The 113,705-nt window shown below is 70.9% G+C and carries 111 protein-coding genes, 6 tRNA genes, 1 pseudogene and 1 riboswitch (2 of these 119 only partly in view); of the genes and pseudogenes, 97 read left to right on the top strand and 21 right to left on the bottom strand.

Going from position 1 to position 113,705, the window contains the following annotated elements; translation table 11 throughout:
• The 8 genes from OHS57_RS07545 to OHS57_RS07510 all read left to right on the top strand — a co-directional run.
• A protein-coding gene (locus OHS57_RS07545; protein ID WP_041991532.1) for a methionine ABC transporter ATP-binding protein crosses the window boundary here: on the top strand, positions 1-592 show its 3' portion. It extends 455 nt beyond the left edge of the window; only the last 592 of its 1,047 coding nucleotides appear in the window; its start codon lies beyond the left edge, outside the window; it ends in the stop codon at positions 590-592.
• Positions 589-1,260, top strand: coding sequence for a methionine ABC transporter permease (locus OHS57_RS07540; protein ID WP_041991534.1), 672 nt, complete (start codon positions 589-591; stop codon positions 1,258-1,260). The genes OHS57_RS07545 and OHS57_RS07540 overlap by 4 nt, the downstream gene beginning before the upstream one ends.
• Before the next feature lie 50 nt (positions 1,261-1,310).
• On the top strand, positions 1,311-2,171 hold the full coding sequence (locus OHS57_RS07535; RefSeq protein WP_328581442.1) for a MetQ/NlpA family ABC transporter substrate-binding protein: 861 nt from the start codon (positions 1,311-1,313) through the stop codon (positions 2,169-2,171).
• A gap of 103 nt (positions 2,172-2,274) precedes the next feature.
• Complete coding sequence (locus tag OHS57_RS07530; protein ID WP_041991538.1) at positions 2,275-2,952, top strand: GNAT family N-acetyltransferase; 678 nt, start codon at positions 2,275-2,277, stop codon at positions 2,950-2,952.
• Positions 2,953-3,173: 221 nt separating this feature from the next.
• Positions 3,174-4,394 (top strand): precorrin-6y C5,15-methyltransferase (decarboxylating) subunit CbiE, encoded by a 1,221-nt coding sequence (cbiE, locus tag OHS57_RS07525; protein ID WP_328581441.1) that lies wholly within the window; start codon positions 3,174-3,176, stop codon positions 4,392-4,394.
• A gap of 357 nt (positions 4,395-4,751) precedes the next feature.
• Complete coding sequence (gene cobT, locus OHS57_RS07520; RefSeq protein ID WP_328581440.1) at positions 4,752-7,718, top strand: nicotinate-nucleotide--dimethylbenzimidazole phosphoribosyltransferase; 2,967 nt, start codon at positions 4,752-4,754, stop codon at positions 7,716-7,718.
• Between the two features lie 470 nt (positions 7,719-8,188).
• Complete coding sequence (gene cobA, locus OHS57_RS07515; RefSeq protein WP_328581439.1) at positions 8,189-9,430, top strand: uroporphyrinogen-III C-methyltransferase; 1,242 nt, start codon at positions 8,189-8,191, stop codon at positions 9,428-9,430.
• 4 nt (positions 9,431-9,434) lie between these two features.
• Complete coding sequence (locus tag OHS57_RS07510; protein ID WP_328581438.1) at positions 9,435-10,238, top strand: TrmH family RNA methyltransferase; 804 nt, start codon at positions 9,435-9,437, stop codon at positions 10,236-10,238.
• 47 nt (positions 10,239-10,285) lie between these two features.
• Here the strand turns inward: OHS57_RS07510 and OHS57_RS07505 are convergent, their stop codons facing one another.
• The gene (locus OHS57_RS07505; protein ID WP_328585018.1) at positions 10,286-11,701 is read right to left on the bottom strand and encodes a serine/threonine protein kinase; all 1,416 of its coding nucleotides are present in this window, start codon (positions 11,699-11,701) and stop codon (positions 10,286-10,288) included.
• A 199-nt stretch (positions 11,702-11,900) separates the two neighbouring features.
• Here OHS57_RS07505 and OHS57_RS07500 point away from each other — a divergent pair, with 199 nt between their 5' ends.
• From OHS57_RS07500 to OHS57_RS07485, 4 genes are all read left to right on the top strand, one after another.
• Positions 11,901-12,170 (top strand): hypothetical protein, encoded by a 270-nt coding sequence (locus OHS57_RS07500; protein WP_041991545.1) that lies wholly within the window; start codon positions 11,901-11,903, stop codon positions 12,168-12,170.
• A gap of 200 nt (positions 12,171-12,370) precedes the next feature.
• Complete coding sequence (locus OHS57_RS07495) at positions 12,371-12,577, top strand: hypothetical protein (RefSeq protein WP_328581437.1); 207 nt, start codon at positions 12,371-12,373, stop codon at positions 12,575-12,577.
• A gap of 184 nt (positions 12,578-12,761) precedes the next feature.
• Entirely contained in the window at positions 12,762-13,754 is a 993-nt protein-coding gene (locus OHS57_RS07490; RefSeq protein WP_328581436.1) for an aminoglycoside phosphotransferase family protein, read from the top strand.
• 68 nt (positions 13,755-13,822) lie between these two features.
• Positions 13,823-14,110 carry a TFIIB-type zinc ribbon-containing protein gene (locus OHS57_RS07485; protein WP_041991552.1) on the top strand — a complete coding sequence of 96 codons (288 nt, stop codon included), beginning with the start codon at positions 13,823-13,825 and terminating at the stop codon, positions 14,108-14,110.
• Between the two features lie 49 nt (positions 14,111-14,159).
• Here the strand turns inward: OHS57_RS07485 and OHS57_RS07480 are convergent.
• Positions 14,160-14,231: transfer RNA gene (locus OHS57_RS07480), tRNA-Val, on the bottom strand.
• A 602-nt stretch (positions 14,232-14,833) separates the two neighbouring features.
• Here OHS57_RS07480 and OHS57_RS07475 point away from each other — a divergent pair.
• From OHS57_RS07475 to OHS57_RS07465, 3 genes are all read left to right on the top strand, one after another.
• The gene (locus tag OHS57_RS07475) at positions 14,834-15,199 is read left to right on the top strand and encodes a PadR family transcriptional regulator (protein ID WP_328581435.1); all 366 of its coding nucleotides are present in this window, start codon (positions 14,834-14,836) and stop codon (positions 15,197-15,199) included.
• Positions 15,200-15,270: 71 nt separating this feature from the next.
• On the top strand, positions 15,271-15,642 hold the full coding sequence (locus OHS57_RS07470) for a hypothetical protein (protein WP_328581434.1): 372 nt from the start codon (positions 15,271-15,273) through the stop codon (positions 15,640-15,642).
• Positions 15,643-16,226: 584 nt separating this feature from the next.
• Positions 16,227-16,931, top strand: a complete 705-nt coding sequence (locus OHS57_RS07465) for a hypothetical protein (protein WP_328581433.1) — start codon at positions 16,227-16,229, stop codon at positions 16,929-16,931.
• 875 nt (positions 16,932-17,806) lie between these two features.
• Here OHS57_RS07465 and OHS57_RS07460 read toward each other — a convergent pair.
• A complete protein-coding gene (locus tag OHS57_RS07460; protein ID WP_328581432.1) occupies positions 17,807-18,322 on the bottom strand; it encodes a GNAT family N-acetyltransferase in 516 nt (171 codons plus the stop codon).
• 20 nt (positions 18,323-18,342) lie between these two features.
• On the bottom strand, positions 18,343-19,122 hold the full coding sequence (locus OHS57_RS07455) for a GntR family transcriptional regulator (RefSeq protein WP_328581431.1): 780 nt from the start codon (positions 19,120-19,122) through the stop codon (positions 18,343-18,345).
• A gap of 138 nt (positions 19,123-19,260) precedes the next feature.
• On the opposite strand from OHS57_RS07455, the gene OHS57_RS07450 reads away from it, so the two are divergent.
• The 12 genes from OHS57_RS07450 to OHS57_RS07395 all read left to right on the top strand — a co-directional run bounded on the left by OHS57_RS07450 (position 19,261) and on the right by OHS57_RS07395 (position 26,387).
• A complete protein-coding gene (locus OHS57_RS07450) occupies positions 19,261-19,590 on the top strand; it encodes an SCO3933 family regulatory protein (RefSeq protein WP_328581430.1) in 330 nt (109 codons plus the stop codon).
• Between the two features lie 2 nt (positions 19,591-19,592).
• Positions 19,593-20,933 carry an FtsK/SpoIIIE domain-containing protein gene (locus tag OHS57_RS07445; protein WP_328581429.1) on the top strand — a complete coding sequence of 447 codons (1,341 nt, stop codon included), beginning with the start codon at positions 19,593-19,595 and terminating at the stop codon, positions 20,931-20,933.
• An 87-nt stretch (positions 20,934-21,020) separates the two neighbouring features.
• Positions 21,021-21,209 (top strand): hypothetical protein, encoded by a 189-nt coding sequence (locus OHS57_RS07440; RefSeq protein WP_328581428.1) that lies wholly within the window; start codon positions 21,021-21,023, stop codon positions 21,207-21,209.
• A gap of 16 nt (positions 21,210-21,225) precedes the next feature.
• On the top strand, positions 21,226-21,873 hold the full coding sequence (locus OHS57_RS07435; RefSeq protein WP_328581427.1) for a DUF2637 domain-containing protein: 648 nt from the start codon (positions 21,226-21,228) through the stop codon (positions 21,871-21,873).
• Between the two features lie 19 nt (positions 21,874-21,892).
• Entirely contained in the window at positions 21,893-22,084 is a 192-nt protein-coding gene (locus OHS57_RS07430) for a mobile element transfer protein (protein WP_328581426.1), read from the top strand.
• A gap of 15 nt (positions 22,085-22,099) precedes the next feature.
• Positions 22,100-22,435 carry a SpdD protein gene (locus OHS57_RS07425; RefSeq protein ID WP_328581425.1) on the top strand — a complete coding sequence of 112 codons (336 nt, stop codon included), beginning with the start codon at positions 22,100-22,102 and terminating at the stop codon, positions 22,433-22,435.
• Between the two features lie 93 nt (positions 22,436-22,528).
• Positions 22,529-22,720: a hypothetical protein gene (locus OHS57_RS07420; RefSeq protein WP_328581424.1), complete on the top strand. Its 192-nt coding sequence runs from the start codon at positions 22,529-22,531 to the stop codon at positions 22,718-22,720.
• A 5-nt stretch (positions 22,721-22,725) separates the two neighbouring features.
• The gene (locus OHS57_RS07415; protein WP_328581423.1) at positions 22,726-22,926 is read left to right on the top strand and encodes a hypothetical protein; all 201 of its coding nucleotides are present in this window, start codon (positions 22,726-22,728) and stop codon (positions 22,924-22,926) included.
• A complete protein-coding gene (locus OHS57_RS07410) occupies positions 22,923-23,588 on the top strand; it encodes an SAM-dependent methyltransferase (protein WP_443042849.1) in 666 nt (221 codons plus the stop codon). Before OHS57_RS07415 ends, OHS57_RS07410 begins: the two co-directional genes overlap by 4 nt.
• Positions 23,585-24,979: a replication initiator protein RepSA gene (gene repSA / locus OHS57_RS07405; RefSeq protein WP_328581422.1), complete on the top strand. Its 1,395-nt coding sequence runs from the start codon at positions 23,585-23,587 to the stop codon at positions 24,977-24,979. The genes OHS57_RS07410 and repSA overlap by 4 nt, the downstream gene beginning before the upstream one ends.
• Before the next feature lie 2 nt (positions 24,980-24,981).
• Positions 24,982-25,203: a helix-turn-helix domain-containing protein gene (locus tag OHS57_RS07400; protein ID WP_328581421.1), complete on the top strand. Its 222-nt coding sequence runs from the start codon at positions 24,982-24,984 to the stop codon at positions 25,201-25,203.
• Entirely contained in the window at positions 25,200-26,387 is a 1,188-nt protein-coding gene (locus tag OHS57_RS07395; protein WP_328581420.1) for a site-specific integrase, read from the top strand. The genes OHS57_RS07400 and OHS57_RS07395 overlap by 4 nt, the downstream gene beginning before the upstream one ends.
• A 69-nt stretch (positions 26,388-26,456) precedes the next feature.
• Here the strand turns inward: OHS57_RS07395 and OHS57_RS07390 are convergent.
• From OHS57_RS07390 to OHS57_RS07380, 3 genes are all read right to left on the bottom strand, one after another.
• Positions 26,457-26,528: transfer RNA gene (locus tag OHS57_RS07390), tRNA-Val, on the bottom strand.
• 1 nt (position 26,529) lies between these two features.
• A tRNA-Cys gene (locus OHS57_RS07385) sits at positions 26,530-26,603 on the bottom strand.
• A 36-nt stretch (positions 26,604-26,639) separates the two neighbouring features.
• A tRNA-Gly gene (locus OHS57_RS07380) sits at positions 26,640-26,712 on the bottom strand.
• 190 nt (positions 26,713-26,902) lie between these two features.
• Between OHS57_RS07380 and OHS57_RS07375 the strand changes: the two genes are divergently transcribed.
• Both OHS57_RS07375 and OHS57_RS07370 read left to right on the top strand, forming a co-directional pair.
• On the top strand, positions 26,903-27,724 hold the full coding sequence (locus OHS57_RS07375) for an aminotransferase class IV (RefSeq protein ID WP_328581419.1): 822 nt from the start codon (positions 26,903-26,905) through the stop codon (positions 27,722-27,724).
• Positions 27,725-27,808: 84 nt separating this feature from the next.
• Entirely contained in the window at positions 27,809-28,648 is an 840-nt protein-coding gene (locus OHS57_RS07370; protein WP_328581418.1) for a GNAT family N-acetyltransferase, read from the top strand.
• A 34-nt stretch (positions 28,649-28,682) separates the two neighbouring features.
• Here the strand turns inward: OHS57_RS07370 and OHS57_RS07365 are convergent, their stop codons facing one another.
• On the bottom strand, positions 28,683-29,192 hold the full coding sequence (locus tag OHS57_RS07365) for a DsbA family protein (protein ID WP_328581417.1): 510 nt from the start codon (positions 29,190-29,192) through the stop codon (positions 28,683-28,685).
• A 195-nt stretch (positions 29,193-29,387) separates the two neighbouring features.
• Between OHS57_RS07365 and OHS57_RS07360 the strand changes: the two genes are divergently transcribed.
• Together OHS57_RS07360 and OHS57_RS07355 are read left to right on the top strand one after the other, a co-directional pair.
• The gene (locus OHS57_RS07360) at positions 29,388-29,831 is read left to right on the top strand and encodes a hypothetical protein (RefSeq protein WP_328585016.1); all 444 of its coding nucleotides are present in this window, start codon (positions 29,388-29,390) and stop codon (positions 29,829-29,831) included.
• Between the two features lie 143 nt (positions 29,832-29,974).
• Positions 29,975-30,127, top strand: a complete 153-nt coding sequence (locus OHS57_RS07355) for a hypothetical protein (protein ID WP_198533320.1) — start codon at positions 29,975-29,977, stop codon at positions 30,125-30,127.
• A 3-nt stretch (positions 30,128-30,130) separates the two neighbouring features.
• On the opposite strand, the gene OHS57_RS07350 is transcribed toward OHS57_RS07355, so the two are convergent.
• Positions 30,131-30,700: a CGNR zinc finger domain-containing protein gene (locus OHS57_RS07350; RefSeq protein ID WP_328581416.1), complete on the bottom strand. Its 570-nt coding sequence runs from the start codon at positions 30,698-30,700 to the stop codon at positions 30,131-30,133.
• 193 nt (positions 30,701-30,893) lie between these two features.
• A complete protein-coding gene (locus OHS57_RS07345; RefSeq protein ID WP_003959770.1) occupies positions 30,894-31,307 on the bottom strand; it encodes an SsgA family sporulation/cell division regulator in 414 nt (137 codons plus the stop codon).
• Positions 31,308-31,497: 190 nt separating this feature from the next.
• On the opposite strand from OHS57_RS07345, the gene OHS57_RS07340 reads away from it, so the two are divergent.
• From OHS57_RS07340 to OHS57_RS07330, 3 genes are all read left to right on the top strand, one after another.
• Positions 31,498-32,100, top strand: coding sequence for a TIGR02611 family protein (locus OHS57_RS07340; RefSeq protein WP_328581415.1), 603 nt, complete (start codon positions 31,498-31,500; stop codon positions 32,098-32,100).
• 26 nt (positions 32,101-32,126) lie between these two features.
• A tRNA-Val gene (locus OHS57_RS07335) sits at positions 32,127-32,198 on the top strand.
• 133 nt (positions 32,199-32,331) lie between these two features.
• Positions 32,332-32,403, top strand: a tRNA-Val gene (locus OHS57_RS07330).
• Positions 32,404-32,463: 60 nt separating this feature from the next.
• Here the strand turns inward: OHS57_RS07330 and OHS57_RS07325 are convergent.
• Positions 32,464-33,201, bottom strand: a complete 738-nt coding sequence (locus tag OHS57_RS07325; protein ID WP_041991577.1) for an exonuclease domain-containing protein — start codon at positions 33,199-33,201, stop codon at positions 32,464-32,466.
• 190 nt (positions 33,202-33,391) lie between these two features.
• Here OHS57_RS07325 and thrS point away from each other — a divergent pair, with 190 nt between their 5' ends.
• Entirely contained in the window at positions 33,392-35,374 is a 1,983-nt protein-coding gene (gene thrS / locus OHS57_RS07320; RefSeq protein WP_041991579.1) for a threonine--tRNA ligase, read from the top strand.
• A 34-nt stretch (positions 35,375-35,408) separates the two neighbouring features.
• On the opposite strand, the gene OHS57_RS07315 is transcribed toward thrS, so the two are convergent.
• Positions 35,409-36,074, bottom strand: coding sequence for a potassium channel family protein (locus tag OHS57_RS07315; RefSeq protein ID WP_041991581.1), 666 nt, complete (start codon positions 36,072-36,074; stop codon positions 35,409-35,411).
• Between the two features lie 66 nt (positions 36,075-36,140).
• Between OHS57_RS07315 and OHS57_RS07310 the strand changes: the two genes are divergently transcribed.
• Positions 36,141-36,704, top strand: coding sequence for an HIT family protein (locus OHS57_RS07310; protein ID WP_041991584.1), 564 nt, complete (start codon positions 36,141-36,143; stop codon positions 36,702-36,704).
• A gap of 15 nt (positions 36,705-36,719) precedes the next feature.
• Here the strand turns inward: OHS57_RS07310 and OHS57_RS07305 are convergent, their stop codons facing one another.
• Positions 36,720-38,375, bottom strand: a complete 1,656-nt coding sequence (locus tag OHS57_RS07305) for a hypothetical protein (protein ID WP_041991586.1) — start codon at positions 38,373-38,375, stop codon at positions 36,720-36,722.
• A 130-nt stretch (positions 38,376-38,505) separates the two neighbouring features.
• Positions 38,506-40,686, bottom strand: a complete 2,181-nt coding sequence (locus tag OHS57_RS07300) for an elongation factor G-like protein EF-G2 (RefSeq protein WP_328581414.1) — start codon at positions 40,684-40,686, stop codon at positions 38,506-38,508.
• Positions 40,687-40,874: 188 nt separating this feature from the next.
• On the opposite strand from OHS57_RS07300, the gene pgsA reads away from it, so the two are divergent.
• The 15 genes from pgsA (at position 40,875) to OHS57_RS07225 (ending at position 56,635) form a co-directional block, all read left to right on the top strand.
• The gene (gene pgsA, locus OHS57_RS07295; protein ID WP_328581413.1) at positions 40,875-41,561 is read left to right on the top strand and encodes a phosphatidylinositol phosphate synthase; all 687 of its coding nucleotides are present in this window, start codon (positions 40,875-40,877) and stop codon (positions 41,559-41,561) included.
• Positions 41,558-42,469, top strand: coding sequence for a phosphatidylinositol mannoside acyltransferase (locus OHS57_RS07290; protein ID WP_041991593.1), 912 nt, complete (start codon positions 41,558-41,560; stop codon positions 42,467-42,469). The genes pgsA and OHS57_RS07290 overlap by 4 nt, the downstream gene beginning before the upstream one ends.
• A complete protein-coding gene (locus OHS57_RS07285) occupies positions 42,466-43,632 on the top strand; it encodes a glycosyltransferase family 4 protein (RefSeq protein WP_041991595.1) in 1,167 nt (388 codons plus the stop codon). The genes OHS57_RS07290 and OHS57_RS07285 overlap by 4 nt, the downstream gene beginning before the upstream one ends.
• Positions 43,633-44,208: 576 nt before the next feature.
• Complete coding sequence (locus OHS57_RS07280) at positions 44,209-44,754, top strand: membrane protein (RefSeq protein WP_041991597.1); 546 nt, start codon at positions 44,209-44,211, stop codon at positions 44,752-44,754.
• A 98-nt stretch (positions 44,755-44,852) separates the two neighbouring features.
• A complete protein-coding gene (pdxS, locus tag OHS57_RS07275) occupies positions 44,853-45,755 on the top strand; it encodes a pyridoxal 5'-phosphate synthase lyase subunit PdxS (protein ID WP_041991598.1) in 903 nt (300 codons plus the stop codon).
• A gap of 10 nt (positions 45,756-45,765) precedes the next feature.
• Positions 45,766-46,338, top strand: a complete 573-nt coding sequence (gene pdxT, locus OHS57_RS07270) for a pyridoxal 5'-phosphate synthase glutaminase subunit PdxT (RefSeq protein ID WP_328585015.1) — start codon at positions 45,766-45,768, stop codon at positions 46,336-46,338.
• Between the two features lie 62 nt (positions 46,339-46,400).
• Positions 46,401-47,153 (top strand): YebC/PmpR family DNA-binding transcriptional regulator, encoded by a 753-nt coding sequence (locus OHS57_RS07265; RefSeq protein WP_328581412.1) that lies wholly within the window; start codon positions 46,401-46,403, stop codon positions 47,151-47,153.
• A gap of 110 nt (positions 47,154-47,263) precedes the next feature.
• Positions 47,264-47,815 carry a crossover junction endodeoxyribonuclease RuvC gene (gene ruvC / locus OHS57_RS07260; RefSeq protein ID WP_041991602.1) on the top strand — a complete coding sequence of 184 codons (552 nt, stop codon included), beginning with the start codon at positions 47,264-47,266 and terminating at the stop codon, positions 47,813-47,815.
• Positions 47,812-48,435, top strand: a complete 624-nt coding sequence (gene ruvA, locus OHS57_RS07255; RefSeq protein ID WP_328581411.1) for a Holliday junction branch migration protein RuvA — start codon at positions 47,812-47,814, stop codon at positions 48,433-48,435. The genes ruvC and ruvA overlap by 4 nt, the downstream gene beginning before the upstream one ends.
• Positions 48,436-48,457: 22 nt before the next feature.
• A complete protein-coding gene (ruvB, locus tag OHS57_RS07250; RefSeq protein WP_328581410.1) occupies positions 48,458-49,537 on the top strand; it encodes a Holliday junction branch migration DNA helicase RuvB in 1,080 nt (359 codons plus the stop codon).
• Positions 49,538-49,703: 166 nt separating this feature from the next.
• Complete coding sequence (gene yajC / locus OHS57_RS07245; RefSeq protein WP_041991609.1) at positions 49,704-50,216, top strand: preprotein translocase subunit YajC; 513 nt, start codon at positions 49,704-49,706, stop codon at positions 50,214-50,216.
• A 153-nt stretch (positions 50,217-50,369) separates the two neighbouring features.
• Positions 50,370-52,148 carry a protein translocase subunit SecD gene (gene secD, locus OHS57_RS07240; RefSeq protein WP_041991611.1) on the top strand — a complete coding sequence of 593 codons (1,779 nt, stop codon included), beginning with the start codon at positions 50,370-50,372 and terminating at the stop codon, positions 52,146-52,148.
• 1 nt (position 52,149) lies between these two features.
• Positions 52,150-53,280, top strand: coding sequence for a protein translocase subunit SecF (gene secF / locus OHS57_RS07235; RefSeq protein WP_328581409.1), 1,131 nt, complete (start codon positions 52,150-52,152; stop codon positions 53,278-53,280).
• Positions 53,277-53,822, top strand: a complete 546-nt coding sequence (locus tag OHS57_RS07230) for an adenine phosphoribosyltransferase (RefSeq protein ID WP_041991615.1) — start codon at positions 53,277-53,279, stop codon at positions 53,820-53,822. Before secF ends, OHS57_RS07230 begins: the two co-directional genes overlap by 4 nt.
• Before the next feature lie 158 nt (positions 53,823-53,980).
• Positions 53,981-56,635: a RelA/SpoT family protein gene (locus OHS57_RS07225; protein ID WP_328581408.1), complete on the top strand. Its 2,655-nt coding sequence runs from the start codon at positions 53,981-53,983 to the stop codon at positions 56,633-56,635.
• A gap of 76 nt (positions 56,636-56,711) precedes the next feature.
• On the opposite strand, the gene OHS57_RS07220 is transcribed toward OHS57_RS07225, so the two are convergent.
• Both OHS57_RS07220 and OHS57_RS07215 read right to left on the bottom strand, forming a co-directional pair.
• Positions 56,712-57,941: a DUF349 domain-containing protein gene (locus tag OHS57_RS07220; protein ID WP_041991621.1), complete on the bottom strand. Its 1,230-nt coding sequence runs from the start codon at positions 57,939-57,941 to the stop codon at positions 56,712-56,714.
• A gap of 150 nt (positions 57,942-58,091) precedes the next feature.
• Positions 58,092-58,889 (bottom strand): peptidylprolyl isomerase, encoded by a 798-nt coding sequence (locus tag OHS57_RS07215; protein WP_328581407.1) that lies wholly within the window; start codon positions 58,887-58,889, stop codon positions 58,092-58,094.
• Positions 58,890-59,048: 159 nt separating this feature from the next.
• On the opposite strand from OHS57_RS07215, the gene OHS57_RS07210 reads away from it, so the two are divergent.
• From OHS57_RS07210 to OHS57_RS07195, 4 genes are all read left to right on the top strand, one after another.
• Positions 59,049-59,768 (top strand): MBL fold metallo-hydrolase, encoded by a 720-nt coding sequence (locus OHS57_RS07210; RefSeq protein ID WP_041991625.1) that lies wholly within the window; start codon positions 59,049-59,051, stop codon positions 59,766-59,768.
• A 13-nt stretch (positions 59,769-59,781) separates the two neighbouring features.
• Positions 59,782-61,047: a histidine--tRNA ligase gene (gene hisS, locus OHS57_RS07205; protein WP_328581406.1), complete on the top strand. Its 1,266-nt coding sequence runs from the start codon at positions 59,782-59,784 to the stop codon at positions 61,045-61,047.
• Between the two features lie 105 nt (positions 61,048-61,152).
• Positions 61,153-61,791 (top strand): vitamin K epoxide reductase family protein, encoded by a 639-nt coding sequence (locus OHS57_RS07200; protein ID WP_328581405.1) that lies wholly within the window; start codon positions 61,153-61,155, stop codon positions 61,789-61,791.
• Between the two features lie 54 nt (positions 61,792-61,845).
• Positions 61,846-63,201, top strand: coding sequence for a replication-associated recombination protein A (locus OHS57_RS07195; protein ID WP_328581404.1), 1,356 nt, complete (start codon positions 61,846-61,848; stop codon positions 63,199-63,201).
• Positions 63,202-63,216: 15 nt separating this feature from the next.
• Here the strand turns inward: OHS57_RS07195 and OHS57_RS07190 are convergent, their stop codons facing one another.
• Positions 63,217-63,903, bottom strand: coding sequence for a DUF2470 domain-containing protein (locus tag OHS57_RS07190; RefSeq protein WP_041991630.1), 687 nt, complete (start codon positions 63,901-63,903; stop codon positions 63,217-63,219).
• 177 nt (positions 63,904-64,080) lie between these two features.
• On the opposite strand from OHS57_RS07190, the gene rpsD reads away from it, so the two are divergent.
• The 15 genes and pseudogenes from rpsD (at position 64,081) to nusB (ending at position 78,399) form a co-directional block, all read left to right on the top strand.
• Positions 64,081-64,695 (top strand): 30S ribosomal protein S4, encoded by a 615-nt coding sequence (rpsD, locus tag OHS57_RS07185; protein ID WP_041991632.1) that lies wholly within the window; start codon positions 64,081-64,083, stop codon positions 64,693-64,695.
• Between the two features lie 222 nt (positions 64,696-64,917).
• Positions 64,918-65,361 (top strand): DUF948 domain-containing protein, encoded by a 444-nt coding sequence (locus OHS57_RS07180; RefSeq protein ID WP_041991634.1) that lies wholly within the window; start codon positions 64,918-64,920, stop codon positions 65,359-65,361.
• A gap of 7 nt (positions 65,362-65,368) precedes the next feature.
• Positions 65,369-65,713 carry a DUF6167 family protein gene (locus OHS57_RS07175; protein ID WP_328581403.1) on the top strand — a complete coding sequence of 115 codons (345 nt, stop codon included), beginning with the start codon at positions 65,369-65,371 and terminating at the stop codon, positions 65,711-65,713.
• Positions 65,713-68,382, top strand: coding sequence for an alanine--tRNA ligase (gene alaS, locus OHS57_RS07170; RefSeq protein WP_041991638.1), 2,670 nt, complete (start codon positions 65,713-65,715; stop codon positions 68,380-68,382). Before OHS57_RS07175 ends, alaS begins: the two co-directional genes overlap by 1 nt.
• Positions 68,383-68,388: 6 nt before the next feature.
• On the top strand, positions 68,389-68,853 hold the full coding sequence (gene ruvX, locus OHS57_RS07165; protein WP_041991640.1) for a Holliday junction resolvase RuvX: 465 nt from the start codon (positions 68,389-68,391) through the stop codon (positions 68,851-68,853).
• 122 nt (positions 68,854-68,975) lie between these two features.
• Positions 68,976-70,919: an endolytic transglycosylase MltG gene (gene mltG, locus OHS57_RS07160; RefSeq protein ID WP_328581402.1), complete on the top strand. Its 1,944-nt coding sequence runs from the start codon at positions 68,976-68,978 to the stop codon at positions 70,917-70,919.
• A complete protein-coding gene (locus tag OHS57_RS07155; RefSeq protein ID WP_328581401.1) occupies positions 70,894-71,754 on the top strand; it encodes a shikimate dehydrogenase in 861 nt (286 codons plus the stop codon). The genes mltG and OHS57_RS07155 overlap by 26 nt, the downstream gene beginning before the upstream one ends.
• A 136-nt stretch (positions 71,755-71,890) precedes the next feature.
• A complete protein-coding gene (aroC, locus tag OHS57_RS07150) occupies positions 71,891-73,075 on the top strand; it encodes a chorismate synthase (protein WP_328581400.1) in 1,185 nt (394 codons plus the stop codon).
• Positions 73,072-73,614: a shikimate kinase gene (locus OHS57_RS07145; RefSeq protein ID WP_328581399.1), complete on the top strand. Its 543-nt coding sequence runs from the start codon at positions 73,072-73,074 to the stop codon at positions 73,612-73,614. The genes aroC and OHS57_RS07145 overlap by 4 nt, the downstream gene beginning before the upstream one ends.
• A complete protein-coding gene (gene aroB / locus OHS57_RS07140; protein ID WP_041991652.1) occupies positions 73,611-74,702 on the top strand; it encodes a 3-dehydroquinate synthase in 1,092 nt (363 codons plus the stop codon). The genes OHS57_RS07145 and aroB overlap by 4 nt, the downstream gene beginning before the upstream one ends.
• Before the next feature lie 41 nt (positions 74,703-74,743).
• Entirely contained in the window at positions 74,744-75,184 is a 441-nt protein-coding gene (aroQ, locus tag OHS57_RS07135) for a type II 3-dehydroquinate dehydratase (protein WP_041996846.1), read from the top strand.
• 75 nt (positions 75,185-75,259) lie between these two features.
• Positions 75,260-76,152: pseudogene (locus OHS57_RS07130) on the top strand (Pro-rich N-terminal domain-containing protein).
• Between the two features lie 77 nt (positions 76,153-76,229).
• The gene (locus OHS57_RS07125; RefSeq protein ID WP_328581398.1) at positions 76,230-77,354 is read left to right on the top strand and encodes an aminopeptidase P family protein; all 1,125 of its coding nucleotides are present in this window, start codon (positions 76,230-76,232) and stop codon (positions 77,352-77,354) included.
• A 47-nt stretch (positions 77,355-77,401) separates the two neighbouring features.
• Positions 77,402-77,968 carry an elongation factor P gene (efp, locus tag OHS57_RS07120; RefSeq protein ID WP_041991658.1) on the top strand — a complete coding sequence of 189 codons (567 nt, stop codon included), beginning with the start codon at positions 77,402-77,404 and terminating at the stop codon, positions 77,966-77,968.
• Between the two features lie 2 nt (positions 77,969-77,970).
• Positions 77,971-78,399 carry a transcription antitermination factor NusB gene (gene nusB / locus OHS57_RS07115; protein WP_041991660.1) on the top strand — a complete coding sequence of 143 codons (429 nt, stop codon included), beginning with the start codon at positions 77,971-77,973 and terminating at the stop codon, positions 78,397-78,399.
• A gap of 140 nt (positions 78,400-78,539) precedes the next feature.
• Here the strand turns inward: nusB and bldD are convergent, their stop codons facing one another.
• Positions 78,540-79,040 carry a transcriptional regulator BldD gene (gene bldD / locus OHS57_RS07110; RefSeq protein ID WP_041991662.1) on the bottom strand — a complete coding sequence of 167 codons (501 nt, stop codon included), beginning with the start codon at positions 79,038-79,040 and terminating at the stop codon, positions 78,540-78,542.
• Positions 79,041-79,236: 196 nt separating this feature from the next.
• Here bldD and pyrR point away from each other — a divergent pair, with 196 nt between their 5' ends.
• From pyrR to OHS57_RS07035, 15 genes are all read left to right on the top strand, one after another.
• Complete coding sequence (gene pyrR / locus OHS57_RS07105) at positions 79,237-79,821, top strand: bifunctional pyr operon transcriptional regulator/uracil phosphoribosyltransferase PyrR (protein WP_041991664.1); 585 nt, start codon at positions 79,237-79,239, stop codon at positions 79,819-79,821.
• A gap of 86 nt (positions 79,822-79,907) precedes the next feature.
• Entirely contained in the window at positions 79,908-80,918 is a 1,011-nt protein-coding gene (locus tag OHS57_RS07100; protein ID WP_328581397.1) for an aspartate carbamoyltransferase catalytic subunit, read from the top strand.
• Positions 80,919-80,920: 2 nt separating this feature from the next.
• Complete coding sequence (locus OHS57_RS07095; RefSeq protein ID WP_328581396.1) at positions 80,921-82,207, top strand: dihydroorotase; 1,287 nt, start codon at positions 80,921-80,923, stop codon at positions 82,205-82,207.
• Complete coding sequence (locus OHS57_RS07090; protein WP_041991670.1) at positions 82,204-82,806, top strand: PH-like domain-containing protein; 603 nt, start codon at positions 82,204-82,206, stop codon at positions 82,804-82,806. The genes OHS57_RS07095 and OHS57_RS07090 overlap by 4 nt, the downstream gene beginning before the upstream one ends.
• A complete protein-coding gene (gene carA, locus OHS57_RS07085) occupies positions 82,803-83,948 on the top strand; it encodes a glutamine-hydrolyzing carbamoyl-phosphate synthase small subunit (RefSeq protein WP_041991672.1) in 1,146 nt (381 codons plus the stop codon). Before OHS57_RS07090 ends, carA begins: the two co-directional genes overlap by 4 nt.
• The gene (carB, locus tag OHS57_RS07080; protein ID WP_328581395.1) at positions 83,941-87,255 is read left to right on the top strand and encodes a carbamoyl-phosphate synthase large subunit; all 3,315 of its coding nucleotides are present in this window, start codon (positions 83,941-83,943) and stop codon (positions 87,253-87,255) included. The genes carA and carB overlap by 8 nt, the downstream gene beginning before the upstream one ends.
• A 99-nt stretch (positions 87,256-87,354) precedes the next feature.
• On the top strand, positions 87,355-88,464 hold the full coding sequence (locus tag OHS57_RS07075; protein WP_328581394.1) for a quinone-dependent dihydroorotate dehydrogenase: 1,110 nt from the start codon (positions 87,355-87,357) through the stop codon (positions 88,462-88,464).
• The gene (pyrF, locus tag OHS57_RS07070) at positions 88,461-89,330 is read left to right on the top strand and encodes an orotidine-5'-phosphate decarboxylase (RefSeq protein ID WP_328581393.1); all 870 of its coding nucleotides are present in this window, start codon (positions 88,461-88,463) and stop codon (positions 89,328-89,330) included. Before OHS57_RS07075 ends, pyrF begins: the two co-directional genes overlap by 4 nt.
• 230 nt (positions 89,331-89,560) lie before the next feature.
• On the top strand, positions 89,561-89,884 hold the full coding sequence (locus OHS57_RS07065; RefSeq protein ID WP_040019917.1) for an integration host factor: 324 nt from the start codon (positions 89,561-89,563) through the stop codon (positions 89,882-89,884).
• 38 nt (positions 89,885-89,922) lie between these two features.
• Positions 89,923-90,486, top strand: a complete 564-nt coding sequence (gene gmk / locus OHS57_RS07060; protein ID WP_041991681.1) for a guanylate kinase — start codon at positions 89,923-89,925, stop codon at positions 90,484-90,486.
• A 49-nt stretch (positions 90,487-90,535) separates the two neighbouring features.
• A complete protein-coding gene (gene rpoZ / locus OHS57_RS07055; RefSeq protein WP_041991682.1) occupies positions 90,536-90,808 on the top strand; it encodes a DNA-directed RNA polymerase subunit omega in 273 nt (90 codons plus the stop codon).
• A gap of 101 nt (positions 90,809-90,909) precedes the next feature.
• Positions 90,910-92,130: a bifunctional phosphopantothenoylcysteine decarboxylase/phosphopantothenate--cysteine ligase CoaBC gene (gene coaBC, locus OHS57_RS07050; RefSeq protein ID WP_328581392.1), complete on the top strand. Its 1,221-nt coding sequence runs from the start codon at positions 90,910-90,912 to the stop codon at positions 92,128-92,130.
• Positions 92,131-92,414: 284 nt separating this feature from the next.
• Positions 92,415-93,623, top strand: coding sequence for a methionine adenosyltransferase (gene metK / locus OHS57_RS07045; RefSeq protein WP_041991684.1), 1,209 nt, complete (start codon positions 92,415-92,417; stop codon positions 93,621-93,623).
• Between the two features lie 81 nt (positions 93,624-93,704).
• Positions 93,705-94,004: a YciI family protein gene (locus tag OHS57_RS07040; protein ID WP_328581391.1), complete on the top strand. Its 300-nt coding sequence runs from the start codon at positions 93,705-93,707 to the stop codon at positions 94,002-94,004.
• Between the two features lie 37 nt (positions 94,005-94,041).
• Complete coding sequence (locus OHS57_RS07035) at positions 94,042-96,189, top strand: primosomal protein N' (protein WP_328581390.1); 2,148 nt, start codon at positions 94,042-94,044, stop codon at positions 96,187-96,189.
• 504 nt (positions 96,190-96,693) lie between these two features.
• Here the strand turns inward: OHS57_RS07035 and OHS57_RS07030 are convergent.
• On the bottom strand, positions 96,694-97,191 hold the full coding sequence (locus OHS57_RS07030; RefSeq protein ID WP_328581389.1) for a hypothetical protein: 498 nt from the start codon (positions 97,189-97,191) through the stop codon (positions 96,694-96,696).
• A 230-nt stretch (positions 97,192-97,421) separates the two neighbouring features.
• Between OHS57_RS07030 and fmt the strand changes: the two genes are divergently transcribed.
• The 9 genes from fmt to OHS57_RS06985 all read left to right on the top strand — a co-directional run bounded on the left by fmt (position 97,422) and on the right by OHS57_RS06985 (position 107,641).
• Positions 97,422-98,351, top strand: coding sequence for a methionyl-tRNA formyltransferase (gene fmt, locus OHS57_RS07025; RefSeq protein ID WP_328581388.1), 930 nt, complete (start codon positions 97,422-97,424; stop codon positions 98,349-98,351).
• A 73-nt stretch (positions 98,352-98,424) separates the two neighbouring features.
• Positions 98,425-99,858, top strand: coding sequence for an RsmB/NOP family class I SAM-dependent RNA methyltransferase (locus OHS57_RS07020; protein ID WP_328581387.1), 1,434 nt, complete (start codon positions 98,425-98,427; stop codon positions 99,856-99,858).
• A gap of 94 nt (positions 99,859-99,952) precedes the next feature.
• A complete protein-coding gene (gene rpe / locus OHS57_RS07015) occupies positions 99,953-100,636 on the top strand; it encodes a ribulose-phosphate 3-epimerase (RefSeq protein ID WP_041991693.1) in 684 nt (227 codons plus the stop codon).
• Positions 100,637-100,758: 122 nt separating this feature from the next.
• Entirely contained in the window at positions 100,759-101,775 is a 1,017-nt protein-coding gene (locus tag OHS57_RS07010; protein WP_041991695.1) for a sugar-binding transcriptional regulator, read from the top strand.
• Between the two features lie 171 nt (positions 101,776-101,946).
• Positions 101,947-103,413: a GuaB1 family IMP dehydrogenase-related protein gene (locus OHS57_RS07005; RefSeq protein WP_328581386.1), complete on the top strand. Its 1,467-nt coding sequence runs from the start codon at positions 101,947-101,949 to the stop codon at positions 103,411-103,413.
• Positions 103,414-103,511: 98 nt separating this feature from the next.
• On the top strand, positions 103,512-104,351 hold the full coding sequence (locus OHS57_RS07000; RefSeq protein ID WP_041991699.1) for an RNA polymerase sigma factor SigF: 840 nt from the start codon (positions 103,512-103,514) through the stop codon (positions 104,349-104,351).
• A gap of 107 nt (positions 104,352-104,458) precedes the next feature.
• On the top strand, positions 104,459-104,908 hold the full coding sequence (locus tag OHS57_RS06995; RefSeq protein ID WP_041991701.1) for an Lrp/AsnC family transcriptional regulator: 450 nt from the start codon (positions 104,459-104,461) through the stop codon (positions 104,906-104,908).
• A gap of 162 nt (positions 104,909-105,070) precedes the next feature.
• Positions 105,071-105,868 carry a carbon-nitrogen hydrolase family protein gene (locus OHS57_RS06990; protein ID WP_041991703.1) on the top strand — a complete coding sequence of 266 codons (798 nt, stop codon included), beginning with the start codon at positions 105,071-105,073 and terminating at the stop codon, positions 105,866-105,868.
• Positions 105,869-105,919: 51 nt separating this feature from the next.
• On the top strand, positions 105,920-107,641 hold the full coding sequence (locus OHS57_RS06985; RefSeq protein ID WP_328581385.1) for a flavin monoamine oxidase family protein: 1,722 nt from the start codon (positions 105,920-105,922) through the stop codon (positions 107,639-107,641).
• A gap of 62 nt (positions 107,642-107,703) precedes the next feature.
• Here the strand turns inward: OHS57_RS06985 and OHS57_RS06980 are convergent, their stop codons facing one another.
• Positions 107,704-108,636 carry an LLM class F420-dependent oxidoreductase gene (locus tag OHS57_RS06980; protein ID WP_328581384.1) on the bottom strand — a complete coding sequence of 311 codons (933 nt, stop codon included), beginning with the start codon at positions 108,634-108,636 and terminating at the stop codon, positions 107,704-107,706.
• A gap of 205 nt (positions 108,637-108,841) precedes the next feature.
• Here OHS57_RS06980 and OHS57_RS06975 point away from each other — a divergent pair, with 205 nt between their 5' ends.
• Positions 108,842-110,011 (top strand): glycoside hydrolase family 6 protein, encoded by a 1,170-nt coding sequence (locus OHS57_RS06975; RefSeq protein WP_443043060.1) that lies wholly within the window; start codon positions 108,842-108,844, stop codon positions 110,009-110,011.
• 21 nt (positions 110,012-110,032) lie between these two features.
• Here the strand turns inward: OHS57_RS06975 and OHS57_RS06970 are convergent, their stop codons facing one another.
• Entirely contained in the window at positions 110,033-111,247 is a 1,215-nt protein-coding gene (locus OHS57_RS06970; RefSeq protein WP_041991712.1) for an MFS transporter, read from the bottom strand.
• A gap of 127 nt (positions 111,248-111,374) precedes the next feature.
• On the opposite strand from OHS57_RS06970, the gene OHS57_RS06965 reads away from it, so the two are divergent.
• Positions 111,375-112,556, top strand: a complete 1,182-nt coding sequence (locus OHS57_RS06965; RefSeq protein WP_041991713.1) for an ROK family transcriptional regulator — start codon at positions 111,375-111,377, stop codon at positions 112,554-112,556.
• A 77-nt stretch (positions 112,557-112,633) separates the two neighbouring features.
• Positions 112,634-112,764, top strand: a riboswitch (FMN riboswitch).
• Positions 112,765-112,907: 143 nt separating this feature from the next.
• Positions 112,908-113,705: the 5' portion of a bifunctional diaminohydroxyphosphoribosylaminopyrimidine deaminase/5-amino-6-(5-phosphoribosylamino)uracil reductase RibD gene (ribD, locus tag OHS57_RS06960; protein WP_328581382.1), read on the top strand. The gene runs 360 nt beyond the window's last position; 798 of the gene's 1,158 nt are visible here — the first part of the coding sequence; its start codon is at positions 112,908-112,910; its stop codon lies off the right edge, out of view.

Below are 113,705 nucleotides of genomic sequence, written 5' to 3'. Positions count from 1 at the left end.
CGGGCAGAAGCAGCGGGTCGGCATCGCCCGCGCCCTCGCCGGCAAGCCCAAGGTGCTGCTCTCCGACGAGGCGACCAGCGCACTCGACCCCGAGACCACCCGCTCGATCCTCGCGCTGCTGCGCGACCTCAACCGGCAGCTCGGACTGACCGTGCTGCTCATCACCCACGAGATGGAGGTCGTCAAGACGATCTGCGACTCGGCGGCGCTGATGAGCCGCGGCCGGATCGTCGAGTCCGGCAAGGTCGACGAACTGCTCGCCACCACCGGATCGCAGCTCGCGCGCGAGCTGTACCCGGTCGAAGGGCCGGGCTCCGACGAGAGCCGTACGGTCCTCGACATCACGTTCAACGGCGAATCCGACGAGCGCGGCATCGTCTCCCGGCTGTCCCGTACGTACAACATCGACATCGCGATCCTGGGCGCCGCGCTGCGCACGGTCCAGGGCCGGCAGATCGGCCGGCTCCGCATCGAGCTGCCCGGCCGCTACGAGGACAACGTCGTACCCGTCGGCTTCCTGCGCGAGCGGGGGCTGCATGTCGAGAACGTCACCGGTGTCCCCGCCCAGCTGGTCAAGGACGGTGCCAGGTGACCTGGTCGCAGATGCAGCCCCTGCTCACCCAGGGGACCCTCGACACCCTCTACATGGTGCTCTGGTCGACGCTCGTCACGGTCCTGGGCGGCCTGCCGCTCGGCATCCTGCTGGTCCTCACCGACAAGGGCGGGCTGCTCCAGAACGCCCCCGTGAACAAGACGGTCGGCGTGATCGTGAACATCGGCCGCTCGCTGCCGTTCATCATCCTGCTGATCGCGCTGATCCCGTTCACCACGTTCGTCGTGGGCACCTTCATCGGACCCACGGCCATGATCGTGCCGCTGGCGATCGGCGCCATCCCCTTCTTCGCCCGGCTCGTCGAGACGGCCATCCGTGAGGTCGACCACGGTCTGGTCGAGGCCGTGCAGTCGATGGGCGGGTCCATCCCCACCATCGTCCGCAAAGTGCTGCTGCCGCAGGCGCTGCCCTCGCTCGTCTCCGGCGTCACCACCACCGTCATCGCGCTCATCGGCTACTCGGCCATGGCCGGCGCCGTCGGCGGTGAAGGGCTCGGCTCCAAGGCCGTCACCTACGGGTTCCAGCGCTTCGAGAACGGCTTCATGGTCGCCACCGTCGTGGTGCTGATCGTGATCGTCACCGTCATCCAGCTGATCGGCGACATCGCCGTACGGCTCCTCGCGCGCCGCGTCCGCACGACTTCCTGACCGCACAACCCCAGATCCGTAAGACACCTCTCAGAAACGAGGCACCTCCCATGCGCGTCAACCTCAAGCTCACGACCGTCGCCGCGGCCACCGCCGCCCTGGCCCTCACGCTCGGCGCCTGCGGCACCTCGTCCGATCCCGGCTCCACGACGGCGGGGGAGGGGAAGCCGGACACGTCCAAGCCGCTGGTCGTCGCCGCTTCGCCGACCCCGCACGCCGACATCCTGAACTTCGTCAAGGACCACCTGGCGGCGAAGGCCGGACTGAAGCTCCAGGTCAAGGAGTTCACCGACTACGTCCTGCCCAACACCGCCACCGAAAAGGGCGAGGTCGACGCCAACTACTTCCAGCACAAGCCGTACCTCGACGACTTCAACAAGAAGAACGGCACCCACATCGTGCCCGTCGTCAACGTCCACCTGGAGCCGCTCGGCCTCTACTCCAGGAAGCTCGACGGGCTCAAGGCGATCAAGCCGGGGCAGAGCGTCGCGATCCCCAACGACACCACCAACGAGGGCCGCGCGCTCAAGCTGCTCGCCGACAACGGTCTGATCACACTCAAGGACGGCGTCGGCGCCGAAGGGAACCTCGCCGACATCAAGGACGCCAAGGGGCTGAAGTTCAAGGAACTGGAGGCCGCCACCCTGCCCCGCGCGCTCAACGACGTCGACTCGGCCGTCATCAACGGCAATTACGCCCTTGAGGCCAAGCTCAAGCCCGCCCAGGACTCACTGGCCCTGGAGAAGAGCGAAGGCAACCCGTACGCCAACTTCCTCGCCGTCAAGCAGGGCAACGAGAAGGACCCGCGGGTGGTCAAGCTCGCGAAACTGCTCAACTCCCCCGAGGTGAAGAAGTTCATAGAGGACACCTACGACGGTTCGGTCGTCCCGAGCTTCGGCCAGGCCGGCTGAGCCCGACGTACCGCGCACAGCGGCGGCGCCCCGTACACACCCTGTGTGCGGGGCGCACCCATCCGGGCGGACCCGGCCATGCACATTCGCCACCCGATGCTGCATGCTGTGCATTTACGACGGACTGAGGCATGGAGCTGGCATGACTACCACCTTTCCGGACGTTTCCATCAGCACGGAGCGGTTGGTGCTGCGCGCCTTCGAAACGGCGGACCTCCCGGCGCACATCGAGATGATGAACGACGAGCAGGTCACGGCGTGGTCGTCGGTGCCACATCCGTACACGGCGGGCGACGCGGAGGAGTGGGTGCGCCGGATCGCTCCGGAGGAACGGACGGCCGGGCGGGGCATCGTGTTCGCCGTCACCGAGTTCCTCACCCAGCGGCTCGTCGGTGTCGTCCAGCTCCAGGAGACCGACTGGCGGCTGCGCGCCACGGAGGTGGCGTATCTCACCGCGCCCTGGGCGCGCGGCGAGGGATACGCGACGGAATCGGTGCTGGCCGTCGCCCAGTGGCTGTTCCGCGACCAGAAGTTCGAGCGCATCGAACTGCGCACCGCCGCCGACAACACGGCGGCCCAGCAGGTCGCCCAGAAGATCGGCTGCATCAGCGAAGGGGTCCTGCGCAACGCCTGGATAGTGCGTACGCAGACCGAGGACGGCGGCTGGGCCGACATCCGCACCGACCTGATCGTGTGGAGCCTGCTCCCCGAAGATCTCGAAGGGGTCGCCGAGCAGATGGCGGACGCGGGCGGCTACGCCTCCTTCACCGACTGGAACTGACCGCGCGGCCGGGCGACTTCGGCCGCCCTCCCCCGTACGACCGCCCCGGTACGCACCACTCGGCGGGCACCACTTAGCATGATCGCCCGCAGGCCGTCCGCGCACCGGCGCACGACGGCGCGCCGACGCACGACGGCCGATACCGCCACACAGCGCTGTACGACCACTGCCGTACGACAACTCACGACGCCGCACGACGACTTACCGGGAGACTGACAACGATGGCCGACCGCGTCACGGTGATCGGCTGGGACGGTTCGCCCCTCACGCCTGCGGCCGAATCCGCCCTGTCCGCCGCCACCTTGGTGGCCGGCGCCGCCCACCACCTGGCCATCCCCGAGGTGCCCGCCGAAGCGGAGCGGATCAGACTCGGCAGCATAGATCTCGCCGCCCGCCGGATCGCCGGACACCGCGGCAGCGCCGTCGTCATCGCCGACGGCGACCCCGGGTTCTTCGGCGTCGTACGCACCCTGCGCGCCCCCGAACACGGACTTGAGGTCGAAGTCGTCCCCGCCGTCTCGGCCGTGGCCGCCGCCTTCGCCCGCGCCGGCATGCCGTGGGACGACGCCCAGGTCGTCGTCGCCCACAGCCGTACGCTGCGCCGCGTCGTCAACGTGTGCCGGGCGCACACCAAGGTCGCCGTACTCACCTCGCCCGGCGCGGGCCCCGCCGAACTCGCCCTGCTGCTCGAAGGGGTCCACCGCACCTTCGTCATCTGCGAGGAACTCGGCACCACCCGCGAGACGGTCTCCGTCCTCACCTCCGACACGGTCGCCGACCACGTCTGGCACGACCCCAACGTCGTGATCGTCATCGGCGGCGTCGGCACCGCGCCCTCGCCGGTCGCCGGCTGGGCCGCGGGCCGCGACCCCGGCTACCCGCCGGCGGCGCGGGGCTGGGCGCTGCCGGCCGAGGAGTACGGCATCGACCTCGACGAGAGCGAGTCGACCTGGCTGCGCGCCGCCCAACTGGCCCGGCTGGGCGCCCGTACCGGCGACCTCGTCTGGGACATCGGCTGCGGCACCGGCGCCGTGGCGGCCGAGGCGGCCGGCTTCGGCGCGGCCGTCATCGCCGTCGACTCCGAACCGGGCGCCTGCGCCAGCACGGCCGCCGCAGCCCGCAGGGCCGGCGTCCAGCTCCAGGTCGTCGAGGGCACGGCCCCGCACGTACTGGAGCGGCTGCCCGAACCCGATGTCGTACGGATCGGCGGCGGCGGTATCGACGTCGTCGTCGCCTGCGCCGACCGCAGGCCGGAACGTATCGTCACGCACGCGGCCACCCGGGACGAGGCCGAGGCGGTCAGCACCGCGCTGACCGAGGGCGGTTACCAGGTGGAGTGCACACTGCTGCAGTCCGTCGACCTCGACACCGCCGACTGGTCGGAGCGCGAGCGCGCCGTCGTCTTCCTGGTCGCGGCCCGGCGCCCGGACGGCACTTCCTGATACGTCCAGCAGCGGCCCCCTGACCCCGCGGCCGAACGGCGCGGGGTAGGCTGACCGACCGTTGTACCGCAGCTGGGCGTTCGTCGCTTCGTTCGTCAATGTCCGGAAAAGGGGCCCGTTTTGGACCCTGATGTGGTAGAGCCGAACCGGGGGACGCGCGACGTGGCGCAGTCCACAGTTTGCCGTGGCGGATCATCCCCCCACGGCTGCGAAAGCCCGCGAGAATACGTGAGAGCCGCAGGCCGTTCGTGCCGCGCGGCGCCCACGCTCGTTGTTGTTGACGGGCAGCCGAAGCGTCGCGTTTCGGGCGCCCCGGTGCAGGGCTGAAGGAGCACTACCAATGGGCGAGGGGTACGCATGACCGACACCGGCCAGGTCCCGGGCGAGGGACAGCCGGAGCACGCAGGCATGGTGGAGCAGCCGGGCATCCCCGCTCCTGGCGCGTACACCTACCTGTCCCCCTCCGAGACGGTCACCGAGGACGAAGACCTGCTGCTGATGCCGAGCGCCCAGGGGGGGTGGAGCGACCCCCAGCCCGTGGCGCCGGAGGCCCCGGGCCCCGACCAGGTCCCGGCCCAGGTCCAGGTTGCGATGCCAGTCGACCACGGTGCGTACGCGGCGCAGGCCGCGCCGCAGGTGCCCGTCGCCCCGCAGATAGAACAGCCGGCCGCCGCGCCGGTCCCGACGCAGACTCAGGTCCATCCTGAGCAGGGGTTCCAGCACCAGCAGGAATTCCACCAGCCCGGGTACGAGTACCAGGCACACGTGCAGGTGCAGCAGGTGCCGGTGCCCGAGGCCGTGGCTGTGCCCGAGGTCGCGGTGCCCGTGCCGGCGCCCGCTCCCGCCGAGCAGCGGGACGCGCATGAGACCGGGGGCCGGCATTCCGGTTCGCTGGACCTCAGCGACGTACGGGTGCCGCAGGCGGCGCAGCCCGAGCCGGAGCCGGTGGTGGCCCCGGAGCCCGAACTGGTCGCACCGGAGCCCGAGCCGGTGGCGGAGGCTCCCGCACCCGAGCCCGTACCGGCTCCTGAGCCCGCCCCCGCCCCCGCGGTGCCCCCAACGGTGACTCCGCAGCCGCCGCGGCGCCCGCTGCACATGGGCCCCGCCCTGCCGGACCCGACAGGCGGCGTGGTGCGCTCGCTGGCCGACCGCGGGCCCGCAGGCAGCGCACCCGCGTACACACCTCCGGTACGGACCCAGCAGGGCCCGCCCACCACGGGCCCGGAGTACCTGGACATCCCGCGCGAAGAGCCGCTGCCGGCGCAGGGCGGAACGCCGTGGATCCCAGAACCGACACCGACGTCGGTCCCGGCACCGGCCCCGGAGCCCGAGGTACTGGCGGCAGCCCCGGAACCGGACGCCGTGGTCGCACCGGAACCGGAACCCGAACCCGAGCCGGCGGCACAGGCTCCCGCGCCCGAACCCGAACCTGAACTTCAGCTCGAACCCGCACCGGAGCCCGACCCGGGACCGGAGCCCGAACCGCAGCCCGAAGTCCAGGCTGAAACGGCGCCCGAGGCGCAGGCCGAACCCGAGCCGCAGCCGGAACCGGAGCCGGAACCGGCGCCCGAACCGGAAGCAACGCGACCGGCAGACGCGGCGCCCGGTTACGACGACGCCGAGCGCGACGCGGTACTCCGCGTCATGCGCGAGCGGCGCGACATCCGGAACGGCTTCCGCTCGGACCCCGTCCCGCACGAGGTGCTGCTGCGCGTCCTTGAGGCCGCGCACACCGCGCCCAGCGTCGGCCACTCGCAGCCCTGGGACTTCGTCGTGATCCGCTCCGCCGAGACCCGGCGGAGCATGCACGAGCTGGCGCAGCGTCAGCGCGACGCGTACGCGAAGTCGCTGCCCAAGGGCCGCGCGAAGCAGTTCAAGGAAATGAAGATCGAGGCGATCCTCGACACCCCGGTGAACATCGTCGTCACCGCGGACCCGACGCGCGGCGGCCGGCACACCCTGGGCCGCCACACGCAGCCGCAGATGGCGCCGTACTCCTCGGCACTGGCCGTCGAGAACCTGTGGCTCGCCGCGCGCGCCGAGGGACTTGGCGTCGGCTGGGTCAGCTTCTTCGACGAGCGCGAGATGGTCCGGGCGCTGGGACTGCCCGAGCACCTGGAGGTCGTGGCGTATCTGTGCGTCGGGTACGTGGACGAGTTCCCCGACGAGCCCGAGCTGATGCAGGCGGGCTGGTCGAAGCGCCGCCCGCTGTCCTGGGTCGTCCACGAGGAGACGTACGGCCGCCGGGCGCTGCCCGGTGAGGCGCCGCACGACCTGCTCGCCGAGACGGTCGCCACGATCAGGCCGCTGGACGCCAAGGCGCTGGGGGAGGCGTGGGAGCGGCAGAAGCGGATGACGAAGCCGGCCGGCGCGCTCGGCATGCTGGAGATCATCTCCGCGCAGCTCAGCGGGCTGTCGCGGATGTGCCCGCCGCCGATCCCCGAGCCCGCGGCTGTCGCGATCTTCGCGGGGGACCACGGGGTGCACGCCCAGGGCGTCACGCCGTGGCCGCAGGAGGTCACCGGCCAGATGGTCGCCAACATCCTGGGCGGCGGCGCGGTGTGCAACGCGTTCGCGACGCAGGTCGGGGCCGAGGTGTGCGTGGTCGACGTCGGCGTGGCGAGCGAACTGCCCGCGACGGCGGGCCTGGTGCCGCGCAAGGTACGCGCGGGAACGGCCGACTTCACGACGGGCCCCGCGCTGAGCCGCGAGGAGGTCCTGCAGGCGATCGAGGTCGGCATCGAGACGGCGCGCGACCTGGTGGCGGCGGGCAACAAGGCGCTGATCACGGGCGAGATGGGCATAGCGAACACCACGGTGTCGGCCGCGCTGATCTCCGTGTACACCGGCTGCGACCCGTCGGAGGTGACGGGCCGCGGCACGGGCATCAACGACGAGACGCACGCCCGCAAGATCGACGTCGTACGCCACGGCCTGGAACTCCACCGCCCGGACCCGGCGGACCCGATCGGCGTGCTGTCCGCGATCGGCGGCCTGGAACACGCGGCCCTCGTCGGCTTCCTGCTGGGCGGAGCGTCGATGCGTACGCCGGTGATCCTGGACGGAGTGAGCGCGGGCGCTGCGGCCCTGGTGGCCCGCGCCATCGCCCCGGAAGCCCTGGCAGCCTGCATCGCGGGCCACCGCAGCGCGGAACCGGGCCACGTGGCAGCCCTCAACAAACTGGGCCTGCGCCCCTTGGTCGACCTGGACCTACGCCTGGGCGAAGGCACGGGAGCACTGCTGGCGCTCCCGGTGATCCAGAGCGCGGCACGGGCGATGCACGAGGTGGCGACGTTCGACTCGGCGGGAGTGACGGAGAAGTAGCCGCGGGGCCGCCGACGCCCTGGCTGGAGGCGGCGGCCTTCCCGGCGCTTCGCGCCGCGTAGCGCGTGCCCGCAGGCTGCGGGCGCATCAGCCCAGCTTTCCCCTGGGGCCGGGGCCCCGGGGGCGCGATGGTGCCGGGTCGGACGGGTGAGCCGCATCGTCCCGCCGGGGCTTGCGGCCCGCTGAGTCGTGCGTCATCTTGGCGCGGAGGCGCACCGCACCCAGGGAAGTCCGGCCTCCTTGGCCCTGCCCGACCTGGGCTTTGCACTTCCCGCGCCGCGCGGCTCACGTCCGCAGGTGGCCACTCCCTGGCCATCCCGGGGTCCGGGGGCCTGCCCCCGGCTTCGGGGAGGGGCGGGGTGGGGGACATCGCCCGGGGCGCCCGTAAGGTTGTCGCCGGGGGCGCCCCCCGTCCCACCAGCCGGTTCACCACCGTACGACCGCACCCCGCCCGAGGAGCCCCTACCGACATGGCCGAGCACGCGACGCACCCCGCCTACCCCGTCGGACTCCGCCTGGCCGGGCGGCGCGTCGTCGTCATCGGCGGCGGACAGGTCGCGCAGCGGCGGTTGCCGGCGCTCATCGCGGCCGGCGCCGACGTCGTGCTCGTATCGCCGTCCGCCACCCCCTCCGTCGAGGCGATGGCAGAGGCCGGCGAGATCCGCTGGGAGCGCCGCCGGTACGCCGAGGGCGACCTCGCCGACACCTGGTACGCGCTGGTCGCTTCGAGCGACCCCGCCGCCAACCGGACCGCGTCCGCCGAGGCCGAACGTACCCGCACCTGGTGCGTACGCAGCGACGACGCCGACGCCGCCACCGCCTGGACGCCCGCCACGGGCCGCAGCGAAGGCGTCACCGTCGCCGTGCTCACGGGACACGACCCGCGCCGCTCCGCCGCCGTGCGGGACGCCGTCGTCGAGGGGCTGCGCGACGGCACCCTCGCCGCACCCCACCACCGCGCCCGCACCCCCGGCGTCGCCCTCGTCGGCGGCGGTCCCGGCGACCCCGACCTGATCACCGTCCGCGGCCGCAGGCTCCTCGCCGAGGCGGACGTCGTCATCGCCGACCGGCTCGGCCCGCGCGATCTGCTGGACGAACTGCCGCCGCACGTCGAGGTGATCGACGCCGCCAAGATCCCGTACGGGCGTGCCATGGCCCAGGAGGCCATCAACGCGGCGCTGATCGAGCACGCCAAGGCCGGCAAGGCCGTCGTGCGGCTCAAGGGCGGCGACCCCTTCGTCTTCGGCCGTGGCATGGAAGAGGTGCAGGCACTGGCGGAGGCGGGCATCGCCTGCACCGTCGTACCCGGCATCTCCAGCTCCATCAGCGTGCCGGCCGCCGCGGGCATCCCCGTCACCCACCGGGGCGTCGCCCATGAGTTCACCGTCGTCAGCGGCCATGTCACCCCCGACGACGACCGGTCACTCGTCGACTGGGCGGCGCTGGCCCGGCTCCGCGGCACGCTCGTGCTGCTGATGGCCGTCGACAAGATCGGCGCCATCGCCCAGGCCCTGATCGAGCACGGCAAGCCGTCCGGGACGCCCGTCGCGCTCGTCCAGGAGGGCACGACGGCCGCCCAGCGCCGGGTGGACGCGACACTCGCGACCGTCGCCGACGTCGTACGGGACGAAGGGGTGCGCCCGCCGGCCGTCATCGTCATCGGCGACGTCGTGGCCCTCGGCGATGTCGCCGCGCTCGCCGGAGGCCGCTGACCCCATGGCCGAGCTGATCACGGTCGACGACCCCGACGACCCCCGGCTGTACGACTACACCGGGCTCACGGACGTCGCGCTGCGCCGCAGGCGCGAACCGGCCGAAGGACTCTTCATCGCCGAGGGCGAGAAGGTCATCAAACGCGCCGTCCGGGCCGGCTACCCGATGCGCTCGATGCTGCTGTCGGCCAAGTGGGTCGAGGTGATGCGGGACGTCGCCACCGAGGCACCGGTGTACGTCGTCAGCCCTGAGCTGGCCGAACAGGTCACCGGCTACCACGTACACCGCGGGGCGCTCGCCTCCATGGGGCGCAAGCCGCTGCCCACGGTGGCCGAAACGGTCGAAGGACACCCGCCCCGGCGGATCGCCGTCTTCGAGGACCTGGTCGACCACGCCAACGTCGGCGCCGCCTTCCGGAACGCCGCCGCCCTCGGTGTCGACGCGGTCCTCCTCACCCCGCGCTGCGCCGACCCGCTGTACCGGAGGGCGGTGAAGGTCTCGATGGGGGCCGTCTTCCAGCTGCCGTGGACCCGGCTGGAGTCCTGGCCGGGGGACGCCGAGATCCTGCGCTCGGCGGGCTTCCTCGTCGCGGCCCTCTGCCTGAGCGACCGGGCGATCACCCTGGACGAACTCGTGTCCCGGAAGGCCGAGAAGCTGGCCCTGGTCTTCGGCACGGAAGGCGACGGCCTCACCAGGGGAGCCCTCGCCGCAGCCGACGAGCACGTCAGCATCCCGATGGAAGCCGGTGTCGACTCGCTCAACGTGGCGGCCGCCTCGGCGGTGGTCTTCTACGCGACCCGGCCCTGAACGGGCCGGCGATTCACCCCGGCTCAGCCGTACCCTGCCGCGCCCCGCTAGAGCTGCTGCGCGCCCCAGATCCCCAGCGCCACGATCAGCGTCACCACGACGAAGACGATCAGCCGCTGGCGCAACAGCCGAGGATTGGCGGGGCGCCGCCCGGACGACGTGGAGCGCGGCGCGGTGTTGTGCCGGTTGCCCGCGCGCGAGTCGCCGGCCCGCGAGTCGCCGTGACGCGGATCGTGACGCGGATCGCCGTGCCGAGCGTCGTGCCGCGGATCGCCGTGCCGCGAGTCGTGCCGCGGGTCGCCCGTCCGGGGCGCGCCGCCGCGCGAGCCGCCGGTGCGGGAGCCGCCCGTACGCGCGTCACCGGGCCGCCCGTCGCTGCCCCGCCCCTCGACCGGCCGGCCCTCGCCGACCCGCCCCTCACCCGTACGCGACCCCTCGCCGCGCGCGGTGTTACGAGGCTGCTGCGGCCGTGAGCCGCCGGTGCGCGGCGCGGGGCCGCGCTGCGACAGCGGGCGCGGCCCGGGTGCGGGCGCCGGCTGCGTATGGCGCTCCGTGTACGGCTGCGGCATCCGCCCCGTCGGCTGGTCCAGCTCCGACCGCTCGCGCTGGGCCGGCGGCCGGCCGCCCGACAGGCCCTGCGCCTCCCTGGACGCGATCTCCTTGAGCCGCATCGACAGCTGGAGCGTGCTCGGACGCTCCTCCGGGTCCTTCGCCAGACAGGCCCGCACCAGCGGCGCCAGCGCGTCCGGCATCCCGTACAGCTGCGCCTCCTCGTGCACCACCCGGTAGAGCATGACCTCCGAACTGCCGTGTCCGAAGGGCGAATCGGAGGTCGCCGCGTACGCCAGCGTGGCGCCCAGCGAGAACACGTCCGTCGCCGGGGTCACCGCGGCGCCCCGCACCTGCTCGGGCGCCAGGAAGCCGGGGGAGCCGACCGCCGTGCCGACATGGGTCAGCGTGCTCGCGCCCGTCGCCCACGCGATGCCGAAGTCGATGATGCGCGGGCCCTTCGGGGACAGCAGGATGTTCGACGGCTTGAGGTCGCGGTGGACCACCCCCGCCTCGTGCACCGCCACCAGACCCTCGGACAGCGCGGCCCCCACCGAGGCCACCTCGGCCGCCGACAGCGGGCCTTCCTCGGCCACCTTGTCGTGCAGGGAGGGCCCCGGCACGTACTGCGTCGCGAACCACGGACGCTCGGCGTCCAGGTCGGCGGCGACCAGCCGGGCCGTACAGCCGCCCCTGATCCGTCGCGCCGCCGACACCTCGCGGGCGAACCGTGACCTGAACTCCTGATCCTCCGCCAGATCCGGTCGGATCACCTTCAGCGCGACCCGCTGGCCGCGCCGGTCCGATCCCAGATAGACGACACCCATGCCGCCCGCGCCCAGCCGCCGGTGAAGCCTGAACGAACCGACGACACGCGGGTCCTCGCGCCGGAGCCGCATCATCGCCATGTCCATCCCCGCTGCCCGGTCGTCCGTGTGACGTGGCACAGCTTACGTACCCGCACCCCGGTGCGCTCATAGGCCGCGCCCTCGCATCCGGATCGATTGTCAGTGCCCGGTGGGAGAATTGAGGAGTGGTCAGGGGGCAACGGATCCACGCCCCTTACGGCCCGCGCGAGATCCCAATGGTCTGTCGCACAAGGGGGATTGGATCGTGAAGGGTGACCGGGTGGAGATAGTCGTGGACGCGGGTGACACGACTCGGACGTACGAAGTGGTGGCCAGCAGAGCGGGCCGCAGGGTGGAGACAGCGGTGCGCAGGGGGGTGGTGGAAGTGAGTGAAGTCACCCGGAACGGGTCCGTGGTGCGTACGGCCCGCTTCATGGCCACGCGCGTCCTCGCGCTCGTCGAGCAGCCGGTCCCCAGGGAGGACTCCTCGGAGCGCCCCGTGGAGCGCCCCCTCAGGGAAGACCCCAAGGGATAGCGGGTGTCCCGGGCCGCCTCTCCACCCAGGGGAGTAGGCGGCCGCCGGACCACTCATCCTCCTGGAGGCCAGCCAATGGGTACGCGGGCATGACGACCCGGCGTCCCCGGATCCCTAGTGTTGAGGTCAAGCGGCGGGTGCAGCACTCGTCCCCCGAGGTCAGACACCCGCCGCCGTTGGATCACGACAGGAGAGGGACCATGGCGGACACGGCAGCGCGGACACTGATCCGCACGCAGGGACGTAAGGCATTCGCCGCGTTCGGCACGCGCCCGTCCGGTACGCGCCACCCGTTGGTGGCGACGCTCATGGTGCTTCCCCTGGCGGCTCTGCTCGCGGTCGCCTTCGGCGGCTGGGACGCAGTAGTCACACAAGCGTCGTCCGTGGGCGTGATGCTGGGGCGCTGAGCGGCGCCCTGGACCCGGGAGAGCGGCCCGGGTCGGGGACATCCGGCCAACAGCCCCGTGGGGACGGGGGTGCGGCGGACGGCAGCGTTTGGCCGGTCAGCTGGGGAGCTGACCGGCCATCGCGCTGTCCGGGCCCGGCCGTCTACGCTCTGCGCGGGGCAGGAGCCGACTCCGGGGGGACACCATGACCACGTCCGTCGCAGGACAACTCACCGACGTCGCCCGCGCCGCCGCCCACCGGCAGCTCGCCTCGCAGCGCTGCGAGGCCTGTGGCCGGGACGAGACGGTGCTGGCGGACAGGCCGGACGGTGTGGTCGTACGCCACGGGCAGGCCGTGGCCAAGGCGCACGCCGACGACACGGACCCGGCGGACCACCGGGCGCGGCTCGCGGTGGCCGCGCACCCGCTGCTGGCGGGCATCCTGCTGCCACCCCTGCCACCCCTGCCGCCGCCTTTCCCGCCGTCCTCGCCGGCCGGCACCGAGGCCGTACGGGGCAGGCTCGTCACCGCCTGGCCGTACGGCACGCCCGTGGACCCCGACGACCCGGACGCCGCCCCCTGGGAGCAGGCGGGGGTACTGATCGCCCGGCTGCACTCCGTACCGCCCGCCGCGCTGCCGGGCCCGCTGCCCGCGATGCGCGGCCCCGCGAAGGCGGCCAGGGCCGTTGCCCGGATGCGGGCGGCCGGACACCATCCGGCCGCGGCCCCGGTGGAGAGCGCGTGGGCGCTGCTGCCCGGCTGGGCGCGCGACGAGACCCCGACGGACGGTCCGGTGGCGCTGTGCCACGGGGACCTGCATCTGGGACAGCTCGTACGCCACCCCGCCGAAGGACCGTGGCTCCTCATCGACGTGGACGACCTCGGTATCGGCGCCCCCGCCTGGGACTTGGGCCGCCCGGCGGCCTGGTACGCCGCCGGACTGCTGTCGGCCGACGTCTGGCACCGCTTCCTCGGTGCCTACCGCACAGCGGGCGGCCCCGCCGTACCCGCCGCCGGCGACCCCTGGCCGCAACTCGACGTCGCCGCCCGGGCGCTGACCGTCCAGGGCGCGGCACTGGCCGTCGTCCGGGCGACGGCCGAAGGCCGACAACTCGACGAGGTGGAACAGCTGATGATCGACTCGTGCGCCCGGATCAGTGCCCTCGCAACCGACTTGCGGTCCGCCGCGTCGTCGTAAAGTGAACAGATTGTCGCCGGGCGCTCGTTCCGGTGACGCGCGACGAACGGCGAGGAGCTGAGCCGACGATGCAGTGTCCCAAGTGTCATGCAGCGATGCACACGTACAACCGCAATGGCATACAGATCGAGCAGTGCAGTGGCTGCCGGGGGATCTTCCTCGACTACGGGGAGCTCGAAACGCTGACCCGCCTGGAGTCCCAGTGGTCCCAGCAGCCGCCCATGCAGCAGCCGATGCCCCCGCAGGCCTACCCGGCCGCCGGCCACGCCCCGGCCTGGGGCGCCCCGCACGGGGGAGGCCACTACGGCGGCCACCACCACAAGAAGAGCTTCGGACACATGCTCTTCTCGTCCTGACAGACGACGAAGCCCCCGGCCGCAGAGGCGGACCGGGGGCTTCTTGCTGTGCGCGATACTGGGATTGAACCAGTGACCTCTTCCGTGTCAGGGAAGCGCTCTCCCGCTGAGCTAATCGCGCGGGCGGGTGTTTGGGCCGGTGAAGAGATATTGACACGTCCCGGCCCCCCACCGCAAATCCATGATCGTCCGTGGCTGTCCGCCGCCGTACGCCCCCGTAGTCACGCAGTTAGACACTCACCCAGGGCAGGTCGTTGCCGGTGGGCCGGTGAGTCTCGGCCGGATCAGCGCGCGGGCCTGACGGTATGGCCGAGGGTGACGAACCCGACCCGATCACGCACAAGGTTGGTGCTGGTGGTGCTACGGAACCCGAGGCAGACGACGAAGGTCGTGTCGACTCCCCAGAGTTGGGGATGCCGGAACACCTCGCGAGCCGTCGGCCCGGCAGACCACCGACCAGCAGAGCGTGTATGCCAGAACCACGCCGGCAAGCCAGGGCGGCGACGACGAGAGGCGGGCAGCGCCAATCCGGCGAACGACGACGGCACGGCTTCGCCTCCGTGCCTTCCACTTCGAGGGACGGCCTAGAGCTGTAGTTGGGAGGGAAGCTCTACGCATGGAGTCCTCACGGCTCGCGATCTTGAAGGTGCCTGCATTGATTTCACCGTGAGGAAGTTCTCTACCTAGGTAGACAAGTTGGTTCTACCTAGGTAGAGTTCGGGTATGCGGATGACACTCCACGTTCAGACGGTGCTACGCGCACTGCTCGGGCAAGGGATTGACGGTGGGCGCCGGGCTGGCGTTCTCTCCGATGGGTTGTACGGCCTTGAGCTCTCTAGGGTGACCGAGCTGCCCAATGGCACTCTGTTCCCAATCCTGGAACGCCTTCGCCAGGCTGGGTGGGTGGAGCGCTATTGGGAGGCCGACGGAGTCGCAGAAGCGGAAGGCCGTCCCCGGCGACGCTTTTATCGAATCACCACGAAGGGTGCCGAGCCTGCTCGGCACGCTCTAGCCGAGGCGACGGCATCTAATTCTGGTGATAGAGCTGCCGGTAAGGTTCGACCGGGTTTCGCTGGGGGCTCCTTTTGAGCGCCGAATCGCATAAGTCGCGTTCCCAAGGGGCGGACCCGGAAACGATGAGTCTTCCCTCTGATCGGCGCGTGCAAATTGTTCCGATTGGTGTTGCGCGCGAGATGAGTCATGCGGGTTTGCTCGTCGTTAAAAAGGCGCTGTCGGCGACCGAAGTCGCGAGGAAACGCCCGGAGGACGCCGCAACAAAGGGTGTATACAGCCGTGGGCACTACGTGCGAGAGGGAAGGAAGAGGCGGCTCAATAGCGGACGAGGGATCCTTATCCTTCTGAGTCGCATCCTGCCGGGCGTCGAGCGAGACGACTGGCTCGAAGAACACCGCGCCTACTTAGCAGACTTGGACAACCGGATGGCGCGTTGCCGCTGGATTCTGGAGACACTTGTTGGCATGCCGCGCTACGCATACACCGTGCGAAGCAATCACACCCGGGAGAGCGCGTGACCACCAACCCGCCTGCGCCTCCTACGCGTCGCTGGCTGCCGGATCCTACATCGAAGGCTGGCGCCATCGTGTATCCCGTGATCGGGACTCTCTTGGCGACCGGTATGCTCGCATTCCTGCAGCACATCTCAATTGGTTGGCGATGATGGGAATGTCGTAGCAAATAGCAACGAACGTAAGCTGGTTAAGTGCTGTCAACTATTGCCTCGGCTCAATCGGCGCGGATCTATCAACGTCGGAGCTCGGCACTTCTGTCGGGCGGTCGTCGTCGCTAGTTTCGTCCCCACCACCCACAGCAGGGAGCGTGGCGGCCGCTCAACCCTCCATGGGGATCACCTTGGCGGGATGGCCCAGCCATATCCCAAACCGTCGTGGCCGCGATGGCACGTGGGGTTCAAATCTCACACCTATTACACATAAACGGCCCCTGACCAGGTGAATTGGTCAGGGACCGTTTTCTTTTGCATTGTCCGTCAGGCTCCGTGGTTTCCCGTCAGTCCCCGCTCGATCGGGCACGGGAGGGGCACGGTCACAGCGTCTTCTGATACGGCGCTGCAAGACGGGCAAGCATCGTGCGCTGAGATGTGAGAGCCGAGGCGCCGAACGAGAGTCCCAGGGTCTTCGGGAGCATGCTGGCTCCGAGGCTCTTCGGGACGATGCTTGCCGTCAGGGACTTGGCGGCCATGCTGGACCCCAGGGTCTTCGGGAGCATGCTGGCTCCGAGGCTCTTCGGGACGATGCTTGCCGTCAGGGACTTGGCGGCCATGCTGGACCCCAGGGTCTTCGGGAGCATGCTGGCTCCGAGGCTCTTCGGGACGATGCTCGCCGTCAGGGACTTGGCGGCCATGCTGGACCCCAGGGTCTTCGGGAGCATGCTGGCTCCGAGGCTTCTCGGGACGATGCTCGCCGTCAGGGACTTGGCGGCCATGCTGGACCCCAGGGTCTTCGGGAGCATGCTGGCTCCGAGGCTCTTCGGGACGATGCTCGCCGTCAGGGACTTGGCGGCCATGCTGGACCCCAGGGTCTTCGGGAGCATGCTGGCTCCGAGGCTTCTCGGGACGATGCTCGCCGTCAGGGACTTGGCGGCCATGCTGGACCCCAGGGTCTTCGGGAGCATGCTGGCTCCGAGGCTCTTCGGGACGATGCTCGCCGTCAGGGACTTGGCGGCCATGCTGGACCCCAGGGTCTTCGGGAGCATGCTGGCTCCGAGGCTCTTCGGGACGATGCTCGCCGTCAGGGACTTGGCGGCCATGCTGGACCCCAGGGTCTTAGTGTCGACGAGCCGTTGACGCTGGGTGGCCGAACTCAACACAAAGAGGACGCTGGAGGACTTGTTTCCCCTTGGCTGGCGGTAGGTGGTGAGGGCTTCCGTATACAGGACGCCTTTTTCCCGTCTCACCAAGGCCCTGGCTTTACGCTGCGCGGTGTTCTGCCTTTTGGGCACGACGACTCCTCTAGGGCGGGCCTATGCTTCCGCCGGATTGATGTCGTACTCCGGACAGGACACATTGACACGGGCCCCGAGAGACCTTCGATCGGCTGCGCCACCTCGTGGCATAGGCACTGGTGGCAGCGATCTGGGCGTGCGCTTCTTGCCTCTGAGACGTCAGAATACAGCACGGTCCAGTTCGGACCGAGAATAACTGTTCGTCGCGGCCAAGTAGGGCTTCCCGAGTGCGGCTTGACCCCAGGGTGCCGGCCAGTCAATTCCGCTGGTTCACCCACCACTCACCCGGCTCCCATCCCGTCCGCCTTCGACCCACACATCGTGGAGCGGGCGTGGTTCCTGGCGTCCAGGTGGAGCGCGCCACTGTACGAACGACCTGGACGCCAGGGGCCTCGTCTGCTCGGCTCTGCCTGGGTCGAAGGTGGTCGGGATGGGAGCCACTACGCTCGCCACGCTCCGGCCGGCACTCGCGTACGGCGCCCCGCCCATCCCGGAGTCTGAGCGCCCCCGCCGGAGGCATGGTCTTGGCTTGGCCGTGGCCTCTACGGATCTCGACTCATGCCCTCGGGCCTATCCACAGCGGGCGCGCGTCGGCGGCGGCAGCGCCGAGCGGGCCGAAGGCAGGAGCGCGGGCGCAGCCAGAGCCGGGAAGCGCGCCCGGCGGAGCGGAGCGCAGCCGGGGCTTGATGAGGTAGAGAAACCTGTAACAGCTCCCCGTCAGCCGGCTGGCCAGACGTAGCAAACCGCGAGGATCTCTTGGTTGCGCCCGTAGTGGTGCGTCGCCTCACCGATGTTCTGCCACCCGAGGCGTTCGTACAGGCGGATGGCGGCTGAATCCTTGGTCATCACGTCGAGGGCGAGACGCATCGAATGATCTGCGGCGTAGTCCATGGCGGCTCGCATGAGGGCTTCACCCGTCGCGCGCTTCCGTGCCTCGCGCACGACGAAGAGACGAGCCAGAACCCCGATGCTCTCGTCGTCTTCCGCGCTGCGTTCGCGCCAGAGGGCCACGGCATCTTCGCCTTGCGGACGTGTGATCGCGACGTGGCCAACGACTCGATCATCGGCCACCGCCACCCATGCCTGTACGACGCCGGACGGCCTGACCCACGCTTCGGGGTCCTCCACCCCTTCAACGGGATACCCGTCCGTCGCATGCACTTCCACCAGAGCCTTCGCGGCGCCTGTCACATCGTCATCCGTGATCGGCCGAACATGCGGCTTACTGGTCATGGGTCCTCCGACGTGGGACATCAGGCTTGCTCAACCGGAAGGTCGTACAAGAGCCCCGTCTGGTCTGCTCGATGGACGTAACGGGAGACTTCGAATGGCTGCCCGTCCTGGTCAAAGCTGGTGTGCAGCACTTCGAGTACAGGCACGCCTGGCAGTAGGTCGAGGATGGATGCTTCCTCTGGCGTAGGCATCCGTGCGCTGATCTCGTCGCGCACGCGGGTCATGACGTGGCCGAGTTCTTCGAGTCGCCCGTAGATGCCGTTCGGCCCTGACTTCTTCTCCATGAGGAGCGTTTCGCGGGCCTCCTCCCACCGCAGGTAGGTCGAAACGATCTGGACCGGTTCGTCATCCGCGAAGTAGTGGTTCTCCCGGTGGACAACGCTCTCCTGATCGCCAGCCACCTGAAGGCGTTCGGCAACGTCGGCCGGCGGTACCTCCTGCGCGATGCTCGGAACATCGATCCGTGGCGTTTTCCCCTGCCGCTTGGCTTCCAGGCGGAACGGGGTGAGGCCGGTCTCACGGTTCTTGATCGAGTAGCGATCGCTGCCGAATCGGAAGAGCCGCTGTGGCGTGCGTACGTAGACGCCTCGCCCGTGCTTCGCGGTCACGAGTCCCTGCTCCGCCAGCAATCGGATGGCCTCGCGCGCCGTGTTCCGAGCGGTCCCGTACTCCTCAGCGAGAGCACGCTCCGAGTGCAGTTTCGCGCCCGGAGCAAGCCTTCCGTGCTCGATGTCAGAACGGAGCGCTTCGGCGATACGCCTGCTCGCCGGCTGTTGGGCGGGCCCTCTGGGCGGAGTCATTGAACCAGCTTAGCAACTGGCTCAAGCCAGATGCTTGACGCTGGCTCCCGGTCGTGGTCAACTGGCTTAAGCCAGTAGGTGGCTCAAGCCAGTTGGGGCTATCTGATCGCTACGCCTCGACGCGACAAAGGAGACGCAATGCCGTCCTTCAAGATCGATGTCTCGACCGCTGTGGTGTTCGTGGCGACCGCGCCGGCGCCCAAGCTCGTGAACAAGCAGACCGGTGAGATTGCGATGGATCGGGAGACTGGTGCGCCGTTGGCGACGGTGGGTCTGCTGATCTCGGATGAGGGTGAGGGGAACCTCTACCAGGTGACGGTGCCGAACACGGGTGTCCCCGAGGGCTTGGCCCCGGGTACTCCGGTGTCGGTGATCGGGCTGAAGGCGCGTGACTGGGAGAACGAGTTCAACGGGCAGAAGCGCCACGGGATCTCGTTCCGCGCGGTCGCCATCACGCCGGGGATCTGATCATGCCGGACGTGGCTCTGTGGGCGGAGGCGACAGGCGCCTTAGCGGGTGCCGGCGGACTCGGGTACGCGAAGTTCAACGCGCCCCGGATCTACTGGATGGCGGTGGGCAAGCCTCTGACGTGGGGCCGGTTCACCTTCACCTACCGCTCGACCATGGACGTGTGCGGTCTGACGGTCCGCCCCTCCGCCCTGCGGGCCTTCCTCGTCCGCAACGTGGCACGTCGTCAGGATGTGCAGCCGGTCCCGCCGAAGGTCCGCCGCGTGCGGGGCACCTCGACCGGTCTGCGGGTGACGCTCCGCCTTCCCGCCGGCCTGGAGCCCGCCGACGTGGCTGCCGCCTCCGAGCGGTTGCGGCACGCCTGGGGTGTCCACTCGGTGAATGTGGTGGAGATCAAGCCCGGCTATGTCGAGCTGCGGATGACCGGCTACGACGTGCTGCGCCGGGTGCGGATGCCGCGCCGGCTGCTCAAGGGTCCGATGATGGTTCCGGTCGCGCTGCGCGATGACGGGACGGTGTTCGTCCGGGACTACCGGCAGGTCCCGCACGCGCTGACCTTGGGCGCGAACCAGTCGGGCAAGTCGATGTATCAGCGCAACCTCGTCATGGCCCTGGCGAAACTGTCGGTGGCGCTGGTGGGGATCGACTGCAAACGCGGTGTCGAGCACCGCACCTACGCCCCGCGCCTTTCCGCCCTGGCGACGACACCGGATGAGGCGTCCGGGCTGTTGGAGGCCGTGGTTGCCGAGATGGAGGATCGGTTCGCCTTGCTGAGCGAGCACGGTGTCTCGGACCTGTGGCAACTGCCCGACGATGTCCGTCCGGTGCCGGTGGTGCTGCTGGTGGATGAGGTGTCGGAGCTGTTCCTCATCACGGCCAGGAAGGATGAGGAACGCCGGGACCAGATGGTCATGCAACTCGTCCGTCTCGGGCAGATGTCCCGCGCGGTGGGGATCTATCTGGAGATCTGCGGGCAGCGCTTCGGCTCCGAGCTGGGCAAGGGCGCGACGATGCTCCGTGCCCAGCTCACGGGCCGTGTCGTGCACCGCGTCAACGACAAGCAGACCGCCGAAATGGGCCTGGGTGACATCGCCCCGGACGCGGTCTTCGCCGCCACCACGATTGCGCCGGATCGCCCCGGTGTGGCTGTGGCCGGTGACTCCTCCGGAGGCTGGTCCCGCATCCGCACCCCCGAAACCACCGCCGCCGAAGCGGCCGAGGTCTGCCGGGAGTTCGCGCACCTCACCCCGACGATCACGGCCCTGGAAGCGTTCCGGCCGCACGTCCCTACCGCCCCGGTGGATGTCCCGTCGCTGGTCAAGCCGCGACCGGTGACCGACTAAATCCCCCTCCTGCTCCACCGGTTGGTGTGACTGCCTCACGCCAGGTCCCTACCCCGCCCATGCCCAAACCCGAAAGGAGTCACCGCCATGGCCCGCAAAACCACCGCCCGCCCCGCCGCGAAGACGGTTCCGGCCGAGCCGGTTGCCTGCCCGGTCTGCAAGGGATCGGGACAGGTCGCCGTCACGGTCCGGGTCGGCCGCCGCCGGCGCCCGGTCGGCCAGCAGGACGGGTTCTGCCTGAACTGCTTCGGCTCCGGCACCGACCCGGATGCCTGAGAAGGAGGCGTATCCCATGTCCCGTGCACTTCGCCCGGACGCCGTTCTCATTCAGGCCGTGATCGCGGGTGCTCTGTCCTTCGCGCATCTGCATGACATCGCCGCCGCTGCTGGGCAGGACGGGTGGAAAGCCTGGGCCTATCCGATCAGCGTCGATCTGCTGCTTGTCGCCGCTTGGCGCCGGATGCGGTCCCTGCGCGCCGACCATGGCGACGCTCGTGCCGCCTGGACCTGGTTCGTCATCGCCCTGACCGCGTCGCTCGGTGCGAACGTCTCGACGGCCGGCCTCCTCGACCTGGATCACGTGCCCGCCTGGCTGCGGATCCTCGTCGCCGGCTGGCCCGCTGTCGCCTTCCTCGGCGGCACCCTCCTCGCCCACAACCCAACCCCCGGCCTTGCCCCGGTCCACGAGCCGGCCCCGGCACCGGACGCTGAGGTCACGGTCGACCGCGTTCCGGACCCGGCTCCCGAGCTGCCGCCCGCCACACCGACGGCGCCTGTCGCGCCTGCTGTGGCTGTCCCGCCGGCGCTGCTGGATCACGCCCGCAAGCTGGCCGACACCCACCACACCGCGACCGGCGACCGGATCGACTCCGAGACCCTGCGTGCTCGTCTCGGTGTCCCGCCGGCCCTGGCCGACGCCATCACTGCCCAACTCGCCTGACAGGAAAGGGAGTTCGCCTGTGTCACGCCGCCCGAATCGCTTCTACGACGTGATCCGTATCGGACCCGTCCAGGTCGGCAGCCACTACGACGGCCGTGGACGCACCAAGCACACTGCCGCCTGCACCGCCCCCGGCTGCGGCTTCTCCGCCGACTACTTCAACCGCCCCGCCGCCGAACTCGCCGCCCGCACCCACCGCTGCAACCCCTGAGAGGAGATCAATCTCATGTTCACCCCGAAGTACCCGCCGCTCGACACCGCACCCGCACACACCGTGATCCCGACCACCGCCCCGGTCGTGCCGTGCGACTGCGGCCACAACCACACCCCGGCCGCCCCCGCGCCCGCCCCGGTCCCGACGCCGGCCGCGCCCGCCCGGCCCACGGTCCAGCTCACGCCCGGCTCGGTCGTCGCCGTGGCCGGCGCCGGGACCGCCGTGGTCCTCGTCGTCGGCACCGTGCTCGTCTCGATACTGCTGGCGGTCGCCATCACGGGCGCTTCTGTCGCTGTGTGCGCCGTGGTCCTGCGCTCGCTCCTCAAGGACTCCGGCACCCGCCGCTAACGGCCCCCGGGGCGGCCTCAACCGCCAAGTTTCCGCCGCCCCGGGCGCCTTCTCACCTTCCTGATCCAAAGGACCCGAAAGGGAAGTTCCATCATGCCCCAGCACACCCCTGCCCACGTCCACGCCCGGCGCTGCGCGGACTGCGACGGCTTCGCCACAGTCGCCATCACCACCGGACAGCGCACCCCCGACGGACAGCGCCAGACCATCACCCTCGCCTGCCGCGCCTGCCACGGCACCGGCCACACCGCCCCCGCCGCCGGCCTCGTCCGCGCCGGGAGGTGAGCGCGGTGAGTGATCTGACTCCGACGCCGGACAGGCCCGGCCTGCACGTCAGCAAGCCGTCCCCGTCCACCCCCGCCCGGGGCTCGGCCGTGTGCCACTGCGGCGCCAGCGCCACCGCGACCGGTGATGACCAGGTGCGCGCTCTGGTGGAGGGCTACACCGCCAACCACGGTCCCGCCCACCGCCAGAACGGGGGCAACCGGTGAATACGGCCCTTCCCAACGGTCTGCGGGTGCTCGATCTCTTCTCCTGCCAGGGTGGCGCCGGCATGGGCTACCACCAGGCCGGATTCGACGTCACGGGCGTGGACCTGGCGCCGCAGCCCCGCTACCCCCTGCGCTTCGTCCAGGCGGACGCGCTCGGCTACCTGCGCGAGCACGGGGCGGAGTTCGACTTCATCCACGCCTCCCCGCCCTGCCAGCGCTACAGCCGCGCCCAGAAGATCCAGGGCCGCGACCACCCCGACCTGATCGCCCCCGTCCGTGCAGCCCTGGAGGCGACCGGCCGCCCCTGGGTGATCGAGAACGTCGAAGAGGCAGCCGGGGAACTCCGCAGCCCGGTGACGCTGTGCGCGGCTGCGTTCGGGATGCGCACCTACCGCCACCGGCTGTTCGAGACCGGCGGCGGCTTCTCCTTCACCCCGCCGCCGCATCCCGCCCACCTGGCCCCGCTCACGAAGATGGGCCGCCCCCGGGCTGCCGGGCACTTCGCGCACTACGTCGGCAACTTCTCCGGAGTCCCCGAAGCCCGTGCCGACATGGGCGTGCCGTGGATGAACCGCGACGGCATCCGCGAATGCATTCCCCCGGCCTACACGCACTGGATCGCCACCGCCGTACTCGCCTCCCGGCTCGGGGTGGCCGCATGAACGACACCGCCACGGCGGCGGGCCTGGACCCGACCACCCTGGGGGACCTCCTCCGGGTGGTCGGGGCCCCCGGCTTCGACCGCTGGCAGGACCAGATCCGCCGCACACAGGGCTGCTCCGACCCCATCCACCTGACCGGCTACACCAAGACCCTCGACCCGGCCACCGGGCAACTCCTGCACGCCTACTCCACCGAAGGCGAACCCGGCGGCCGGCTGAGGATCGCGTGCGGCAACCGGCGGGCCTCGCGCTGCCCCTCCTGCGCCTGGACCTACGCCGGCGACACCTACCACCTCATCCGCGCCGGCCTCACCGGCGACCCCGACAAAGGCACCCCGCACACCGTGCGCGACCACCCCCGCGTCTTCGCCACCCTCACCGCCCCCTCCTTCGGCCCCGTCCACAACCGGCCCGGCCCCCGCCCCTGCCGCTGCGGCACCCACCACCCCGAAGACGCACCCGAGCTGGGCACCGCACTCGACCCCGAGACGTACGACTACGCCGGGGCCGTGCTGTGGAACAACCACGCCGGACACCTATGGCGCTACGTGACCATCTACCTCCCGCGTGAGCTCGCCGCCCGTGCCGGCATCACCCAACGTGAGCTGAAGGAGGTGCTGCGGGTCTCCTACGGCAAGGTGGCGGAGTATCAGAAGCGCGGGGCCATCCACTTCCATGCCGTGATCCGCTTCGACGGACCAGACGGGCCTGATGTCCCGCCGCCGGCCTGGGCCACCCTCGACCTGCTCACCGACGCGCTGCGCGCCGCCGCCGCCCGTGCTGCGGTCACCCTGCCCCCGGCCGGCGAGCAGCCCGCCCGGGTCCTGCGCTGGGGGACTCAGCTCGACGTGCAGCCGATCGGCGCGTTCGGCAACGGCGAAGACCTGACCGAGCAGGCCGTGGCCTCCTACGTCGCCAAGTACGCCACCAAGGCGGCCGAGACCACCGGCACGGTCGACCGGCGGATCGGGGAACTGGCCGAACTCGACAAGCTGACCGACCTGCCCGACCACACCCGCCGCCTTATCCGCGCCTGCTGGGACCTCGACCCGCTGTACCCGGACCGGCGCCTGTGGGCCTGGGCTCACATGCTCGGCTTCCGAGGTCACTTCTCCACCAAATCCCGCCGCTACAGCACCACCCTGGGCGCCCTACGACAGGTCCGCGCCAACTACCGAGCCAACCAACAACGCGAAGCGCTCGGCCTCCCCAACCCTGACGACAACCCGGATGCGACGACCCTCGTCCTTGCCTCCTGGACGTACGCCGGCCACGGCCATACCCCCGGCGAATCCTGGCTCGCCGCTCAGACAGCGCGAGCGATCCGCACCAATCGTCTGACCGCCCAAGAGCACCGCACCGAGCTGCAAGAGCTGGACGGGGTGTGGTGACCATGGCGACTGTTGTTGATCGGGACCAGCCAGGTGAGTCTCTGCTGCTCTACCGGGTGGAAGGTGCCATGGAAGTGCTCAACCTGAGTCGGACTGTGATCTACGAGCAGATTCGCGCGGGGCGCCTCCGTACGGTCCATCAGGGTCGGGCCTGCCGTATCCCGGCGTCGGCGCTCCGTGAGTACGTTGCGCTCCTCGAACGTGAAGCCGGGGGAGTGCGATGACTGCGCGTCGAGGCCGTGGTGACGGCGGTCTTCACTGGGACAAGACGCGGGAACGCTGGATCGCGAGCGCGACGCTTGGGTACTCGCCGGCTGGCAAGCGGATCGTCAAGCGCGGTAGCGGCAGGACCAAGACGGAGGCGAAAGCCAAGCTCAAGGAAGTACTGCGGGACGCTGAAGATGGCCTCGCCATCGCTCCGGCCGCCTACACGGTGGCGCACGCAGTGAACGACTGGCTTGCCTATGGTCTGGCCGGCCTGGACCAGGACACGGTGGTCAAGTACACGATCCTGTGTGAGTCCCACGTCATTCCGGCCCTGGGCGCTCGAAAGCTTCGGGACCTCAGTGCGGATGAGGTGGATGGGTGGCTCGCCGCCAAGGCCCGGCTGCTCAGTACCAGCACGCTGCAAATCATCCGCTCATGCCTGAACCGTGCGGTGAAACGGGCCATGGCGCGGGACAAGGTGAAGCGCAACGTCGTAGAGCTGTGCTCGGTACCTACAGGCCAACCTGGGCGGCCTTCCAAGTCTTTGACGCTCAAGCAGGCAGAGGCTTTGCTGACGGCTGCCGAGGATTCGCCGCTGTACGCGTACATCGTGGTCTCACTTCTCACAGGGGGCCGAACTGAGGAGATGCGTCCGCTTCGTTGGGATCACGTTGATCTCGACGGAGATCCGGCGGCGTCTCCCACGATCCCGCCGCACATTGCCGTGTGGCGCTCTGTCCGAAGTTCTGGTGACACGAAGACCAGGAAGTCTCGTCGTACGCTCGCCCTGCCCGGCCGGGCTATCGACGCGCTCGGGATTCAGAGGGAGCGTCAGGGGTGGCAGCGCGTTGCCGCCGGTGGTGAGTGGCAGGAAACCGGGTTGGTCTTCACGTCGGCTGTGGGGACTGAGCTGGATGCGGCGAACGTACGGCGTGAGTTCCGGAAGGTGCTCGCTCGTGCCGCGCTCATGCCCGGCGTCGAACTCAAGCCGGACGAGTGGACGACGCGGGAGACCCGGACATCCTTCGTCTCGATTCTGTCGGATCGGGGAATGCCGCTCGAAGAGATTTCCCGGCTGGTCGGTCACTCGGGGACGTCGGTGACGGAGAAGGTCTACCGGAAGCAGATCCGCCCGGTGATCCAGACTGGGGCCGTCGCCATGGATGGCATTTTCGGCACGCCGCCGGCTCCGAAGCGGTAGTCACGCAGTTAGTCACCCGGTACGCCTCAGGGGCTGTCTCCCGTCGTGGGAAACAGCCCCTGAGCTGTGTGGACGATACTGGGATTGAACCAGTGACCTCTTCCGTGTCAGGGAAGCGCTCTCCCGCTGAGCTAATCGTCCTTGGAGGTGGAGACGGGATTTGAACCCGTGTAGACGGCTTTGCAGGCCGTTGCCTCGCCTCTCGGCCACTCCACCTGGAGTGTGGGGCCCGGGAAAGATCCCCCACAATCGAGCGGACGACCAGGTTCGAACTGGCGACCTCAACCTTGGCAAGGTTGCGCTCTACCAACTGAGCTACGTCCGCGTGCCGTTTCCCGGTCCGTTTTGCGTGGCCCGGCGACGTGGTGAACTCTAGCGGATTCCTCCGCCAGCACAAAAACGCGTTTACGCAGCGTGCTGGGCCGCGTTCAGCTGTGGGTGGCCCGCCGATCACGTGGGGGCCACTCGCGGTAGCGTCGGAGGGGTACGAGGCGAGCGTGAGGAGAACCGGACAGATGATGATCTGGGTCAACGGCGGACTGCGGGCGGCGGAGTCCGCGCAGGTGTCGGTGCTCGACCACGGGCTGACCGTGGGGGACGGCATCTTCGAGTCCCTCAAGACCGTGCACGGCCGGCCGTTCGCGCTCACCCGCCATCTCGACCGGCTCGCCCGCTCCGCCCGTGGCCTCGGGCTGCCGGCTCCCGACCTCGACGAGGTCCGCGCCGCCTGCACCGCCGTGCTCGACGCCAATCCGGCGCCGCTCGGCCGGCTGCGGATCACCTACACCGGCGGACTCTCGCCGCTCGGCTCCGCGCGGGGCGACGCGGGCACGTCCCTCGTCGTCGCGCTCGCCGAGTCCGAGCCGCGCGCCGAGACCACCGCCGTGGTCACCGTCCCCTGGACGCGCAACGAGCGCGGCGCGCTGGCCGGGCTGAAGACCACCTCGTACGCCGAGAACGTGGTCGCCCTCGCCGCCGCCCACGAACAAGGCGCGTCGGAAGCGCTCTTCGCCAACACCGTCGGGCAGCTCTGCGAGGGCACCGGGTCCAACGTCTTCGTCGTGGTCGACGGCGAACTGCACACCCCGCCGCTGGCCTCCGGCTGTCTCGCCGGCATCACCCGCGAGCTCGTCGTCGAATGGTCCGGCGCCCGGGAAACCGACCTGCCGCTCGGCGTTCTCCAAAACGCGGACGAGATCTTCGTGACGTCGAGCCTGCGCGACGTGCAGGCCGTCCACCGGGTGGACAGCCGCGAACTGCCCACCGCCCCGGGCCCGGTGACCGCCAAGGCGATGCGCGTGTTCGACGAGCGGTCCGGCGCCGATCTCGACCCGTAGGACCGCCCCCGTAGGACCGCCCCCGCAGGACCACCGGGCGCAAAGAGGATGACGCCGCCCCCGCAGGCGGGTAGAACTCCGGTGATGACCACGACCCTGCGGCCGACCGGGCCGCTTCAGAAGACCGGTGACGGCGCCCAGTCACGCAGCTACCAGGTCTGCGTCAACAGCAGACCCGTCGGGCTGATCGAACTCGGCACCGACCCGGGCTTCGGCTCCACCGTGGGTGTCGTCCACGCGCTGCACATCGACGAACCCGACCGCGGCAGAGGAAGAGGAACGGTCGCCGCGCTCGCCGCCGAGGAGGTGCTGCGCGGCTGGGGCTGCGAGCAGGTGCTGGCGGCCGCCCCCGCCGACGCCGTCCCCGCGCTCCGTACGCTGGCCGCCCTCGGCTACGTCGAACGCAGCCGCAACATGGTCAAGGACCTGGCCCCCGAGCCGCCCGAGCTGCCCGCCGGGGTCGAGGCGCGCCCGATGACCCCGGCCGAGTTCCAGGACTGGCTGGTCAAGGCGCAGGAGAAGTTCGCCGAGCACTGGATCGCCCGCGGCGCGACCCCGGAGCAGGCACGGGCCAAGTCGGAGGCGAGCCACCGCGAGAGCCTGCCGGCGGGCCTCGACACCCCCGGCGTCTCGATGTGGGTCCTGATCGCCGAGGGCGAGGTCGTCGGCCATGTCTGGGTCGCGCGGCGTGAGGTACGGCCCGGCGAGCGGGCGCCGTACGTGTACGACGTGGCGGTCGCCGAGGACCGCCGCGGCAAGGGGTACGGCCGCGCGCTGATGCTGCTCGCCGAGCGGATCGCGGGGGAGGGCGGTGCGTCCCTGATCGGCCTGCACGTCTTCTCCGACAACACCCCGGCCGTCCGGCTGTACGAGTCGCTCGGTTACGGGACGACCGGCATCAACTTCTTCAAGCGGCTTCTCTAGCCGCCGCCCGCCGCCCGCCGCCAGTAGCTACCAGCTAGTCGCTCAGGAGCCCGTCCACGATCTCCTCGATCCGCTCGCGCAGCCCCTCCTGACTCTTGCCGCCGTCGAGCCGCTCGCCGCCCACCTCGTACGTGGGCGTGCCCGTCACGCCGATCGCCTTGCCCTCGGCCTGGTCGGCGTCCACGACCAGGATGTGCCGCCCGTCGATCAGGGCCGTGTCGAACTCCTCCGCGTCCAGGCCGAGCTCGCGGGCGATCTCCACCAGCAGGGGCTCGCCGGCGGTCGCCAGCTCCGTCGTACGGGCCAGCACGGCTTCCACGTACGGCCAGCCGCGCCCCTGCTCGGCCGCCTCCTCCGCCGCCTGCGCCGCGGCGAAGGCGTGCCGGTGCTTCTCCAGCGGGAAGTGCCGCAGCCGGGGATCGAGGCCGTCCCCGTAACGGGCCCGGAGCGCGGCGATGTCCGCCAGGGCGCTGTGACAGTCGGTGCACTGGAGGTCGCACCAGACGTCGAGGACGACGGGACGGCGGGTGGAGGAGTCGCTCATGGGGTCAGTCTCCCAGCAGGAGGCGGGCCGCTCCGACCGGGACCTGGGGAGGACCGCGCCCCCGATATGTCCCTGAGAGGTGGCCTCCGCCCGTGGCCCCGAACCAGGTACCAGGTGCAGGATGGAGGAAGTACGAGTTTTTCCGACCAGCCTTTACCGATGATCGACGGCGGCAGGCGCTGCCTGGAGGACCGGATGATTGCCGAGACCATTTGTTCCGCGGTGTCTGTGGCGGGCCTGGGCATCGCCGCGGTCACGGCGTACCGCAAGCGTTTCCTGAAGGCGACGCGGATCGCCGCGTACTCGCTGGTCCCGATCGGGCTCGTGCTGACCGGGGTCGTCAAATGGCTGGCGCACACGGCCTTCAGCGTGACGGCGTGGTCCGGATTCGTGCTGCTGGCCGTCGCCTGGCTGCTCTTCATGCTGACCAGAGCGATCGAACGCCGCACCGGCGGCACCCGCAAGGAGCGCAGGGCCGCCGCGAAGGCCGCGCAGCGTGACGCCGTCGCGCCGGCCGCTTCGGCGCCCTCGCTCGGCGGGGCGGCCAAGCCCGCCGCGCAGCCGAAGGCGAAGCCGCGGGCGGGGAGCGAGGACGACTTCGGCGACATCGAGGCGATCCTCAAGAAGCACGGAATCTGACCCGGGACGGCCGCCGCAGGGCCGACGGTGAAGGGGCATTGTGCCCACATTCCGGACCGCATCCACGGGATATGATGAACTCCCGCTCGTATGGGGTGTGTTGGTCATGAGCACCCCTGGGGCTGCGTCATCATCGGTCCGAGATGCTCGATACCTCACGGGACGAAACACCCGCACCCACCGATGAGCAGCGCGGTTGCCTCTTCGCGCTCTCCCAGCCGCCCCTGATGATCTTCCTCACGGTCATCGCTTCGCTGCTGCTGTTCGCGGCTGTACACGATCTTTTCCTGCTGTGACGCTCAGCCGGCCGCTTCCTTGCGGCGCGCTCGGTAAGCGGCGACATGCAGCCTGTTGCCGCAGGTGCGGCTGTCGCAGTAGCGGCGGGAGCGATTGCGCGACAGGTCGACGAACGCGCGCCCGCAGTCCGGGGCCTCGCAGCGGCGCAGCCGCTCCTGTTCCCCGGCCACCACGATGAACGCCAGTGCCATCCCGCAGTCGGCCGCGAGATGGTCGGCGACGGACGCACCCGGCGTGAAGTAATGGACGTGCCAGTCGTAGCCGTCGTGATCGGTGAGCTGCGGCGTGGTGCCGGCGGCCGCCACGAGCTTGTTGAGCAGCTCGGCGGCGGCAGCGGCGTCCGGGGCCGCGAAGACCTCGGTGAAGCGGGTACGTACGTCCTGTACGGCCCGCAGATCGCTCGCGCGGAGCTCGTCGACCCCGCTGACGTGATGGTCCCGTACGAACGCGTACAGCGCCTCCGTGTCGGCGAGCCCGTCCGCCGGGATTCCGTCCACGGTCTCCTGCGGGGCACTGTTCACCAGGTCGACGACGGTGGTGAGGGCGATGCGGGTGTCGTGTGGGATCAGCACGATTCGCTCCCTGGGCGGCTGCGGGCCTGTGCGCCCGCCGAACCCGCAGAACTCTATCCGCTGCCGCCCGGAACGCGGCGGCGCCGCCGCCGCGGTGGGTTCCGCGGCGCCGGCGCCGTCGTGCTCCGTATGCGGTTGTCCGCGCGGCGCCGTCTCCCCGAGTCGGACGGCGCCGTGCGGCCCTCAGCCTGGCTCAGCTCTCGGCCAGGATGTGTGAGAGTTCGGTGTCGAGGTCGAAGTGGCGATGCTCGGTGCCGGGTGGCACAGCGGCGTCGGTCCGCTTGAGGAACGACTCCAGGGCCCGGGCAGGGGCCTCGAGCAGTGCTTCGCCCTCCGGAGAGCTCAGCGCGATGCAGACGACGCCCTGACCGTGACTGCGGGACGGCCAGACTCGGACGTCGCCGGTGCCGGTGGGCCTGTGCAGCCCCTCGGCGAGAAGGTCGCGGGCGAAGACCCACTCGACCGTCTCCTCGGCTCCGGTGTGGAAGGTGGCGTGCACGGCATAGGGATCGGCCGTGTCATACCGCAGGCCCGCGGGTACAGGCAGTGAGGACTCGCTCGATACAACGAGGCGCAGGTGCAGCTCGCAGCTGACCGTGGTGTTCATAAGCGCCAGGGCCTTTCGCTCAGTGTGCGCTCGGGGATTCGCACGTCGGCGAAATCGACATGCCACCTACAGTGCCGTTGTAAACCCCTCTGCCCGTTTTGTGGCCCTTCAGGTAACCCGTTCGGCGGTGTGTTACCCAGGGTCATTCGGCCATTCCAGTGATGCGGCCGGGTCGGGTAGATTGGCGTACATGGGTGCGGAGAGTGACGAACGGGGGCTTGGGGTGGCGGAGGAGACGCAGTCGGCGCGCACGGACGGTGAGCCGGCGGTCGCGACGGCCGGCGGCACGGACACCGGGACGGACGCGGAGACGGGCGCCGGGGCGGACACCGGGCAGGCCGACGACACCGGGCAGGCCGACGACACCGGGCAGGCCGACGACACCGGGAAGGCCGACGACACCGGCGAGGCCGGCGAGCGCGCCGGGCTCGGCTCCCGTGCGCCCGACTTCATCAAGCGGTCCCGCACGCTGCACCTGAGCTGGCAGGTCGGCGTCTTCGTCGTCGGTCTCGCCGTCGTCGTCGGCGGAATCATCCTGCTGCCCCTGCCGGGCCCCGGCTGGCTGGTCATCTTCGGCGGCATGGCGATCTGGGCGACCGAGTTCGTCTGGGCCCAGCTCGTCCTGCGCTGGACCCGGCGCAAGGTGACGGAGGCGGCGCACCGCGCGATGGACCCGAGGGTCCGCCGCCGCAACATCGTCCTCACCAGCGTCGGCGTCGTGATCATCGCCGTGCTGGTCGGGATCTACCTCTGGAAGTTCGGCGTCGTCATGCCGTGGAAGATCAAGCAGTGACATCGGGTAATGTGTGCCGTGCGTCGGGGCGATTAGCTCAGTGGGAGAGCGCTTCGTTCACACCGAAGAGGTCACTGGTTCGAACCCAGTATCGCCCACCCGGCACGCGGGCCCCGAAGACCCCAACAGGTCTTCGGGGCCTTCGTCGTCCCCGGACCCGAATCGGCTGCCGGTGAGCCGGATTCGGTTTGGAGGGAAGCCGTCGCGGCCTGTATGGTTCAGTCCGTTCCCGGGCGATTAGCTCAGTGGGAGAGCGCTTCGTTCACACCGAAGAGGTCACTGGTTCGAACCCAGTATCGCCCACCGGGGAAGGCCGGTCCGTCATCGACGGACCGGCCTTCGTGCGTCCGGCCCGCGTCCGGATCAGGCTGCCGCCGCCGGGAGTTCGGCCCGTAGCGGCCAGCCGGGGGCGGTCGGGGCGCGGGTGCCCGTGCGGGTGAACCAGCTGCGCAGACCGCGCTGCTGCGTCGTGTGCCAGGCCGCCTGCAACCGGTGCAGTTCGGCCGCGCTCAGCCGCTCCAGACGTACCGCGAACCGGCGCCCCACCGCGCGGGCCAGCTGCAGCGCCGCCAGCGCGCCCGCCGCCGCGTCCGGCTCCGTGCCATGGGTGGACAGTTCGACCCCGTACCGGCCGCACAGCTCGGGGAGCGTGCGGTGGCCCTTGCGGTAGCGGTCCAGATGCAGGTCAAGGACGCGTGGATCGACCACCGCCACCGGGGATCTGTCCAGATAGCGGGCCAGCCGGGAGGCCCGGTGCCTGCGCAGTTCACGGTCGAGCAGCGTCAGGTCGAACGGCGCGTCCAGCACCACGAGCGGTCGGCCCGCCGCGCACTGGTCGGCCAGCGACCCGGCCATCTCCGCGACCGCCGGGGCCGGCCAACGGCCGTTGCGGTGCAGGAAGTCGTCGGTCAGGCCGTGTACGTCGGTGGCGGCCCTGGGCACGGGCACGCCCGGGTCCACCAGCCAGCGCGTCACCCGGGGCGCCGCCCCGGCGTCGTCCTGGACGACGAGGGCGGCGGAGACTATCCGGTCACCCTCGACGTCGCTTCCCGTCGTCTCGGTGTCGAATGCGGCCAACGGCCCTTCGTACCAACACGTCATTCGTGAACTCCTCGTGCGTCAACGGCAGATGGCGTTCCCGCTCTGCACAGATCGGTGATACCCGGACAGGTCGTGCGGTACGCGCCCTTTACGGCCACCGTCATCCGTTGCGCGGGCGGCCCGCCCGGCTCGGTACGATCGGGCACGAGCGCAGTGTCCGCTGTCGCGCCCCGTGGTTAAGGAGAGACCGGTGTCAGACGTCCGTGTGATCATCCAACGCGATTCCGAGCGGGAAGAGCGCGTGGTGACGACGGGCACTACGGCGGCCGACCTCTTCCCCGGCGAGCGCACCGTCGTCGCCGCCCGTGTCGACGGCCGGCTGCGGGACCTCGCGTACGAGCCCGCCGAGGGCGACGTCGTCGAACCCGTCGAGATCTCCTCCAAGGACGGTCTCGACATCCTGCGGCACTCCACGGCGCACGTCATGGCGCAGGCGGTGCAGGAGCTGTTCCCCGACGCCAAGCTGGGCATCGGCCCGCCCATCAAGGACGGCTTCTACTACGACTTCGACGTCACCGAGCCCTTCACCCCCGACGACCTCAAGCGCGTCGAGAAGAAGATGCAGGAGATCCAGAAGCGCGGCCAGCGGTTCTCCCGGCGGGTCACCACCGACGAGGACGCCAGGGCCGAGCTGGCGGACGAGCCGTACAAGATCGAGCTGATCGGGCTCAAGGGCAACGCGGCCGACGCGGCCGAGGGCGCGTCCGCCGAGGTCGGCGCCGGTGAGCTGACGATCTACGACAACCTCGACGCCAAGACCGGCGAGCTGTGCTGGAAGGACCTCTGCCGCGGTCCGCACCTGCCCACCACCCGCTACATCCCGGCGTTCAAGCTGATGCGCTCCGCCGCCGCCTACTGGCGCGGCAGCGAGAAGAACCCGCAGCTCCAGCGGATCTACGGCACGGCGTGGCCGTCCAAGGACGAGCTGAAGGCGCATCTCGACTTCCTCGTCGAGGCCGAGCGCCGCGACCACCGCAGGCTGGGCAGCGAACTCGACCTGTTCTCCTTCCCGGACGAGCTGGGCCCCGGCCTCGCGGTCTTCCATCCCAAGGGCGGCATCGTCCGCAAGGAGATGGAGAACTACTCGCGCAAGCGGCACGAGGACGAGGGGTACGAGTTCGTGAACACCCCGCACATCTCGAAGGAGCACCTCTTCGAGACGTCCGGGCACCTGCCGCACTATGCGGAGGGCATGTTCCCGCCCATCGAGTTCGACGGGCAGAACTACCGCCTCAAGGCCATGAACTGCCCCATGCACAACCTGATCTTCAAGTCGCGCGGCCGGTCCTACCGCGAACTGCCCCTGCGGCTCTTCGAGTTCGGCACGGTCTACCGCTACGAGAAGTCCGGCGTCGTGCACGGGCTCACCCGCTCGCGCGGCTTCACCCAGGACGACGCGCACATCTACTGCACCAAGGAGCAGATGCCGCAGGAGCTGGACACGCTCCTGACGTTCGTCCTCGACCTGCTGCGCGACTACGGCCTGGACGACTTCGAGCTGGAACTGTCCACCCGCGACCCGGAGTCGGACAAGTTCATCGGCTCCGACGAGGACTGGGCTGAGGCCACGGAGGCGCTGCGGCAGGCCGCGGAGAAGCAGGGGCTGCCGCTGGTGCCCGACCCGGGCGGCGCCGCGTACTACGGACCGAAGATCTCGGTGCAGGCGAAGGACGCGATCGGCAGGTCGTGGCAGATGTCGACCCTCCAGGTCGACTTCAACCAGCCCAAGCGCTTCGGCCTGGAATACACCGCGGCCGACGGCTCACGGCAGCAGCCCGTCATGCTGCACCGCGCGCTGTTCGGCTCCATCGAGCGGTTCTTCGGTGTCCTCCTGGAGCACTACGCGGGCGCCTTCCCCGCCTGGCTGGCCCCGGTCCAGGCGGTCGGTATCCCGGTCGGCGACGGGCATGTCCCGTACCTTGAGGAGTTCGCCGCCGAGGCCAGGAAGAAGGGCCTGCGGATCGACGTGGACGCGTCGTCCGACCGGATGCAGAAGAAGATCCGCAACCACCAGCGGCAGAAGGTGCCCTTCATGATCATCGTCGGTGACGACGACATGACGGGCGGCACCGTGTCCTTCCGCTACCGCGACGGGACGCAGAAGAACGGCATCCCGCGTGACGAGGCGATCGCCGAGATCCTCGACGTGGTGGAGCGCCGGGTCCAGGTCTGACCCCACCCCGTCCAGTCCGGGCCCCCGACCGAGATCAACTCGTCGGGGGCCCGGCCTCGTCCTCCCGCCGGAAGACCTGGATCAGCCAGGACGAGAACGAACCCGTCACCGCCCCCAGCAGCGCGAGACCGCAGCCCATCAGCCCCACCGCGATCACCCGCCCCCACGGGGTCACCGGCGTCACGTCGCCGTACCCGACCGTCGTGATCGCCGAGCACGCCCACCACACCGAGTCGCCGAAGGTACGGATCGTGGCACCGGGCGCGCCCCGCTCCTGCTGGAACACGGCCAGCGCGGCGGCGAAGGTGAGCAGCAGCGCCGAAAGACCGGCGTACATCATCACCCGCCCGTACAGGCTGAAGCGGGGGCGGTCCCTGCGGCGCTGCACCGCCAGATACGTGCTCACGATCCGCAGCGGCCGCAGCAGCGGCAGCAGCACCACCACGGTGTCCAGCCAGTGCGTGCGCAGGAATCCGGCGCCCTGCCGGCTGAGCCGCAGCCGCACCAGATAGTCCCCGAGGAAGAGCGCCCAGGTCAGCAGGGCGAGGATCAGCGCGAGCGCCCGCCAGAACTGGTCGGCGTCGTTCGCGAGGACCCGTACCGCGTAGCAGGCGAGAAATACCAGCGAGGCCAGGAGCAGCGGAAACTCCATGCGCTGCTCCCAGCGGCGCTGCCGGTCGGGGCCGCTCGGGACATCCATCGGCCCAGCATCGCGGTGCGCCGCCGGGAGCGGGGCCGACGACACGCCTCGGCGGGGCGAAGTCATATGCTGCATTGCATGACGACTGAGCCGGAGCAGCAGATCGGAGTGGGGACCCCGGACGCGTTCCAGCGCCTGTGGACACCCCACCGGATGGCCTACATCCAGGGTGAGAACAAGCCCACGGGGCCCGAGGCCGGCGACGGCTGTCCGTTCTGTTCCATCCCGGCGAAGTCGGACGAGGACGGCCTGATCATCGCCCGCGGTGAGCGGGTGTACGCGGTGCTGAACCTCTACCCGTACAACGGCGGCCATCTGATGGTGGTGCCGTTCCGGCACGTCGCCGACTACACGGAGCTGGACGACCCGGAGACCGCGGAGCTGGGCGCCTTCACCAAGCGGGCGATGACCGCGCTGCGGACCGCCTCAGGGGCGCACGGCTTCAACATCGGCATGAACCAGGGCGCGTCGGCGGGGGCGGGCATCGCCGCGCATCTGCACCAGCACGTCGTGCCGCGCTGGGGCGGGGACACCAACTTCATGCCGGTCGTCGGACATACGAAGGTGCTGCCCCAACTGCTCGCCGACACCCGGACGATGCTCGCCGAGGCCTGGCCGGCCGGCTCCTGACCCGGCCGGCTCCGCTCACGCGTCGTACGTGTCGACCTTCCGCGGCGCCGGGTCCTGCACCACACCGCTGAGGAAGCCCGCGCGGTTGCCGAAGTTGTCGGTGTCCACGCCGTGCTCCTCCAGCACCCGCATGGCCGCGTTGTGCGCGACCCGCAGGACGGGCGTGGCCGCCCGCATCGCGTCGTCCGCCATGAAGCGGTGCCGCCACGGCTGGTCGGCCCAGGCGTGCCGCGGGCCGAACGGCTCGGGCAGCGTGAGCTTGCCGCCGAGGTGGTCGAGGACCGCCGGGTACCAGACGAGCGGCGCGCGCACCGCGAGCCTGACGACCTCGTTCGAGTCGACCAGCGGCAGATTCCGGGTCGTGGTCTCCCAGAACTTGACGGTCTTGGAGACGGTGATGGTCTTCGCCGCGGGCTTGCTGGTGAACAGCGAGTGCACCGGGCCCAGCGCGTGTCCGGTGACCTCGATGCGCAGCGTCTCGTGCAGCACGGTCACCGTGATCATCATCGTGATCACCAACTGACCGTCCCAGAGCGTGAACTGGACGCCCAGATAATGCCGGTTGCCGCTGCCGAACTGCTGGTGGTTGCAGATGCGCTGTATCTCGTGGCCCTTGATCTGGAAGGCCTCCACATCCTGCCCCTCGGGCCGGGAGACCGATCCCGCGCCCTCGCCGACCGGTGAGACGATCCAGTGCTTGACCGAAGGGGTCGGAAAACCGCCGGTGTTCAGCGGGCCCCGCTCCAGCAGCTTCATCTGGTCATGGATCGCGCGTATCACGTCCCAGCTGCGGAAGCCGTGGATCTCCTTGGTGGGGTCCTTGGGCAGCAGCTGTTCGGCGAGCTGCCAGCTGCCCCACCGGGTGCCCATCCCCAGGATGCCCTTGGGTCCCGCGTAGAAGACGACGTTCGACTGCTGCTCGGCCGTCAGCTTCTGCAGCCCCTGGCGCAGCTGTTCGCGGGATATCTCGTTCGGGTGCCCGGGCACCGCCTCGGGGATCTTGGCGCCGATGCCGCCGCCGGAGAGCAGATCCTCCCAGCGCACCCGCAGGTCCCGCGCCGTCGACTCACAGATCCGCTTGGCGATCACCCAGCCGACGACCGGGGCCAGCACGGCGCCGCGTACGTACCAGCCGGCCACCCCGCCGAAGGGCAGCTTCACCAGGAAGAGCACCGCCAGCACGGCCACCGCCACCAGCAGCAGCATGCCGATGGCGCCCGCGCCCTTGTTCTTCGCCCCCGACAGGCTCTTGCGCAGCTGGAACACCGCGAGCCACACCAGCAGCCCGGGCAGGAAGACCACCCCGAACACCAGCGTCACCAGGGTCAGTTTCTGGTCGCGCTCCTTGCGTATCCGGTTGGCCGCGAGGCAGTGCTCCACCACGGTCTGCGGCTCCGTGCCGAACGACTGGATGAGCGCCGCCCGCGCCCCGCCCAGCATCCGGACCTGGACGGCCCGGGAGAACGCCTCGCCGAGATTGGGCTTGAAGAGCTTGAACGCGGGCTTCGACACCGCCGACTTGTGCCACTCGTTGTCGGCCTTGAGGATCTCCTCGACCGGGCTGTCCCGGTAGGCGGCCGACGCCAGGGCATGGGTGGCCGCCGTCTGCCCGGCCGAGCCCGTGAGCGGGACCTGCGCTCCCGGGCTGAAGTCGAAACCGTCATTCGCCACTGCCGCCCCCACTGTCCGCCGCCAGGATCCGCTGTGCGGCCTTTTCCCAACCAGCAGCCCCTGCACACCTGCTGAGCTGGGCACCCCAAGCGTAGCGGGGGCGCGGCTTCCGCGTCAGGTACGGCCGTGACTACGCCCCGTTCGCGTCCCGTATCCGTAGCTTCTCGGCCAACGGCCCCGGCATGGCCTCATGACGGGCGTACGAGCGGCTGAACCGGCCGGTGCCGTGCGAGACGGAGCGCAGCTCGACCGCGTACCGTCCGATCTCCAGTTCGGGCACCTCGGCCCTGACCGACGTCCTTCCCCGGCTCGCCTGTTCGGTGCCGACCACCCGGCCGCGGCGGCCCGTCAGATCGCTCATCACCGGGCCGACGTACTCGTCGGGCACCGTCACGCGTAGCTCGGCGACCGGTTCCAGCAGGCTGAGGACGGCGGCGGCCGCCGCCTCGCGCAGGGCCAGCGCGCCGGCCGTCTGGAAGGCGGCGTCCGAGGAGTCGACGGAATGCGCCTTCCCGTCGTGCAGCGTGACGCGGATGTCGACCAGCGGAAAGCCGGCGGTGACTCCCTGCGCCGCCTGGGTCCGTACGCCCTTCTCGACGGACGGGACGAACTGCCGCGGCACCGAACCGCCCACCACCCGGTCGACGAACTCGACACCCGAACCGGGCGGCAGCGGCTCCACGTCGATCTCACAGATCGCGAACTGGCCGTGCCCGCCCGACTGTTTGACATGCCGGCCGCGCCCGGTGGCCGGGGCGCCGAAGGTCTCCCTGAGCGGCACCCGGTACGGCACGGTGTCCACCCGCACGCCGTACCGGTTCCGCAGCCGGTCCAGCGCCACGTCCGCGTGCGCCTCCCCGAGGCACCACAGGACGACCTGACGGGTGTCCTGGTTCTGTTCGAGGCGCATGGTCGGATCCTCGGCCACCAGCCGGGCCAGACCGTGCGACAGCCGGTCCTCGTCCGCCTTGCCGTGCGCCTCGACGGCCAGCGGCAGCAGCGGCTCCGGCATGGTCCACGGCACCATCAGCAGCGGCTCGTCCTTGGCGGAAAGCGTGTCACCCGTCTCCGCGCTCGACAGCTTCGCCACACACGCGAGATCACCGGCGACACAGCGCGGCAGCACCCGCTGCCGCTTGCCGAAAGGGGACGACAGCGCGCCGATCCGCTCGTCCTCCGTACCGTGCCCCGACACGCACACCGTCTCGTCGGGCCGCAGCGTCCCGGAGAACACCCGTACCAGCGAGAGCCGCCCCACGTACGGGTCGGACGCCGTCTTGACCACCTCGGCGACCAGCGGGCCGCCCGGATCGCAGCTGATGCCGGCGCGCGGCGTGCCGCCCGGCGTGGTCACGGCGGGGGCGGCGCGCTCCAGCGGGGAGGGGAAGCCGCCGGTGATCAGCTCCAGCAGCTCGACCGTACCGAGCCCCTGCCTGCCGTCGGGCGGCGCCGGCGCCGCGGCGAGCACCGGATGGAAGACCCCGCGCGCGACCGCCTTCTCCAGATCCTCGGTCAGCGTCCCGACGGCGATGTCCGCGCCGTCGAGATACCGGTCCATCAAGGTCTCGTCCTCGCTCTCCGCGATGATCCCCTCGATCAGCCGCGCGCGGGCCGCCTCGATGAGCGGGAGCTGCCCGGCCGCCGGGGCACCGGTCCTGCGCTCGCCCGTCGAGTAGTCGAAGATCCGCTGCGAGAGGAGTCCCACGAGACCCGTGGCCCGCGCGTGCCCGTCGGCCCCCTCGGGGCCGCGTACGGGCAGGTAGAGCGGCAGTACGGCGTCGGGGTCGGCGCCGCCGAAGATCCGGCCGCAGATGTCGGTCATCGTCTCGAAGCTGGTGCGCGCCGTGTCCAGATGCGTGACGACGATGGCCCGCGGCATCCCCACGGCCGCGCACTCGTCCCACACCGCCCGGGTCGTCGCGGGGACCGACTGCGCGTCCTGCGCGGCCGACACCACGAAAAGGGCCGCGTCCGCCGCGCGCAGACCGGCCCTGAGCTCCCCGACGAAATCGGCGTAGCCGGGGGTGTCCAGCAGATTGATCTTGCAGCCGCCCCACTCCAGCGGCACCAGCGAGAGCTGTACGGAGCGGTGCTGGCGGTGCTCGATCTCGTCGTAGTCCGAGACCGTCCCGCCGTCCTCGACCCGGCCCGCCCTGTTGACCGCCCCCGCGGTCAGCGCCAGCGCCTCGACGAGCGTGGTCTTGCCCGATCCGCTGTGGCCGACCAGGACCACGTTCCGCACGGCGGACGGCCGGTCGGCGACCGCCACCCCGCCCGCGGCCCCGGTATGTGTGTGCGCCTTGTCGCCCATGATCAAGCCTCCCGCTCCGGCTGTGCCCCGCGGTGGTCCTTCGAGCTTTCCACTCGCTCCACGGTCCGTCCATACGTCGCACGCCACGCATGGGGCGGGTACCCGGCGGTGGAGCCCGCCGGTCGTGGCTACGATGGGCCAGCCGGTGGCCGTCGGGGCCGCGCGGCCCACCGACCGTCGGGAAGGCCATGCTGAACAAGTACGCGCGTGCATTTTTCACGCGTGTCCTCACACCGTTCGCCGCGTTTCTGCTCCGCCGAGGGGTCAGCCCCGATGCGGTCACGCTCATCGGCACAGCCGGAGTGATGGCGGGCGCGCTGGTCTTCTTCCCTCGTGGAGAGTTCTTCTGGGGCACGATCGTCGCCACCGTCTTCGTCTTCTCCGACCTCGTCGACGGCAACATGGCCCGGCAGGCCGGCATCTCCAGCCGCTGGGGCGCGTTCCTCGACTCGACCCTGGACCGGGTCGCCGACGGGGCCGTCTTCGGCGGCTTCGCGCTCTGGTACGCGGGCAGCGGCGACAACAACATGCTGTGCGCCGTCGCGATCTTCTGCCTCGCCAGCGGCCAGGTCGTGTCGTACACGAAGGCACGCGGCGAGGCCATCGGACTGCCGGTCGCCGTCAACGGACTCGTCGAGCGCGCCGAGCGGCTGGTGATCTCCCTGGTCGCCGCCGGACTCGCCGGATTCCACCGGACCTTCGGCGTCCCCGGGATCGAGATCCTGCTGCCGATCGCCCTGTGGATCGTGGCCGCCGGCAGCGCCGTGACGCTCGCCCAGCGGGTCATCACCGTCCGCAGGGAGTCCGCCGAGGCGGACGCCGCGGCGGCAGCGGCCGCCGCCGGCACCGGACGGGGGAGTGAGACCACGTCATGAGCGGCGCGAGCGACCGGGTGACCGACGCGCTGTACGGACTGGGCTGGGGCACCGTCAAGAAGCTCCCCGAGCCCGCCGCCGTCGCCCTCGGCAGGAACATCGCCGACATCGCGTGGAAGCGGCGCGGCAAGAGCGTCCAGCGGCTCGAATCCAACCTGGCGCGCGTCGTGCCCGACGCGGGCCCCGAGCGGCTCGCCGAGCTGTCCAAGGCCGGCATGCGCTCGTACATGCGGTACTGGATGGAGTCGTTCCGGCTGCCCAGCTGGAGCGACGAGCGCGCCGCCGCCGGATTCGACCCCAAGGGACTCCACCACCTCACCGACGGCCTGGCCGCGGGACGTGGCGTCATACTGGCGCTGCCCCACCTGGCCAACTGGGACCTCGCGGGCGTCTGGGTCACCCGCTGCCTCGGGGTGCCCTTCACGACCGTCGCCGAACGGCTCAAACCGGAGACGCTGTACGACCGGTTCGTCGCCTACCGCGAAAGCCTCGGCATGGAGGTGCTGCCGCACACCGGCGGCGCCGCGTTCGGCACGCTCGCCCGGCGGCTGCGCGAGGGCGGCCTGGTCTGTCTCGTCGCCGACCGCGACCTGTCGGCTTCCGGCGTGGAGGTCGACTTCTTCGGCGACACGGCGCGGATGCCCGCGGGCCCCGCGCTGCTGGCGCAGCAGACCGGCGCGCTGCTCCTGCCGGTGACCCTCTGGTACGACGAGTCGCCGGTGATGCAGGGCCGGGTCCATCCGCCCGTGGACGTACCGGAGACAGGTACCCGCGCGGAAAAGACGTCTGTCATGGCACAGGCGGTGGCCGATGCCTTCGCCGGCGGGATCGCCGACCATCCGGAGGACTGGCACATGCTGCAACGGCTCTGGGTGGCGGACCTCGAACCGCGTGAGGGGTCCGCGTGAAGATCGGCATCGTCTGCCCGTACTCCTGGGACGTGCCGGGCGGCGTCCAGTTCCACATCAGGGACCTGGCGGAGCATCTGATCCGGCTGGGCCACACGGTGTCCGTCCTGGCCCCGGCCGACGACGACACCCCGCTGCCGCCGTACGTCGTCTCGGCCGGGCGCGCGGTGCCCGTCCCGTACAACGGCTCGGTGGCCCGGCTCAACTTCGGCTTCCTCTCGGCCGCCCGCGTACGCCGCTGGCTGCACGAGGGCGAGTTCGACGTGATGCACATCCACGAGCCGACCTCGCCGTCCCTCGGACTGCTCGCCTGCTGGGCGGCGTCGGGCCCGACCGTCGCGACGTTCCACACGTCCAACCCGCGCTCACGCGCGATGATCGCGGCGTACCCGATCCTGCAGAACGCGCTGGAGAAGATCAGCGCGCGGATCGCGGTCAGCGAGTACGCGCGCCGGACACTGGTCGAACACCTCGGCGGCGACGCCGTCGTGATCCCCAACGGGGTCGACGTCGACTTCTTCGCCGACGCCGAGCCCAACCCGGCGTGGCAGGGCGGCACGATCGGCTTCATCGGCCGCATCGACGAGCCCCGCAAGGGGATGCCGGTCCTGATGAAGGCGCTGCCGAAGATTCTCGCGGCCTACCCCGGGACGCGGCTGCTGGTGGCGGGACGCGGCGACGAGAAGGAAGCCGTCGAGTCCCTGCCCAAGGCGCTGCGCGGGCAGGTCGAGTTCCTGGGGATGGTGAGCGACGCGGACAAGGCGAGGCTGCTGCGCAGCCTCGACGTGTACGTGGCGCCCAACACGGGCGGCGAGAGCTTCGGCATCATCCTGGTCGAGGCGATGTCCGCGGGCGCTGCGGTGCTGGCGAGCGACCTGGACGCGTTCGCCCAGGTCTTGGACCAGGGCGCGGCGGGCGAGCTGTTCGCGAACGAGGACGCGGACGCGCTGGCGGACGCGGCGATCCGGCTGCTGGGCGACGCGTCGCGCCGCGCGGAACTGCGGGAGCGCGGGAGCGCGCATGTGCGGCGGTTCGACTGGTCGACGGTGGGCGCGGATATTTTGGCCGTGTACGAGACGGTGACGGACGGTGCGGCGTCGGTGGCGACGGACGAGAGGGCGACGGGCTTCAGGGCGCGCTTCGGCTTGGCGGCGCGGGACTAGCCGTCCGGGGTTGCGGGTCGTGGTTGCGGTCTCGCTGTCTGGTGGCGGTGTCCGGGTCCTGCGGAGGGGGGTGTCCGGACTGCTTGTCGCATGAGCTCCTTCGCTTTACGTCCGGACACCCCCCTCCTCCGGCCCCGGCCCCCTCCCCCCGGCGGTCGGGCACACCCGTCCGCGTCAGCGCGGGTGAGCGGTGCCGTGCCGGCCGAGGGGCATGTCCCTGGCGTGAACGCCCGGCCGCCGGCCCTTGGTGGTCGCGGGGCAGCCGATTCGGGCGGCTGGGGTGAAGGGGGTCGTGCAGGGGTGGTGTCCGGAGCGTAGAGCGTGATTTGTGGCGCATCTCGGCGGTGGCTCCGCGTCAGAGGAGTACGCGCCGTAAATCATGCAGCGCAGGACGCCTCCCCGGAACGGCACCCGGCGACAACCGCAACCACCACCCGCAACCCCGAACCGCGCCGGACGGCGACACCGCGCAGGACGCGACCCCGGAACGGCCCCCGGCAACCACCGCAACCACCACCCCGCACCGACCACCGGCCGGACGACAAACACCCGCCGCACGACGACTAGCCTGCGCACGTGACGCAAACCATCATCTGGATCGTCGGCATCGCCATCGCCATCGGGCTCTACCTGAGTTGGACCGCCGGGCGGCTCGACCGGCTGCACGCCCGTATCGACGCCGCCCGCGCCGCCCTGGACGCGCAGTTGTTGCGGCGGGCGTCCGTCGCGCAGGAGCTCGCCACCTCCGGCCTGCTCGATCCCGCCGCCTCGCTCGTCCTGTACGAGGCCACGCACGCCGCCCGGCAGGCCGAGGAGGAGCAGCGGGAGGTGGCCGAGAGCGAGTTGAGCCAGGCGTTGCGGGCCGTGTTCGGGGAGCCCGAGCAGGTCGAGGCCGTGCGGGCCGCGCCCGGCGGGGAGGAGGCGGCCGACGAACTCGCCGCCGCCGTGCGCCGCGTACCGATGGCGCGGCTGTTCCACAACGACGCCGTACGCGCCGCCCGCGCCCTGCGGCGGCACCGCAAGGTGCGCTGGTTCCGGCTCGCCGGCCACGCACCGTTCTCGCCGACGTTCGAGATGGACGACGAGCCGCCCACCGCGCTCGCGGCCCGGCCGGTGAGCTGAGAAGGATCCACCGGCTCTCCGGTGGCCCTTGCTGTGGACCGGTGACCAGGCGTTCTCTTGGAGGAGTCACATCCTTCCCAGTCCAGTGAGGTCGCTCCGTGTCCACCAGCCCCCAGACCCCCGAAACCGGCACCGCACGCGTCAAGCGCGGCATGGCAGAGCAGCTCAAGGGCGGCGTGATCATGGACGTCGTCACGCCGGAGCAGGCGAAGATCGCCGAGGACGCCGGCGCGGTGGCCGTGATGGCTCTGGAGCGGGTGCCCGCCGACATCCGTAAGGACGGCGGGGTGGCCCGGATGTCCGACCCGGACATGATCGAGGGGATCATCGGGGCGGTGTCGATCCCGGTCATGGCCAAGTCCCGGATCGGGCACTTCGTGGAGGCGCAGGTCCTCCAGTCGCTCGGCGTCGACTACATCGACGAGTCGGAGGTGCTGACGCCCGCGGACGAGGTCAACCACTCGGACAAGTGGGCGTTCACCACCCCGTTCGTGTGCGGTGCGACCAACCTGGGTGAGGCGCTGCGGCGGATCGCCGAGGGCGCGGCCATGATCCGGTCGAAGGGCGAGGCCGGCACCGGCAACGTCGTCGAGGCCGTGCGCCACCTGCGGCAGATCAAGAACGAGATCGCCCGGCTGCGCGGGTACGACAGCAACGAGCTGTACGCGGCGGCCAAGGAGCTGCGCGCGCCGTACGAGATCGTCCGGGAGGTCGCCGAGCTGGGCAAGCTGCCCGTGGTGCTGTTCTCGGCGGGCGGTGTGGCGACCCCGGCGGACGCGGCGCTGATGCGTCAGCTCGGCGCCGAGGGCGTCTTCGTCGGGTCCGGCATCTTCAAGTCGGGCGACCCGGCCAAGCGCGCGGCCGCGATCGTCAAGGCCACCACGTTCTTCGACGACCCGAAGATCATCGCGGACGCCTCGCGCGACCTCGGCGAGGCCATGGTCGGCATCAACCTCGACACCCTGTCCGACGCCGAGCACTTCGCGAACCGTGGCTGGTGAACAGCCGCCCCTGATCGGGGTCCTGGCGCTCCAGGGCGACGTCCGGGAGCATCTGGCGGCGCTGACGGAGGTCGGCGCCGTGGCCAGGACCGTGCGCAGGCCGCAGGAGCTGGCCGAGGTGGACGGGCTGATCGTGCCGGGCGGCGAGTCCACGACCATGTCGAAGCTGGCCGTGCTCTTCGGCATGCTTCAGCCGCTGCGTGAGCGGGTACAGGCCGGGATGCCGGTCTACGGCACGTGCGCGGGGATGATCATGCTGGCGGAGAAGATCCTCGACCCGCGGTCGGGTCAGGAGACCATCGGCGGTATCGACATGATCGTCCGCAGGAACGCGTTCGGACGGCAGAACGAGTCGTTCGAAGCGGCGGTGGACGTCACCGGGGTCGGTCCCGTCGAGGGTGTCTTCATCCGTGCGCCGTGGGTGGAGTCGGTGGGTGCGCAGGTCGAGGTGCTGGCCGAGCACGGGGGCCATGTCGTCGCCGTGCGGCAGCGGAACGCCCTCGCGACGTCGTTCCACCCGGAACTCACGGGTGATCACCGGCTGCACGGGTTCTTCGCGGATATGGTGCGCGCCTGCCGGTGACGCCGTCCCGGTAGGATCTCTGCCGAACGGAGCAGGATTGGTTACGCGAAGGAGACAGGCAGATGTCCGGCCACTCTAAATGGGCTACGACGAAGCACAAGAAGGCCGTGATCGATGCCAAGCGCGGCAAGCTCTTCGCGAAGCTGATCAAGAACATCGAGGTCGCTTCCCGCACCGGCGGCGCCGATGTCGAGGGCAACCCGACGCTGTTCGACGCCATCCAGAAGGCGAAGAAGAGCTCGGTGCCCAACAAGAACATCGACTCGGCGGTCAAGCGCGGCTCCGGCCTCGAAGCCGGTGGCGCCGACTACGAGACGATCATGTACGAGGGCTACGGGCCCAACGGTGTCGCGGTCCTCATCGAGTGCCTCACCGACAACCGCAACCGCGCAGCCTCGGACGTGCGGGTCGCGATGACCCGTAACGGCGGCTCGATGGCCGACCCCGGTTCCGTCTCGTACCTCTTCAACCGCAAGGGCGTCGTCATCGTCCCCAAGGGTGAGCTGGGCGAGGACGACGTGCTCGGCGCGGTGCTCGACGCGGGCGCCGAAGAGGTCAACGACCTCGGCGAGACCTTCGAGGTGCTCAGCGAGGCCACCGACCTGGTGCAGGTGCGCACCGCGCTCCAGGAGGCCGGCATCGACTACGACTCGGCCGACGCCAACTTCGTCCCGACCATGCAGGTCGAGCTGGACGAAGAGGGCGCCCGCAAGATCTTCAAGCTGATCGACGCGCTGGAGGACAGCGACGACGTGCAGAACGTCTTCGCCAACTTCGACGTGTCGGACGAAGTCATGGAGAAGGTCGACGCCTGACGCGGCCTCATGCCGACGGGCCGACGGGGGGACGCGCCCGCCCGTCGGCCCGTCGCGTTGTCAGTCGTGACAGATACTGTGCTGATCAGCGACTGAAGGGGAGGCGTGCGATGCGGGTTCTGGGCGTTGACCCCGGGCTGACCCGGTGCGGTGTCGGAGTGGTCGAGGGTGTGGCGGGCCGCCCCCTGACGATGCTGGGTGTCGGAGTGGTGCGGACGCCCGCCGACGCGGAGATCGGCATGCGGCTGGTCGCCATCGAGCAGGGCATCGAGGCCTGGCTGGACGAGCACAAGCCCGAACTCGTCGCGGTGGAGCGGGTGTTCGCCCAGCACAATGTGCGTACGGTGATGGGCACGGCCCAGGCGAGCGCCGTCGCCATGCTCTGCGCTTCGCGCCGTGGCATCCCCGTCGCCCTGCACACCCCCAGCGAGGTCAAGGCCGCCGTCACCGGCAGCGGACGGGCGGACAAGGCGCAGGTCGGCGCGATGGTGACCCGGCTGCTGCGGCTGGCGGCGCCGCCCAAGCCGGCCGATGCCGCCGACGCGCTGGCGCTCGCCATCTGCCACATCTGGCGCGCCCCCGCCATGAACCGTCTCCAGCAGGCGCACGCGGCGGCCCGCCCGTCCCGTATCCCCACCTCCGTACGTAAGGTCACCCGATGATCGCCTTCGTCAGCGGCCCCGTCGCCGCTCTCGCCCCGACCACGGCCGTGATCGAGGTCGGCGGCATCGGCATGTCCGTGCAGTGCACCCCCGGCACCCTCGCCGAACTGCGCGTCGGACAGCAGGCGAAGCTCGCCACCTCACTGGTCGTCAGGGAGGACTCCCTGACGCTGTACGGGTTCGCCGACGACGACGAGCGGCAGACCTTCGAACTGCTCCAGACCGCGAGCGGCGTCGGGCCACGGCTCGCCCAGGCGATGCTCGCCGTGCACGCCCCCGACAGGCTGCGCGTCGCGGTCGCCACGGGCGACGAGAAGACGCTGACCGCCGTGCCCGGCATCGGCAAGAAGGGCGCCCAGAAGCTGCTCCTCGAACTGAAGGACCGGCTCGGCGAGCCGGTCGGCCCCGGCAGGGCACAGGGCATCGGGACGGCCGTCTCCGCCTCCTGGAGCGACCAGCTGCACGCCGCGCTGATCGGCCTCGGCTACGCCACCCGCGAGGCGGACGAGGCGGTGGCGCTGGTCGCGCCGCAGGCCGAGGCCGCCGTCGCCGAAGGCCTGCAGCCCCCCGTGCCGCAGCTGCTGCGCGCCGCGCTCCAGAGCCTGAACCGAACCCGTTGAGCCGACCCCGAGGTGTACTTCAGTGAGCTGGGACGACAGCAGCAGCGAGACGACGGCGGACGAGGCCGAGCGGCTCGTCGGCTCGTCGGCCGACGGTGAGGACCAGGCCGTCGAGGCGGCCCTGCGGCCCAAGTCGCTCGACGAGTTCGTCGGCCAGGAGCGCGTCCGGGAACAGCTCGACCTGGTGCTCAAGGCGGCCCGCGCGCGCGGCGCGACCGCCGACCATGTGCTGCTCTCCGGGGCGCCGGGGCTCGGCAAGACCACCCTGTCCATGATCATCGCAGCCGAGATGAACGCGCCGATCCGGATCACCTCGGGCCCCGCCATCCAGCACGCGGGCGATCTCGCCGCGATCCTCTCCTCACTGCAGGAGGGCGAGGTCCTCTTCCTCGACGAGATCCACCGGATGTCGCGGCCCGCCGAGGAAATGCTCTACATGGCCATGGAGGACTACCGGGTCGACGTGATCGTCGGCAAGGGCCCCGGGGCGACCGCCATCCCGCTGGAACTTCCGCCGTTCACCCTGGTAGGCGCCACCACCAGGGCCGGGCTGCTGCCGCCGCCGCTGCGCGACCGGTTCGGCTTCACCGGGCACATGGAGTTCTACGAGAGCGTGGAGCTGGAGCGGGTCCTGCACCGCTCGGCGCAGCTGCTCGATCTGGAGATCGACACCGAGGGCGCCGCGGAGATCGCCGGACGCTCCCGGGGCACCCCCCGTATCGCCAACCGCCTGCTGCGCCGGGTACGGGACTACGCGCAGGTCAAGGCCGACGGCTTCATCACCCGTGAGGTGGCTGCCGTGGCCCTCAAGGTCTACGAGGTCGACGCCCGGGGACTCGACCGCCTCGACCGGGCCGTGCTCCAGGCGCTGCTGAAGCTGTTCGGCGGCGGACCCGTGGGACTTTCGACCCTCGCGGTCGCCGTGGGGGAGGAGCGGGAGACGGTCGAAGAGGTCGCCGAGCCCTTCCTCGTACGGGAGGGACTGCTCGCGCGCACCCCGCGCGGCCGGGTGGCGACGCCCGCCGCCTGGGCACATATGGGTCTCACACCCCCGCAGCAGGCACCGGGCGCAAGCGGACAACAGGGTCTCTTCGGGGCGTGACGGAGATCGCTCTCGCCAACCGAGGAACCCCGGTGCGATGCTGGGCGTTGTTCCAATGATGCGGACTCGCTTAGACTCCGCCGATGCCGCCCTTCCGGGCCGGTGTGCCCACCCCCGTATACAAGGCCGTTCGACAAGCGCGGTCGTGCGAAGGAAGTTCCCTCCCGTGAGTCTCGTGACCATCCTCCCCTTCATCGTGCTCATCGGGGCCATGTTCCTGATGACCCGGTCCGCCAAGAAGAAGCAAGCGGCGGCCGCGTCGATGCGCAACGACATGCAGCCCGGCATCGGCGTCCGCACGATCGGGGGCATGTACGCCACCGTCAAGGAGGTGCACGACGAAATGGTCCTCCTTGAGGTAGCTCCCGGAGTCCACGCCGTGTACGCCAAGAACGCCATCGGCGCCGTCATGGACGACGAGGAGTACAACCGCATCGTCCACGGCGAAGACCCCTCCCAGGAAGACGCTCTGGGTGACGGTGCGATCGTCCCCGACGACGCTTCTTCCCTGACCGAGGCCGGCGACACCCCTGCCACGGCCAAGATCGACCTCGGCAAGAAGCCCGAGGACGACGAGGCGGCCGACGCCGAGCCCGAGCTGAAGGCCGCCAAGGCCGACGCGAAGGCCGAGGCCGACGCCAAGGACAGCAAGGCCGACGGCGAGGCCGACGCGAAGTAGTCCCGTCCGCGACTACCGCGACCGTGGGCCGTCCTGCGGCCCTCAGCGGTGCACGGACCCTGCCGATTTCTGCGGGGGCAGGTCCTCACAACACTTCGTGGCCGCTCCGGCGCATACCGGGCGAGGGGCGGTTGGACAGGGAGAAACGAGAAGGTGGCAGCACCTAATAAGGGCCGAAGGCAGGCGGGGCGGGGCAAGCCGGGCCGCACCCTGACACTGTTCCTGATCGTCATGGTCGCCCTCACGGGCGGGATGTTCTGGTCCGGTCATGTCACGCCGCGGCTGGGGATCGACCTCGCGGGCGGCACGAGCATCACGCTCGAGGCGAAGAACACGCCGGGCAAGCCGAACGCGATCAACAAGACCAACATGGATACGGCGGTCAGCATCATCGACCGGCGTGTCAACGGTCTTGGTGTCTCGGAGGCCGAGGTTCAGACCCAGGGCTCCAAGAACATCATCGTGAACATCCCCAAGGGGACGAACGAGAAGCAGGCCCGCGACCAGGTCGGCCAGACGGCCCAGCTGTACTTCCGGCCGGTGCTCACCGTCGCCGCCGGCGGCCCGACGGCGCCCCAGCCGTCCGGCTCGCCCAGCGCGTCGCCGTCCGGTTCGCCCAGCGGCTCCCCGAGCGGCAAGCCGAGCGCCGAGTCCTCCGCGGGCACGTCGGGCGACAAGGCCTCGCCGTCGTCCAGCGCCACCACCCAGGGCCGTGCCGTGACGGGCGCCCTGAAGAAGGCGCCCTCGCCGACGCCGACCCCGGGTGCGACCGACCCGAGCGCCCCGGCCAGCCCGCCGGCCGCGACGCCGCCGCCGGACCCGGCCACGGCCGCTCTGCAGAAGAAGTTCGAGAACCTCAACTGCACGAGCAAGGCCCAGCGCACCACGGTCAACCAGAGCTCAGCGCCCAAGGACACGATCGTGGCCTGCGGTCAGGACTCGGACAAGCAGTGGGCCAAGTACGTCCTCGGCCCGGCCGAGCTCGAAGGCACCGACGTCTCCAAGTCCAAGGGCGTCCTCGACCCGCAGCGCGGCATGTGGATCGTCACCCTCGACTTCACCGGTGGCGGCACGAAGAAGTTCCAGTCGATCACGACGAAGCTCTCGAAGCAGCAGCAGCCGATGAACCAGTTCGCCATCGTGCTGGACGGCAACGTCGTCTCGGCGCCCTCGGTGAGCCAGACCCTCGGCGCCAGCGCCGAGATCTCCGGCAGCTTCACCCAGCAGTCCGCGCAGGACCTCGCGAACGTGCTCTCGTACGGCGCGCTGCCGCTGTCCTTCAAGGAGGAGAGCGTCAGTACGGTCACCGCCGCGCTCGGCACCGAACAGCTCCAGGCGGGGCTGATCGCGGGCGCCATCGGGCTGGCCCTGGTCATCATCTACCTGGTGGCCTACTACCGGGGTCTGTCGCTGATCGCGCTGCTCAGCCTGCTGACCTCCGGCATCCTCACGTACGTGATCATGTCGCTGCTCGGCCCTGGTATCGGCTTCGCGCTGAACCTGCCGGCGGTCTGCGGTGCGATCGTCGCCATCGGTATTACGGCGGACTCGTTCATCGTGTACTTCGAACGGATCCGGGACGAGATCAGAGAGGGCAGGACCCTGCGTCCCGCCGTCGAGCGAGCCTGGCCGCGCGCCCGGCGCACCGTCCTGGTCTCCGACTTCGTGTCGTTCCTCGCCGCAGCCGTGCTGTTCCTTGTCACGGTCGGCAAGGTGCAGGGCTTCGCGTTCACCCTCGGCCTGACCACGATCCTCGACGTGGTCGTGGTGTTCTTCTTCACCAAGCCGGTCATGACGCTCCTCGCCCGCACCAAGTTCTTCTCCAGCGGCAGCCCGTGGTCGGGTCTCGACCCGAAGCGTCTCGGGGCCAAGCCGCCCCTGCGCCGCTCCCGCCGCACCGGCGGCCCCACCGACCACCCGAAGGAGGCGTGAGATGTCGCGACTCGGTGCATTCGGCGCCCGGCTCTACCGTGGCGAGGTCGGCTACGACTTCGTCGGGAAGCGCAAGATCTGGTACGGGATCTCGATCCTGATCACCATCACGGCCATCGTCGGCCTGGCGGTGCGCGGTCTCAACATGGGCATCGAGTTCAAGGGCGGTGCTGTCTTCACCATTCAGCACACGACCACCTCGGTCGCCAAGGCCCAGACCGACACCGAGGCGGCGGCCCCCGGCCACGAGGTCGTGGTCCAGAAGCTCGGCAGCGACGGTCTGCGCATCCAGGTCAGCGACCTGAACCCGCAGAACTCCGCCGCCGTGACGACGGAGCTCTCCAAGGACCTGAACGTCCCGGAGAGCAAGATCGCCGCCGACCTGGTCGGTCCCAGCTGGGGAGAGTCGGTCGCCAACAAGGCGTGGACCGGACTGGGGATCTTCCTGGTCCTGGTGGTGATCTATCTGGCCATCGCCTTCGAGTGGCGGATGGCCGTCGCCGCCCTCGTCGCCCTGATCCACGACCTCACCATCACCGTCGGTGTCTACGCCCTCGTCGGCTTCGAGGTCACACCGGGCACGGTGATCGGTCTGCTGACCATTCTCGGTTACTCGCTCTACGACACCGTCGTCGTCTTCGACAGTCTCAAGGAGCAGTCGAAGGGGATCACCAAGCAGTCCCGCTGGACCTTCAGCGAGGTCGCCAACCGCTCGATCAACGGCACCCTGGTGCGGTCCATCAACACCACGGTGGTCGCCCTGCTGCCGGTCGCCGGTCTGCTGTTCATCGGCGGCGGCCTCCTCGGTGCCGGCACGCTGAACGACATCTCGCTGGCCCTGTTCGTCGGCCTCGCCGCCGGTGCGTACTCCTCGATCTTCATCGCCACCCCGCTGGTGGCGGACCTCAAGGAGAGCGAGCCGCAGATGAAGGCCCTGAAGAAGCGGGTGTTCGCCAAGCGGGCGGCCGCAGCGGCCAAGGGCGAGTCGATCGAGCAGACCGACTACGGCACGGACGACGACGCTCCGGCGGACGACGACCCGGCCGGTGCGACTCCCGCCGCCGCCGGCTCGGTCAACGGACCGCGCAGCCGCAACCGCAACAACGGGCGGCCCTCGGGGCGGCGCCGATGACGGACGACAGCACGCGGGAGCTGCTGCTCAGCCGCATCCGTGACGTCTCGGACTACCCCAAGCCGGGGGTGATGTTCAAGGACATCACCCCGCTGCTGGCCGACCCCAAGGCGTTCTCCGCGCTCACCGACGCGCTGGCCGAGGTGTGTGTCCGGCAGGGCGCCACGAAGATCGTCGGTCTGGAGGCGCGCGGGTTCATCCTCGCCGCCCCGGTCGCCGTCAGGGCCGGGCTCGGCTTCATCCCCGTCCGCAAGGCGGGGAAGCTGCCGGGAGCGACGCTGTCGCAGACGTACGAGCTGGAGTACGGCAGCGCCGAGATCGAGGTGCACGCCGAGGATCTGGCCGAAGGTGACCGGGTCATCGTCATCGACGACGTCCTGGCCACCGGCGGTACGGCCGAAGCGTCCCTTGAGCTGGTCAGGCGGGCGGGCGCCGAGGTCGTGGGCGTCGCCGTACTGCTGGAACTCGGCTTCCTCGCGGGCCGTGCCCGCCTGGAGCCGGCCCTGCGCGGGGCTCCGCTGGAGGCCCTGATCACGGTCTGACCGATCTCTTACGCACACCAGGACGGGCGCCCGGGAACACCGGGCGCCCGTCCTGTGTTGTGTAATCCCTCCAGTCCCGGGGCGAGCGGAATGCCCAGGGTCGATACCATGGAGGTTCGGGCCTGACCGGGGGACCCGGATCCGCACGAGGAGCGCTCTTGCCAGACGAGGCCCAGCCACTGGCCGCCGCAACGCCCGACGAGCACGAGAACCGGGCAACGAAGGCATCGGACGCGCCGCAGGAGAAGCCCGCGGCAGCGCCCGAGGCGGAGCGCGCCCAGAATCCGGCACAGGCGGCCCCGGCGGAGACTCCGGCGCCCGCCGACCCCGCGCAGCCGCCCGCCGCCCCGGCCGTGACACCTCCGGCCGTGACACCTCCCGCCGTGACGCCTCCCGCCGCGACACCTGCGGCGGCGCAGCCACCGGCGCCCCCGGCCGCCAAGGCCCCGCCCGTGCCGCCCACGCCCGTCACCGCCCCGAAGCCCGGTCCGGCCACGCCCGCGCGCTCCGGCGGCTCGTCCAACCGCGTCAGGGCCCGGCTCGCCAGGCTCGGCGTGCAGCGCTCGTCCCCGTACAACCCGGTTCTCGAACCGCTGCTGCGGACGGTCCGGGGCAACGACCCCAAGATCGAGTCCGCGACGCTGCGCCAGATCGAGAGCGCCTACCAGGTCGCCGAGCGCTGGCACCGCGGCCAGAAGCGCAAGAGCGGCGACCCGTACATCACCCACCCCCTCGCCGTCACGACGATCCTCGCCGAGCTGGGCATGGACCCCGCCACCCTGATGGCGGGCCTGCTGCACGACACGGTCGAGGACACCGAGTACGGCCTGGACACCCTGCGCAAGGACTTCGGCGAGCAGGTCGCCCTCCTCGTCGACGGGGTCACCAAGCTGGACCGGGTCAAGTTCGGCGAGGCCGCGCAGGCCGAGACCGTACGCAAGATGGTCGTCGCCATGGCCAAGGACCCGCGGGTCCTGGTCATCAAGCTCGCCGACCGGCTGCACAACATGCGCACGATGCGGTATCTCAAGCGGGAGAAGCAGGAGAAGAAGGCCCGCGAGACGCTGGAGATCTACGCACCGCTGGCCCACCGGCTGGGCATGAACACCATCAAGTGGGAGCTGGAGGACCTCGCCTTCGCGATCCTCTACCCCAAGATGTACGACGAGATCGTCCGGCTCGTCGCCGAGCGGGCCCCCAAGCGCGACGAGTACCTGGCCATAGTGACCGACGAGGTGCAGTCGGACCTGCGGGCGGCCCGGATCAAGGCCACCGTCACAGGCCGGCCGAAGCACTACTACAGCGTCTACCAGAAGATGATCGTCCGCGGCCGGGACTTCGCGGAGATCTACGACCTGGTCGGCATCCGTGTCCTCGTCGACACCGTCCGCGACTGCTACGCGGCGCTCGGCACCGTGCACGCCCGGTGGAATCCGGTGCCGGGGCGGTTCAAGGACTACATCGCGATGCCGAAGTTCAACATGTACCAGTCGCTGCACACGACGGTCATCGGCCCCAACGGCAAGCCCGTCGAGCTGCAGATCCGCACCTTCGACATGCACCGCCGCGCCGAGTACGGCATCGCCGCGCACTGGAAGTACAAGCAGGAGGCCGTCGCCGGGGCGTCGAAGGTGCGCACCGACGTGCCCAGGTCCACCAGCAAGGTCGGCGGCCAGGACACCGTCAACGACATGGCGTGGCTGCGGCAGTTGCTCGACTGGCAGAAGGAGACCGAGGACCCCAGCGAGTTCCTGGAGTCGCTCCGCTTCGACCTGTCGCGCAACGAGGTCTTCGTGTTCACGCCGAAGGGCGACGTGATAGCGCTGCCCGCGGGCGCGACGCCCGTCGACTTCGCGTACGCCGTGCACACGGAGGTCGGCCACCGCACCATAGGAGCGCGGGTCAACGGGCGGCTCGTACCGCTCGAATCGACCCTCGACAACGGGGACCTGGTGGAGGTCTTCACCTCCAAGGCGTCCGGCGCGGGACCGTCACGCGACTGGCTGGGGTTCGTCAAGTCGCCCCGGGCCAGGAACAAGATCCGTGGCTGGTTCTCCAAGGAACGCCGTGACGAGGCGATCGAGCAGGGCAAGGACGCCATCGCCAAGGCGATGCGCAAGCAGAACCTGCCGATCCAGCGCATCCTCACCGGCGACTCGCTGGTCACGCTCGCGCACGAGATGCGCTACCCCGACATCTCGTCGCTGTACGCGGCGATCGGCGAGGGCCATGTCGCCGCGCAGGGCGTCGTCCACAAGCTGGTGCAGGCGCTCGGCGGCGAGGAGGCCGCAAACGAGGACCTCGCCGAGAGCGAGCCGCCCTCGCACGGCCGCAGCAAGCGCCGTAAGAGCGCCGACCCCGGGGTGGTCGTCAAGGGCGTCGACGACGTGTGGGTCAAGCTCGCGCGCTGCTGTACGCCGGTGCCGGGAGACCCGATCATCGGCTTCGTCACGCGCGGCAGCGGCGTCTCGGTGCACCGCGCCGACTGCGTCAACGTCGACTCGCTGTCCCAGCAGCCCGAGCGGATCCTGGAAGTCGAGTGGGCGCCCACCCAGTCGTCGGTGTTCCTGGTCGCCATCCAGGTCGAGGCGCTGGACCGCTCCCGGCTGCTGTCGGACGTCACGCGCGTCCTGTCCGACCAGCACGTCAACATCCTGTCGGCGGCCGTCCAGACGTCCCGCGACCGGGTGGCCACCTCGCGCTTCACCTTCGAGATGGGTGACCCGAAGCACCTCGGGCACGTCCTGAAGGCCGTACGGGGCGTGGAGGGCGTCTACGACGTCTACCGCGTCACCTCGGCCCGCAGGCCGTAGCGCCCACCAGCCGAACACGAAGGCGGCCCCGGAGCTTCACGCTCCGGGGCCGCCCTCGCACATCTGGGACGTCGCGTCAGCCGCCGAACTCCTGCAAGCCCTTCAGCGCCTGGTCGAGCAGCGCCTGCCGGCCCTCCAGCTCCTTGGCGAGCTTGTCCGCCCGGGAGTTGTTGCCCTGCGCGCGCGCCGCGTCGATCTGCGTACGCAGCTTGTCGACGGCGGCCTGCAGCTGACCGGTCAGACCCTCGGCGCGGGCCCGCGCCTCCGGGTTCGTCCGGCGCCACTCGTTCTCCTCGGACTCCTGCAGCGCCCGCTCCACGGTCTGCATCCGGCCCTCGACCTTGGGCCTGGCGTCGCGCGGCACATGCCCGATCGCCTCCCAGCGCTCGTTGATGGCACGGAAAGCGGCCCTGGCCGACTTGAGATCCTTCACCGGCAGCAGGCGCTCGGCCTCGACGGCCAGCTCCTCCTTGAGCTTCAGATTCTCGGTCTGCTCGGCGTCCCGCTCGGCGAAGACCTCGCCGCGTGCGGCGAAGAAGACGTCCTGGGCACCGCGGAAGCGGTTCCACAGGTCGTCCTCGGCCTCGCGCTGGGCGCGGCCCGCCGCCTTCCAGTCCGTCATCAGCTCGCGGTAACGCGCCGCCGTGGCACCCCAGTCGGTGGACCCGGACAGCGCCTCGGCCTCGGTGACCAGCTTCTCCTTGGCCTGCCGTGCCTCCTCGCGCTGCGCGTCGAGCGCGGCGAAGTGGGCCTTGCGCCGCTTGGAGAAGGCGGAGCGCGCGTGCGAGAAGCGGTGCCACAGCTCGTCGTCGGACTTCCGGTCCAGCCTCGGCAGGCCCTTCCAGATGTCCACCAGCGCCCGCAGCCGCTCACCGGCGGCCCGCCACTGGTCGCTCTGCGCCAGCTCCTCGGCCTCGACGACCAGCGCCTCCTTGGCGACCTTCGCCTCATCGGTCTGCTTGGCGCGCTGTGCCTTGCGCTCCTCACGGCGCGCTTCGACCGTCGCGACCAGGCCGTCGAGGCGCTGCCGCAGCGCGTCGAGGTCACCCACCGCGTGGTGTTCGTCGATCTGCCCGCGCAGATGATCGATGGCCGCCGTCGCGTCCTTCGCGGACAGGTCGGTGGTCTTCACCCGCTTTTCGAGCAACCCGATCTCGACGACCAGGCCCTCGTACTTGCGCTCGAAATAGGCCAGGGCCTCGTCCGGAGAGCCGGCCTGCCAGGATCCGACGACCTGCTCGCCCTCGGCCGTACGCACGTACACGGTGCCTGTCTCGTCGACACGGCCCCACGGGTCGCTGCTCACAGCGCCTCCTCCACCTGATGCCCGCCGGGGAGTTGGCCCCCGGGCATCGTCCACAGTTTCCTGGGGCGGGCAGCGCCCGCCCTGCACAACGCCAATCTAAGTGACAGGGCGACCGGCTGTCCGCACTCAGCACGGCTGAAATTCGGCTGGTTACGCCTTGTCGACGGTGGCCTTCGAGATGGTGACGGCCTTCTTGGGCGCACCGTCACCGCTGCCGCCGGTGACGCCGGCCTTCGCCACGTCCTTCACGGTCTGCAGACCGGCCGCGTCCATCGTCCCGAACGGGGTGTACGTGGGCGGCAGCTTGGTGTCCTTGTAGACCAGGAAGAACTGGCTGCCACCGGTGTGCGGCTGGCCGGTGTTGGCCATCGCGACCGTCCCCGCGGGGAAGGTCACCGTGCCGTCGGCAGCGGCCTTGCCGAGCGCCGTGAGGTTCTCGTCGGGGATGGTGTAGCCGGGGCCGCCCGAGCCGTCGCCCTTCGGGTCGCCGCACTGGAGCACGAAGATGCCGGACGTCGTCAGCCGGTGGCACTTCGTCTTGTCGAAGTACTTCTTGTCGGCGAGCGCCTTGAACGAGTTGACGGTGTGCGGGGTCTTCGCCGCGTCCATGGCGATGGCGATGTCACCCTGGTTCGTCTTGAGCGACATCGTGTACTTGGCCGTCTTGTCGACCGTCATCTTCGGTTCGGGCGGTGCGCTCTCGCTCGCCGAGGGGGACGGCACGGGCGACGGCGGCGCCGACGGCTTCGCCGCCGTGTCGGTCTTGTCGTCGTCCGACAGGCCCACCGACGCGTACGCGGCGCCGCCGGCCAGCACCACCACGGCCAGCACCGAGGCGATGACGATGTTGCGCCGCTTCGCCTTCCGCCGTGCCTCGGCCCGGCGCTGCTGCTGGCGCTCGAACTTCTTGCGGGCGAGTTCCCGCCGCCGCTGGTCGTTGTTGGCCACCGGGTCTTCTCCTCGTGGGTCGGCATGATCGTCGGCATGTCACAGGACTAGCCCCGTACGGTATATGGGTTAGCTGTGGAATGAGCAGCGCCGGTAGGCTTTGATCTGCCGCGATCTCCTCGCGGGCACGGACCTGCCGGACAACAAAAAGGGACGATTGTGCTCATTGCCGGGTTCCCCGCCGGGGCCTGGGGGACCAATTGTTATCTGGTCGCCCCCGCCGCGGGCGAGGAGTGCGTGATCATCGACCCGGGCCACCAGGCCGCCCAGGGCGTCGCCGACGCGGTGCGCAAGCACCGGCTCAAGCCGGTCGCCGTCGTCCTCACGCACGGCCACATCGACCATGTCGCCTCGGTCGTCCCCGTCTGCGGTGCCCATGACGTACCGGCCTGGATCCACCCCGCCGACCGCTACATGATGAGCGACCCCGAGAAGGGGATCGGCCGCTCGATCGGCATGCCGCTCATGGGCGAGCTGACCGTGGGGGAGCCGGACGACATCAGGGAACTGACCGACGGCGCACGGCTGCGGCTGGCGGGGCTCGACCTCGCCGTCTCGCATGCGCCCGGCCATACCAAGGGGTCGGTGACCTTCGGACTGCCCGAGGACACGGCGGGGGACATCCCGCCGCTGCTGTTCTCCGGTGATCTGCTGTTCGCCGGCTCCGTCGGACGCACCGATCTGCCCGGCGGCGACCAGGCCGAGCTGTTCGAGTCGCTGGCCCGCGTGTGCCTGCCGCTCGACGACTCGACCGTGGTGCTGTCGGGCCACGGCCCCCAGACGACCATCGGCCAGGAGCGCACCGCCAACCCGTATCTGCGGGAAGCGGCGACCGCCGGCGACGGCGGAGCGAGCGCCCGGCCGCTACGAGGAATGTGACGCAGCGATCCCCATGAGTACTTTCCAGGCCCCCAAGGGCACCTACGACCTGCTCCCGCCCGAGTCCGCGACGTTCCTCGCGGTACGCGAGGCGATCTCGGCGCCGCTCAGGAACTCCGGCTACGGCTATGTGGAGACCCCCGGCTTCGAGAACGTGGAGCTGTTCGCGCGCGGTGTCGGCGAGTCCACCGACATCGTCAGCAAGGAGATGTACGCCTTCGAGACCAAGGGCGGCGACAAGCTCGCGCTGCGCCCCGAGGGCACGGCTTCCGTGCTGCGCGCCGCGCTGGAGGCCAACCTCCACAAGGCGGGCAGGCTGCCGGTCAAGCTCTGGTACTCCGGCTCGTACTACCGCTACGAGCGCCCGCAGAAGGGCCGCTACCGGCACTTCTCCCAGGTGGGCGCCGAGGCGATCGGCGCCGAGGACCCCGCGCTCGACGCCGAGTTGATCATCCTGGCCGACCAGGCGTACCGCTCGCTCGGACTGCGCACCTTCCGCATCCTGCTCAACTCGCTGGGTGACAAGGTCTGCAGGCCCGTCTACCGCGAAGCGCTCCAGGGCTTCCTGCGCGGACTCGACCTCGACGAGGAGACCCGCCGCCGGATCGAGATCAACCCGCTCCGGGTCCTCGACGACAAGCGCCCCGACGTGCAGCGTCAACTCGCCGAAGCGCCGCTGCTCCGCGACTATCTGTGCGACGCGTGCAAGGCGTACCACGAAGAGGTGCGCGAACTGCTGGGCGCTGCGGGCGTCGCGTACGAGGACGACGCGCGGCTCGTCCGCGGCCTCGACTACTACACCCGCACCACCTTCGAGTTCGTCCACGACGGTCTCGGCGCGCAGTCGGCGGTGGGCGGCGGCGGCCGTTACGACGGGCTCTCCGAGATGATCGGCGGCCCCGCGCTGCCGTCGGTCGGCTGGGCGCTGGGTGTCGACCGTACGGTCCTGGCGCTGGAGGCCGAGGGGATCACGCTCCAACTGCCCTCCGCCACCAGCGTGTTCGCGATCGCGCTCGGTGAGGAGGCGCGGCGTGTGCTGTTCGCCGCCGTCACCGAACTGCGCAGGGTGGGGATCGCCGCCGACTTCAGTTTCGGCACGAAGGGACTGAAGGGCGCCATGAAGGACGCCAACAGGTCCGGCGCCCGCTACACGCTCGTGGCGGGCGAGCGCGATCTCGCCGACGGCGTGGTCCAGCTCAAGGACATGGAGAGCGGCGAGCAGGGGCCCGTCGCGCTCGGCGACATCGGTGCGGAGCTGGCCCGCCGGCTCGACCGGTAACAGCGCTCAGGACGTTGTCCTTATCTCCGGCGAACAGTGGTCCTGGGGGCGGGTGCGGCACAATGAGCCTGCCCCCACAGGCCACTGAAACGTATGGAAAGCGATATGACGAGTACCGCGCTGGACGATGTCTCCTCCTCCGAGCGGGACGAGGGTGACTCCGCCCGTACGATCGGCGGCAGCCGTGCCTTCGGGCTGCTGCTGATCATCACGGGCGCCGCGGGGCTGCTGGCCGCCTGGGTCATCACGCTCGACAAGTTCAAGCTGCTCGAAGACCCCGGCTTCACGCCCGGGTGCAGTCTCAACCCCGTCGTGTCCTGCGGCAGTGTGATGAAGAGCGCACAGGCGGCGGTCTTCGGCTTCCCCAACCCGATGCTCGGCCTCGCCACGTACCCCGTCGTGATCGGCATCGGCCTCGCCGTGCTGGCGGGCGCCCGGTTCCGCGGCTGGTACTGGCTCGGGCTGAACCTCGGCGCCCTCTTCGGTGTCGGGTTCTGCACCTGGCTCCAGTACCAGTCGCTGTACAGCATCAACGCCCTGTGCCTGTGGTGCTGCCTCGCCTGGGTCGGTACGACGGTCCTGTTCTGGTACGTGACGTCGCACAACGTCCGCGCCGGGATCCTGCCGGCGCCGTCCTGGCTGCGGAGCTTCTTCGGCGAGTTCACCTGGGTGCTCCCGGTGCTGCACCTCGGCATCATCGGGATGCTCATCCTGACCCGCTGGTGGGACTTCTGGACCAGCTGACGGCTGCCCGACCGGTCCGATCACGCTGTCGGTGGCCTGACATAGGCTTCACATGTGGAGCCCGACCTCTTTACCGCAGCGGCGGAAGACCGCCAGGAGAAGGATCCGTCCAGCAGCCCCCTGGCCGTACGGATGCGTCCGCGCGTCCTCGACGAAGTCGTCGGCCAGCGCCATCTGCTCAAGCCCGGATCACCGCTGCGCCGCCTGGTCGGCGAGGGTACGGGCGGTCCCGCAGGACCCTCGTCCGTGATCCTCTGGGGGCCGCCCGGCACCGGCAAGACCACCCTGGCCTACGTCGTCTCGAAGGCGACCAACAAGCGTTTCGTGGAGCTGTCCGCGATCACCGCGGGGGTCAAGGAGGTCAGGGCCGTCATCGACGGCGCCCGCCGCGCCTCCGGTGGCTACGGCAAGGAGACCGTCCTCTTCCTCGATGAGATCCACCGCTTCAGCAAGGCCCAGCAGGACTCGCTGCTGCCCGCCGTGGAGAACCGCTGGGTCACACTCATCGCGGCCACCACCGAGAACCCGTACTTCTCGATCATCTCCCCGCTGCTCTCCCGGTCGCTGCTGCTCACGCTCGAACCGCTCACCGACGACGACCTGCGCAGTCTGCTGCGCCGCGCGCTCACCGAGGAGCGGGGTCTCGGCGGCGCCGTCACGCTCCCGGACGACGCGGAGGCGCATCTGCTGCGGATCGCCGGCGGTGACGCACGGCGCGCGCTGACCGCGCTGGAGGCGGCGGCCGGCGCCGCGATCGACAAGGGCGAGGCGGAGATCACCCTCGGCACGGTCGAGGAGACGGTCGACCGCGCTGCGGTGGCGTACGACCGCGACGGGGACCAGCACTACGACGTGGCGAGCGCGCTCATCAAGTCGATCCGCGGCTCCGACGTGGACGCGGCACTGCACTACCTGGCCCGGATGATCGACGCGGGGGAGGACCCCCGGTTCATCGCGAGACGGCTGATGATCTCGGCGAGCGAGGACATCGGCCTCGCCGATCCGGCCGCCCTGCCGCTCGCCGTCGCGGCGGCCCAGGCCGTCGCCATGATCGGCTTCCCCGAGGCGTCCCTCACCCTCAGCCACGCCACCATCGCCCTCGCCCTCGCCCCGAAGTCGAACGCGGCGACGCTGGCGATCGGCGCCGCCCTCGAAGACGTCAAGACGGGGGTGGCCGGATCGGTGCCGACGCATCTGCGCGACGGCCATTACAAGGGCGCGGCCAAGCTCGGCCACGCGCAGGGCTATGTGTATCCGCACGACGTGCCGGGCGGGATCGCCGCCCAGCAGTACGCGCCGGAGGGCGTCCAGGGCAAGCGGTACTACGAGCCGACCCGCTACGGCGCCGAGGCGCGGTACGCCGACGTCGTGGAGAAGGTGCGCGAGCGGCTGCGCGGCGACAGTTCCTGACCTGCCGGACAGGCCCTAGTGCGACGCGTCGAAGAGGGTGTGCATCGCCCGGCGCAGTCCGTTCACGTCGGCCACCGGCTCGGGGAAGTCGAAGCGCGCGTCGAAGCACTGGACGCCGGTGAAGCGCACCCGCAGTCCGAACCGGTCCAGCGCGACGGGCACGGCGGCGGAGCCGGCGGTCGAGGCACCGGCCCGTTCGCCGAGCAGTTCGCGCAGCCGCCGGACCTCGGCGCCGTGGGCGCTGTGCAGATGCTGGAGCAGCTCGGCCTCGTGCTCGACCAGCGGGTCGGCCTCGGCTGCGGCGAACTCCTCGGGCTCGACGGACTCGGCGCCCCACAGGTCGTCCACGCAGGCCTCGCCCACTTCGAGGCGGAGCGTGGCCTGGCCGGGTTCCGCTCGTCCCGGCACCCGGGTCAGCCAGCCGGAGACCCAGGCCCGGCCCCTGATCCGGTGCGGTACGGAGACGGGCGCGACATCGGTGATCTCCAGCACGGCGGACAGCTCGTCGTCCTGCGCGTGGGCGGCGGCGCGTACGGCGGGGGAGTCCGCGGCGAAGACGAGGAACACGTCACCTTCGGGCCCCACCACGCGGGCATCCGGCATCAACTGGAGGGGTTTGGCGCCTTCAAGCCCTGGAATGAGCAGCACCGACGAGCATGTACTCTGTACGAGAGTTCGTGTGCGCTCGGCTGCTGACGGCATCCGGGCGATTTCAAGCCCGCTGGGACGCGGCTGACCATGAGCTGATCGGACCTCCGTCGATTCGGTGCCCTGTGCGTCGAGGCTGTCTGTGATGCGCGTGGTGTTCCCAGGGCGAGACATGCGATCTCCTTTGAGTAAGGTGAGCCTAACCTAACCTACAACGGAGGTCTGGAGAACGTGCCTAACCAGTCGCGTCCCAAGGTCAAGAAGTCGCGTGCGCTCGGTATCGCGCTGACGCCGAAGGCTGTCAAGTACTTCGAGGCCCGTCCCTACCCGCCGGGTGAGCACGGTCGCGGACGCAAGCAGAACAGTGACTACAAGGTCCGTCTGCTGGAGAAGCAGCGCCTGCGCGCCCAGTACGACATCAGCGAGCGCCAGATGGCGCGTGCCTACGACCGCGCCCGCAAGGCCGAGGGCAAGACGGGCGAGGCGCTCGTCGTCGAGCTGGAGCGCCGTCTCGACGCGCTGGTCCTGCGTTCGGGCATCGCCCGCACCATCTACCAGGCCCGTCAGATGGTCGTCCACGGCCACATCGAGGTCAACGGCAACAAGGTCGACAAGCCGTCGTTCCGCGTCCGTCCCGACGACGTCGTGATGGTCCGCGAGCGCAGCCGCGAGAAGGTCCCCTTCCAGGTCGCGCGCGAAGGTGGCTACGACACCGACGGCGAGACCCCGCGCTACCTCCAGGTCAACCTGAAGGCGCTGGCGTTCCGCCTGGACCGCGACCCGAACCGCAAGGAAATCCCGGTCATCTGCGACGAGCAGCTGGTCGTCGAGTACTACGCCCGCTGACCCGGCCGTAGCTCACCGCGCGTCTGCCCGCCGTTCCCCGCCGCTTCCGGCGCGGGGCCGGCGGGCTTCGGCGTACCGGACCCGCGCCACGCGGACCCGGGCCCGCGCCACGCGGACCCGCCCCCGCGCCGCCGACAATCCGGTTCAGGGGGACAGGCCCGGCGCGATAGGGTCGGACCACGATTTTCGGGGCACGATTTTCCGAGCAGAGAGCGGTGCGGTGTGACCGGTGGAGAGGTTGCCGGGCTCCTGGTGGCCGTGTTCTGGGCGATCCTGGTCTCCTTCCTCGCCGTGGTACTGGTGAGGCTGGCTCAGACGCTCAAGGCGACCACCAAGCTCATGGCGGACGTGACGGACCAGGCGGTGCCGCTGCTCGCGGACGCCTCGGCGACGGTGCGCTCGGCGCAGACCCAGCTCGACCGGGTCGACGCTATCGCCACCGACGTCCAGGAAGTCACCTCCAACGCGTCCGCGCTCTCCTCGACGGTCGCCTCGACCTTCGGCGGGCCGCTGGTCAAGGTCGCCGCCTTCGGCTACGGAGTACGACAGGCCATGAGCCGCAAGGGCGCACCGGCCGGCGGCGAAGCCCCGGCCGACCGGGCCCGGCGCACCGTAGTCGTCGGCCGTACGGTTCCGTCGGCCAGGCGCAGGAAGAAGAAAGGCTGACGCAGCCATGTTCCGCCGTACGTTCTGGTTCACAGCGGGCGCAGCAGCCGGCGTGTGGGCCACCACCAAGGTCAACCGCAAGATCAGGCAGCTGAGCCCGGAGAGTCTCGCCGCGCAGGCGGCCAACAAGGCGCTCGTCGCGGGCCACCGGCTCAAGGACTTCGCCGTCGACGTCAGGACCGGCATGGTCAGGCGCGAGGCGGAACTGGGCGAGGCGCTGGGCATCGACGCGTCCGCCGCACCCGAACTGCCCGCCCCGCGCCGCGTCGTGGCCATCGAACAGGACGAGCCCCGCGGCCGCCGCGGCACCACGTACCCCTACAACTCGCACAACCGGAATGAGGACCACTGATGGAGTCGGCTGAAATCCGCCGCCGCTGGCTGAGCTTCTTCGAGGAGCGCGGGCACACCGTCGTCCCTTCGGCGTCGCTCATCGCGGACGACCCGACTCTGCTCCTCGTCCCGGCAGGCATGGTGCCGTTCAAGCCCTACTTCCTCGGCGAGGTCAAGCCGCCCGCCCCGCGCGCCACCAGCGTGCAGAAGTGCGTGCGGACCCCCGACATCGAAGAGGTCGGCAAGACCACCCGGCACGGCACGTTCTTCCAGATGTGCGGCAACTTCTCCTTCGGCGACTACTTCAAGGAAGGCGCCGTCGAGCTGGCCTGGGAGCTGCTCACCCGCCCCCAGGCCGACGGCGGTTACGGACTCGACCCCGAGCGGCTCTGGGTGACCATCTACCTGGAGGACGACGAGGCCGAGCGGATCTGGCTGGCCAAGACGGACGTGCCGGCCGAGCGGATCCAGCGGCTCGGCAAGAAGGACAACTTCTGGTCCATGGGCGTGCCAGGACCCTGCGGCCCCAGCTCCGAGATCCACTACGACCGCGGTCCCGAGTTCGGCGCCGCCGGCGGACCCGCCGTCAACGACGAGCGGTACGTGGAGATCTGGAACCTGGTCTTCATGCAGTACGAGCGCGGCCCGGGTCAGACGAAGGAAGACTTCGAGATCCTCGGCGACCTGCCCTCGAAGAACATCGACACCGGACTCGGCCTCGAACGCCTCGCCATGATCCTGCAAGGCGTGCAGAACATGTTCGAGATCGACACGTCGATGGCGGTCATCGCCAGGGCCACCGAGCTGACCGGCGTGCGCTACGGCGCCGACCACGGCTCGGACGTCTCGCTGCGCGTCGTCACCGACCACATGCGTACGTCCGTGATGCTCATCGGTGACGGCGTCACCCCCGGCAACGAGGGCCGCGGCTACGTGCTGCGCCGCATCATGCGCCGCGCCATCCGCAACATGCGGCTGCTCGGCGCCACGGGCCCGGTCGTCGCCGACCTGGTCGACGTGGTCATCGAGACGATGGGCGAGCAGTACCCGGAGCTGCGGACCGAGCGCAAGCGCATCGAGACCGTCGCCCTCGCCGAGGAAGCCGCCTTCCTCAAGGCCATCAAGGGCGGCACCAACATCCTCGACACCGCCGTCACCGAGACCAAGGCCGCCGGCGGCAAGGTGCTCGCCGGCGACAAGGCGTTCCTGCTCCACGACACCTGGGGCTTCCCGATCGACCTCACCCTGGAGATGGCCGCCGAACAGGGCCTGTCCGTGGACGAGGACGGGTTCCGCCGGCTGATGAAGGAACAGCGCGAGCGCGCCAAGGCCGACGCCAGGTCCAAGAAGTCCGGCCACGCCGACCTGTCCGCCTACCGCGAGGTCGCCGACAAGAGCGGTGTCACCGAGTTCACCGGCTACACCACCGCCGAGAACGAGTCGACCGTGGTCGGCCTGCTCGTGGACGGTGTCCCCTCACCGGCAGCGACCGAGGGCGACGACGTCGAGGTCGTCCTCGACCGCACCCCGTTCTACGCCGAGGGCGGCGGCCAGCTCGCCGACCAGGGCCGGATCAGGGTCGACACCGGCGCCGTCATCGAGATCAGGGACGTCCAGCAGCCGGTCCCCGGGATCTACGTGCACAAGGGCACCGTCCAGGTGGGTGAGGTGACGCTCGGCTCGTCCGTGCACGCCGCCATCGACACCCACCGGCGCCGGGCCATCGCCCGCGCCCACAGCGCCACCCACCTGACCCACCAGGCGCTGCGCGACGCGCTCGGCCCGACGGCCGCCCAGGCCGGTTCCGAGAACTCGCCCGGCCGGTTCCGCTTCGACTTCGGTTCGCCCGCCGCCGTACCCGGCACGGTCCTCACCGACGTCGAGCAGAAGATCAACGAAGTGCTCGCCAGGGACCTCGACGTACAGGCCGAGGTCATGTCCATCGACGACGCCAAGAAGCAGGGCGCCATCGCCGAGTTCGGCGAGAAGTACGGCGAGCGGGTCCGCGTCGTGACCATCGGCGACTTCTCCAAGGAGCTGTGCGGCGGCACGCACGTGCACAACACCGCCCAGCTCGGCCTGGTCAAGCTGCTCGGCGAATCGTCGATCGGCTCCGGGGTGCGCCGTATCGAGGCCCTGGTCGGGGTGGACGCGTACAACTTCCTCGCCAGGGAGCACACCGTCGTCGCCCAGCTCCAGGAGCTGGTCAAGGGCCGCTCCGAGGAGCTGCCCGAGAAGATCTCCGGCGTGCTCGCCAAGCTCAAGGAAGCCGAGAAGGAGATCGAGAAGTTCCGCGCGGAGAAGGTGCTCGCCGCCGCCGCGGGGCTGGCCGCCAGTGCCGTGGACGTACGCGGTACGGCGCTGGTCACCGGACAGGTCCCGGACGGCACGTCGGCCGACGACCTGCGCCGGCTCGTCCTCGACGTACGCGGCCGGATCCCGAACGACCGGCCCGCTGTCGTGGCGCTGTTCAGCACGGCCGGCGGCCGTCCGCTGACGGTCATCGCCACCAACGAGGCCGCGCGCGGACGCGGGCTCAAGGCCGGCGAGCTGGTGCGCGCCGCCGCCAAGACCCTCGGCGGCGGAGGCGGCGGCAAGCCGGACGTCGCGCAGGGCGGCGGGCAGAACCCGGCCGCCATCGGCGACGCCGTGGCCGCTGTCGAGCGCCTCGTCGCAGAAACGGCCTGACGGCCGATGAGACGAGGACGTCGTCTCGCGATCGACGTCGGGGACGCCCGGATCGGGGTCGCCTCGTGCGACCCCGACGGGGTCCTCGCCACCCCGGTGGAGACCGTGCCGGGACGTGATGTCCCGGCCGCCCACCGGCGGCTGCTCCAGCTCGTCCAGGAGTACGAACCGATCGAGGTGCTGATCGGGCTGCCGCGCTCCCTGAACGGCGGCGAGGGCCCGGCGGCGGCGAAGGTCCGGATCTTCGCCCAGGAGGTCGCACGGGGCGCCGCTCCCGTACCCGTACGGCTGGTGGACGAGCGGATGACGACGGTGTCGGCGGCCCAGGGCCTGCGCGCGTCCGGCGTGACGTCCAAGAAGGGCCGGTCGGTGATCGACCAGGCGGCTGCGATCATCATCCTGCAGAATGCCCTTGAGGCTGAACGAGCCTTGGGTAAAGCTCCGGGCGAAGCCGTCGAAGTGGTCATCTGATCGCGATACGGTAACGTTCCGCGCGATGCGGCGGTGTTCGAACAGCTGCCGCACAACAAAGAGGCCCAACGGACGCCGTGCCGAGTGCTCGCAAGCCGTTGCCTCGCGGCTCTAGGGGATCGATGACTGACTATGGCCGGGGCCCCGGCTCCGAACCGTGGCACCCCGAGGATCCCCTGTACGGGGACCAGGGATGGGCAGCGCAGCAGGCCGCCGACGGCCAGGCCCCGTACGGCGGCCAGCCGCAGCAGCAGTACCCGCAGCAGCCGGTTCAGGGGCAGCAGACGGCAGGCCAGGGCCAGTACGCGGCCGGCCAGGACCCGTACCAGCAGCAGTACCCCCCGCAGCAGTACGCCGACCCGCAGTACCAGCAGCAGTACCCGCAGGCCCAGGCTCAGTACCAGCAGCAGCCCCAGCCGCAGCAGCCCCAGCAGTACGGCGGGCAGCAGCAGTACAACGACCCCCGGTACAACAACGCGCAGCAGCAGCCGCAGGCCCAGCAGTACGACGCGCAGCACCAGTACACCGATCCCCAGTACAACGACCCGCAGTACCAAGGCGGTTGGGACACCGGGCAGCGGGCGGCCATGCAGTACGGCCAGCAGCCCCCCGGTGGCTACGGCAACCAGGGCGACACCGGGCAGGGCAACGGCTACCCGCAGAACCCCGACTACTACGCCGCCCCCGAGGGCTACCCGCAACAGCAGCCGCCGGGCCAGCAGCAGCCGGTGCAGCAGCAGCCGGTGCAGGCGCCGCCGCCCGGCCGTGGCCAGGCAGGGCCCGCCGCAGGGCAGCGCCGCCCCGAGCCGGAGAACGACTGGGACGGCCCGCAGCCGGAGGAGACGCACCCCTTCTTCACCGGCGCCGACACCCCCGTCCCCGCCAGGGGCCGGCGTGCCGAGGACGACGACCGGTACGACGAGTCCGACGACGCGTACGACGACCACGGGGGCGACGGCGACCGCCGTGGCGACGGCAAGAAGAAGGGCCGCAGCGGCCGGGCCTGTCTCGTCGTCGCCGTGGTCCTGCTGGGCGTGGTCGGTGGCGTCAGCTACGTCGGCTACAACTTCTACCAGGACCGCTTCGGCCCGCCGCCGGACTTCTCCGGCAGCGGTACGGGCGCGGTCCAGATCGTGGTGCCCGAAGGCGCTTCGGGCGCCGAGATCGCCGCGCTGCTGGTGAAGGGCGGCGTGGTCAAGAGCCAGGGCGCGTTCGTCGAGGCGCAGAAGGACAACCCCAAGGGCGACACGATCCAGGCGGGCGTCTACACCCTCGGCACCGGCATGTCCGGGCAGAACGCCGTCACGAAGATGCTGGACCCCAAGAGCCAGGACGTCCTCATCGTCGCTCCGGGCTGGCGCAACGGTCAGGTCTACGCGGCGATCGACAAACGGCTGGGCGTCAAGGACGGCACGACCAAGGCCGTTGCCAAGTCGCAGCTCAAGACGCTCGGCCTGCCCGACTGGGCGCAGAACAACGGCAAGATAAAAGACCCGCTCGAAGGCTTCCTGCTGCCAGGGAACTACGGGGTCGCCAAGGGGACGAAACCCGAGGCGGCCCTGAAGCAGATGGTGACCCGGGCCGACGACGCGTACACCAAGGCCGACCTGGTGGGCGAGGCCGAGAAGCGCGGGCTGCGGGATCCGTGGCAGCTGCTCACGGTCGCCAGCCTCGTGCAGGCCGAGGGCAAGACGCACGACGACTTCCGCAAGATGTCCGAGGTCGTCTACAACCGGCTCAAGCCCACCAACACGGAGACGAACCAGCTGCTCCAGTTCGACTCCACCTTCAACTACCTCAAGGGCCAGAGCAAGATCGACCTCACCGAGGCCGAGGTCAACGGCAACCACGACCCGTACAACACGTACACGGTGAAGGGGCTGCCGCCTGGCCCCATCGGCAACCCCGGCCCCGACGCCCTCGCCGCTGCGGTCAACCCGACCAGTGACGGCTGGATGTACTTCGTGGCGACCGACGGGGCGGACAAGACCGAGTTCGCCAAGACGAACGCCGAGTTCGAGAAGCTCAAGGACAAGTTCAATGACAACAAGGGCCTCGGCGGCTGAGGGGCGCAGGGCGGCCGTGCTCGGCTCGCCCATCGCACATTCCCTCTCGCCCGTCCTGCACCGGGCGGCCTACGCCGAACTCGGCCTCGACGGCTGGTCGTACGACCGCTTCGAGGTGGCCGAGGCGGGGCTGCCCGCGTTCCTCGAAGGACTCGGCCGGGACGGTGACGGGCGGGCGTGGGCGGGTCTCTCCCTGACCATGCCGCTCAAGCGCGCCGTCATCCCGCTGCTCGACAAGATCACCGACACCGCGGCTTCGGTGGAGGCCGTCAACACGGTGGTGTTCGACGCCGACGGCCGGCGCACCGGCGACAACACCGACATCCCCGGCATGCTCGCCGCGCTGCGCGAGCGCGGGGTGACCACGGTCGGCTCGGCCGCCGTACTCGGCGCGGGCGCCACGGCCTCGTCGGCGCTCGCCGCGCTCGCCCGCGTCTGCACGGGACCGGTCACCGCGTACGTACGCAGCGCCGCCCGCGCCGCCGAGATGCGCGGCTGGGGCGAGCGGCTGGGTGTCGACGTCCGCACCGCCGACTGGACGGCGGCCGCCGACGCGTTCGCGGCGCCGCTGGTGATCGCGACGACCCCGGCCGGCGCGACGGACGAGCTGGCGCCGCTGGTGCCGGGCAGCCCCGGCACGCTCTTCGACGTGCTGTACGAGCCCTGGCCCACACCGCTCGCGACCGCCTGGTCGGCGGCCGGCGGACCGGTCGTCGGCGGCCTCGACCTGCTGGTGCACCAGGCGGTGCTCCAGGTCGAACAGATGACGGGGCGTACCCCCGCACCGCTCGCCGCGATGCGCGAGGCGGGGGAGCGGGCCCTGCGCGCACGCTGACCGGCCCGGCGTACCGTCCGCTTCCTGGACCGCGGGCCGGGTCACCCGCCCGCACGTGGGAGGATCGGGAGCGGCGGGCCAGGGCCGCGCACCCGGCCGCGCCACCGCATTCCAGGCGCGAGCAAGAGGAGCACCGTTGAGCAGGTTGCGCTGGCTGACCGCGGGGGAGTCGCACGGCCCCGCACTCGTCGCGACGCTGGAGGGCCTTCCCGCCGGTGTGCCCATCACCACCGACATCGTGGCCGACCACCTCGCCCGGCGGCGCCTCGGCTACGGGCGCGGCGCGCGGATGAAGTTCGAGCGCGACGAGGTCACCTTCCTCGGCGGTGTGCGGCACGGCCTCACCATGGGCTCGCCCGTCGCGATCATGGTCGGCAACACCGAGTGGCCCAAGTGGGAGCAGGTCATGGCGGCCGACCCCGTCGACCCCGCCATCCTCGACGAACTGGCCCGCAACGCCCCGCTGACCCGCCCCCGGCCCGGCCACGCGGACCTCGCGGGGATGCAGAAGTACGGCTTCGACGAGGCCAGGCCCGTCCTGGAGCGGGCCAGCGCCCGCGAGACCGCCGCCCGCGTCGCGCTCGGCGCCGTCGCCCGCTCGTACCTGAAGGAGACGGCCGGCATCGAGGTCGTCTCGCACGTGGTCGAGCTGGCCGGGGCCAAGGCTCCCTACGGCGTCCTCCCGACCCCCTCCGACGTCGAGCGGCTGGACGCCGACCCGGTGCGCTGCCTCGACGCCGACGCGAGCAAGGCGATGGTCGCCGAGATCGACCAGGCCCACAAGGACGGTGACACGCTCGGCGGAGTGGTCGAGGTCCTGGCGTACGGCGTGCCCGTCGGCCTCGGCTCGCACGTCCACTGGGACCGCAGGCTCGACGCCCGGCTCGCCGCCGCGCTGATGGGCATTCAGGCCATCAAGGGCGTCGAGGTCGGCGACGGCTTCGACCTGGCCCGGGTGCCCGGCTCGCAGGCCCACGACGAGATCCTGGTGACCGACGACGGCATCAGGCGCGCCTCGGGACGCTCCGGCGGCACCGAGGGCGGTCTGACCACCGGCGAGCTGCTGCGGGTACGGGCCGCGATGAAGCCCATCGCGACCGTGCCGCGCGCGCTCGCCACCGTCGACGTCGCCACCGGCGAGGCGGCGAAGGCGCACCACCAGCGCTCCGACGTGTGCGCGGTGCCGGCGGCCGGCATCGTCGCCGAGGCCATGGTGGCGCTGACCCTCGCCGACGCCGTCGCCGAGAAGTTCGGCGGCGACAGCGTCCCCGAGACCCGCCGCAATGTCCGTTCGTACCTGGAGAATCTGGTGATCCGATGAGCGACCAGGAGCCTTCGGGCACCTCGGCGGGACCCGTCGTCGTACTGGTGGGACCGATGGGCGCGGGCAAGTCCGTCGTCGGGGAACTGCTCGCCGACCAGCTCGGCGTGGGCTACCGGGACAGCGACGCCGACATCGTCACGGCGCACGACCGCACGATCGCCGACATCTTCGTCGACGAGGGCGAACCGTACTTCCGCGAGCTGGAACGCGAAGCCGTACGCCGCGCGCTCACCGAGCACACCGGTGTCCTGGCGCTCGGCGGCGGCGCGATCCTGGACGACACCACCCGCGAGCTGCTGACCGGGCTGCCCGTCGTCTACCTGTCGGTCGACGTGACCGAAGTGATGAAGCGGGTCGGCCTCAACACGGCACGCCCGCTGCTGCTGGTCAACCCGCGCCAGGAGTGGAAGAAGCTGATGGAGGCCCGCCGCCATCTCTACACCGGGGTGGCGCGCGCGGTGGTCGCGACGGACGACCGTACCCCCGAAGAGGTCGCCGAAGCCGTCCTCGACGCACTCGAACTGAGGAAAGCATGACCGCACAGGCAGTCACCCGTATCCAGATCGGCGGCACGGCCGGCACCGACCCGTACGAGGTACTGGTCGGCAGGCAGCTGCTGGGCGAGCTGCCCGGGCTCATCGGCCGCGCGAAGCGCGTCGCCGTGCTGCACCCCGAGGCGCTGGCCGAGACCGGCGAGGCGCTGCGCCAGGACCTGGCGGACCAGGGGTACGAGGCCATCGCCGTCCAACTGCCCAACGCGGAGGAGGCCAAGACCGTCGAGGTCGCCGCCTACTGCTGGAAGGCGCTCGGCCAGACCGGCTTCACCCGCAGCGACGTCATCGTCGGCGTCGGCGGCGGGGCCACCACGGACCTCGCCGGGTTCGTCGCGGCGACCTGGCTGCGCGGGGTGCGCTGGATCGCCGTACCGACGACCGTGCTCGGCATGGTCGACGCGGCCGTCGGCGGCAAGACCGGCATCAACACCGCCGAGGGCAAGAACCTGGTGGGCTCCTTCCACCCGCCCGCCGGGGTGCTCTGCGACCTGGCGGCGCTGGACTCGCTCGGTGTCCACGACTACGTCAGCGGCATGGCCGAGATCATCAAGGCCGGCTTCATCGCCGACCCGGCCATCCTCGACCTGGTCGAGTCGGACCCCGAAGGCGCCCGCACCCCCGCGGGTCCGCACACCGCCGAACTGATCGAGCGGTCGATCCGGGTCAAGGCCGAGGTCGTCTCCAGCGACCTCAGGGAGTCCGGACTGCGGGAGATCCTGAACTACGGCCACACCCTCGCGCACGCCATCGAGAAGAACGAGCGCTACAAGTGGCGGCACGGCGCCGCCGTCTCCGTCGGCATGGTCTTCGCAGCCGAACTGGGCCGGGTCGCCGGGCGCCTCGACGACGCGACGGCCGACCGGCACCGCTCGGTGCTGGAGTCGGTGGGACTGCCGCTGACCTACCGCGGCGACCAGTGGCCCAAGCTGCTGGAGACCATGAAGGTCGACAAGAAGTCGCGCGGCGACCTGCTGCGCTTCATCGTCCTCGACGGCCTTGCCAAGCCGACCGTCCTCGAAGGCCCCGACCCGGCGGTGCTGCTCGCCGCCTACGGCGAGGTGTCGGCGTGAGCGACGAGCAGGTGAGCGACGAGCAGGCGGGCGACGAGCAGGTGACCCGGCGGGTCCTGGTCATCAACGGCCCCAACCTCGGCCGGCTCGGCTCCCGTGAGCCCGACGTGTACGGCGCGACCTCGTACGCGGGTCTGGTCGACACCTGCCGCACCCTCGGCAAGGAGCTGGGCTTCGACGTCGACGTACGCGAGACGAACGACGAGGGCGAGCTGATCCGCTGGCTGCACGAAGCGGTGGACGGATCAATTCCGGTCGTTCTCAACCCGGGTGCGTTCACGCACTACTCGTACGCGCTGCGTGACGCGGCGGCGCAGCGCACGGCGCCCCTCATCGAGGTGCACATCTCGAATCCGTACACACGGGAGGAATTCCGCCACACCTCGGTGGTCGCCGCCGTGGCGAGCGGTACGGTCGCCGGCTTCGGCATCGGCTCCTACCGGCTCGCACTCCGGGCGCTCGCCGAGGAGTTGACCGGCTGACCCGGCCGAGGCGGTACCGTTCGGTAGCAATCGGCCGTGAGGCCGGCTTAGTCGTACGAGACGGAGTGGCACCGCATGCAGCACGCAGTGGGTGGTCCGCTGCCGCCTCACCGGGGACCGGTCGACGGATCCGGCGGGTGGGCGGCCGAACCGCCGCCCCCCGGAGCGGCTCCCGGGCCGCCGCCCGCGCACTGGGCGCCGCCGCAGCCGCCTCAGGCACCGCAGCCGCCGCAGCATGCCCAGGGCCCGCAGCAGACGCCGCACGCCCCGCAGGCCCCCATGGCGCCCCCGGTGCCCGGCGCGCCCCCGGGGCCTTCGTGCCGCCCCCGGACAGCACCGGCCACGTCCAGCTGCCGCCCGGCGGCCCGGTGGCGCTGCCCGCGCCGCCCGGCGCGGACGGCGGCACCGGCGTCGCGACCCTCGCCGTCCTGCTGATCGGCCCGGCGGGCGCGGGCAAGACGACCGTCGCCCGGCACTGGGCGCGGACCCGCCGGGTGCCCACGGCCCACATCAGCCTGGACGACGTACGCGAGTGGGTCTGCTCCGGATTCGCCGACCCGCAGTCCGGCTGGAACGACCACTCCGAGGCGCAGTACCGGCTGGCCCGCCGCACCTGCGGCTTCGCCGCCCGCAACTTCCTCGCCAACGGCATCTCCTGCATCCTGGACGACGCCGTCTTCCCCGACCGCCCGGCCGTCGGCCTCGGCGGCTGGAAGCGGCACGTCGGCCCCGGGCTGCTGCCCGTCGTCCTGCTCCCCGGGCTCGAAGCGGTCCTGGAGCGCAACGCGGCCCGCAGCGGCAACCGGCGGCTCTCCGACGAGGAGGTCGCCGGTATCCACGGCCGGATGGCGGGCTGGTACGGCTCCGGGCTGCCGATCATCGACAACACGACGCTCGACGTGGAGACGACGGCCAGGCTGCTGGACGACGTACTCGCCCGCTCCATAGCATCCCCGCCCGCCTGGTAGCCCCGGGGCCGCGCGGCGGCACCCCGGTCGGACGCGCTGAACCGGCCGGTCGCCGCGACCGCTCATACGCTCGGGACATGGCAGAGGTGTATGCGGACCGCCGCGCGCGGCTGCGCGAGCGATGCTCAGCGGCAGGGAGCGGCGCCGCCCTGGTCTCCCGGCCGGCCAACGTCCGCTATCTCGCGGGCGGCGCGCCGCCCGGCGCCGTGCTGCTGCTCGGCGCCCGGCCCGACGACGACCTGCTGTTGTGCCCCCGTACCCCGGCCGGCGACCCCGCCGAGGGCCGTCCGGACAGCGCTCTGCGGCTGTCGGTCCTCCCGTCGGGCGACGGTGACCCGGCGATCGCCGCCGTCGGCGCACTCGCCGCCGACGGCGCGGACCGGACGGCGGGACCGCTCGCCGTCGAGGAGCACCATCTGACCGTTGCCCGGCACCGGGCCCTCGGCTCCGTCGCCCCCGGGCTGCGGCTGACCGACCTGGGCTGCGCGGTGGAGCAGCAGCGCATCGTCAAGGACGAGGAGGAGATCGGCTGTCTGCGGATCGCCGCCGAGATCGCCGACCAGGCCCTGGGCGAACTGCTGGAGTCGATCCTCGTGGGCCGCACCGAACGCCATCTCGCGCTGGAACTGGAACGCCGGCTGATCGACCACGGCGCCGAGGGCCCCGCGTTCCCGACCTCCGTCGCCACCGGCCCCAACTCGGGCCGTGAGGCGCACCGTCCGTCGGACCGGCGGGTCGAGGAGGGCGATTTTCTCACCGTGGGGCTCGGCGCCGAATACCGCGGATACCGGTGCGGCATCGCCCGTACGTTCGTCATCGGAACGTCCCCCGCCGACTGGCAGGTCGAGCTGTACGAGCTGGTCTTCGCGGCACAACGGGCAGGTCGGGAGGGGCTGCTGCCCGGAGTCGGCTACCGGGACGTGGACCACGCCGCCCGTCAGCCGCTGGCGGCGGCGGGGTACGCGGAGGGGCTCGGCGCCCGCGTCGGGCACGGTGTGGGGCTCGAAAATGACGAGGACCCGCAGTTGGCCCCCGCCGCCATGGGTAAACTGGACGCTTGCGTGCCTGTCACCGTAGGACCGGGGGTCCACCTTCCGGGCCGGGGCGGTGTCCGGATCGCTGACACGCTCGTCGTCCGCCCCGAAGCGGACGGCGGACCCGAGCTACTCACCATCACGACCAAGGAGCTGCTCGCGCTCTAGCGCGCACCCGTGGTCCCACCAGCATCAGTCCAGGAGATTCCGCAACCGTGGCTTCCACGAACGACCTCAAGAACGGCATGGTTCTCAAGCTCGACTCGGGCCAGCTCTGGTCCGTCGTCGAGTTCCAGCACGTCAAGCCGGGCAAGGGCCCGGCCTTTGTGCGCACCAAGCTGAAGAACGTGCTCTCCGGCAAGGTCGTCGACAAGACCTTCAACGCAGGCGTGAAGGTCGAGACCGCCGTAGTCGACCGCCGCGACATGCAGTTCTCGTACATGGACGGCGAGTACTTCGTCTTCATGGACATGGGCACCTACGAGCAGATCCACATCAGCAGGGAGGTCGTCGGCGACGCCGCCAACTTCCTGCTGGAGGGGTTCGAGGCCACGGTCGCGATGTACGAGGGCAACGCCCTCTACGTCGAGCTGCCCGCGGCCGTCGAGCTGGTCATCGAGCACACCGACCCCGGCGTGCAGGGCGACCGTTCCACCGGCGGCTCCAAGCCGGCCAAGCTGGAGACCGGTTACGAGATCGGTGTGCCGCTCTTCATCACGACCGGCGAGAAGATCAAGGTCGACACGCGCTCAGGCGAGTACCTCGGCCGGGTGAACAGCTAACCGTGGCTGCCCGGAACAAGGCCCGCAAGCGTGCCTTCCAGATCCTCTTCGAGGCCGACCAGCGCGGGGCGTCCGTGCAGACGGTCCTCGCGGACTGGATACGGCATGCCCGGACCGACGACCGCCAGCCGCCGGTCGGCGAGTACACCATGGAGCTGGTCGAGGGGTACGCGGAGTACGCGGACCGCATCGACGACCTCATCGCCACCTACGCGGTGGGCTGGACCCTCGACCGGATGCCGGTGGTCGACCGGAACATCGTGCGGCTCGGCGCCTACGAACTGGTGTGGGTGGACGAGACGCCCGACGCCGTGGTGATCGACGAGGCGGTACAGCTCGCCAAGGAATTCTCCACCGACGACTCGCCGTCGTTCGTGAACGGCCTGCTCGGCCGGTTCAAGGACCTCAAGCCGAGCCTGCGCCGCGTCTAGGTCCTGGCCGACGGGGCGGGGCACGGCCCGGCACACGGCCGTCCACGCCCCGCACGCCACACGCACCGGAGGGCGGCCCCCGTACTGCCGGGCCCGCCCTCCGGAGGTGACGTTTCTGCTGGTGCGCGCCTTACGCGCGCTCAGACCTCCTCGTGGGCGACGGCGCGGCGCGCGTCCGCGTCCAGCACACCCCAGCTGATGAGCTGCTCGGTCAGGACCGAGGGCGACTGGTCGTAGATGACGGCCAGCGTGCGCAGGTCGTCCTGGCGGATCGACAGCACCTTGCCGTTGTAGTCGCCGCGCTGGCTCTGGATCGTCGCCGCGTAGCGCTGCAGCGGGCCGGCCTTCTCCTGCGGTACGTGGGCGAGGCGCTCCAGGTCCAGGACGAGCTTCGGCGGCGGCTCGGCGGCGCCGCCGGGCGTCGTGCCGGGAAGGAGCTCCTGCACCGGGACCCCGTAGAAATCAGCCAACTCGGCGAGCCGCTGCACGGTCACGGCACGGTCGCCGCGCTCGTACGAACCGACGACGACGGCCTTCCAGCGGCCCTGCGACTTCTCCTCAACGCCATGGAGCGAGAGGCCCTGCTGGGTGCGGATGGCGCGGAGTTTGGCCCCGAGCTGCTTTGCGTATTCGCTGGACATATAGCTCCCCGGACGAAGTCTGGTAACTCACTGTGAGGTTACGCAGCGTTACTTGGATGCGTCAAGCCGGGGGCTCCGCAACCCCTCCCGCCAGGGGCGACACCAGGCGCTCCGGACACTCCTGCTACCGTGGATGGCGCAATCCAGACGTCCTTTAAAAACCGTCCCGTGAGGCGGAGAAGGAGGTCCGTTTCTTATGGAGACAGACAGCTCGATCAGTCCTGATGGCCCGCGCCCCGTTCTGGAGGCGCCCGACATCGCACGGGTCCTGACCCGTATCGCCCACGAGATCGTCGAACGCGCCAAGGGCGCCGACGACGTGGTCCTGCTCGGTATCCCGACCCGCGGTGTGTTCCTGGCCCGTCGGCTGGCCGACAAGCTCGAAGAGATCACCGGAAGAGCGATCCCGGTCGGCTCGCTCGACATCACCATGTACCGCGACGACCTGCGCCTGCGGCCCGCCCGCGCGCTCGCCCGCACCGACATCCCGGCGGACGGCGTCGACGGCCGGCTCGTCGTCCTCGTCGACGACGTGCTCTTCTCGGGCCGCACCATCCGCGCCGCCCTCGACGCCCTCGGCGACATCGGCCGGCCCCGCGCCGTCCAGCTCGCCGTCCTCGTCGACCGCGGCCACCGGGAACTGCCGATCCGCGCGGACTACGTCGGCAAGAACCTCCCCACGTCGCTGCGCGAGACGGTCAAGGTCCAGCTCGCCGAGGAGGACGGCCGCGACACGGTCCTGCTCGGTCTGCGCCAGCCCGCCGCCTCCGACGAGCGGTAGCGGCAGCCGCTTCGTACGCCGCCAGTCCCGTACGGCTGCGCAAGCGCGCCCGCACGCCCTCACTAGACCCACCGGAGCACACCCAGATGCTGCGTCTGCCAGGAGCAAGCCCCCGTACCCCCGGCCATCTGATCTCAGCGGCCGACCTCACCCGCGACGACGCCGTACTGATCCTCGACACCGCCGAGGAGATGGCGCGCGTCGCCGACCGGCCCATCAAGAAGCTGCCGACGCTGCGCGGCCGCACCGTCGTCAACCTGTTCTTCGAGGACTCCACCCGCACCCGGATCTCCTTCGAGGCCGCCGCCAAACGGCTGTCCGCCGACGTCATCAACTTCTCCGCGAAGGGCTCGTCGGTCTCCAAGGGCGAGTCGCTGAAGGACACCGCCCTCACCCTGGAGGCGATGGGCGCCGACGCCGTGATCATCCGGCACCCGTCGTCCGGAGCCCCGTACCGGCTCGCCACCTCCGGCTGGATCGACGGTGTCGTCGTCAACGCGGGCGACGGCACCCACGAACACCCCACCCAGGCGCTCCTCGACGCCTTCACCCTGCGCCGCAGGCTGGTCGGCGCGGACGCCGGCATCGGCGCCGACCTCGCGGGCCGCAGGGTCACGATCGTCGGCGACATCCTGCACAGCCGGGTCGCGCGCTCCAACGTGCTGCTGCTGCACACACTCGGCGCGCAGGTCACGCTGGTCGCCCCGCCCACGCTCGTGCCGATCGGCGTCGAGGAGTGGCCCTGCGAGGTCAGCTACAGCCTGGACGACGTGCTGCCCGCTTCGGACGCCGTGATGATGCTGCGCGTCCAGCGCGAGCGGATGAACGCCGCCTACTTCCCCACCGAGCGTGAGTACTCCCGCCGCTACGGCCTCGACGGCGAGCGGATGGCCCGGATGCCGGAGAAGTCCGTCGTGATGCACCCCGGGCCGATGAACCGCGGCATGGAGATCACCGCCGAGGTCGCCGACTCCGACCGCTGCACCGCCGTCGAACAGGTCGCCAACGGCGTCTCGATCCGGATGGCCGTGCTCTACCTGCTGCTGGGCGGCAACGAGCCCGCCGTCAGCCACGCGCGCACCGAGGAGAACAAGTAACCATGAGCAAGATCCTGATCCGGGGCGCGAAGGTGCTCGGCGGCGAGGTACGGGACGTCCTGATCGACGGCGAGAGCGTCGCCGCCGTGGACACCGCGATCGAGGCCGAGGGCGCGACGGTCGTCGAGGCGGGCGGCAAGATCCTGCTGCCGGGCCTGGTCGACCTGCACACCCATCTGCGCGAGCCCGGCCGCGAGGACTCGGAGACCGTCCTCACCGGTACGAGGGCGGCCGCTGTCGGCGGTTTCACGGCCGTACACGCCATGGCCAACACATTCCCCGTCGCGGACACCGCGGGCGTCGTGGAGCAGGTCTGGCGGCTCGGCAAGGAGTCCGGCTACTGCGACGTGCAGCCCGTCGGCGCCGTCACCGTCGGCCTGGAGGGCAAGCAGCTCGCCGAGCTGGGCGCCATGCACGACTCGGCGGCCGGGGTGCGGGTCTTCTCCGACGACGGCAAGTGCGTGGACGACGCCGTGATCATGCGCCGCGCGCTGGAGTACGTGAAGGCGTTCGACGGCGTCGTCGCCCAGCACGCCCAGGAGCCCAGGCTCACCGAGGGCGCCCAGATGAACGAGGGCGTCGTCTCGTCCGAGCTGGGCCTCGGCGGCTGGCCGGCCGTGGCCGAGGAGTCGATCATCGCCCGCGACGTCCTCCTCGCCGCCCACGTCGGCTCACGCGTCCACATCTGCCACCTCTCCACGGCGGGCTCCGTCGACCTCGTCCGCTGGGCCAAGTCCAAGGGCTGGAACGTGACCGCCGAGGTCACCCCGCACCACCTGCTGCTCACCGACGAGCTCGTACGGTCGTACAACCCCGTCTACAAGGTGAACCCGCCGCTGCGCACCGACGCCGACGTGATGGCGCTGCGCGAGGCGCTCGCCGACGGCACCATCGACTGTGTCGCCACCGACCACGCGCCGCACCCGCACGAGGACAAGGACTGCGAGTGGGCCGCGGCCGCCATGGGCATGGTCGGCCTGGAGACGGCGCTGTCGGTGGTCCAGGAGACGATGGTCGACACCGGCCTCATCGACTGGGCGGGCGTCGCCGACCGGATGTCCTTCCGGCCGGCCGCGATCGGCAGGCTCGCGGGGCACGGCCGCCCGGTCGCCGTCGGCGAGCCCGCCAACCTCACCCTGGTCGATCCCGCTTACCGTGGTGTCGTGGACCCCGCGGACTTCGCCTCCCGCAGCCGTAACAGCCCCTACGCGGGCCGTGAGCTGCCGGGGCGCGTCACCCACACCTTCCTGCGGGGCAAGGCCACGGTCGTCGACGGGAATCTGGCGTGACAACTGCGAACCCCCTGCGGCTGCTGCCGCTCGCCGCCGAGCAGAAATCGGCGGACGTGACCGACTGGTCCGCCCGGATCGGCTGGGTCGTCGGGCTGCTGATCTTCATCGCGCTCGTGTACTGGCTGATGCGCCAGGGCTGGAAGTGGCGCGGCACCCTCCAGTCCGACGTGCCGGAGCTGCACCCGCTGCCCGAGCGCAGCGGTACGGCGAAGCTGGAGCTGACCGGCCGCTACCACGGCTCGACCACGGCAGGACAGTGGCTCGACCGCGTCGTCGCCCACGGCCTCGGCACCCGCAGCCGGGTCGAGCTGACCCTCACCGACGCAGGCCTCGACGTCGTACGCCCCGGTGCGAACGACTTCTTCGTCCCCGCCGCCCAGCTGCGCGAGGCGCGGCTCGACAAGGGCATCGCCGGCAAGGTCCTCACCGAGGGCGGCCTGCTGATCGTCACCTGGCAGCACGGCGACAAGCTGCTCGACTCCGGCTTCCGCTCCGACCGGTCGGCCGAGCACGCCGACTGGGTCGAGGCGATCAACTCCATGAACCACTCCACCACGAGCCCCACGTCCAGCACCACCACGGAAGGCGCATCATGACGACCTCCCCCCGGGGAACAGCCCGTGAGAAGGCGTCTGCCGCCGTACTCGTCCTGGAGGACGGCCGCAGCTTCCGCGGCCGCGCCTACGGAGCGGTCGGCGAGACCTTCGGCGAAGCCGTGTTCTCCACCGGCATGTCCGGCTACCAGGAAACCCTCACCGACCCCTCGTACCACCGCCAGGTCGTCGTGATGACCGCCCCGCACGTCGGCAACACCGGCGTCAACGACGAGGACCCGGAGTCCCGGCGGATCTGGGTCTCCGGCTACGTCGTACGCGACCCCGCGCGCGTGCCGTCCAACTGGCGCTCGCAGCGCTCCCTCGACGACGAACTCGTCGCCCAGGGCGTCGTCGGCATCAGCGGCATCGACACCCGCGCCCTCACCCGCCATCTGCGCGAGCGCGGCGCCATGCGGGTCGGTATCTTCTCCGGCGACGCGCTCGCCGACGAGGCCACGCTGCTCGACCGGGTGCGGCAGGCGCCCGAGATGACGGGCGCCGACCTGTCCGCCGAGGTCACCACCGCCGAGACGTACGTCGTCCCGGCCATCGGCACCAAGCGCTTCACCGTCGCGGCGCTCGACCTCGGCATCAAGGGCATGACCCCGCACCGGATGGCCGAGCGCGGCATCGAGGTGCACGTCCTGCCCGCGACCGCCACGCTCGACGAGGTCTACGCGACAGCGCCCGACGGCGTGTTCCTCGCCAACGGGCCCGGCGACCCCGCCACCGCCGACCTCACCGTCGTCAAGGGCGTCCTGGAGCGCGGCACGCCCCTGTTCGGCATCTGCTTCGGCAACCAGCTGCTCGGCCGGGCGCTCGGCTTCGGCACGTACAAGCTCAAGTACGGCCACCGCGGCATCAACCAGCCCGTCCAGGACCGGACGACCGGCAAGGTCGAGGTCACGGCGCACAACCACGGCTTCGCCGTCGACGCCCCGCTGGACCAGGTCTCCGAGACCCCCTACGGCCGCGCCGAGGTCTCGCACGTCTGCCTCAACGACAACGTGGTCGAGGGGCTGCGGCTGCTCGACCGGCCGGTCTTCAGCGTCCAGTACCACCCCGAGGCGGCCGCGGGCCCGCACGACGCCGCGTACCTCTTCGACCGCTTCACATCCCTGATGGAGGACCAGCGTGCCTAAGCGCACCGATATCCAGTCCGTCCTGGTCATCGGTTCAGGACCGATCGTCATCGGCCAGGCAGCTGAGTTCGACTACTCCGGCACCCAGGCGTGCCGGGTCCTGAAGGCCGAGGGCCTGCGGGTCATCCTCGTCAACTCCAACCCCGCCACGATCATGACGGACCCGGAGATCGCCGACGCCACGTACGTCGAGCCGATCACCCCCGAGTTCGTCGAGAAGATCATCGCCAAGGAGCGGCCCGACGCGCTGCTGCCCACGCTGGGCGGCCAGACCGCGCTGAACACCGCGATCTCCATGCACGAGCAGGGTGTCCTCGCGAAGTACGGCGTCGAGCTGATCGGCGCCAACGTCGAGGCCATCAACAAGGGCGAGGACCGCCAGCTGTTCAAGGGCGTCGTCGAGGCCGTACGGGCCAAGATCGGCCACGGCGAGTCGGCGCGCTCGGTCATCTGCCACTCCATGGACGACGTGCTCGCCGGCGTCGAGACGCTCGGCGGCTACCCCGTCGTCGTCCGGCCCTCCTTCACCATGGGCGGCGCGGGCTCCGGCTTCGCGCACGACGAGGACGAGCTGCGCCGGATCGCCGGCCAGGGCCTCACCCTCTCGCCGACCACCGAGGTCCTCCTGGAGGAGTCGATCCTCGGCTGGAAGGAGTACGAGCTGGAGCTGATGCGCGACCGGAACGACAACGTCGTGGTCGTCTGCTCCATCGAGAACTTCGACCCGATGGGCGTGCACACCGGCGACTCGATCACCGTCGCGCCCGCCATGACGCTCACCGACCGGGAGTACCAGACCCTGCGGGACGTCGGCATCGCGATCATCCGCGAGGTCGGCGTGGACACCGGCGGCTGCAACATCCAGTTCGCCGTCAACCCCGACGACGGCCGGATCATCGTCATCGAGATGAACCCGCGCGTCTCCCGCTCCTCGGCCCTCGCCTCCAAGGCCACCGGTTTCCCGATCGCCAAGATCGCCGCCAGGCTCGCCGTCGGCTACACGCTGGACGAGATCCCCAACGACATCACCGAGAAGACCCCGGCGTCCTTCGAGCCCACGCTCGACTACGTCGTGGTCAAGGTGCCGCGCTTCGCCTTCGAGAAGTTCCCCGCAGCCGACGCGACCCTCACCACCACCATGAAGTCCGTCGGCGAGGCCATGGCCATCGGCCGTAACTTCACCGAGGCCCTGCAGAAGGCGCTGCGCTCCCTGGAGAAGGCCGGCAGCCAGTTCGCCTTCACCGGCGACCCCGGTGACAAGGCCGGGCTGCTGCGTACCGCCGCCGTCCCCACCGACGGCCGGATCAACACCGTCATGCAGGCCATCAGGGCGGGCGCCACCCCCGAAGAGATCTTCGAAGCGACGAAGATCGACCCGTGGTTCGTCGACCAGCTGTTCCTGATCAAGGAGTACGCCGACGACCTGGCCGGCGCCGCGGAGCTGTCCCAGGAACTGCTCGCGGAGTCGAAGCGGCACGGCTTCTCCGACGCCCAGATCGGTGCGATCCGCGGGCTGCGCGAGGACGTCGTACGCGAGGTCAGGCACGCGCTCGGCGTCCGGCCGGTCTACAAGACCGTGGACACCTGCGCCGCCGAGTTCGCCGCGAAGACCCCGTACTTCTACTCCTCCTACGACGAGGAGAGCGAGGTCGCGCCGCGCGAGAAGGCCGCGGTGATCATCCTCGGCTCGGGTCCCAACCGGATCGGCCAGGGCATCGAGTTCGACTACTCGTGCGTCCACGCCTCGTTCGCGCTCAGCGCCGCCGGCTACGAGACCGTCATGGTCAACTGCAACCCCGAGACCGTCTCCACCGACTACGACACCTCCGACCGGCTCTACTTCGAGCCGCTCACCCTGGAGGACGTCCTGGAGATCGTGCACGCCGAGTCCCTGGCGGGCCCGATCGCCGGGGTCGTCGTCCAGCTCGGCGGCCAGACCCCGCTCGGCCTCGCGCAGGCGCTCAAGGACAACGGCGTACCGGTCGTCGGCACACCCCCCGAGGCGATCCACGCAGCCGAGGACCGCGGCGCCTTCGGCCAGGTGCTCGCCGAGGCCGGGCTGCCCGCGCCCAAGCACGGCACGGCCACCACCTTCGCCGGGGCCAAGGCCATCGCGGACGAGATCGGCTACCCCGTGCTCGTCCGGCCCAGTTACGTCCTCGGCGGGCGCGGCATGGAAATCGTCTACGACGAGGACCGGCTCGCCACGTACATCGCCGAGTCCACCGAGATCAGCCCCACCCGGCCGGTCCTCGTCGACCGCTTCCTGGACGACGCCATCGAGATCGACGTGGACGCCCTCTACGACGGCACCGAGCTGTACCTCGGCGGTGTGATGGAACACATCGAGGAGGCCGGCATCCACTCCGGCGACTCGGCGTGCGCCCTGCCGCCCATCACGCTCGGCGGCTTCGACATCAAGCGGCTGCGCGCCTCCACCGAGGCCATCGCCAAGGGCGTCGGCGTACGCGGACTGATCAACATCCAGTTCGCGCTGGCCGGCGACATCCTGTACGTCCTGGAGGCCAACCCGCGCGCCTCCCGCACGGTGCCCTTCACCTCCAAGGCCACCGCCGTACCGCTCGCCAAGGCCGCCGCCCGGATCTCGCTCGGCACCACCATCGCCGAACTGCGCGCCGAAGGGCTGCTCCCCTCGACGGGCGACGGCGGCACGCTCCCCATGGACGCGCCGATCTCCGTCAAGGAGGCCGTGATGCCGTGGTCCCGCTTCCGCGACATCCACGGCCGCGGCGTCGACACCGTCCTCGGCCCTGAGATGCGCTCCACCGGCGAGGTCATGGGCATCGACACCGTCTTCGGCACGGCGTACGCCAAGTCGCAGGCCGCCGCCTACGGCCCGCTGCCCACCAAGGGCCGCGCCTTCATCTCCGTCGCCAACCGTGACAAGCGCTCGATGATCTTCCCGGCGCGTGAACTCGTCGCCCACGGCTTCGAACTGCTCGCCACCTCCGGCACGGCCGAGGTGCTCAAGCGCAACGGCATCAACGCCACCGTCGTCCGCAAACTGGGCGAGGGGGAGGGGCCGAACGGCGAGCCGACCGTCGTCCAGCTCATCCACGACGGCGAGATCGACCTGATCGTCAACACCCCCTACGGCACCGGCGGCCGGCTCGACGGCTACGAGATCCGCACGGCCGCCGTGGCCCGCGGCGTCCCCTGCCTCACGACGGTCCAGGCGCTCGCCGCAGCCGTCCAGGGCATCGACGCCCTCAACCACGGCGGGGTCGGGGTCCGTTCCCTCCAGGAACACGCCCGACATCTGATCGCGGCACGCGAGGAAAAGTAACCAGCAGGGGGACACCGGAAGCGGTGTCCCCCTCTTCATGAGGTCCACGACCTCCTCATGAGGTCCACGACGGATCACTGCGAAGGATCACCCCACCCCATGTACCGCATCTTCTTCCGGCTGGCCTTCCGGCGGATGGACGCCGAAGCCGCCCACCACCTCGCCTTCCGCTGGATCCGGCTCGCCGCCCGGATCCCCGTCCTGCGCACGTTCCTCGCCGCCGCCCTCGCGCCGCGCCACCCCGAACTGCGCACCGAGGCCCTCGGGCTGCGGATGCACGGCCCGTTCGGGCTCGCTGCCGGCTTCGACAAGAACGCCGTCGCCGTCGACGGGATGGCGATGCTCGGCTTCGACCACGTCGAGATCGGCACCGTCACCGCCGAACCCCAGCCAGGCAACCCCAAGACCCGCCTCTTCCGGCTCGTGGCCGACCGCGCGCTCATCAACCGGATGGGGTTCAACAACGAAGGCTCGGCGGCCGTGGCGCGCCGCCTGGCGGCCCGCAAGGCGGTCTTCCGCACCACCCTCGGGGTCAACATCGGCAAGACCAAGGTCACCCCCGACAGCGCCGCCGTCGCCGACTACGTGACATCCACCGAACGGCTCGCCGCCCACGCCGACTACCTCGTGGTCAACGTGTCGTCCCCCAACACCCCGGGACTGCGCAGCCTCCAGGCCGTCGACCAGCTGCGCCCGCTGCTCGTCGCCGTGCGGGAAGCCGCCGACCGCACGGTCGAGGGACGCCGGGTCCCGCTGCTGGTGAAGATCGCCCCCGACCTCGCGGACGAGGACATCGACGCCGTCGCCGACCTCACCGTCGAACTCGGGCTCGACGGCATCATCGCCACCAACACCACCATCGCCAGGGAAGGTCTGGGCCTCACCTCGGACCCCGCCCTCGTCGCCGAGACGGGCGGCCTGTCCGGCGCCCCGCTCAAGGAGCGCTCCCTGGAGGTCCTGCGGCGGCTGTACGGGCGCGTGGGCGACCGGCTGACGCTGGTCGGCGTCGGCGGCGTGGAGAACGCCGAGGACGCCTGGCAGCGCATCCTGGCGGGCGCCACCCTGGTGCAGGGCTACAGCGCCTTCATCTACCAGGGGCCGTTCTGGAGCCGCGCCGTCCACAAGGGGCTCGCCGCGCGCCTCGCGAGCAGCCCGTACGCCACACTCGCCGACGCCGTGGGCGCCGGTACCAGGAAGGTGACCGTATGAGTTCCGACACCGCGACCCCCGGCACCCCGCTCGCCCCGTTCGGCGCCCGGCTGCGGGCCGCCATGGACACCCGGGGACCGCTCTGCGTCGGTATCGACCCGCACCCGGGGCTGCTCACCGCCTGGGGCCTGGCCGACGACGTCGCGGGGCTCGAACGCTTCGCCCGGACCACGGTCGAGGCGCTGGCCGGTCAGGTCGCCGTGCTGAAACCGCAGTCCGCGTTCTTCGAACGCTTCGGTTCGCGCGGTGTCGCCGTCCTGGAGACGGCGGTCGCCGAGGCGCGGTCGGCGGGCGCGCTGGTCCTCATGGACTCGAAGCGCGGCGACATCGGCTCGACGATGCAGGCGTACGCGGCCACCTACCTCGACAAGGACTCGCCGCTCTTCTCCGACGCGGTGACCGTCTCGCCGTACCTCGGCTTCGGCGCCCTGCGGCCGGCCCTGGACGCCGCGGCGATCTCCGGGGCCGGGGTCTTCGTCCTCGCGCTGACGTCCAACCCGGAGGGCGCCGAGGTGCAGCGGGCGACCGCCGCCGACGGCCGTCCGGTGGCGCAGCTGATCCTCGACCACATCGCGGCGGAGAACGCCGGGGCGACGCCGCTCGGCTCGGTCGGCGCCGTCGTCGGGGCGACGCTCGGCGACGTACGGGTCGATCTCGCCGTCAACGGACCGCTGCTCGCTCCCGGCATCGGCGCGCAGGGCGCGACCCCCGCCGATCTGTCCGGCGTGTTCGGCCCCGCGATCAACGACGTACTGCCGAGCGTGAGCCGTGGCGTCTTGCGGTACGGACCGGACATCAGGGCTCTTCGGGACGGAGCCGAGCGCTTCACCGACGAGGTGAAGGCGGCTGTCGACGCCGCTCGTTGAGGGAGTTGAGCGCGTTCTGGACAGAAAAGCGGGGTGAAATGCCAGGAATGTACCGGTCGTGCGATGCTGACCAGGACTTTTCGTCTGTTCTCGCTGACTCCGGCGGCCTTCAACGCTAGTCTCCGTCGAGAGCCAACGAGCAATCCGTTGTTCACGGCTCACCAGGTGGGGGGCGACCAGCTTCCTCGCCGGTCCGTATCCGACAGTTCGACATCCGAGGTGACGTAGGCGTGGCTCTTCCGCCCCTTACCCCTGAACAGCGCGCAGCCGCGCTCGAAAAGGCCGCCGCGGCTCGCCGGGAGCGGGCCGAGGTCAAGAATCGACTCAAGCACTCCGGCGCCTCCCTCCATGACGTCATCAAGCAGGGTCAGGAGAACGACGTCATCGGGAAGATGAAGGTCTCCGCCCTGCTCGAGTCGCTGCCCGGCGTGGGCAAGGTCCGCGCCAAGCAGATCATGGAGCGGCTCGGGATCTCCGAAAGCCGCCGCGTGCGCGGTCTCGGCTCCAACCAGATCGCCTCCCTGGAACGCGAGTTCGGCGGCTCTCCGGCCTGACGTTCCCGGGCACTCCCGGGAACCTGGATAATCGCTGCATGGCAGCAGAGGTACGTCCGCGGCTGACCGTGCTCTCCGGCCCTTCCGGGGTCGGCAAGAGCACGGTCGTCGCCCATATGCGCAAGGCCCACCCCGAGGTATGGCTCTCGGTGTCGGCCACCACAAGAAAGCCGCGCCCCGGTGAGCGCCACGGCGTCCAGTACTTCTTCGTCAGCGACGAGGAGTTCGACAAGCTGGTCGCCAACGGAGAGCTGCTGGAATGGGCGGAGTTCGCGGGCAACCGCTACGGCACGCCCCGCAGAGCCGTGCTCGAACGGCTCGAAGCGGGGGAGCCCGTACTGCTGGAGATCGACCTCCAGGGCGCCAGACAGGTCAGGGATTCCATGGCGGACTCCCAGCTGATCTTCCTGGCGCCGCCGGACTGGGACGAGCTGGTACGCCGGCTCACCGGCCGGGGCACCGAAGCACCCGAGGTGATCGCGCGCCGGCTGGCGGCGGCCAAGGTGGAGCTGGCGGCCGAGTCGGAGTTCGACACGACCCTGGTCAACACCTCGGTCGAGGACGTCGCGCGCGAGCTGCTAGCCTTGATGGCAGTTGCATGATCATTGGTGTTTCCTGAAATTCCCTGATTTATCTTCGGAAGGCTAGAGAGTGTCCTCTTCCATCACCCCACCCGAGGGCATCATCAACCCGCCGATCGACGAGCTGCTTGAGGCCACCGACTCCAAGTACAGCCTCGTGATCTACGCGGCCAAGCGCGCGCGCCAGATCAACGCGTACTACTCGCAGCTCGGCGAGGGTCTGCTTGAGTACGTCGGCCCGCTGGTGGACACGCACGTCCACGAGAAGCCGCTCTCGATCGCCCTGCGCGAGATCAACGCCGGACTGCTGACCTCCGAGGCCATCGAGGGCCCGGCCCAGTAGACCCGCCCGCACAGACGCTTTCAGCACAGGCCCGGCAGCGCGACTGCCGGGCCTGTGGTGTGTCATAGGTACGAGAAGCGAAGACGAGGCGGGGAGACACGGTGGACAAGCCGAAGGTCGTACTGGGAGTGGCCGGCGGGATCGCCGCCTACAAGGCGTGCGAACTGCTGCGCCGGCTCACCGAGTCCGGCCATGACGTCCAGGTCGTACCGACCGAGTCCGCCCTGCACTTCGTCGGTGAGGCGACCTGGTCCGCGCTGTCGGGACACCCCGTCGCCACCCAGGTCTGGTCCGGGGCCCACGAGGTGCCGCACGTACGGATCGGGCAGTCGGCCGACCTCGTCGTCGTGGCCCCCGCCACCGCCGACCTGCTGGCCAAGGCCGCGCACGGACTCGCGGACGACCTGCTCACCAACACCCTGCTGACCGCCCGCTGCCCGGTGGTCTTCGCCCCCGCCATGCACACGGAGATGTGGGAGCACCCCGCCACCCAGGAGAACGTGGCCACGCTGCGCCGCAGGGGCGCCGTCGTCGTCGAACCGGCCGTCGGCAGGCTCACCGGCGTCGACACCGGCAAGGGCCGGCTGCCCGACCCCGAGGAGATCTACGAGGTCTGCCGCCGGGTGCTGGCACGCGGCGTCGCCGCGCCCGATCTCGCCGGCCGCCATGTCGTGGTCAGCGCCGGCGGCACCCGCGAACCCCTGGACCCGGTGCGCTACCTGGGCAACCGCTCCTCGGGGAAGCAGGGCTACGCCCTCGCCCGCACGGCCGCGGCCAGGGGCGCCAGGGTCACCCTGATCGAGGCCAACACCGGGATGACGGACCCGGCCGGAGTCGACGTCGTCCATGTGGGGACGGCGCGGCAGCTGCGCGAGGCCGTGCTGAAGGCCGTCGCCGACGCCGACGCGGTCGTGATGGCGGCGGCCGTCGCCGACTTCCGCCCGGCGGCCTACGCCGAAGGCAAGATCAAGAAGAAGGACGACGAGGAGCCCGCCCCGCTCACCCTGATCCGTAACCCGGACATCCTCGCGGAGATCTCGGCGAACCGGCCGCACCCGGGCCAGGTGGTCGTCGGCTTCGCCGCCGAGACCGACGACGTCCTCGACAACGGCCGCCGCAAACTGCGCCGCAAGGGCTGCGACCTGCTGGTCGTCAACGAGGTGGGGGAGAGCAGGACCTTCGGGGCCGCTTCGAACGAAGCCGTGGTGCTGGCGGCGGACGGCGCGGAGACGCCGGTGCCGTACGGGCCCAAGGAAGCGCTCGCCGACATCGTCTGGGACCTTGTCGGGCCCCGGCTCGAAGACGTCGAAACGCGGCACTGAACGGACGCGAGATGAAATCTTTATTGCTTCTCGCCGGTCAAGTCACCGCCATTTCGCCGCTCCGGTCCGACCGAAAGCCAACAAAAACGGCATAACGCCCAGTACTCTGGCCGAATCGTCGTATCGCACTGCCCGGACCGCGCGCCACGGAACTCCCACGGACCGAGACACCTGGACCTGTGGCCCGGTATGACCGATAAACTGGCCCAGGAACGTCGTGGGGCGCAGCCCCCGGCCTGCCCGCCCATGATCAGCCAGCAGCCGCTGCAACCCCAGGGAGCGTTGTGTCCCGTCGTCTTTTCACCTCGGAGTCTGTGACCGAAGGTCACCCCGACAAGATCGCTGACCAGATCAGCGACACGATTCTTGACGCGCTTCTGCGCGAGGACCCGACATCGCGGGTCGCTGTGGAGACGTTGATCACCACCGGCCAGGTGCATGTCGCCGGTGAGGTGACGACGAAGGCGTACGCCCCGATCGCCCAGCTCGTGCGCGACAAGATCCTGGAGATCGGCTACGACTCCTCGAAGAAGGGCTTCGACGGCGCCTCCTGCGGTGTCTCCGTCTCGATCGGCGCGCAGTCCCCGGACATCGCCCAGGGTGTCGACGACGCGTACGAGAAGCGCGTCGAGGGTGACGAGGACGAGCTGGACAAGCAGGGCGCCGGCGACCAGGGCCTGATGTTCGGCTACGCCTGCGACGAGACGCCCGAGCTGATGCCGCTCCCGATCAACCTCGCGCACCGGCTGTCCCGCCGGCTCTCCGAGGTCCGCAAGAACGGCACCATCCCCTACTTGCGCCCCGACGGCAAGACGCAGGTCACCATCGAGTACGACGGCGACAAGGCCGTCCGCCTCGACACCGTCGTCGTCTCCTCGCAGCACGCGTCGGACATCGACCTCGACTCCCTGCTCGCCCCCGACATCCGCGAGTTCGTCGTCGAGCACGTCCTGCAGCAGCTCGTGGACGACGGCATCAAGCTGGACACCGAGGGCTACCGGCTGCTGGTCAACCCGACCGGGCGCTTCGAGATCGGCGGCCCGATGGGCGACGCCGGCCTGACCGGCCGCAAGATCATCATCGACACCTACGGCGGCATGGCCCGCCACGGCGGCGGCGCCTTCTCGGGCAAGGACCCGTCGAAGGTCGACCGCTCCGCCGCGTACGCGATGCGCTGGGTCGCCAAGAACGTCGTGGCGGCGGGCCTCGCCACCCGCTGCGAGGTCCAGGTCGCCTACGCGATCGGCAAGGCCGAGCCGGTCGGTCTGTTCGTCGAGACCTTCGGCACGGCCACCGTCGACACCGAGAAGATCGAGCAGGCCATCAGTCAGGTCTTCGACCTGCGCCCGGCCGCGATCATCCGCGACCTCGACCTGCTGCGTCCGATCTACGCCCAGACCGCGGCGTACGGCCACTTCGGCCGCGAGCTGCCCGAGTTCACCTGGGAGCGCACGGACCGCGTGGACGCCCTGCGCAAGGCCGCGGGCAACTGACGGAGTTCTTCCCCGGGCCCGGTTCCTCCGCCAAGGAGGGGCCGGGCCCGGCGCGTTGCCGCCGCCGCATATATTTCCCCCATGTTCGTACTTGAGCTGACCTACACCGCGCCCCTCGACCGCGTCGACGCCGCCATGGCCGACCATGTGGCCTGGCTGGAGAAGGGGTACGCCACCGGGCTCCTCATCGCGTCGGGCCGCAAGGTCCCGCGCGACGGAGGCGTGATCCTCGCGGCCGGCACCGACCGGGCGGCCGTCGAACAGCTCGCCGCCGAGGACCCGTTCACCGTCGCCGGAGTCTGCGCGTACCGCATCACCGAATTCGTGGCGACCAAGACGGCGGCCGGGCTGGCCGAGTACCGGGAGCAGCCGCGGTCCTGATCGGCCGATGTCAGTTCTCTCTGGTAGGTATGGGGGCGTGAGCAGCGACGACGAGCGGGGGACCGAACCCGGGCAGCAGCCCGAGGCGGAACAGCTCGCGCTCATCCGCGAGACCGTCCGCACCGCCAAGGTCCCCCGGGCCAAACCGCGCACCTGGCGCGGCGCCGCCCTCGCCGCCGAGCTGCCCGTCGCCCGCGTCGTCGTCAACAAGGGCGTCCTGCACCTCGACCAGTTCTTCGACTACGCCGTCCCCGAGGAGCTGGCCGACGAGGCACAGCCGGGGGTCCGGGTCCGGATCAGGTTCGGCGCCGGCGCCCATCAGGTACGCGGCGGGCGCCGCGAGGGCGGCCGGCTGATCGACGGCTTCGTCATCGAGCGCCGCGCCGACTCCGACTACTCGGGCCCGCTCGCCGCCCTGGCCGGCGTCGTCTCACCGGAACCCGTCCTCAGCACCGAACTGCTCACCCTCGCCCGCGCCGTCGCCGACCGGTACGCGGGCAGCCTCGCCGACGTACTCCAGCTCGCGATCCCGCCGAGGAACGCCCGCGCCGAGGCCAAACCGTCCCCGGAACCCCTGCCGCCGCCCGGAGCACCCGAGCCCGGCACCTGGCAGCGGTACGCCCAGGGCCCGGCGTTCCTCACCGCACTCGCCGACGGCGCGTCGCCACGCGCCGTGTGGACGGCGCTGCCGGGACCGCACTGGGCCGACGAACTGGCCCGCGCCGTAGCGGCGACGCTGTCCTCCGGCCGGGGCGCGCTCGTCGTCGTACCGGACGGCCGGGTCGCCGCCCGGCTCGACGCGGCGCTCACCACGCAGCTCGGCGAGGGACAGCACGCCCTGCTCACCGCCGAGGCGGGCCCCGAGAAGCGCTACCGCGAATGGCTCGCCGTACGGCGCGGCGCCGTCCGGGCCGTCGTCGGCACCCGCGCCGCGATGTTCGCCCCCGTACGCGACCTCGGCCTCGTCGCCATCTGGGACGACGCCGACGGCAGCCACAGCGAACAGCACGCGCCCCAGCCGCACGCCCGCGAGGTCCTGCTGCTGCGCGCGGCCCACGACAAATGCGGATTCCTGCTCGGCAGCACCGGCTGCACGGTGGAGGCGGCCCAACTGGTCGAGACGGGCTGGGCGCTGCCGCTCGGCGCCGACCGGGAACAGGTACGCGGCTCGGCCCCGCTGGTCCGCACCGTCGGCGACGGCGAGCTGGCCCGCGACGGCGCCGCGCGCGCCGCTCGGCTGCCCAGCCTCGCCTGGCAGGCCGTCAGGGACGGCCTGCGCACCGGCCCCGTACTGGTCCAGGTGCCGCGCCGCGGCTACGTCCCGAGGCTCGCCTGCGAACGCTGCCGCACCCCCGCGCGCTGCCGGCACTGCGCGGGCCCGCTGGAAGCCCCCCAGGAGCGGGAGCTGCGCTGCGGCTGGTGCGGCCGGGGTGAGCCCGACTGGACGTGCGTCGCGTGCGGTTCGCCCCGGCTACGCGCCCAGGTCGTCGGCGCGCGCCGCACGGCCGAGGAGCTGGGCCGGGCCTTCCCGGCCGTCCCCGTCCGCACCTCGGGCCGCGACCACATCCTCGACTCGGTCCCGGCCCGCCCGGCGCTCGTGGTCAGCACCCCCGGCGCCGAACCCGTCGCCGACGGCGGGTACGCGGCGGCGCTGCTCCTCGACGGCTGGGCGATGCTCGGCCGCCCCGACCTGCGGGCGGGGGAGGAGGCGCTGCGCCGCTGGATGCAGGCGGCGGCGCTGGTACGCGGCCAGGACGAGGGCGGCGTGGTGGTCGTGATCGCCGAGCCCACCCTCCGCCCCGTCCAGGCCCTGGTCCGCTGGGACCCGGTCGGCCACGCGCAGCGCGAGCTGGCGGAACGGGGCGAGCTGGGGCTTCCGCCGGTGTCCCGGATGGCGGCGGTCTCGGGCCGCCCGGCCGCGGTGGAGGCGTTCCTGTCGGCGGCCCGGCTGCCGCCCGACGCGCAGGTCCTGGGCCCCGTACCGCTCCCGGTCACGGACCCGGCCCGCCCCCGCCGCCCCGGCGACCCGCCCCCGGGGGAGCCGTGGGACCGCGCGCTGCTGCGGGTACCGCCGGGAAGCGGGGCGGCGCTGGCGAGCGCGCTGAAGGAGACGCAGGCGAGCCGCTTGGCCCGGGGCTCGGCGGACCCGGTCCGCATCAGAATCGACCCCCCGGACATCGGCTAGTCGCCGTCCGGCGTTGCGGGTCTGGGTTGCGGTGTCGCTGTCTGGTGGCGGGTTCCGGGTCCTGCGGAGGGGGGTGTCCGGACTGCTTGTCGCATGAGCTCCTTCGCTTTACGTCCGGACACCCCCCTCCTCCGGCCCCGGCCCCCTCCCGTCCGGTGGTCGGGCACCCCGTCCGCGTCAGCGCGGGTGAGCGGTGCCCTGCGGGCCGGGGGTACGTCCCTGGCGTGGACGCCCGGCCGCGTTCCCTCGCGGGTCGCGGCGCAGCCGAGCCGATCGGCCGGGGGGTGAAGGGGGTCGTGCAGGGGTGGTGTCCGGAGCGTAGAGCGTGATTTGTGGCGCATCTCGGCGGTGGCTCCGCGTCTGGCGAGTACGCGCCGTAAATCATGCAGCGCAGGACGCCTCCCCGGAACGGCACCCGGCAACAACCGCAACCAAGACCCGCAACCCCGAACCGCGCCGGACGGCGACACCGCGCCGGACGGCGACACCGCGCCGGACGGCGGCTCAGCCGCCTCGGGGGCCCGGGAACGCGTTCGGGCGGGGGTCTTCGCGTAGCGACTGGGTCGTCGGCTGGCGGGCCGCCGGGACCGACGGCGTAGGCGTGGGCGTCGCGTCGGGCGCCGCGTCCGCGCCCGGCTGCGGCGGCGGCACCGGCGCGCGGCGCGCCCCGTAGCGGCGGTGCACCGCCTGCTTCGTGACGCCCAGCGCCGAGCCCACCGCGTCCCACGAGAAGCCCAGCGAGCGGTCGAAGTCCACCGCCGCCGTCACCAGCGTCTCGACGCTGTCCCGCAGCTCCTGCGCGAGTCGTACCGTCGGCGCCGGGGCTCTGCCGTAGACGACGAACCCGGCGGACGGGCCCGAGCGCCGCGGGCGGTAGACGTTGCCCAGCTGGGCGGTGAGGGTGCGCAGCGCGTCCACCTGACGGCGGACCCGCTCGATGTCCCGCACCAGCAGGTGCAGACTCGCACGGGCTTGTGCGTCGTGGGTTGCGTGGTCGGCCATGAACAAGCCTCTCGAACCGGCGTTGAAAAGGATCCGGGCCGCACCGGTGCGGCCCGTGTGGGGGTCAATCTCCCTTGACAACGCTTTACCTGGCCCTGGGGTCACGCTACGGGGGCGTATCCATAGGTGCGCGGGGCGCGCAGAGGGACGTACGCCCCCTGTGGTGCGCGCCCATAGACTGGTGCGCCGCATGATCCGATCCGCCCCGCCCGAGAGGCAGTCAGCCACCGATGAAGCTCGTCTTCGCCGGCACCCCCGAGGTCGCCGTACCCGCCCTGGACGCACTCATCGCCTCCGACCGGCACGAGGTCGCCGCCGTCGTGACGCGACCCGACGCGCCGTCGGGGCGCGGGCGCAGGCTGGTGGCCAGCCCGGTCGCCCAGCGGGCCGAGGAGGCGGGGATCGAGATCCTGCGGCCCGCGAAGCCCCGGGACGAGGACTTCCTCGCGCGGCTGCGGGAGATCGGGCCCGACTGCTGCCCGGTCGTCGCGTACGGCGCGCTGCTGCCCCGGGTCGCCCTCGACGTACCCACGCGTGGCTGGGTGAATCTGCACTTCTCGCTGCTGCCGGCCTGGCGGGGCGCCGCGCCCGTGCAGCACTCGCTGATGGCGGGTGACGAGATGACGGGCGCTTCGACGTTCCTGATCGAGGAGGGCATGGACTCGGGCCCGGTCTTCGGCGTGATCACCGAGCATGTGCGGGCGACTGACACGAGCGGCGACCTGTTGACGCGGCTCGCGTTCGCGGGGGCAGGGCTGCTCGCCGCGACCATGGACGGCATCGAGGACGGCAGCCTGATTCCCGTACCGCAGCCGGCCGACGGTGTCTCGCTCGCGCCGAAGATCACGGTCGAGGACGCGCAGGTGAACTGGGCCGAGCCGGCCCTGCGGGTGGACCGGGTGGTCAGGGGCTGTACGCCCGCGCCGGGGGCCTGGACCGTGTTCCGGGGGGAGCGGCTGAAGCTGATCCAGGTGACGCCGCGGCCCGAGCACACCGGCCCGGCGCCGGGGGCGCTCGCCGTCGGCAAGAACAACGTGTACGTGGGGACCGGTTCGCACGCGGTGGAGCTGCTGTGGGTTCAGCCGCAGGGCAAGAAGCCGATGCGGGCGGCGGACTGGGCGCGTGGCGTGCGGATCACGCCCGGCGAACGGCTCGGCTGACGGCGCTGCGAACGGCCCGGCGGGACGGACGTAGGCTGGACGGGTTCTTCTCTTCATCACACGCGGAGCACCTTTGAACGAGCAGGCCGGTCGCCGTCCCCCCAAGCCGCACCGTCGTCCCAAGAAGGACCCGGTCCGGATCCTCGCCTTCGAAGCGCTGCGGGCGGTGGACGAGCGCGGCGCCTACGCCAATCTCGTCCTGCCGCCGCTGCTCAAGAAGGCGCGGGAGAATCCCGCGTTCGAGGCGCGTGACGCGGCGCTGGCCACCGAGCTGGTCTACGGGACGCTGCGCAGGCAGGGGACGTACGACGCGATCATCGCGGCCTGCGTCGACCGGCCGCTGCACCGGGTCGATCCGCCGGTGCTCGACGTGCTCGCGCTGGGTGCGCACCAGCTGCTGGGGACCCGGATCCCGACGCACGCGGCGGTCTCGGCGAGTGTCGAGCTGGCCAGGGTGGTGCTCGGGGACGGGCGGGCCAAGTTCGTCAACGCCGTGCTGCGGAAGATCTCGCAGCACGATCTGGACACCTGGCTCGATCAGGTCGCCCCGCCGTACGACGAGGACGCCGAGCAGCATCTGGCCGTTGTCCACTCGCACCCGCGCTGGGTGGTCTCCGCGCTGTGGGACGCGCTGGGCGGTGGCCGCGCCGGTATCGAGGATCTGCTCGAAGCCGACAACGAACGGCCCGAGGTGACCCTCGTGGCCCGGCCCGGCCGCTCCACGACGGACGAGCTGATGGAGGTCCTGGGGGAGGACTCGGGGTTGCCGGGACGCTGGTCGCCGTATGCGGTACGGATGGCCGAGGGCGGCGAGCCGGGCGCTCTCGACGTCGTACGGGACGGCAGGGCGGGCGTCCAGGACGAGGGCAGCCAGTTGGTCGCGACGGCCGTCGCCAACGCGCCGATCGAGGGGTCCGACGCCCGCTGGCTGGACGGCTGCGCGGGGCCCGGCGGCAAGGCGGCGCTGATGGCGGCGCTGGCGGCGGAGCGCGGCGCGACCCTGCTGGCGGCGGAGAAGCAGCCGCACCGGGCGCGGCTCGTCGAGCGCGCGCTGGCCGGCAACCCGGGCCCGTACCAGGTGATCACGGCGGACGGCACCCGCCCGCCGTGGGTGGCTGGCTCCTTCGACCGGGTGCTGGTCGATGTGCCGTGCTCCGGTCTCGGCGCGCTGCGCCGCAGGCCGGAGGCGCGCTGGCGGCGCCGCGCCTCGGACCTGGAGGGCTTCGCCCCGCTCCAGCGCGGCCTGCTCCGCGAGGCGCTGAACGCGGTACGGGTCGGCGGCGTCGTCGGCTACGCGACCTGCTCCCCGCACCTCGCCGAGACCCGCGTCGTCGTGGACGACGTGCTGAAGGCGCTCGGCGGCTCGTCGGTCGAAGCCGAACTCATCGACGCCCGCGACCTCCTCCCGGGCGTCCCGGCCCTGGGCAAGGGCCCCGACGTCCAGCTGTGGCCGCATCTGCACGGCACGGACGCCATGTACCTGGCCCTGCTGCGCCGCACGGCGTGACGCAGGGGCTGACGCGGGCCCCGCGGGGCGATTCGTCCGTATCGATGGGCGGACCGTGTCCTGTGACCCCCGTGGAGCATGGCAGGCTTGGGCCATGGCTCAGATCAACCCCAGCATCCTGTCCGCCGACTTCTCCCGGCTCGCCGACGAGGCGAAGGCCGTCGAGGGTGCCGACTGGCTCCATGTCGATGTCATGGACAACCACTTCGTGCCCAATCTGACGCTGGGGGTGCCGGTGGTCGAGGCGCTCGGGCGGGCCACGGACACGCCGCTCGACTGCCATCTGATGATCGAGGACCCGGACCGGTGGGCCCCGCAGTACGTGGAGGCCGGGGCCGGTTCGGTGACCTTCCATGTGGAGGCCGCCGCCGCGCCCGTGCGGCTGGCCAGGGAGATCAGGGCCAAGGGGGCGAGGGCGTCGATGGGGCTGAAGCCCGCGACGCCGATCGAGCCGTACGAGGATCTGCTGCCCGAGCTGGACATGCTGCTGATCATGACCGTGGAGCCGGGCTTCGGCGGTCAGGCGTTCCTCGACATCATGCTGCCCAAGATCCGGCGTACCCGGCAGCTGATCGCCAAGCACGGACTTGAGCTGTGGCTCCAGGTCGACGGCGGGGTCTCGGCCGACACCATCGAGCAGTGCGCCGAGGCCGGCGCCGATGTGTTCGTCGCCGGGTCCGCCGTGTACGGGACGGACGATCCGGCGGCCGCGGTGCGGATGCTGCGGCACCAGGCGGATGAGACGACGGCGGGCGCGCCGTGGGCCTGCCGTCACTGAGTCGGCCACCGGGCCACGGGGACATGAACGGAGCCCAGCAGGGCTGATCAAGGACCGCTGCATCTGACAGGATGAACAGGGAGTCCGGAGTGCGCAGAAGTGAGGAGATCGCGGTGTCTGGTATGTCGGCAGGACGGCCAGCCCTGCGGATGGGACCCGCGGAGTTGGTACAGGCTGCGGCCATGGCCCGCCGGTTCTATCTGGAGGGCAAGTCCAAGATCCAGATCGCCGAGGAGTTCGGCGTCAGCCGCTTCAAGGTGGCCCGGGTGCTGGAGACGGCGCTGGAGCGGGATCTCGTACGGATCGAGATCCGCGTCCCCTCCGAGCTGGACGCCGAGCGCTCCGACGCCCTGCGCGCCCGCTACGGGCTGCGGCACGCCGTGGTCGTCGAGTCGCCCGCCGAGGGCGCCGACGAGTCGCCCGACCCGGAGAACCTGGGCGAGGTCGCCGCCGATCTGCTCGGAGAGCTGGTCACCGAGGGCGATGTGCTCGGGCTCGCCTGGGGCCGCTCCACCATCCACATGGCCGCGGCCCTCGACCGGCTGCCGCCCTGCACCGTCGTCCAGCTGACCGGCGTGTACGACGCGGGCACCGCTGAGCGCGGCTCGGTCGAGGCCGTACGGCGCGCCGCCCAGGTGTCCGGCGGCGAGGCCCACCCCATCTACGCCCCGATGCTGCTGCCCGACCCGGCGACCGCGGCCGCGCTGCGCAGCCAGCCCGGTATCGCCCGCGCCTTCGAGTACTTCGACAAGGTGACGGTGGCCGCCGTCTCCATCGGGTCCTGGGAGGCGGGCATCTCCACCGTCCACGACATGCTCACCGACGAGGACCGCACCCACTACGCGTCGCTCGGTGTCGCGGCCGAGATGTCGGCGCATCTCTTCGACGCCGAGGGCCGCCGGGTCGGCCGGGATCTCGGCGAGCGGTGCATCACGGTCGAGGCCGACCGGCTGCGCCGTATCCCGGAGGTCGTGGCCATCGCCGGCGGGCTGCGCAAGGCCGAGGCGATCGGCGCCGTCCTGCGCTCAGGTCTGGTCACCAGCCTGGTCACGGACACGGCGGCGGCCGACTTCCTGCTGACGGAGTTCACCCCGGCGCCCCGGCCGGCCCTGGAGCGCTCCGACCCGGACGGCGACTGACCGGGCCAGGTCCTGGCGGGGCGCCGTGCCGTAGACTCCCTGAGTAAGGCAAGGTTCCACCGCCTGACACAGCAAGGCCCCACCTCGTTGGAGGAACACACGAATGTGGGGCCGTTTTGTTGTGTCCTCGCGGAAGTGACCTGCTCCGTTTCGCGTGAAAATGTGAGACTTATGCGCTTCCTTGAGCCCGGCACCGGACGTTCCGTCGAGTCGTCACCGGTTCCCTACGACCTGACCTACGACGACGTCTTCATGGTGCCGAGCCGCTCGGCCGTCGGCTCCCGGCAGGGGGTGGACCTCTCGTCCCCCGACGGGACCGGCACGACGATTCCGCTCGTCGTCGCCAACATGACCGCCATCGCCGGCCGCCGCATGGCGGAGACCGTCGCCCGGCGGGGCGGGCTCGTCGTCATCCCCCAGGACATCCCGATCGAGGTCGTCACGGACGTCATCTCCTGGGTGAAGAAGCGCCATCTCGTCCTGGACACGGCGATCACCCTCGCGCCCGCGCAGACCGTCGGCGACGCGCTGTCCCTGCTGCCGAAGCGGGCGCACGGCGCGGGCGTCGTGGTGGACGGCGTCGGACGGCCCGTCGGCATCGTCACCGACCACGACCTGACCGGCGTCGACCGCTTCACCCAGCTGTCCGAGGTCATGTCGAAGGACCTGGTCCTGATCGCCGCCGACATGGACCCCCGCGAGGCGTTCAACACCCTCGACTCCGCCAACCGCAAGCTCGCGCCCGCCGTGGACGCCGACGGACGGCTGGTCGGCATCCTCACCCGCAAGGGCGCCCTGCGGGCGACGCTCTACACCCCGGCGACGGACGCCGAAGGCGCGCTGCGGATCGCGGCGGCCGTCGGGATCAACGGCGACGTGGCGGGCAAGGCCGCCCAGCTGCTGGACGCCGGGGTCGACACGCTCGTGGTCGACACCGCCCACGGCCACCAGGAGTCGATGCTCTCCGCGATCAAGTCGGTCCGCGCGCTCGACCCGAAGGTGCCGCTGGTGGCGGGCAACATCGTCGCCGCCGACGGCGTACGGGACCTGATCGAGGCGGGCGCCGACATCGTCAAGGTCGGGGTGGGCCCCGGCGCGATGTGCACCACCCGCATGATGACCGGCGTCGGCCGGCCGCAGTTCTCCGCCGTGAGGGAGTGCGCGGCCGAGGCGAAGAAGTACGGCAAGCACGTGTGGGCCGATGGCGGGGTGCGCCATCCGCGCGACGTCGCCATGGCGCTCGCCGCCGGCGCGTCGAACGTGATGATCGGCTCCTGGTTCGCCGGTACGTACGAGTCGCCGGGCGACCTCCAGCAGTCAGCCGACGGGCGGTACTACAAGGAGTCCTTCGGCATGGCATCCGCCCGCGCCGTCCGTAACCGCACCAGCGAGGAGTCGGCCTACGACCGCGCGCGCAAGGCACTGTTCGAGGAGGGCATCTCGACGTCCCGGATGTTCCTCGACCCCGCGCGGCCCGGCGTCGAGGACCTGATCGACTCGATCATCGCCGGGGTGCGTTCGTCCTGCACCTACGCCGGTGCGAACTCGCTGGAGGAGTTCGCCGAGAAGGCCGTCGTGGGCGTGCAGAGCGCGGCCGGGTACGCCGAGGGCAAGCCTTTGCACGACAGCTGGGCGTAGTCTCATCAGTGGTGCCAACAATCTCGAATTGGCAGGCATGAGTGCGGAAGACCGGGGTAAACGGGCTCTGCACAGTCCACGATCAGGGGAGGACCACAGTGTCCACGGCAGTGTCCACGGCGAGCGCGGCCCAGTTGGAGCTTCCTCATGTTCCGTGCCCGAGCGAAGTGGCACCCAAGGACGCCCGGGAGATCTCCCGGCTCTTCTTCACCCGGCTCGCCGAGCTGGAAGAGGGCACGGCGGACCACCAGTACGTCCGTAACACCCTGATCGAGCTGAACCTGGCGCTCGTCCGGTACGCGGCGACGCGGTTCCGCAACCGGTCGGACCAGATGGAGGACATCGTCCAGGTCGGCACGATCGGCCTGATCAAGGCGATCGACCGGTTCGAGCTCACCCGTGAGGTGGAGTTCGCGACCTTCGCCGTCCCGTACATCATCGGCGAGATCAAGCGGTTCTTCCGCGACACCAGCTGGGCGGTGCACGTGCCGCGCCGGCTCCAGGAGCTGCGGATCGATCTGGCCAAGGCCAGTGACGAGCTGTCCCAGCGGCTGGACCGCACGCCGACCAGCGCCGAGCTGGCCGAGCACCTCGGCATCGAGGTGGACGAGGTCATAGAGGGTGTCGTCGCGAGCAACGGCTACACGGCGGGCTCGATCGACATGCCGACCGACGACACCTCCGAGTTCGCCGCCCCGCTCTCCGACCGGCTGGGCGCGCTCGACGCCGACCTGGAGACCGCGGAGAACGTGCAGGCGCTCAAGCCGCTCATCGAGTGCCTGGACGCCCGGGAGCGGCAGATCCTGCGGATGCGCTTCGGCGACGAGATGACGCAGGCGGAGATCGGCGCCGAGCTGGGCGTCTCCCAGATGCATGTGTCCCGGCTGCTGACCCGGATCACCGGACAGCTGCGGGCCGGACTGCTCGCCGTCGAGTAGACCCGCGTCGAGCAGACCTCGCCGTAGAACAGACCTCGCCGTAGAACAGACCTTTCCGGCTGACCGGCCCGGCGGCTCCTGCCGTCGGGCCGTGTTCTACTTCAGCCGTGCGCCTCAACGATCTCGACGAACGCATCGTCCACGCCCTCGCCGAGGACGCCCGCCGCTCCTTCAGCGACATCGGCTCCCTCGTCGGCCTCTCGGCGCCCGCCGTGAAGCGCCGCGTCGACCGGCTGCGCGCCGAAGGGGCGATCACCGGCTTCACCGTCCGGGTCGATCCGGCGGCCATGGGCTGGCAGACCGAGGGATTCATCGAGATCTACTGCGGCCGCAACACCTCCCCCGAAGCGATCCGGCAGGGCCTGGAGCGCTACCCGGAGATCGTGGCGGCCTCCACCGTCACCGGCGACGCGGACGCGCTCGTGCAGGTACTCGCCGCCGACATGCGCCATTTCGAGCAGGTGCTGGAACGTATCGCGGGCGAGCCGTTCGTGGAGCGCACCAAGTCGGTCCTCGTGCTGTCGCCGCTGCTCAGACGGGCCGTCGTGCCCTCCTGACGGGCTCGCTCCACCGGTCGCGCAACGAATCGCCGCCCAGTGGCCGAGAGGCGCAACAAAACGCACACCACGACGCAACAGACGCGTCTTGCCGCGCCCGTCGCCCGGACCGTAGCGTCTAACCGTCACCCCCACCCCTTACGCACCACCCCGAGGTCCGTCATGCCGTCGCTGCGTACCGCCCTGCTCCAGAGCTCCGGCCACCCCGGTTCCGTCGAGGGCAATCTGATGGTGCTGGACGAGGCGGCCGGACGTGCGGCGGACGCCGGTGCGCGGCTGCTGGTGTGCCCGGAGATGTTCCTGACCGGGTACGCGATCGGCGCCGATGTGGCCAGGCTCGCCGAGCCCGCCGACGGTCCCGGGGCGCAGGCCGTGGCCAGGATCGCGGCCCGGCACGGTCTCGCCGTGCTGTACGGCTACCCGGAGCGCGACGGTGAGCGGATCTTCAACGCCGCCCAGCTCGTCGGCCCGGACGGTGCGCGCGGCGCGCACTACCGCAAGACGCATCTCTTCGGCGACTTCGAACGCGCCTGGTTCACCCCGGGGGAGCAGCCGGTCGTCCTGGCCGAGCTGGACGGGATCCGGCTCGGCGTCATGATCTGCTACGACGTCGAGTTCCCGGAGAACGTGCGGGCCCACGCCCTGGCCGGCACCGATCTGCTGCTGGTCCCCACGGCGCAGATGCGGCCCTTCGAGTTCGTCGCCGAATCCCTCGTACCGGTCAGGGCCTTCGAGAACCAGCTCTACATCGCGTACGTGAACAGGACCGGCTGGGAAGGCGAGTTCGACTTCGTCGGGCTGAGCTGCCTCGCGGGACCTGACGGCGCCGCCGTCGTACGCGCAGGGCGCGACACGGAACTGGTCGTCGGCGATGTCGATCCCGTACCGCTCGCCGCGTCGCGCGCCGCCAATCCCTATCTGCGGGACCGCCGCCCCGGGCTGTACGGCTCGCTCGTCTGACCGGCGCCCCGCACCGTAATCCCCGCTCGTTCGCAAGGAGTTCCCGCCGCCATGACCACGGTGCCGCCCCCTGCCGTTCCGCACACCCCCGAACCGGAGTCCGGCGCCCTGCCACGGGTCACCATGTCGGGCCCCGACTTCCCTTACGCGTACGACGACTTCCTGACGCATCCGGCGGGGCTCGGCCAGATACCGGCGACCGAGCACGGCGCCGAGGTCGCCGTCATCGGCGGCGGTCTCTCCGGGATCGTCACCGCGTACGAGCTGATGAAGATGGGGCTCAAGCCGGTCGTCTACGAGGCCGACCGCATCGGCGGCCGGCTGCGGACCATCGGCTTCGACGGCTGTGACCCCGAACTGACCGCGGAACTGGGCGCGATGCGCTTCCCGCCGTCCTCCACGGCGCTCCAGCACTACATCGACCTGGTGGGACTTGAGACCCGTCCCTTCCCCAACCCGCTTGCCCCCGGCACCCCTTCGACGGTCGTGGACCTCAAGGGCGAGTCGCACTACGCCCGCACCATCGACGAACTGCCCGAGGTCTACCGGGAGGTGATGACCGCCTGGAACACCTGTCTGGAGGAGGGCGCCGACTTCTCCGACATGAACAGCGCCCTGCGCGAGCGGGACATCCCACGGATCAGGGAGATCTGGGCGCGGCTCGTGGAGAAGCTCGACAACCAGACCTTCTACGGATTCCTCTGCGAGTCACCGGCGTTCGCCTCGTTCCGCAAGCGGGAGATCTTCGGCCAGGTCGGCTTCGGCACCGGCGGCTGGGACACCGACTTCCCCAACTCCATCCTGGAGATCCTGCGGGTCGTCTACACCGAGGCCGACGACCACCACCGCTCCATCGTCGGCGGCAGCCAGCAGCTCCCGGTCCGGCTGTGGGAACGGGCGCCTGGCAAGATCACCCACTGGCCCGCGGGCACGTCGCTGGCCTCGCTGCACGGAGGTGAGCCGCTGCCCGCCGTGACCCGGCTGCACCGTACGGCCGGCAACCGCGTCACGGTCACCGACGCCTCGGGCCGGATCCGCACCTTTCGCGCGGCCGTCTTCACCGCCCAGTCCTGGCTGCTGCTGTCGAAGATCGCCTGCGACGACGCGCTGTTCCCCATCGACCACTGGACGGCGATGGAGCGCACCCACTACATGGAGTCGTCCAAGCTGTTCGTGCCGGTCGACCGGCCGTTCTGGCTCGACCCGGCCGTCGACGGCGCCGGGCGTCCCACCGGGCGTGACGTGATGTCGATGACGCTCACCGACCGGATGACCAGGGGCACGTATCTGCTGGACGACGGGCCCGACAAGCCCGCGGTGATCTGCCTGTCGTACACATGGTGCGACGACAGCCTCAAGTGGCTGCCCCTGTCGGCGCAGGAGCGGATGGAGGTCATGCTCAGCTCGCTGCGGGAGATCTACTCGGGCGTGGACATCCGGCGGCACATCATCGGCAGCCCCGTGACCGTGTCCTGGGAGAACGAGCCGTACTTCATGGGCGCGTTCAAGGCCAACCTGCCGGGCCACTACCGCTACCAGCGGCGGCTGTTCACCCACTTCATGCAGGACCGGCTGCCCGCGGACAAGCGGGGGATCTTCCTGGCGGGCGACGACATCTCGTGGACGGCGGGCTGGGCCGAGGGCGCCGTGCAGACCGCGCTCAACGCGGTGTGGGGCGTGATGCACCACTTCGGCGGTGCCACGGACCCGACGAACCCGGGGCCCGGCGATCTGTACGACGACCTGGCACCCGTCGAACTCCCCGAGGACTGAGGGCCAGGCACCGGGCGACCGGTCAGGGCCCGGCCGGAGCAGGGCCCTGACCGGCCGCAGGCTCAGACGCCGGCCGCGCGGACGCCCGCGTACACCTCGGCGGCCACGTCCACCAGCTCCTGCGCGTCGCGCATCGTGGTGGACAGGTCGATCAGCAGCTCGGTGACTCCGTCGACCTGCGCGTGTGCCACGACGTCCTCGACGATCTGGCCCGCGCTCCCCTGGAACGGCTGCCGGCCCGCACCCTCGAACGGCTTCGCGCTGTACACGGAGTTGGCCCGGACGCAGACCTCCAGCGGCCGTTCACGGCCGCGCTCGGCCGCGACGTCCCGCACCGTGCGCAGCTCCTCCGCCAGCTTGTCGGCGCCCAAGCCCACGGGCATCCAGCCGTCGGCGCGGTCGACGAGCCGGCGCACGGCGGGGCCGCCGCCGGCGGCGAGGAAGACCGGAATCGGCCGGGCGGGCTTGGGGCCCACCTCGGCGGGCGCGATGGTGGTGAACTCGCCCTGGTACGCGACCGGGTCGGGGCCCCAGACGGCGGCGAAGACGTCGAGCAGCTCGTCCAGGGCCGCACCGCGCTTCTCGAACGGCGCAACGGAGGCCGCCGCGTACTCGTCCAGCGACCAGCCGGTGCCGATACCGGCGACGGCGCGGCCACCGCTCGCCGCGTCCAGCGTGGCGAACGTACGGGCCAGTTGGAACGGGACGTGCAGTGGAGCCACCAGCACGCTGGTGCCCAGCCGGACCCGCTCGGTGACGGCGGCGGCCAGGGCGAGCGTCACCATCGGGTCGGCCACGCCGCGGTAGTGGTCGGGCCAGGCCAAGCCGGGTACGCCGTACAGGCCTTGGGTGGCGGGCGTCGGGAAGAGAATGCGCTCGAAGACCCACAGGCTTTCGTAGCCGGTGTCCTCGGCGGCCCGCGCGACGGTGGTCACATCATGGGCCAGGTCGTACTGATGCATCTGCGGCAGTCCGAGACCGAGTTTGAGCGGCATAGGGGCACTCCTTCGTGCGGGTGAAGAGGAGAACCACCGTAGGCCAATGGGTTGTTGAGCGCTCAACCGACCGGCTGTAACAGGACACCCGGCGCCGCGGCCCCGACGGACTCCGCTTTCCGCACCTCGGATGTCACGCACGCGACGTAAGCTCCCGGAAAGTCACCTCATGCCGGAAAGTCACCCGACGAGGGAGAAGTGCATGGTGTCCGGTCCGCGCGGGGGACGCCGCGCAGAACGGCTCGAACAGCGCAGGGCCGGCAGGCGCCGGGCCGCGCTGGTCGCCGCCTCCGCCGTCGTGGCCGCGGGCGCGCTCGTCGGGACGCTGGTCGCCACGGGCGGGCCGGGGCCGGGGCGTGCGGACACGGCGAGTTCCGCTTCCCGTGTCGCTCCCGCGCCTTCGCTCCCGCCCCTTTCGCCCTCACCGGTCGCCACGGAGCCGTCCCCCTCGCCGTCGCCCACGGCCTCGCCGTCGAAGAAACCGGTCAAGCGCCCCGCCCCCAAGGCGCGCCCGGCGACCGCGCTCTACCGCCATCCCGACACCCAGGTCCGCGAGTGGGTCGGCGCGCACCGCGACGACCCGCGCCGACCGGTGATCGAGTCCCGGATCGCCGCGCGGCCCGAGGCGGTCTGGTTCGACGCGTACGACCCCGGCTCGATCACCGGCGAGGTGCGGTCCGTCACGTCGCGCGCCGCGGCGGCCGGCCGGACCGCGGTGCTCGTGCCGTACGTGATTCCGCAACGCGACTGCGGGGGCGCCTCGGACGGCGGTGCGCCCGATCTCGCCGCCTACGACGGGTGGATACGGAACTTCGCGCGCGGCCTCGGCTCCCGCGAGGTCATCGTGATACTCGAACCCGACGCGATCGCCGAGAACGAATGCCTCGACGCGGCGCAGCGCGCCGCCCGTTACGCCTCATTGGCACGGGCCGGCCGTACGCTGCACGCCGCCGACCCTGCGGCGAAGGTGTACTTCGACGGCGGCCACTCCGGCTGGAACTCCGCCACGAAACAGGCCGGTCTGCTGCGGGCCGCCGACGCCGCCGGGAGCAGCGACGGCATCTTCACCAACGTGTCCAACTTCCACCGCACGACCGACGAGGCGCGGTACGCACGCGCGGTGCTCGCCGCGCTCGGCGGCCCCGCACGGCTCGGCGCCGTGATCGACACCAGCCGCAACGGCAACGGCGCGCCGCCGGGGGACCAGTGGTGCGACCCGGCCGGCCGGGCGCTGGGGCAGGCGCCGACGACCCGGACCGGCGAGGCCCGGATCGACGCCTATCTGTGGGTCAAGTCGCCGGGTGAGTCGGACGGTTGCAAGGGCGCGGCCGGATCGTTCACCGCCGACTACGCCTACGAGCTGGCCACCGGCTGAGCGCGATGCGCGAGGGCCGGGTTACTTCTGCGGGCTCTCCAGCGCGCCGGGCAGGGCGGCGTCGGCGATCTTCGCCGTGCGTCCCGCGCGCAACACGCCCGCGCCCGCGACGAGTCCGAAGGTCAGCAGCGTCACCAGGCCGAACGACGTGGTCAGGGACGTCGCGTTGGCGATGCCGCCGATCGCCGAAGGGGCGACGAGCCCCGAGGTGTACGTGATGGTGGCGACCCCGGCGATGGCCTGGTTGGCGTTCGGCCCGCTGCGGCCCGCCGCCGCGAAGGCCAGTGGTACGACCACGGCGACGCCGAGCCCGATGAAGGCGAAGCCGGTCATGGCGAGCGCCGGATTCGGCGCCGTCACCACCAGCAGACCGCCCGCGGCGGCGAACACCCCGCCCACCCGTACGGTCTTCACCGCGCCGAACCGGTCGACCACCCGGTCCCCGGCGATCCGGGTGATGGCCATGGTGAGCGTGAAGGCGGTGGTCGAGGCCGCCGCCAGACCGGGGGAGGTGTGCAGCACGTCGCGGAGATAGACCGCAGACCAGTCGAGGCTCGCGCCCTCGGCGAACACCGCGCAGAACCCGATCGTGCCGATGATCAGCGCGCTCTTCGGCGGCAGCGCGAAGCTGGGCGGCGCGTCGGCCTCCGGTGCGCTGCGGACGTCGAGCACGCCCTGGCAGAAGATCAGTCCGAGCGCGGTGAGCACGAGCGCGGCCAGCAGGTGGTGCAGCCGTGCGTCGCTGCCGAGATGCGCGGCGAGCGCACCCGAGGCCGAGCCGATCAGCGCGCCCGCGCTCCACATCCCGTGCAGCCCGGACATGATCGACTTACCGAGCCGGTTCTCGGTCTCCACCCCGATGCCGTTCATCACCACGTCCGACATCCCGGACGTCGCGCCGTACACGTACAGCGCCAGACAGAGCGTGACGAGGTTCGGGGAGAGCGCGGGCAGGATCAGCGCCAGGGTCCACAGGGCGAGCAGGATGCGCAGCGCGGCGCGGGCGCCGAGCCGGTGACCGATCGTGCCGACCAGCGGCATCGCCGTCACCGAACCGATGGCGGGGAAGGCGAGCGCGAGCCCGAGCTGGCCCGCGCTGACCCCGGTGTGGTCCTGGATCCAGGGGATACGGGTGGCGAAGCTGCCGGTGACGGCGCCATGGACGCAGAACACCGCGGCCACGGCGAACCGCGCCCTCCGCAGCCGCTGCCTGTTGTCGACCGCTTCCTTCGTCATTTCGTTCCGTCCTCCCCCTGAGAAGCGTGTGGCGCACGCCTGGTCCCCGTTGCGATGCGTAAACTATCAGGAAGCCTGCCTGATAAATAGCGCGTTAATGCGCCAGGGACGTGGAAGGATCGCCGCCATGGCCGCATCCCCGAGTACCGCCCGAGCCATCAACGACCGGCTCGCCCTGCGACTGTTCCAGCAGGAAGGGCCGCTGACGGCAGGTCAGCTCAAGGTGCTGACCGGCCTCTCCCGGCCCAGCGTCGCCGATCTCGTGGAACGGCTCATCGAGTCGGGGCTGATCCAGGTCGTGGGCGAGACCGGTGACCGGCGGCGTGGCCCGAACGCGCGCGTGTACGGGATCGTCGCCGACCGGGCCCATCTCGCGGCCCTCGACGTCCGCACCGGCAGCGTCTCCGTCGTCGTCGCCGACCTGCTCGGCAGCACGCTCGCCGAGGCGGTCCTGCCGATCGACAGCGGTACGGGCGGCGAGAGCGCCGTCGAACAGGCCGTCGCCGTACTGGAGCGCACCGCCGCCGAAGCGGGGGCGGCGCCGCTGCACAGCGTGGGCATCGGCGCGCCCGGCCTCGTCGACCCCGCGACCGGCGAACTGCGCGACACCACCGGGCTGCCGGCCTGGCACCGCAGCCTCGTCGCCGCCCTGCACAAGCGGCTGCCCGCCACCGTCCTCGTGGAGAACGAGACCAATCTCGCCGCCCTCGCCGAACAGCGGCTGGGCGCCGCGCGCGGCCTGGACACCTTCGTCCTGCTCTGGCTCGGCCACGGCGTGGGCGCCGCCGTCATGCTCGACGGGAAACTCCGGCGCGGCATCTCGGGCGGCGCGGGCGAGGTCGCCTTCCTGCCGGTGCCCGGCACCTCTCAACTGCCGTCGGCGATCTCCTGCGAAGGCGGCTTCCACAGCCTGGGCGGCTCGGTCGCCGTCTGTGAACTCGCCGTGAAATACGGCCTGTCCGCGCTGCCCGGGGCGCGGCAGGAGCCGCCGGCCGCCGCCTTCGTACGGGCCGCACGCGCGGCGGGAGCGGCGGGCGACCCCTTCCTCGACGCGCTCGCCGACCGGCTGGTCGTCGGCGCCGCGGCGGTCAGCGCCGTACTCGACCCGGGCCGTGTCGTGCTCGCGGGCGAGACCGGCCACGCGGGCGGCGAGGATCTGGCCGCCCGCGTCGAGGCCAGGCTCGCGCTCATGTCCCCGCTGCGCACCGAGGTCAGAGCCGGGTCGCTCGGCGGGGCCGCCGTGCTGCGCGGGGCGCTGCTCACGGCGCGCGACGCGGCGCAGGACGCACTGTTCGCGCCTGCCGGGTGACCGCCTGTGATCCAGTGCACAGACCACCACCCGTATGGCCGACGATCAGACGTGGCACACTGGGTGCGTACCAGAAGCAGCGCACTCCGGGGTCGGTGTAATTCCGAACCGGCGGTTACAGTCCGCGACCCGTCCGCAGCCAGCGGCCGGTTGACCAGGTGAGATTCCTGGACCGACGGTGAAAGTCCGGATGGGAGGCAGTGCGCGGCGAGTCGGCATCGGTACGCCGCCGCAGGCGGACCGTCCTCGGACGGTCCCAGTCACCGGACCTGGCGTTGCCGTGGTTGTCTCGTTTTCTCTGTCGTCATCGACAGGCCCCGGAGTCCGTGCCCGAAGAGGCAGGAGGACCCGGTGGCCGACCAGGCCGACATCGCCGCCATGCACCGAGCCGTCGAGCTCGCCGCCCGTGGCCTCGGCTCCACCAGCCCCAATCCGGTCGTCGGATGCGTGATCCTCGACGCCTCGGGCCGCCTCGTCGGCGAGGGCTACCACCAGCGGGCCGGCGGACCGCACGCCGAGATCCACGCGCTGCGCGCCGCCGGCGACCGGGCCAGGGGCGGCACCGCGTACGTCACCCTCGAACCCTGCAACCACACCGGCCGCACCGGGCCGTGCGCCCAGGCCCTCGTCGAGGCCGGCGTCGCCCGCGTCCAGCACGCGGTCGCCGACCCGAACCCGCAGGCCACCGGCGGCGCCGACACCCTGCGCGCCGCCGGGGTCAGCGTCGGGTGCGGGCTGCTCGCCGAGGAGGCCGAGGCCGGCAACATCGCCTGGCTGACGTCCGTACGGCGCGGCAGGCCCTTCGTCCGCTGGAAGTACGCGGCGACGCTCGACGGCCGGATCGCGGCGGCCGACACCACCAGCCGCTGGATCACCGGACCCGAGTCGCGCGCCGACGTGCACCGGCTGCGCGCCGAGGCCGACGCCGTGATCGTCGGCTCGGGCACCGCCCGCACCGACGACCCGCACCTCGCCGCCCGTGACATCGAGGGCGCCGTCCAGCCGCTGCGGGTGGTCGTGGACACCGAGGCCACCGCCGTACGCCCCGGTGCCCGGATCCTGGACGACACGGCGGCCACCCTGATCGCCGTCGCCGAGGACGCCGACCTCAGCGCGGCCGGCCACCTCAAGGACGTCGTCCGGCTGCCG

The sequence above is a fragment of the Streptomyces sp. NBC_00370 genome (assembly GCF_036084755.1).
In the GTDB taxonomy this organism is placed as follows: domain Bacteria; phylum Actinomycetota; class Actinomycetes; order Streptomycetales; family Streptomycetaceae; genus Streptomyces.
The sequence above is the reverse complement of the archived record's forward strand: the minus strand, read 5'-3'. Positions and strand labels throughout refer to the sequence as shown.

Excerpts from the sequence above, each read along its gene's own strand:
- OHS57_RS07325 (WP_041991577.1), bottom strand. The coding sequence starts at position 33,201 with ATGACGTGTTGGTACGAAGGGCCGTTGGCCGCATTCGACACCGAGACG.
- ruvC (WP_041991602.1), top strand. The coding sequence starts at position 47,264 with ATGCGGGTTCTGGGCGTTGACCCCGGGCTGACCCGGTGCGGTGTCGGA.
- OHS57_RS07495 (WP_328581437.1), top strand. The coding sequence starts at position 12,371 with ATGGCGGACACGGCAGCGCGGACACTGATCCGCACGCAGGGACGTAAG.
- OHS57_RS07475 (WP_328581435.1), top strand. The coding sequence starts at position 14,834 with ATGCGGATGACACTCCACGTTCAGACGGTGCTACGCGCACTGCTCGGG.
- OHS57_RS07290 (WP_041991593.1), top strand. The coding sequence starts at position 41,558 with ATGAGCGGCGCGAGCGACCGGGTGACCGACGCGCTGTACGGACTGGGC.
- pyrF (WP_328581393.1), top strand. The coding sequence starts at position 88,461 with ATGAGTTCCGACACCGCGACCCCCGGCACCCCGCTCGCCCCGTTCGGC.
- OHS57_RS07040 (WP_328581391.1), top strand. The coding sequence starts at position 93,705 with ATGTTCGTACTTGAGCTGACCTACACCGCGCCCCTCGACCGCGTCGAC.
- OHS57_RS06980 (WP_328581384.1), bottom strand. The coding sequence starts at position 108,636 with ATGCCGCTCAAACTCGGTCTCGGACTGCCGCAGATGCATCAGTACGAC.
- OHS57_RS07300 (WP_328581414.1), bottom strand. The coding sequence starts at position 40,686 with ATGGGCGACAAGGCGCACACACATACCGGGGCCGCGGGCGGGGTGGCG.
- OHS57_RS07530 (WP_041991538.1), top strand. The coding sequence starts at position 2,275 with ATGCTGTGCATTTACGACGGACTGAGGCATGGAGCTGGCATGACTACC.
- alaS (WP_041991638.1), top strand. The coding sequence starts at position 65,713 with ATGGAGTCGGCTGAAATCCGCCGCCGCTGGCTGAGCTTCTTCGAGGAG.
- OHS57_RS07100 (WP_328581397.1), top strand. The coding sequence starts at position 79,908 with ATGCTGCGTCTGCCAGGAGCAAGCCCCCGTACCCCCGGCCATCTGATC.
- OHS57_RS07490 (WP_328581436.1), top strand. The coding sequence starts at position 12,762 with ATGACCACGTCCGTCGCAGGACAACTCACCGACGTCGCCCGCGCCGCC.
- OHS57_RS07230 (WP_041991615.1), top strand. The coding sequence starts at position 53,277 with ATGACGGACGACAGCACGCGGGAGCTGCTGCTCAGCCGCATCCGTGAC.
- rpe (WP_041991693.1), top strand. The coding sequence starts at position 99,953 with ATGGCTCAGATCAACCCCAGCATCCTGTCCGCCGACTTCTCCCGGCTC.
- OHS57_RS07175 (WP_328581403.1), top strand. The coding sequence starts at position 65,369 with ATGTTCCGCCGTACGTTCTGGTTCACAGCGGGCGCAGCAGCCGGCGTG.
- OHS57_RS07005 (WP_328581386.1), top strand. The coding sequence starts at position 101,947 with ATGCGCTTCCTTGAGCCCGGCACCGGACGTTCCGTCGAGTCGTCACCG.
- OHS57_RS07145 (WP_328581399.1), top strand. The coding sequence starts at position 73,072 with ATGAGCGACCAGGAGCCTTCGGGCACCTCGGCGGGACCCGTCGTCGTA.
- OHS57_RS07315 (WP_041991581.1), bottom strand. The coding sequence starts at position 36,074 with ATGGATGTCCCGAGCGGCCCCGACCGGCAGCGCCGCTGGGAGCAGCGC.
- OHS57_RS07375 (WP_328581419.1), top strand. The coding sequence starts at position 26,903 with ATGATGATCTGGGTCAACGGCGGACTGCGGGCGGCGGAGTCCGCGCAG.
- OHS57_RS07370 (WP_328581418.1), top strand. The coding sequence starts at position 27,809 with ATGACCACGACCCTGCGGCCGACCGGGCCGCTTCAGAAGACCGGTGAC.
- ruvX (WP_041991640.1), top strand. The coding sequence starts at position 68,389 with ATGAGACGAGGACGTCGTCTCGCGATCGACGTCGGGGACGCCCGGATC.
- OHS57_RS06985 (WP_328581385.1), top strand. The coding sequence starts at position 105,920 with ATGACCACGGTGCCGCCCCCTGCCGTTCCGCACACCCCCGAACCGGAG.
- OHS57_RS07265 (WP_328581412.1), top strand. The coding sequence starts at position 46,401 with ATGTCCGGCCACTCTAAATGGGCTACGACGAAGCACAAGAAGGCCGTG.
- OHS57_RS07445 (WP_328581429.1), top strand. The coding sequence starts at position 19,593 with ATGCCGGACGTGGCTCTGTGGGCGGAGGCGACAGGCGCCTTAGCGGGT.
- OHS57_RS07190 (WP_041991630.1), bottom strand. The coding sequence starts at position 63,903 with ATGCCGTCAGCAGCCGAGCGCACACGAACTCTCGTACAGAGTACATGC.
- OHS57_RS07455 (WP_328581431.1), bottom strand. The coding sequence starts at position 19,122 with ATGACTCCGCCCAGAGGGCCCGCCCAACAGCCGGCGAGCAGGCGTATC.
- OHS57_RS07345 (WP_003959770.1), bottom strand. The coding sequence starts at position 31,307 with ATGAACACCACGGTCAGCTGCGAGCTGCACCTGCGCCTCGTTGTATCG.
- hisS (WP_328581406.1), top strand. The coding sequence starts at position 59,782 with ATGAGTACTTTCCAGGCCCCCAAGGGCACCTACGACCTGCTCCCGCCC.
- OHS57_RS07510 (WP_328581438.1), top strand. The coding sequence starts at position 9,435 with ATGGCCGAGCTGATCACGGTCGACGACCCCGACGACCCCCGGCTGTAC.
- OHS57_RS07425 (WP_328581425.1), top strand. The coding sequence starts at position 22,100 with ATGTTCACCCCGAAGTACCCGCCGCTCGACACCGCACCCGCACACACC.
- OHS57_RS06965 (WP_041991713.1), top strand. The coding sequence starts at position 111,375 with ATGGCCGCATCCCCGAGTACCGCCCGAGCCATCAACGACCGGCTCGCC.
- secF (WP_328581409.1), top strand. The coding sequence starts at position 52,150 with ATGTCGCGACTCGGTGCATTCGGCGCCCGGCTCTACCGTGGCGAGGTC.
- OHS57_RS07535 (WP_328581442.1), top strand. The coding sequence starts at position 1,311 with ATGCGCGTCAACCTCAAGCTCACGACCGTCGCCGCGGCCACCGCCGCC.
- OHS57_RS07505 (WP_328585018.1), bottom strand. The coding sequence starts at position 11,701 with ATGGACATGGCGATGATGCGGCTCCGGCGCGAGGACCCGCGTGTCGTC.
- OHS57_RS07030 (WP_328581389.1), bottom strand. The coding sequence starts at position 97,191 with ATGGCCGACCACGCAACCCACGACGCACAAGCCCGTGCGAGTCTGCAC.
- pgsA (WP_328581413.1), top strand. The coding sequence starts at position 40,875 with ATGCTGAACAAGTACGCGCGTGCATTTTTCACGCGTGTCCTCACACCG.
- OHS57_RS07125 (WP_328581398.1), top strand. The coding sequence starts at position 76,230 with ATGGCAGAGGTGTATGCGGACCGCCGCGCGCGGCTGCGCGAGCGATGC.
- OHS57_RS07355 (WP_198533320.1), top strand. The coding sequence starts at position 29,975 with ATGCTCGATACCTCACGGGACGAAACACCCGCACCCACCGATGAGCAG.
- mltG (WP_328581402.1), top strand. The coding sequence starts at position 68,976 with ATGACTGACTATGGCCGGGGCCCCGGCTCCGAACCGTGGCACCCCGAG.
- OHS57_RS06970 (WP_041991712.1), bottom strand. The coding sequence starts at position 111,247 with ATGACGAAGGAAGCGGTCGACAACAGGCAGCGGCTGCGGAGGGCGCGG.
- pyrR (WP_041991664.1), top strand. The coding sequence starts at position 79,237 with ATGGAGACAGACAGCTCGATCAGTCCTGATGGCCCGCGCCCCGTTCTG.
- OHS57_RS07450 (WP_328581430.1), top strand. The coding sequence starts at position 19,261 with ATGCCGTCCTTCAAGATCGATGTCTCGACCGCTGTGGTGTTCGTGGCG.
- gmk (WP_041991681.1), top strand. The coding sequence starts at position 89,923 with ATGGCAGCAGAGGTACGTCCGCGGCTGACCGTGCTCTCCGGCCCTTCC.
- OHS57_RS07435 (WP_328581427.1), top strand. The coding sequence starts at position 21,226 with ATGTCCCGTGCACTTCGCCCGGACGCCGTTCTCATTCAGGCCGTGATC.
- OHS57_RS07440 (WP_328581428.1), top strand. The coding sequence starts at position 21,021 with ATGGCCCGCAAAACCACCGCCCGCCCCGCCGCGAAGACGGTTCCGGCC.
- OHS57_RS07340 (WP_328581415.1), top strand. The coding sequence starts at position 31,498 with ATGGGTGCGGAGAGTGACGAACGGGGGCTTGGGGTGGCGGAGGAGACG.
- cbiE (WP_328581441.1), top strand. The coding sequence starts at position 3,174 with ATGGCCGACCGCGTCACGGTGATCGGCTGGGACGGTTCGCCCCTCACG.
- OHS57_RS07200 (WP_328581405.1), top strand. The coding sequence starts at position 61,153 with ATGACGAGTACCGCGCTGGACGATGTCTCCTCCTCCGAGCGGGACGAG.
- OHS57_RS07010 (WP_041991695.1), top strand. The coding sequence starts at position 100,759 with ATGTCGGCAGGACGGCCAGCCCTGCGGATGGGACCCGCGGAGTTGGTA.
- OHS57_RS07395 (WP_328581420.1), top strand. The coding sequence starts at position 25,200 with ATGACTGCGCGTCGAGGCCGTGGTGACGGCGGTCTTCACTGGGACAAG.
- fmt (WP_328581388.1), top strand. The coding sequence starts at position 97,422 with ATGAAGCTCGTCTTCGCCGGCACCCCCGAGGTCGCCGTACCCGCCCTG.
- cobA (WP_328581439.1), top strand. The coding sequence starts at position 8,189 with ATGGCCGAGCACGCGACGCACCCCGCCTACCCCGTCGGACTCCGCCTG.
- OHS57_RS06990 (WP_041991703.1), top strand. The coding sequence starts at position 105,071 with ATGCCGTCGCTGCGTACCGCCCTGCTCCAGAGCTCCGGCCACCCCGGT.
- OHS57_RS07075 (WP_328581394.1), top strand. The coding sequence starts at position 87,355 with ATGTACCGCATCTTCTTCCGGCTGGCCTTCCGGCGGATGGACGCCGAA.
- OHS57_RS07420 (WP_328581424.1), top strand. The coding sequence starts at position 22,529 with ATGCCCCAGCACACCCCTGCCCACGTCCACGCCCGGCGCTGCGCGGAC.
- OHS57_RS07155 (WP_328581401.1), top strand. The coding sequence starts at position 70,894 with ATGACAACAAGGGCCTCGGCGGCTGAGGGGCGCAGGGCGGCCGTGCTC.
- OHS57_RS07485 (WP_041991552.1), top strand. The coding sequence starts at position 13,823 with ATGCAGTGTCCCAAGTGTCATGCAGCGATGCACACGTACAACCGCAAT.
- repSA (WP_328581422.1), top strand. The coding sequence starts at position 23,585 with ATGAACGACACCGCCACGGCGGCGGGCCTGGACCCGACCACCCTGGGG.
- OHS57_RS07400 (WP_328581421.1), top strand. The coding sequence starts at position 24,982 with ATGGCGACTGTTGTTGATCGGGACCAGCCAGGTGAGTCTCTGCTGCTC.
- OHS57_RS07310 (WP_041991584.1), top strand. The coding sequence starts at position 36,141 with ATGCTGCATTGCATGACGACTGAGCCGGAGCAGCAGATCGGAGTGGGG.
- OHS57_RS07365 (WP_328581417.1), bottom strand. The coding sequence starts at position 29,192 with ATGAGCGACTCCTCCACCCGCCGTCCCGTCGTCCTCGACGTCTGGTGC.
- carA (WP_041991672.1), top strand. The coding sequence starts at position 82,803 with ATGACGACCTCCCCCCGGGGAACAGCCCGTGAGAAGGCGTCTGCCGCC.
- bldD (WP_041991662.1), bottom strand. The coding sequence starts at position 79,040 with ATGTCCAGCGAATACGCAAAGCAGCTCGGGGCCAAACTCCGCGCCATC.
- OHS57_RS07095 (WP_328581396.1), top strand. The coding sequence starts at position 80,921 with ATGAGCAAGATCCTGATCCGGGGCGCGAAGGTGCTCGGCGGCGAGGTA.
- OHS57_RS07460 (WP_328581432.1), bottom strand. The coding sequence starts at position 18,322 with ATGACCAGTAAGCCGCATGTTCGGCCGATCACGGATGACGATGTGACA.
- ruvA (WP_328581411.1), top strand. The coding sequence starts at position 47,812 with ATGATCGCCTTCGTCAGCGGCCCCGTCGCCGCTCTCGCCCCGACCACG.
- aroB (WP_041991652.1), top strand. The coding sequence starts at position 73,611 with ATGACCGCACAGGCAGTCACCCGTATCCAGATCGGCGGCACGGCCGGC.
- OHS57_RS07360 (WP_328585016.1), top strand. The coding sequence starts at position 29,388 with ATGATTGCCGAGACCATTTGTTCCGCGGTGTCTGTGGCGGGCCTGGGC.
- cobT (WP_328581440.1), top strand. The coding sequence starts at position 4,752 with ATGACCGACACCGGCCAGGTCCCGGGCGAGGGACAGCCGGAGCACGCA.